The sequence below is a fragment of the Sphingobium sp. LSP13-1-1.1 genome, assembly GCF_040676415.1.
In the GTDB taxonomy this organism is placed as follows: Bacteria; Pseudomonadota; Alphaproteobacteria; order Sphingomonadales; family Sphingomonadaceae; genus Sphingobium.
The window spans coordinates 279,565-388,653 of sequence record NZ_JBEGHU010000034.1 but is presented as its reverse complement, the minus strand read 5'-3'; the positions used below and the strand labels follow the sequence as shown (position 1 = coordinate 388,653).

113 protein-coding genes and 4 pseudogenes (1 of these 117 only partly in view) are annotated in these 109,089 nt (G+C 64.0%); 64 read left to right on the top strand and 53 right to left on the bottom strand.

Features of this window, described 5'->3' with window-relative positions; translation table 11 throughout:
* Positions 1–26 precede the first annotated feature (26 nt).
* On the top strand, positions 27–212 hold the full coding sequence (locus tag MRBLSP13_RS17220) for a YbdD/YjiX family protein (protein ID WP_363755728.1): 186 nt from the start codon (positions 27–29) through the stop codon (positions 210–212).
* Positions 213–283: 71 nt separating this feature from the next.
* On the opposite strand, the gene MRBLSP13_RS17215 is transcribed toward MRBLSP13_RS17220, so the two are convergent.
* Together MRBLSP13_RS17215 and MRBLSP13_RS17210 are read right to left on the bottom strand one after the other, a co-directional pair.
* On the bottom strand, positions 284–1,201 hold the full coding sequence (locus tag MRBLSP13_RS17215; protein ID WP_363755709.1) for an XdhC family protein: 918 nt from the start codon (positions 1,199–1,201) through the stop codon (positions 284–286).
* Between the two features lie 23 nt (positions 1,202–1,224).
* Complete coding sequence (locus tag MRBLSP13_RS17210) at positions 1,225–1,896, bottom strand: S24 family peptidase (RefSeq protein WP_363738936.1); 672 nt, start codon at positions 1,894–1,896, stop codon at positions 1,225–1,227.
* Between the two features lie 114 nt (positions 1,897–2,010).
* Here MRBLSP13_RS17210 and MRBLSP13_RS17205 point away from each other — a divergent pair, with 114 nt between their 5' ends.
* Positions 2,011–2,196: a hypothetical protein gene (locus MRBLSP13_RS17205; RefSeq protein WP_133653459.1), complete on the top strand. Its 186-nt coding sequence runs from the start codon at positions 2,011–2,013 to the stop codon at positions 2,194–2,196.
* A gap of 5 nt (positions 2,197–2,201) precedes the next feature.
* A complete protein-coding gene (locus MRBLSP13_RS17200; RefSeq protein ID WP_414714725.1) occupies positions 2,202–2,564 on the top strand; it encodes a hypothetical protein in 363 nt (120 codons plus the stop codon).
* A gap of 112 nt (positions 2,565–2,676) precedes the next feature.
* On the opposite strand, the gene MRBLSP13_RS17195 is transcribed toward MRBLSP13_RS17200, so the two are convergent.
* On the bottom strand, positions 2,677–3,537 hold the full coding sequence (locus MRBLSP13_RS17195; RefSeq protein ID WP_363755707.1) for a hypothetical protein: 861 nt from the start codon (positions 3,535–3,537) through the stop codon (positions 2,677–2,679).
* A 4-nt stretch (positions 3,538–3,541) separates the two neighbouring features.
* On the bottom strand, positions 3,542–4,786 hold the full coding sequence (locus MRBLSP13_RS17190; protein ID WP_363755705.1) for a TIGR04063 family PEP-CTERM/XrtA system glycosyltransferase: 1,245 nt from the start codon (positions 4,784–4,786) through the stop codon (positions 3,542–3,544).
* A 206-nt stretch (positions 4,787–4,992) separates the two neighbouring features.
* Between MRBLSP13_RS17190 and MRBLSP13_RS17185 the strand changes: the two genes are divergently transcribed.
* The 6 genes from MRBLSP13_RS17185 (at position 4,993) to MRBLSP13_RS17160 (ending at position 9,957) form a co-directional block, all read left to right on the top strand.
* Positions 4,993–5,118, top strand: coding sequence for a hypothetical protein (locus tag MRBLSP13_RS17185; protein WP_363738930.1), 126 nt, complete (start codon positions 4,993–4,995; stop codon positions 5,116–5,118).
* Positions 5,111–6,472 (top strand): putative O-glycosylation ligase, exosortase A system-associated, encoded by a 1,362-nt coding sequence (locus MRBLSP13_RS17180; protein ID WP_363738928.1) that lies wholly within the window; start codon positions 5,111–5,113, stop codon positions 6,470–6,472. Before MRBLSP13_RS17185 ends, MRBLSP13_RS17180 begins: the two co-directional genes overlap by 8 nt.
* Entirely contained in the window at positions 6,469–7,161 is a 693-nt protein-coding gene (locus tag MRBLSP13_RS17175) for a hypothetical protein (protein WP_363738926.1), read from the top strand. The genes MRBLSP13_RS17180 and MRBLSP13_RS17175 overlap by 4 nt, the downstream gene beginning before the upstream one ends.
* Before the next feature lie 92 nt (positions 7,162–7,253).
* Positions 7,254–8,261 carry a DNA topoisomerase IB gene (locus MRBLSP13_RS17170; protein ID WP_363755703.1) on the top strand — a complete coding sequence of 336 codons (1,008 nt, stop codon included), beginning with the start codon at positions 7,254–7,256 and terminating at the stop codon, positions 8,259–8,261.
* A gap of 27 nt (positions 8,262–8,288) precedes the next feature.
* Entirely contained in the window at positions 8,289–9,467 is a 1,179-nt protein-coding gene (locus MRBLSP13_RS17165; protein ID WP_363755701.1) for a mechanosensitive ion channel family protein, read from the top strand.
* 103 nt (positions 9,468–9,570) lie between these two features.
* Positions 9,571–9,957, top strand: coding sequence for a hypothetical protein (locus MRBLSP13_RS17160; RefSeq protein WP_363755699.1), 387 nt, complete (start codon positions 9,571–9,573; stop codon positions 9,955–9,957).
* 49 nt (positions 9,958–10,006) lie between these two features.
* Here MRBLSP13_RS17160 and dgcA read toward each other — a convergent pair whose 3' ends face one another.
* Positions 10,007–10,981, bottom strand: a complete 975-nt coding sequence (dgcA, locus tag MRBLSP13_RS17155; RefSeq protein ID WP_363755697.1) for an N-acetyl-D-Glu racemase DgcA — start codon at positions 10,979–10,981, stop codon at positions 10,007–10,009.
* A 96-nt stretch (positions 10,982–11,077) separates the two neighbouring features.
* Here dgcA and MRBLSP13_RS17150 point away from each other — a divergent pair, with 96 nt between their 5' ends.
* Together MRBLSP13_RS17150 and MRBLSP13_RS17145 are read left to right on the top strand one after the other, a co-directional pair.
* Complete coding sequence (locus MRBLSP13_RS17150; RefSeq protein ID WP_363755695.1) at positions 11,078–12,376, top strand: class I SAM-dependent methyltransferase; 1,299 nt, start codon at positions 11,078–11,080, stop codon at positions 12,374–12,376.
* Between the two features lie 142 nt (positions 12,377–12,518).
* Entirely contained in the window at positions 12,519–14,306 is a 1,788-nt protein-coding gene (locus MRBLSP13_RS17145) for an ABC transporter transmembrane domain-containing protein (protein ID WP_363755693.1), read from the top strand.
* A 12-nt stretch (positions 14,307–14,318) separates the two neighbouring features.
* On the opposite strand, the gene MRBLSP13_RS17140 is transcribed toward MRBLSP13_RS17145, so the two are convergent.
* On the bottom strand, positions 14,319–14,645 hold the full coding sequence (locus tag MRBLSP13_RS17140; protein WP_363738913.1) for a hypothetical protein: 327 nt from the start codon (positions 14,643–14,645) through the stop codon (positions 14,319–14,321).
* Between the two features lie 2 nt (positions 14,646–14,647).
* Entirely contained in the window at positions 14,648–15,601 is a 954-nt protein-coding gene (gene pip / locus MRBLSP13_RS17135; protein ID WP_363755691.1) for a prolyl aminopeptidase, read from the bottom strand.
* Between the two features lie 127 nt (positions 15,602–15,728).
* On the opposite strand from pip, the gene MRBLSP13_RS17130 reads away from it, so the two are divergent.
* Positions 15,729–16,487 carry a class I SAM-dependent methyltransferase gene (locus tag MRBLSP13_RS17130; protein ID WP_363755689.1) on the top strand — a complete coding sequence of 253 codons (759 nt, stop codon included), beginning with the start codon at positions 15,729–15,731 and terminating at the stop codon, positions 16,485–16,487.
* A gap of 282 nt (positions 16,488–16,769) precedes the next feature.
* On the top strand, positions 16,770–19,460 hold the full coding sequence (locus tag MRBLSP13_RS17125) for a TonB-dependent receptor (RefSeq protein ID WP_363755687.1): 2,691 nt from the start codon (positions 16,770–16,772) through the stop codon (positions 19,458–19,460).
* Between the two features lie 145 nt (positions 19,461–19,605).
* Here the strand turns inward: MRBLSP13_RS17125 and MRBLSP13_RS17120 are convergent, their stop codons facing one another.
* The 5 genes from MRBLSP13_RS17120 to MRBLSP13_RS17100 all read right to left on the bottom strand — a co-directional run bounded on the left by MRBLSP13_RS17120 (position 19,606) and on the right by MRBLSP13_RS17100 (position 22,862).
* A complete protein-coding gene (locus MRBLSP13_RS17120) occupies positions 19,606–19,923 on the bottom strand; it encodes a PilZ domain-containing protein (protein WP_363738905.1) in 318 nt (105 codons plus the stop codon).
* A 334-nt stretch (positions 19,924–20,257) separates the two neighbouring features.
* Entirely contained in the window at positions 20,258–20,680 is a 423-nt protein-coding gene (locus MRBLSP13_RS17115) for an ExbD/TolR family protein (RefSeq protein ID WP_013848753.1), read from the bottom strand.
* 78 nt (positions 20,681–20,758) lie between these two features.
* Positions 20,759–21,247, bottom strand: coding sequence for an ExbD/TolR family protein (locus MRBLSP13_RS17110; RefSeq protein ID WP_363738902.1), 489 nt, complete (start codon positions 21,245–21,247; stop codon positions 20,759–20,761).
* A 113-nt stretch (positions 21,248–21,360) separates the two neighbouring features.
* A complete protein-coding gene (locus MRBLSP13_RS17105; RefSeq protein WP_133653477.1) occupies positions 21,361–22,119 on the bottom strand; it encodes a MotA/TolQ/ExbB proton channel family protein in 759 nt (252 codons plus the stop codon).
* 86 nt (positions 22,120–22,205) lie between these two features.
* Positions 22,206–22,862, bottom strand: a complete 657-nt coding sequence (locus tag MRBLSP13_RS17100; RefSeq protein ID WP_363755685.1) for an energy transducer TonB — start codon at positions 22,860–22,862, stop codon at positions 22,206–22,208.
* 267 nt (positions 22,863–23,129) lie between these two features.
* Between MRBLSP13_RS17100 and MRBLSP13_RS17095 the strand changes: the two genes are divergently transcribed.
* Complete coding sequence (locus MRBLSP13_RS17095) at positions 23,130–23,990, top strand: hypothetical protein (protein WP_363755683.1); 861 nt, start codon at positions 23,130–23,132, stop codon at positions 23,988–23,990.
* A 112-nt stretch (positions 23,991–24,102) separates the two neighbouring features.
* On the top strand, positions 24,103–25,407 hold the full coding sequence (locus tag MRBLSP13_RS17090) for a homoserine dehydrogenase (protein WP_133653480.1): 1,305 nt from the start codon (positions 24,103–24,105) through the stop codon (positions 25,405–25,407).
* Positions 25,408–25,474: 67 nt separating this feature from the next.
* Here the strand turns inward: MRBLSP13_RS17090 and MRBLSP13_RS17085 are convergent, their stop codons facing one another.
* On the bottom strand, positions 25,475–25,807 hold the full coding sequence (locus MRBLSP13_RS17085; protein WP_363755681.1) for a hypothetical protein: 333 nt from the start codon (positions 25,805–25,807) through the stop codon (positions 25,475–25,477).
* Positions 25,808–25,948: 141 nt separating this feature from the next.
* Between MRBLSP13_RS17085 and glpX the strand changes: the two genes are divergently transcribed.
* Positions 25,949–26,932, top strand: coding sequence for a class II fructose-bisphosphatase (gene glpX / locus MRBLSP13_RS17080; RefSeq protein WP_133653482.1), 984 nt, complete (start codon positions 25,949–25,951; stop codon positions 26,930–26,932).
* Positions 26,933–27,111: 179 nt separating this feature from the next.
* Here glpX and MRBLSP13_RS17075 read toward each other — a convergent pair whose 3' ends face one another.
* Positions 27,112–27,489, bottom strand: a complete 378-nt coding sequence (locus MRBLSP13_RS17075; protein ID WP_133653484.1) for a MerC domain-containing protein — start codon at positions 27,487–27,489, stop codon at positions 27,112–27,114.
* A gap of 273 nt (positions 27,490–27,762) precedes the next feature.
* On the opposite strand from MRBLSP13_RS17075, the gene purH reads away from it, so the two are divergent.
* The 5 genes from purH to MRBLSP13_RS17050 all read left to right on the top strand — a co-directional run bounded on the left by purH (position 27,763) and on the right by MRBLSP13_RS17050 (position 33,908).
* Positions 27,763–29,364 (top strand): bifunctional phosphoribosylaminoimidazolecarboxamide formyltransferase/IMP cyclohydrolase, encoded by a 1,602-nt coding sequence (gene purH, locus MRBLSP13_RS17070; RefSeq protein WP_363755679.1) that lies wholly within the window; start codon positions 27,763–27,765, stop codon positions 29,362–29,364.
* Between the two features lie 280 nt (positions 29,365–29,644).
* Positions 29,645–29,986, top strand: coding sequence for a UrcA family protein (locus tag MRBLSP13_RS17065; protein ID WP_133653486.1), 342 nt, complete (start codon positions 29,645–29,647; stop codon positions 29,984–29,986).
* Positions 29,987–30,129: 143 nt separating this feature from the next.
* Positions 30,130–31,656 carry an NAD(P)/FAD-dependent oxidoreductase gene (locus tag MRBLSP13_RS17060; protein ID WP_363755677.1) on the top strand — a complete coding sequence of 509 codons (1,527 nt, stop codon included), beginning with the start codon at positions 30,130–30,132 and terminating at the stop codon, positions 31,654–31,656.
* 4 nt (positions 31,657–31,660) lie between these two features.
* Positions 31,661–32,080 carry a GtrA family protein gene (locus MRBLSP13_RS17055; RefSeq protein WP_363738889.1) on the top strand — a complete coding sequence of 140 codons (420 nt, stop codon included), beginning with the start codon at positions 31,661–31,663 and terminating at the stop codon, positions 32,078–32,080.
* Complete coding sequence (locus MRBLSP13_RS17050) at positions 32,058–33,908, top strand: hypothetical protein (RefSeq protein ID WP_363755675.1); 1,851 nt, start codon at positions 32,058–32,060, stop codon at positions 33,906–33,908. The genes MRBLSP13_RS17055 and MRBLSP13_RS17050 overlap by 23 nt, the downstream gene beginning before the upstream one ends.
* On the opposite strand, the gene msrB is transcribed toward MRBLSP13_RS17050, so the two are convergent.
* From msrB to MRBLSP13_RS17035, 3 genes are read right to left on the bottom strand one after another with little or no spacing between them, the layout of a single operon-like run.
* Entirely contained in the window at positions 33,866–34,342 is a 477-nt protein-coding gene (gene msrB, locus MRBLSP13_RS17045; RefSeq protein ID WP_363755673.1) for a peptide-methionine (R)-S-oxide reductase MsrB, read from the bottom strand. The two genes, MRBLSP13_RS17050 and msrB, sit on opposite strands and share 43 nt — an antisense overlap.
* 19 nt (positions 34,343–34,361) lie before the next feature.
* The gene (locus MRBLSP13_RS17040; protein ID WP_363738883.1) at positions 34,362–35,552 is read right to left on the bottom strand and encodes an ABC transporter permease; all 1,191 of its coding nucleotides are present in this window, start codon (positions 35,550–35,552) and stop codon (positions 34,362–34,364) included.
* On the bottom strand, positions 35,549–36,505 hold the full coding sequence (locus tag MRBLSP13_RS17035; RefSeq protein ID WP_133653491.1) for an ABC transporter ATP-binding protein: 957 nt from the start codon (positions 36,503–36,505) through the stop codon (positions 35,549–35,551). Before MRBLSP13_RS17035 ends, MRBLSP13_RS17040 begins: the two co-directional genes overlap by 4 nt.
* Positions 36,506–36,527: 22 nt before the next feature.
* Between MRBLSP13_RS17035 and queG the strand changes: the two genes are divergently transcribed.
* Positions 36,528–37,577, top strand: a complete 1,050-nt coding sequence (queG, locus tag MRBLSP13_RS17030) for a tRNA epoxyqueuosine(34) reductase QueG (RefSeq protein ID WP_363755671.1) — start codon at positions 36,528–36,530, stop codon at positions 37,575–37,577.
* A 35-nt stretch (positions 37,578–37,612) separates the two neighbouring features.
* On the opposite strand, the gene MRBLSP13_RS17025 is transcribed toward queG, so the two are convergent.
* A complete protein-coding gene (locus MRBLSP13_RS17025; protein WP_363738879.1) occupies positions 37,613–37,987 on the bottom strand; it encodes a hypothetical protein in 375 nt (124 codons plus the stop codon).
* Positions 37,984–38,664: an EI24 domain-containing protein gene (locus MRBLSP13_RS17020; protein ID WP_363755669.1), complete on the bottom strand. Its 681-nt coding sequence runs from the start codon at positions 38,662–38,664 to the stop codon at positions 37,984–37,986. The genes MRBLSP13_RS17025 and MRBLSP13_RS17020 overlap by 4 nt, the downstream gene beginning before the upstream one ends.
* Positions 38,665–38,774: 110 nt before the next feature.
* On the opposite strand from MRBLSP13_RS17020, the gene MRBLSP13_RS17015 reads away from it, so the two are divergent.
* Positions 38,775–39,776, top strand: coding sequence for an adenosine kinase (locus tag MRBLSP13_RS17015; protein WP_363755667.1), 1,002 nt, complete (start codon positions 38,775–38,777; stop codon positions 39,774–39,776).
* A gap of 47 nt (positions 39,777–39,823) precedes the next feature.
* On the opposite strand, the gene MRBLSP13_RS17010 is transcribed toward MRBLSP13_RS17015, so the two are convergent.
* The 3 genes from MRBLSP13_RS17010 to tsaD form a co-directional block, all read right to left on the bottom strand.
* Positions 39,824–41,320 (bottom strand): lipopolysaccharide biosynthesis protein, encoded by a 1,497-nt coding sequence (locus tag MRBLSP13_RS17010; RefSeq protein ID WP_363738873.1) that lies wholly within the window; start codon positions 41,318–41,320, stop codon positions 39,824–39,826.
* An 87-nt stretch (positions 41,321–41,407) separates the two neighbouring features.
* A complete protein-coding gene (locus MRBLSP13_RS17005; protein WP_363738871.1) occupies positions 41,408–42,394 on the bottom strand; it encodes an NAD(P)H-dependent glycerol-3-phosphate dehydrogenase in 987 nt (328 codons plus the stop codon).
* On the bottom strand, positions 42,391–43,425 hold the full coding sequence (gene tsaD, locus MRBLSP13_RS17000; protein ID WP_363755665.1) for a tRNA (adenosine(37)-N6)-threonylcarbamoyltransferase complex transferase subunit TsaD: 1,035 nt from the start codon (positions 43,423–43,425) through the stop codon (positions 42,391–42,393). Before tsaD ends, MRBLSP13_RS17005 begins: the two co-directional genes overlap by 4 nt.
* Positions 43,426–43,470: 45 nt before the next feature.
* Here tsaD and hemC point away from each other — a divergent pair, with 45 nt between their 5' ends.
* The 4 genes from hemC (at position 43,471) to MRBLSP13_RS16980 (ending at position 46,844) form a co-directional block, all read left to right on the top strand.
* On the top strand, positions 43,471–44,409 hold the full coding sequence (gene hemC, locus MRBLSP13_RS16995; protein WP_363755663.1) for a hydroxymethylbilane synthase: 939 nt from the start codon (positions 43,471–43,473) through the stop codon (positions 44,407–44,409).
* A complete protein-coding gene (locus tag MRBLSP13_RS16990; protein WP_363755661.1) occupies positions 44,406–45,074 on the top strand; it encodes a uroporphyrinogen-III synthase in 669 nt (222 codons plus the stop codon). The genes hemC and MRBLSP13_RS16990 overlap by 4 nt, the downstream gene beginning before the upstream one ends.
* Positions 45,075–45,084: 10 nt before the next feature.
* Positions 45,085–45,969, top strand: a complete 885-nt coding sequence (locus MRBLSP13_RS16985) for a hypothetical protein (RefSeq protein ID WP_414714722.1) — start codon at positions 45,085–45,087, stop codon at positions 45,967–45,969.
* Between the two features lie 125 nt (positions 45,970–46,094).
* Positions 46,095–46,844: an esterase/lipase family protein gene (locus tag MRBLSP13_RS16980; protein WP_363755657.1), complete on the top strand. Its 750-nt coding sequence runs from the start codon at positions 46,095–46,097 to the stop codon at positions 46,842–46,844.
* 62 nt (positions 46,845–46,906) lie between these two features.
* Here MRBLSP13_RS16980 and gltX read toward each other — a convergent pair whose 3' ends face one another.
* On the bottom strand, positions 46,907–48,235 hold the full coding sequence (gene gltX / locus MRBLSP13_RS16975) for a glutamate--tRNA ligase (RefSeq protein ID WP_363755655.1): 1,329 nt from the start codon (positions 48,233–48,235) through the stop codon (positions 46,907–46,909).
* A gap of 5 nt (positions 48,236–48,240) precedes the next feature.
* Positions 48,241–49,902, bottom strand: a complete 1,662-nt coding sequence (locus tag MRBLSP13_RS16970; RefSeq protein ID WP_363755653.1) for an NAD+ synthase — start codon at positions 49,900–49,902, stop codon at positions 48,241–48,243.
* 117 nt (positions 49,903–50,019) lie between these two features.
* Here MRBLSP13_RS16970 and MRBLSP13_RS16965 point away from each other — a divergent pair, with 117 nt between their 5' ends.
* Positions 50,020–50,955, top strand: coding sequence for a ribose-phosphate pyrophosphokinase (locus MRBLSP13_RS16965; protein WP_133653505.1), 936 nt, complete (start codon positions 50,020–50,022; stop codon positions 50,953–50,955).
* 89 nt (positions 50,956–51,044) lie between these two features.
* Here the strand turns inward: MRBLSP13_RS16965 and MRBLSP13_RS16960 are convergent, their stop codons facing one another.
* On the bottom strand, positions 51,045–51,296 hold the full coding sequence (locus tag MRBLSP13_RS16960; RefSeq protein WP_414714721.1) for a hypothetical protein: 252 nt from the start codon (positions 51,294–51,296) through the stop codon (positions 51,045–51,047).
* A 142-nt stretch (positions 51,297–51,438) separates the two neighbouring features.
* A complete protein-coding gene (locus tag MRBLSP13_RS16955) occupies positions 51,439–51,867 on the bottom strand; it encodes a VOC family protein (RefSeq protein WP_363738855.1) in 429 nt (142 codons plus the stop codon).
* 128 nt (positions 51,868–51,995) lie between these two features.
* Here MRBLSP13_RS16955 and hisN point away from each other — a divergent pair, with 128 nt between their 5' ends.
* Positions 51,996–52,781 (top strand): histidinol-phosphatase, encoded by a 786-nt coding sequence (hisN, locus tag MRBLSP13_RS16950; RefSeq protein WP_363755650.1) that lies wholly within the window; start codon positions 51,996–51,998, stop codon positions 52,779–52,781.
* Positions 52,782–52,788: 7 nt separating this feature from the next.
* Here hisN and mprF read toward each other — a convergent pair whose 3' ends face one another.
* Genes mprF through MRBLSP13_RS16930 form a run of 4 tightly spaced genes read right to left on the bottom strand, consistent with a single transcriptional unit; the run spans position 52,789 to position 58,125 of the window.
* Positions 52,789–55,434 (bottom strand): bifunctional lysylphosphatidylglycerol flippase/synthetase MprF, encoded by a 2,646-nt coding sequence (gene mprF, locus MRBLSP13_RS16945; RefSeq protein WP_363755648.1) that lies wholly within the window; start codon positions 55,432–55,434, stop codon positions 52,789–52,791.
* Complete coding sequence (locus MRBLSP13_RS16940; RefSeq protein ID WP_363755646.1) at positions 55,431–56,855, bottom strand: virulence factor family protein; 1,425 nt, start codon at positions 56,853–56,855, stop codon at positions 55,431–55,433. The genes mprF and MRBLSP13_RS16940 overlap by 4 nt, the downstream gene beginning before the upstream one ends.
* Positions 56,852–57,295: a DUF2147 domain-containing protein gene (locus MRBLSP13_RS16935; protein ID WP_363738850.1), complete on the bottom strand. Its 444-nt coding sequence runs from the start codon at positions 57,293–57,295 to the stop codon at positions 56,852–56,854. Before MRBLSP13_RS16935 ends, MRBLSP13_RS16940 begins: the two co-directional genes overlap by 4 nt.
* A 41-nt stretch (positions 57,296–57,336) precedes the next feature.
* Positions 57,337–58,125: an AcvB/VirJ family lysyl-phosphatidylglycerol hydrolase gene (locus tag MRBLSP13_RS16930; protein WP_363755644.1), complete on the bottom strand. Its 789-nt coding sequence runs from the start codon at positions 58,123–58,125 to the stop codon at positions 57,337–57,339.
* Positions 58,126–58,357: 232 nt separating this feature from the next.
* On the opposite strand from MRBLSP13_RS16930, the gene MRBLSP13_RS16925 reads away from it, so the two are divergent.
* The 3 genes from MRBLSP13_RS16925 to MRBLSP13_RS16915 are packed head-to-tail and all read left to right on the top strand — an operon-like array spanning position 58,358 to position 60,843.
* The gene (locus tag MRBLSP13_RS16925) at positions 58,358–59,599 is read left to right on the top strand and encodes a glycosyltransferase family 4 protein (protein WP_363755642.1); all 1,242 of its coding nucleotides are present in this window, start codon (positions 58,358–58,360) and stop codon (positions 59,597–59,599) included.
* Positions 59,600–59,609: 10 nt separating this feature from the next.
* Positions 59,610–60,131, top strand: coding sequence for a sigma-70 family RNA polymerase sigma factor (locus tag MRBLSP13_RS16920; protein WP_363738846.1), 522 nt, complete (start codon positions 59,610–59,612; stop codon positions 60,129–60,131).
* Positions 60,124–60,843 carry an anti-sigma factor family protein gene (locus MRBLSP13_RS16915; RefSeq protein ID WP_363738844.1) on the top strand — a complete coding sequence of 240 codons (720 nt, stop codon included), beginning with the start codon at positions 60,124–60,126 and terminating at the stop codon, positions 60,841–60,843. The genes MRBLSP13_RS16920 and MRBLSP13_RS16915 overlap by 8 nt, the downstream gene beginning before the upstream one ends.
* Before the next feature lie 61 nt (positions 60,844–60,904).
* On the opposite strand, the gene MRBLSP13_RS16910 is transcribed toward MRBLSP13_RS16915, so the two are convergent.
* Entirely contained in the window at positions 60,905–61,072 is a 168-nt protein-coding gene (locus MRBLSP13_RS16910) for a hypothetical protein (RefSeq protein ID WP_363738842.1), read from the bottom strand.
* Between the two features lie 231 nt (positions 61,073–61,303).
* Here MRBLSP13_RS16910 and MRBLSP13_RS16905 point away from each other — a divergent pair, with 231 nt between their 5' ends.
* From MRBLSP13_RS16905 to MRBLSP13_RS16880, 6 genes are all read left to right on the top strand, one after another.
* On the top strand, positions 61,304–64,627 hold the full coding sequence (locus tag MRBLSP13_RS16905; protein ID WP_363738840.1) for a glycosyltransferase: 3,324 nt from the start codon (positions 61,304–61,306) through the stop codon (positions 64,625–64,627).
* A 106-nt stretch (positions 64,628–64,733) separates the two neighbouring features.
* Entirely contained in the window at positions 64,734–65,030 is a 297-nt protein-coding gene (locus tag MRBLSP13_RS16900) for a hypothetical protein (protein ID WP_363755640.1), read from the top strand.
* 72 nt (positions 65,031–65,102) lie between these two features.
* A complete protein-coding gene (locus MRBLSP13_RS16895) occupies positions 65,103–65,519 on the top strand; it encodes a PDZ domain-containing protein (protein WP_133653516.1) in 417 nt (138 codons plus the stop codon).
* Positions 65,516–66,202, top strand: coding sequence for a winged helix-turn-helix domain-containing protein (locus MRBLSP13_RS16890; protein ID WP_133653517.1), 687 nt, complete (start codon positions 65,516–65,518; stop codon positions 66,200–66,202). The genes MRBLSP13_RS16895 and MRBLSP13_RS16890 overlap by 4 nt, the downstream gene beginning before the upstream one ends.
* Positions 66,203–66,360: 158 nt before the next feature.
* Positions 66,361–67,683, top strand: a complete 1,323-nt coding sequence (locus MRBLSP13_RS16885; protein ID WP_414714720.1) for a sensor histidine kinase — start codon at positions 66,361–66,363, stop codon at positions 67,681–67,683.
* A gap of 306 nt (positions 67,684–67,989) precedes the next feature.
* Positions 67,990–68,979, top strand: coding sequence for a LacI family DNA-binding transcriptional regulator (locus tag MRBLSP13_RS16880; RefSeq protein WP_363738834.1), 990 nt, complete (start codon positions 67,990–67,992; stop codon positions 68,977–68,979).
* Positions 68,980–69,101: 122 nt separating this feature from the next.
* On the opposite strand, the gene MRBLSP13_RS16875 is transcribed toward MRBLSP13_RS16880, so the two are convergent.
* Positions 69,102–70,538, bottom strand: a complete 1,437-nt coding sequence (locus tag MRBLSP13_RS16875) for a family 16 glycosylhydrolase (protein WP_414714719.1) — start codon at positions 70,536–70,538, stop codon at positions 69,102–69,104.
* A 252-nt stretch (positions 70,539–70,790) separates the two neighbouring features.
* Positions 70,791–71,143, bottom strand: a pseudogene (locus MRBLSP13_RS16870) (tyrosine-type recombinase/integrase).
* Between MRBLSP13_RS16870 and MRBLSP13_RS16865 the strand changes: the two are divergent.
* On the top strand, positions 71,142–72,050 hold the full coding sequence (locus MRBLSP13_RS16865) for a sigma-54 interaction domain-containing protein (RefSeq protein WP_363738831.1): 909 nt from the start codon (positions 71,142–71,144) through the stop codon (positions 72,048–72,050). The pseudogene MRBLSP13_RS16870 and the gene MRBLSP13_RS16865 overlap by 2 nt on opposite strands.
* A 397-nt stretch (positions 72,051–72,447) precedes the next feature.
* Here the strand turns inward: MRBLSP13_RS16865 and MRBLSP13_RS16860 are convergent, their stop codons facing one another.
* Genes MRBLSP13_RS16860 through MRBLSP13_RS16850 form a run of 3 tightly spaced genes read right to left on the bottom strand, consistent with a single transcriptional unit; the run spans position 72,448 to position 73,930 of the window.
* Complete coding sequence (locus MRBLSP13_RS16860) at positions 72,448–72,771, bottom strand: putative quinol monooxygenase (RefSeq protein ID WP_363738829.1); 324 nt, start codon at positions 72,769–72,771, stop codon at positions 72,448–72,450.
* Positions 72,768–73,571: an alpha/beta fold hydrolase gene (locus tag MRBLSP13_RS16855; RefSeq protein WP_363738827.1), complete on the bottom strand. Its 804-nt coding sequence runs from the start codon at positions 73,569–73,571 to the stop codon at positions 72,768–72,770. Before MRBLSP13_RS16855 ends, MRBLSP13_RS16860 begins: the two co-directional genes overlap by 4 nt.
* Positions 73,568–73,930, bottom strand: coding sequence for a nuclear transport factor 2 family protein (locus MRBLSP13_RS16850; protein ID WP_363738825.1), 363 nt, complete (start codon positions 73,928–73,930; stop codon positions 73,568–73,570). The genes MRBLSP13_RS16855 and MRBLSP13_RS16850 overlap by 4 nt, the downstream gene beginning before the upstream one ends.
* Before the next feature lie 107 nt (positions 73,931–74,037).
* Here MRBLSP13_RS16850 and MRBLSP13_RS16845 point away from each other — a divergent pair, with 107 nt between their 5' ends.
* On the top strand, positions 74,038–74,835 hold the full coding sequence (locus MRBLSP13_RS16845; protein WP_363738823.1) for a helix-turn-helix domain-containing protein: 798 nt from the start codon (positions 74,038–74,040) through the stop codon (positions 74,833–74,835).
* A gap of 386 nt (positions 74,836–75,221) precedes the next feature.
* On the opposite strand, the gene MRBLSP13_RS16840 is transcribed toward MRBLSP13_RS16845, so the two are convergent.
* Complete coding sequence (locus MRBLSP13_RS16840; RefSeq protein WP_363755638.1) at positions 75,222–76,142, bottom strand: polysaccharide deacetylase family protein; 921 nt, start codon at positions 76,140–76,142, stop codon at positions 75,222–75,224.
* 435 nt (positions 76,143–76,577) lie between these two features.
* Between MRBLSP13_RS16840 and MRBLSP13_RS16835 the strand changes: the two genes are divergently transcribed.
* Positions 76,578–78,488 (top strand): acyltransferase family protein, encoded by a 1,911-nt coding sequence (locus MRBLSP13_RS16835; RefSeq protein WP_363755636.1) that lies wholly within the window; start codon positions 76,578–76,580, stop codon positions 78,486–78,488.
* Positions 78,489–78,944: 456 nt separating this feature from the next.
* Here the strand turns inward: MRBLSP13_RS16835 and MRBLSP13_RS16830 are convergent, their stop codons facing one another.
* Positions 78,945–79,202 (bottom strand): thermonuclease family protein, encoded by a 258-nt coding sequence (locus MRBLSP13_RS16830; RefSeq protein ID WP_363755724.1) that lies wholly within the window; start codon positions 79,200–79,202, stop codon positions 78,945–78,947.
* Between the two features lie 362 nt (positions 79,203–79,564).
* On the opposite strand from MRBLSP13_RS16830, the gene MRBLSP13_RS16825 reads away from it, so the two are divergent.
* Together MRBLSP13_RS16825 and MRBLSP13_RS16820 are read left to right on the top strand one after the other, a co-directional pair.
* Positions 79,565–80,008 carry a CHRD domain-containing protein gene (locus MRBLSP13_RS16825; RefSeq protein ID WP_363738818.1) on the top strand — a complete coding sequence of 148 codons (444 nt, stop codon included), beginning with the start codon at positions 79,565–79,567 and terminating at the stop codon, positions 80,006–80,008.
* Positions 80,009–80,237: 229 nt separating this feature from the next.
* Positions 80,238–80,909, top strand: coding sequence for a hypothetical protein (locus MRBLSP13_RS16820; RefSeq protein ID WP_363755634.1), 672 nt, complete (start codon positions 80,238–80,240; stop codon positions 80,907–80,909).
* A gap of 61 nt (positions 80,910–80,970) precedes the next feature.
* Here MRBLSP13_RS16820 and MRBLSP13_RS16815 read toward each other — a convergent pair whose 3' ends face one another.
* The 4 genes from MRBLSP13_RS16815 to MRBLSP13_RS16800 form a co-directional block, all read right to left on the bottom strand.
* Positions 80,971–81,432: a ferritin-like domain-containing protein gene (locus tag MRBLSP13_RS16815; protein ID WP_363755632.1), complete on the bottom strand. Its 462-nt coding sequence runs from the start codon at positions 81,430–81,432 to the stop codon at positions 80,971–80,973.
* A gap of 396 nt (positions 81,433–81,828) precedes the next feature.
* Positions 81,829–82,524 (bottom strand): type 1 glutamine amidotransferase domain-containing protein, encoded by a 696-nt coding sequence (locus MRBLSP13_RS16810; RefSeq protein WP_363755630.1) that lies wholly within the window; start codon positions 82,522–82,524, stop codon positions 81,829–81,831.
* 61 nt (positions 82,525–82,585) lie between these two features.
* Entirely contained in the window at positions 82,586–83,338 is a 753-nt protein-coding gene (locus MRBLSP13_RS16805; RefSeq protein ID WP_363755628.1) for an SDR family NAD(P)-dependent oxidoreductase, read from the bottom strand.
* A gap of 62 nt (positions 83,339–83,400) precedes the next feature.
* Positions 83,401–83,709, bottom strand: a complete 309-nt coding sequence (locus MRBLSP13_RS16800; protein ID WP_363755626.1) for a hypothetical protein — start codon at positions 83,707–83,709, stop codon at positions 83,401–83,403.
* A 202-nt stretch (positions 83,710–83,911) separates the two neighbouring features.
* Here MRBLSP13_RS16800 and MRBLSP13_RS16795 point away from each other — a divergent pair, with 202 nt between their 5' ends.
* Both MRBLSP13_RS16795 and MRBLSP13_RS16790 read left to right on the top strand, forming a co-directional pair.
* Positions 83,912–84,826 (top strand): LysR substrate-binding domain-containing protein, encoded by a 915-nt coding sequence (locus MRBLSP13_RS16795; RefSeq protein WP_363738806.1) that lies wholly within the window; start codon positions 83,912–83,914, stop codon positions 84,824–84,826.
* Positions 84,827–84,981: 155 nt separating this feature from the next.
* Positions 84,982–86,028: a restriction endonuclease gene (locus MRBLSP13_RS16790; protein WP_363738804.1), complete on the top strand. Its 1,047-nt coding sequence runs from the start codon at positions 84,982–84,984 to the stop codon at positions 86,026–86,028.
* An 11-nt stretch (positions 86,029–86,039) separates the two neighbouring features.
* On the opposite strand, the gene MRBLSP13_RS16785 is transcribed toward MRBLSP13_RS16790, so the two are convergent.
* On the bottom strand, positions 86,040–86,636 hold the full coding sequence (locus tag MRBLSP13_RS16785; protein ID WP_363738802.1) for a hypothetical protein: 597 nt from the start codon (positions 86,634–86,636) through the stop codon (positions 86,040–86,042).
* Between the two features lie 278 nt (positions 86,637–86,914).
* Here MRBLSP13_RS16785 and MRBLSP13_RS16780 point away from each other — a divergent pair, with 278 nt between their 5' ends.
* Positions 86,915–87,589, top strand: a complete 675-nt coding sequence (locus tag MRBLSP13_RS16780) for a glutathione S-transferase family protein (RefSeq protein ID WP_363755624.1) — start codon at positions 86,915–86,917, stop codon at positions 87,587–87,589.
* A 179-nt stretch (positions 87,590–87,768) separates the two neighbouring features.
* A complete protein-coding gene (locus MRBLSP13_RS16775) occupies positions 87,769–88,101 on the top strand; it encodes a hypothetical protein (protein ID WP_363738798.1) in 333 nt (110 codons plus the stop codon).
* Positions 88,102–88,321: 220 nt separating this feature from the next.
* On the opposite strand, the gene MRBLSP13_RS16770 is transcribed toward MRBLSP13_RS16775, so the two are convergent.
* The 4 genes from MRBLSP13_RS16770 to MRBLSP13_RS16755 all read right to left on the bottom strand — a co-directional run bounded on the left by MRBLSP13_RS16770 (position 88,322) and on the right by MRBLSP13_RS16755 (position 91,713).
* On the bottom strand, positions 88,322–89,113 hold the full coding sequence (locus MRBLSP13_RS16770; RefSeq protein ID WP_363738796.1) for a hypothetical protein: 792 nt from the start codon (positions 89,111–89,113) through the stop codon (positions 88,322–88,324).
* A gap of 218 nt (positions 89,114–89,331) precedes the next feature.
* A complete protein-coding gene (locus tag MRBLSP13_RS16765) occupies positions 89,332–90,324 on the bottom strand; it encodes a hypothetical protein (RefSeq protein ID WP_363738794.1) in 993 nt (330 codons plus the stop codon).
* Between the two features lie 185 nt (positions 90,325–90,509).
* Complete coding sequence (locus MRBLSP13_RS16760) at positions 90,510–91,397, bottom strand: ImmA/IrrE family metallo-endopeptidase (RefSeq protein WP_363738792.1); 888 nt, start codon at positions 91,395–91,397, stop codon at positions 90,510–90,512.
* Between the two features lies 1 nt (position 91,398).
* Positions 91,399–91,713, bottom strand: a complete 315-nt coding sequence (locus tag MRBLSP13_RS16755) for a helix-turn-helix domain-containing protein (protein WP_363738790.1) — start codon at positions 91,711–91,713, stop codon at positions 91,399–91,401.
* Positions 91,714–91,856: 143 nt separating this feature from the next.
* On the opposite strand from MRBLSP13_RS16755, the gene MRBLSP13_RS16750 reads away from it, so the two are divergent.
* The 7 genes from MRBLSP13_RS16750 (at position 91,857) to MRBLSP13_RS16720 (ending at position 97,098) form a co-directional block, all read left to right on the top strand.
* On the top strand, positions 91,857–92,093 hold the full coding sequence (locus MRBLSP13_RS16750) for a DUF2188 domain-containing protein (RefSeq protein ID WP_363738788.1): 237 nt from the start codon (positions 91,857–91,859) through the stop codon (positions 92,091–92,093).
* 56 nt (positions 92,094–92,149) lie between these two features.
* Positions 92,150–92,398, top strand: coding sequence for a multiubiquitin domain-containing protein (locus MRBLSP13_RS16745; RefSeq protein ID WP_363738786.1), 249 nt, complete (start codon positions 92,150–92,152; stop codon positions 92,396–92,398).
* Positions 92,373–93,530, top strand: a complete 1,158-nt coding sequence (locus tag MRBLSP13_RS16740) for a ThiF family adenylyltransferase (protein ID WP_363755622.1) — start codon at positions 92,373–92,375, stop codon at positions 93,528–93,530. Before MRBLSP13_RS16745 ends, MRBLSP13_RS16740 begins: the two co-directional genes overlap by 26 nt.
* On the top strand, positions 93,527–93,913 hold the full coding sequence (locus MRBLSP13_RS16735; RefSeq protein WP_363738782.1) for a DUF6527 family protein: 387 nt from the start codon (positions 93,527–93,529) through the stop codon (positions 93,911–93,913). The genes MRBLSP13_RS16740 and MRBLSP13_RS16735 overlap by 4 nt, the downstream gene beginning before the upstream one ends.
* A 293-nt stretch (positions 93,914–94,206) precedes the next feature.
* Entirely contained in the window at positions 94,207–95,037 is an 831-nt protein-coding gene (locus MRBLSP13_RS16730) for a 23S rRNA (adenine(2030)-N(6))-methyltransferase RlmJ (RefSeq protein WP_363755621.1), read from the top strand.
* A 192-nt stretch (positions 95,038–95,229) separates the two neighbouring features.
* Positions 95,230–95,550 carry a hypothetical protein gene (locus MRBLSP13_RS16725; protein ID WP_363738779.1) on the top strand — a complete coding sequence of 107 codons (321 nt, stop codon included), beginning with the start codon at positions 95,230–95,232 and terminating at the stop codon, positions 95,548–95,550.
* A gap of 225 nt (positions 95,551–95,775) precedes the next feature.
* A complete protein-coding gene (locus MRBLSP13_RS16720) occupies positions 95,776–97,098 on the top strand; it encodes an Hsp70 family protein (RefSeq protein ID WP_363738777.1) in 1,323 nt (440 codons plus the stop codon).
* Between the two features lie 133 nt (positions 97,099–97,231).
* Here MRBLSP13_RS16720 and MRBLSP13_RS16715 read toward each other — a convergent pair whose 3' ends face one another.
* Both MRBLSP13_RS16715 and MRBLSP13_RS16710 read right to left on the bottom strand, forming a co-directional pair.
* Complete coding sequence (locus tag MRBLSP13_RS16715) at positions 97,232–97,681, bottom strand: DoxX family protein (protein ID WP_363738775.1); 450 nt, start codon at positions 97,679–97,681, stop codon at positions 97,232–97,234.
* A gap of 53 nt (positions 97,682–97,734) precedes the next feature.
* The gene (locus tag MRBLSP13_RS16710; RefSeq protein ID WP_363738773.1) at positions 97,735–98,010 is read right to left on the bottom strand and encodes a DUF2282 domain-containing protein; all 276 of its coding nucleotides are present in this window, start codon (positions 98,008–98,010) and stop codon (positions 97,735–97,737) included.
* 208 nt (positions 98,011–98,218) lie between these two features.
* Here MRBLSP13_RS16710 and MRBLSP13_RS16705 point away from each other — a divergent pair, with 208 nt between their 5' ends.
* The 5 genes from MRBLSP13_RS16705 (at position 98,219) to MRBLSP13_RS16685 (ending at position 101,474) form a co-directional block, all read left to right on the top strand.
* A complete protein-coding gene (locus MRBLSP13_RS16705) occupies positions 98,219–98,758 on the top strand; it encodes a sigma-70 family RNA polymerase sigma factor (protein ID WP_363755620.1) in 540 nt (179 codons plus the stop codon).
* A complete protein-coding gene (locus MRBLSP13_RS16700) occupies positions 98,755–99,396 on the top strand; it encodes a DUF1109 domain-containing protein (protein ID WP_363738770.1) in 642 nt (213 codons plus the stop codon). Before MRBLSP13_RS16705 ends, MRBLSP13_RS16700 begins: the two co-directional genes overlap by 4 nt.
* A 128-nt stretch (positions 99,397–99,524) precedes the next feature.
* Complete coding sequence (locus MRBLSP13_RS16695; RefSeq protein ID WP_363738967.1) at positions 99,525–99,794, top strand: hypothetical protein; 270 nt, start codon at positions 99,525–99,527, stop codon at positions 99,792–99,794.
* Between the two features lie 61 nt (positions 99,795–99,855).
* Positions 99,856–100,686 (top strand): DUF692 domain-containing protein, encoded by an 831-nt coding sequence (locus MRBLSP13_RS16690; protein ID WP_363755619.1) that lies wholly within the window; start codon positions 99,856–99,858, stop codon positions 100,684–100,686.
* Positions 100,683–101,474, top strand: coding sequence for a DNA-binding domain-containing protein (locus MRBLSP13_RS16685; RefSeq protein WP_363738766.1), 792 nt, complete (start codon positions 100,683–100,685; stop codon positions 101,472–101,474). The genes MRBLSP13_RS16690 and MRBLSP13_RS16685 overlap by 4 nt, the downstream gene beginning before the upstream one ends.
* Positions 101,475–101,636: 162 nt before the next feature.
* On the opposite strand, the pseudogene MRBLSP13_RS16680 reads toward MRBLSP13_RS16685, so the two are convergent.
* The 3 genes and pseudogenes from MRBLSP13_RS16680 to MRBLSP13_RS16670 form a co-directional block, all read right to left on the bottom strand.
* A pseudogene (locus tag MRBLSP13_RS16680) lies at positions 101,637–102,602 on the bottom strand (IS3 family transposase); the annotation flags it as partial.
* A 177-nt stretch (positions 102,603–102,779) separates the two neighbouring features.
* The gene (locus MRBLSP13_RS16675) at positions 102,780–104,075 is read right to left on the bottom strand and encodes an O-acetylhomoserine aminocarboxypropyltransferase/cysteine synthase family protein (protein WP_363738965.1); all 1,296 of its coding nucleotides are present in this window, start codon (positions 104,073–104,075) and stop codon (positions 102,780–102,782) included.
* A 283-nt stretch (positions 104,076–104,358) separates the two neighbouring features.
* Positions 104,359–105,282: an NAD-dependent epimerase/dehydratase family protein gene (locus MRBLSP13_RS16670; RefSeq protein WP_363738764.1), complete on the bottom strand. Its 924-nt coding sequence runs from the start codon at positions 105,280–105,282 to the stop codon at positions 104,359–104,361.
* A gap of 202 nt (positions 105,283–105,484) precedes the next feature.
* On the opposite strand from MRBLSP13_RS16670, the gene MRBLSP13_RS16665 reads away from it, so the two are divergent.
* Together MRBLSP13_RS16665 and MRBLSP13_RS22485 are read left to right on the top strand one after the other, a co-directional pair.
* Positions 105,485–106,699, top strand: a complete 1,215-nt coding sequence (locus MRBLSP13_RS16665) for a cytochrome P450 (RefSeq protein ID WP_363738762.1) — start codon at positions 105,485–105,487, stop codon at positions 106,697–106,699.
* A 102-nt stretch (positions 106,700–106,801) separates the two neighbouring features.
* Positions 106,802–107,087, top strand: a pseudogene (locus MRBLSP13_RS22485) (IS6 family transposase); the annotation flags it as partial.
* Here the strand turns inward: MRBLSP13_RS22485 and MRBLSP13_RS16660 are convergent.
* A pseudogene (locus MRBLSP13_RS16660) lies at positions 107,074–107,268 on the bottom strand (DUF305 domain-containing protein); the annotation flags it as partial. The pseudogenes MRBLSP13_RS22485 and MRBLSP13_RS16660 sit on opposite strands and share 14 nt — an antisense overlap.
* A 380-nt stretch (positions 107,269–107,648) precedes the next feature.
* On the opposite strand from MRBLSP13_RS16660, the gene MRBLSP13_RS16655 reads away from it, so the two are divergent.
* From MRBLSP13_RS16655 to MRBLSP13_RS16645, 3 genes are all read left to right on the top strand, one after another.
* The gene (locus tag MRBLSP13_RS16655; protein ID WP_363755617.1) at positions 107,649–108,173 is read left to right on the top strand and encodes a PilZ domain-containing protein; all 525 of its coding nucleotides are present in this window, start codon (positions 107,649–107,651) and stop codon (positions 108,171–108,173) included.
* Positions 108,174–108,184: 11 nt separating this feature from the next.
* Positions 108,185–108,403 (top strand): aldehyde dehydrogenase family protein, encoded by a 219-nt coding sequence (locus tag MRBLSP13_RS16650; RefSeq protein ID WP_414714718.1) that lies wholly within the window; start codon positions 108,185–108,187, stop codon positions 108,401–108,403.
* 151 nt (positions 108,404–108,554) lie between these two features.
* On the top strand, positions 108,555–109,089 hold the 5' portion of the coding sequence (locus tag MRBLSP13_RS16645; protein ID WP_363755615.1) for a Zn-dependent alcohol dehydrogenase. The gene runs 542 nt beyond the window's last position; 535 of the gene's 1,077 nt are visible here — the first part of the coding sequence; it begins with the start codon at positions 108,555–108,557; the stop codon falls past the right edge of the window.

The window sequence follows — 109,089 nt, the reverse complement described above, 5'->3', positions numbered from 1 at the left end:
ATCCCGGCGCAACTGGTGCCGGCGGAATGAGCCTCTTCCTCCACCGGCTGCGTCAGATGGCGCGCATGATGGTCGGGGTGCCCGATTATGACGCCTATTTGCGGCATATGGCCAGCCATCATCCCGATCGGGCGCCGATGGACCGCACCGCCTTTTTCCGGGAGCGGCAGGAGGCGCGCTATGGCGGCAAAAACGGGGGGAAGTGCTGCTAGGACGGATCGCTGGCCCAGAAATCGTGGAAAACGAGGGATCCAGAGCGGCGATCCGATTGGGCAGGATCGGATCAGCGCCTGGCGTTGAAGCCGGCGACCATGCCGGCGGCGATGGAAAGGGCGATTTCGGCCGCGCCTATCGCGCCAATGTCGAGGCCGGCGGGACCGTCTATCCGCGCCAGCTCTTCTGCAGCGAAACCCAGTGCGGCCAGCCGCTCCAACCGCGCGGCATGGCTTTTGCGCGATCCGAGGGCAGCGATATAGCCGGTGGGCGCCCGCAGGGCGGCGACCAGAGCCGGGTCGTCGATCTTTATGTCGTGGCTGAGCGTCACGATTGCGGTGGATTCACCGGGAAAGCGGGCCGCGACCGCTTCGTCCGGCCAGCGGTCGTCCAGTTCGACTCCGGGGAAGCGCTCCGACGTCAGGAAGCGGCCCCGCGGATCGATGATCACCGGCGTGACGCCGATCGCCTGCGCCAGCGCGCTGAGCGACTGGGCGATCTGAACCGCGCCCACGATGAATATGCGGCGCGGGGGATCGTAGCGGTTGTGGAACTGCCCCTCCACCACTCCTTCGCGGGTCAGGCCGGTCGCCAGATCGGTCGACAAGGTGAGCGCCCTGCCCTGCCCGCTCTCCGCCGCGATCCGATCCAGCAATGCGGGGTCGAAGCCGTCCGGGCCAAGCGGCTGGACCAGCACGCTGATTTCCCCGCCACAGGGCAGCCCAACCGCCCAGGCGTCGCCATCCGCCACGCCATAGCTCTCCAGATGCGCCGGTCGGCCCGCAATCACCTCCGCGGCGCGCTGGAGCACGTCGGCCTCGACGCATCCGCCGGAGATGCTGCCTTCGAACCGGCCATCCTCATGCACGATCATATGGCTGCCGCGCGGCCGGGGTGCGGAGCCCCAGGTCGATACAACCGTCGCCAGCGCCAGCCGGGCGCCGCGCCATTCCATGGCCTTGCGGATGACCGCGCCATTGTCGTTCAAAAGCCTGCCTCCTAACCAGTCGCCTAAACCAATCGTCTGCCGGTCCATACCACCCGACCGACGATCATCACCAGCGCCGGATCGATGTCGATCCAGTCGGGATAATGGGGGTTGTCGCTGAGCACGGAGAAAAAGCCCCGGCGCGGCCCCAGGGCCACCCGCTTCACCATCAGCACCCCGTCAAGCCGCAGCACATAGACGCCATCGCGCAATCGCCCTGCATCATCGTCATGATTGACCATGATCTCATCGCCGTCGCTGAGCGTCGGCGCCATGGATTCGCCGTCGACGCGGATGATGGATATTTTTTGCGGCCGGACACCCAGATGGCGGAGCCAGTTGGCGTCGAAGGCCATCAGGCCGGCCGCCCGCTCATCCTCGTCCAGCGATCCCGGCCCGGCCGAAGCACCCAGCGACAGACGCGGCACGCTGACCACCGAAGGCAGGGAGCGAAGCTTGGCCGGCGGTGTTCCAAGCGGGGCCGATCCGCCCAGCATCTCATCCGCCACGCCGAAATAGCGGGCCAACAGGCGCCTGTCCTCCTCATCCAGCTTTCGCGGCGTGCCCCGTTTAATGAACTGCTGAATATAGGCGGGATTGCGGTTCAGCAGGCGCGAGATGTCGGAATAGCTCTCCCCCCGCTCGGCAATCAGCCGTTCCAGCACGATTCGCGGATCTTCCTGATGCCCTGTCATGCTTTCCTTCTATATCTAGGATTTTTCCTAGACAAGTAGGAAATAGGGTAAGAGATAGGAATAAACCTGCGGATCGCATCGGGCGAGTCGCTAAAGCAAAGGAGTAACAGGGGAATGCTGCTTCGTGCCGTCGAGAAGTTCCTGCGGGAGAACGGCGTCCCGGCCACCAGGTTCGGCCGTGAGAGCGTTCGCGATCCGCGGCTGGTCTTCGACCTGCGCAAGGGTCGCGAGCCGGGGGACAGAATGAGGAGACGTGTAGAACATTTCATGAACAACTATCGCAGGAGCGCCGGACAATGACAAGCATGGACATCCGGAAAAGCGCCATCGATCGCGTGCGGGACGGCATGCAGGCCATGAGCGCGCGCGATCCCCTGCCCCGTCTGATGACGCAACTGATCGAGCGGGCGGGAGGAACAGTCCTGGTGGAGCGCGCCGCCAGCCGTCCATGGGCCAGCGCGCTGTTCCAGGGGCGGCGCCACATCATCGCGCTGACCCTGGCCGGACCTGACGCGGCAGAGCGGAGTGCGGCCTTTGCCGAGGGAATCGAGGAGGCGGAGTGGATGCTGTCCGGCCACTTCGTCGCGGACATCCGCATCGACAGCCGTCATCCGGCGCCGGATGGCGAGCGGATGGAATTGTCGGCGCTCACCATAGAAGATTGGTGAGCGTCATCAGGGCGATGGCCAGGCGATCGCAACCGATCGCTGGTCAGCAAATCGAGGAAAACAAGGGATCTGGAGCGAGGGGTTGCCCTTCAGCGCATCCTCGCCTGCCGATTTACCGGGCGCGGCCAGTCATGGTGCGCAAAGTCCCCAGAGCGGCGCGCAGGGCTTCGTCCACGCCCTGTTCGACCTCGTCGCGCACCGGAACGGCAGTTTCCACCGGCATGTCGGCCAGGACGGAGACGGGCCGGCCCATGCGCTTGCGCTGGGCAAGGCCCTGCTCCAGCCGCTGGGTCAGTTCCGCCAGCGAAAGATGCGCGATGGGAGCGGGTCTCGCCCGCGCGGGCTGCGCCATCTCCGCAGGATCGGCATCGACGGCTTCCCGGCCGGTTTCGGCGCTGCTTTCCGGCGAAAATGCCTGTTGAAGGCGCGCGAAGGCCGTTTCCTCCGTCATCTTCTCCGGCGCGCCGGAAATGGCGAGACCGCCGGACGGGGCGGCCTGCGCCTCCTCCTCGGCTGGCGGCGCGGTGCGGGTAAAGATGTCGAGGCCGCCAAAGTCGCGGCTGGCGAAGATCGGCGCACGTGCCGGCGCGTCGGGATGCGAGTCGCTCCGGCGCAGCGCCGGACCCGTTTTGCTCCGGCCGCGGGACAGCCAGTTCAGCTTCGACAATGCAAAACCCATTTCACTCACTCCTGCGGCGGCGCTTTCGCGCCCTTGCTTGTCATGCGTCAGCAGAGCGACGCGCCTTTCCCTTTGCCCCGCCCAGGCCAGACCCAGGACCATGACGGCGCCAAATCCCGCGAACAGCAGCCGGGCCTTCGGCCCCAGTGGCGGCGCGGCGGCCGGTATGGCTTCGCTGAGGCCGCTCGATGCCACGACCGTCTCGACCAGCCCGACCGGCAAGGAGAAGAGGAGCAGCCCGGCGCCCAGAGCGGCCAGCAGCGCCTTTGCCCAATTGCTCTTGCGCCCGCTCATTTCTTCACGCCGCCGCCCGCACCCGCTCCGGGCGCGTCAGCAATTGCCGGTAGACAGGTTCGTAGCGAAGAATGTTTGACGACCAGTTACGCTCCCGCTCCACGAAGGCGCGCGCCACCGCACGCCGTTCGTCCCAGAAGCCGCGATCCGCGAACATCTCGGCCAGCGCGGCGGCAAGGGCTGGCGGATCGTCGGGCGCGAACAGCGTGCCGGTGACGCCATGTTCGATCAGTTCGCGATGGCCGCCGACGCTGGACGCGGCGACCAGCCGGCCCTGCGCCATGGCCTCCAGCGGCTTCAGCGGCGTCACCAGATCGGTAAGGCGCATCGATTTGCGCGGATAGGCGAGGATATCGACCTGCGCATAATAATCCTCGACCTGATCGTGCGGCACGCGTCCGACGAAGACGATATGGTCGGCAAAGGGAGAGGCCATGGCCTGGTCGCGCAGCGCCTGTTCACGCGGCCCGCCGCCGACCAGCAGCAGCTTCGCCTTCGGACGGGCGCGCACCAGTTTCGGCAGCGCGGCGATGAGATCGTCCAGCCCCTCATAATCGTAGAAGCTGCCGATGAAACCGACGACGTCGGCGCCATCCAGCCCCAGTTTCGCGGTCAGCGCGGGATCGCGGGGGACGGGCGTGCCGAACTGGTCCATGTCGACCCCATTGGGCGAGACGATGATCTTGGCGGCATCGATGCCCCGCGCCACCAGATCGCCGCGCAGCCCTTCGCAGATCACCGCGACCGCATCGGCGGTGCGGACGGCATGGGTTTCCAGTTGCCGGGTCAGCCAGTAGCGGGGGCTGCCCTCCGTCCCGGTGCCGTTGCCCACCGCCGCATCCTCCCAGAAGGCGCGGATTTCGTAGATCATGGGGATATTGTGCCGCTTCGCCACCTTCTGCGCGGCGATAGCGTTCAGCACCGGCGAATGGGCGTGGATGATGTCGGGCCGCCACTGGCGCACCAGCGCATCGATGGCGTCGGCATGGGCGGAAATATCGCGCCATTCGCGCAGCAGCGCATGGGCGCCGGTCGATTCGCCCGGCGTGCGATGGAAATGCAGGCCGTCAACCATCTCCTCCAGCGGACCCGGCGCGGCGTGGCGATGGCCGGTGATGCCGCGCACCTCCCACCCCTTTGCCTGTTGCGCCCGCAGGATCGCGCGGGTGCGGAAGGTATATCCACTGTGCATGGGCAGGCTGTGGTCCAGCACATGAAGAATCCGGGGATCTGGCAGAATCCGTGTCATGGCCCTGAGTCTTGCCGGAAAAGGTTTAACGGGCCGTCAACTCTGTTGGGTTAGGGGTGGGATGGTTCAGGCTTCAGTACGAGGTGCTCCTGCGAAGGCAGGAGTCCAGTTCTGCCGTCTGGACCGGGCTCTCGCGAGCCGCTCGTCTCACTCGAGTGCCTTCGCAGGAGCAGTTTGCAGATAATGGATGGCCCGCAACACACGCGATGATCGACGCCCTTTCCCTTCTCATCAGCCATGGCGTCATCCTGCTGGCGGCCTGGCGGCTGCTGTCGCGGCCTGACCTGGATCGCGACCCGTCCGACCCGCGAGCGGAGGGCGGCGATGCGTGACCTGTTCTTCGTCGCCTTCCTGGGCGCCTTCTTCCTGGCCGGATTCCGGCGGCCTTTCCTGCTGATCGCGGTCTATGCCTATATCGACATCGTCTCGCCCCAGCGGCTTTCCTATTTCCTGCTGAACAGCATTCCCATTTCCTTCATCGCCTTCGTGCTGGCGGTGGGAGCGTGGATATTGGTCGACGACAAGAAGGATTGCCGCCTGTCCGCGCGGCAGTTCATCCTGCTGCTGTTGCTCGCCTGGTGCGGCTATACCACGGCGACCGCGGACTTCCCGATCAACGCCGCGACCAAATGGGGCTGGGTGTGGAAGGCGATGCTGTTCGCCATCTTCCTGCCCGTCACCCTGCGCACTCGCCTGCGAATCGAGGCGCTGGCCCTGTTCATGGTACTCTGCGCCAGCACGATCATCATCAATGGCGGCATGAAGACGGCATTGTCGGGAGGCGGCTATGGCGTGCTGAACCTGATGGTCGACAATAATAGCGGCCTCTACGAAGGCAGCATCATCTCGACCGTGGCCATTTCGCTGATCCCGCTGATCCTCTGGCTGTCCCGGCATGGCACCGTCTTCCCACCCGACTGGCGGGTGAAGCTGTTCGCCTATGCGCTCTGCTTCGCATGCCTGCTGATGCCCCTGGGCACGGAGGCGCGCACCGGCATTGTCTGCATCGCCATCCTGGCGGGGCTGATGCTGATGCGGTCGAAGCGACGTTTCCTCTATGGCCCATTGATGGCTGTCGCGGCGCTGGCGGCCATCCCCTTCCTGCCCGCCAGCTTCACGCAGCGCATGTCGACGATCGAGAATCACAGCCAGGACGAAAGCGCCTCGACCCGCCTGGCCGTGTGGAAATGGACGCTGGACTATGTGCGTGAGCATCCGGGCGGCGGCGGCTTCGACAATTATCTGCAGAACAAATTCACCTATGTCATGCAGGAGCGGGTGATCGACGCTGCCGGTTCGCGCATGGAAAACCGCATCATCACCGATCATGGCCGCGCCTATCACAGCGCCTATTTCGAGATGTTGGGCGAGCAGGGCTATTTCGGCTTCTTCCTGTGGGCTCTGCTGCATCTGACCTGCTTCATCCGCACCGAGGCGATCCGGCGCCTGTACCGGACGCGGGAAGGCGATGAGGCATGGGTATCGCCCTTCGCGCTCGCGCTGCAGCAGGGGCATGTCATCTACATGGTGGGATCGCTGTTCGTGGGCATCGCCTACCAGCCCTTCATCTTCATGATGCTGTCGCTGCAGATCGGCCTCGACACCTATTTGACCCGGAAACGCAAGTTGGCCGCGCGCCAGCCGTTATTTCCCGCAACGGCAGTCGCGCAGGGGAGTCCCGCATGAAGGGCGAGTTGAAGATATTGGGAGTGGCGCATGGGCTGCTGCTGGGACTGGTGCTCGCCGCGCCGCTGATCATGCCGTCCCTGCTGCCCTGGAGCGCGGAGGCCCTGTTCATCGTCGCCGCCTTCCAGCTGCGGCTGGCGGACCGGCGGTGGGAAACTCGCGCGGGATTGCGGGGCTGGATCAGCCATATCCGCATGGCGCCCCTGCGGCTGATGCCCTGGGCCGGGATCGCGGCTGTCGCGCTCTTCGCCGGATTGGAGCAGGGCCGCCTTGCCATGGCCATTCTGGTCGCCATCGCCATGGGCGAATTGCTGATCTATCCGGTCGTCGCCAATCTGCTCGGCCGCCTGCCGCGTCGTGGCCTGGCCGGAGCGATCCTGCTGCTGCTGATCGGCTGCGGCCTGGCGGAGCCGGCCCAGGCTGCTCGCTTCGCCATGGCCTTTGCGCTGGGCATAGGCGGCTGCGTCTTCTGGTTGCGCGGTCCGGATGGGGAGCCGGGCGCGACATTGATGGCGCTGGGCGGAACGATCTTCACGACGGCGGCCGCGCTGCTGGTGCCAGTGGCGCAGGCCGTCGCGATCCCTGCCGCGATCCTCTGCCTGACGCTGACCCTCGCCCATCTGTCGGTGATGCGCCGGCATCCCCAGCACTGGCAACTGTCCGGCGGCATGCGGTTCAGGCGGCTTTAGCCGGCGGTATGGGGGGGTGGTCCGCGCTTTGTCCTCCGCCCCCGCATGGCGCTTCGCGGAACGAAGCGATCGACGGCGGGTTTCGGAAAATCATGCCGTCTGTTTCCGTCGTCCATGCCAATGACAGCCTGCCCGGCATCACGCGCCGGGCCGCGAAAAGGGGATGGGCCTATTTCGACGCGGGCGGCAAGCGCATCACCGATCGGGAAGAGATCGATCGGCTGAACGCCATCGCCATGCCGCCCGCCTATCGCGACTGCTGGTTCTGCCCCCACCCGCACGGCCATATCCAGGCGACCGGCTATGACGACCGGGGCCGGAAGCAATATCGATACCATGTCGATTTCCGCGCCGCGCGGGAGGCGGAGAAATATGCCGGCTGCCCGGCGTTCGGCCGCGCCCTGCCCAAGCTGCGCGCGCGGATCGAGGCCGACCTGTCCAGGCGCGGGCTGCGCAAGGAAAAGACGCTGGCCGCCGTCGTCCGCCTGCTCGACCTGGCCAAGGTGCGCGTCGGCAATGAACAATATGCCGCCGCGAACAAGAGCTTCGGCGCGACCACGCTGCGCCGCCGCCATGTCGACCTGCGCGGCCAGGCGCTGCGCCTGCGATATCGCGCCAAATCGGGGCGGGAGCATGAGCTGACGATCACCGATCGCCGGCTCGTCCGCTTCGTTCGCGCGATGCAGGACCTTCCGGGACAGCATCTCTTCCAATATCTGGATGAGGAAGGGATCGCCCGGCCGATCACCTCCAGCGACGTCAACGCCTATATATCGGAGGCGATGGGCAGCGATTTCACCGCCAAGCATTTCCGCACCTGGGGCGCCTCCGTCATTGCGTTCGAGACGCTGGCGGCGGGCGACGTGTCGCTCGGGCAGATGATAGAGCCGGTCGCCGCAGCCCTGGGCAATACCCCGGCGATCAGCCGCAAAAGCTATATCCACCCTGCGCTGATCGCACTTTGCCGCGATGGACAGGATGTCTGGCGACAGGGGCTTCGCCTGCCGCGCGCAACCCGCTATCTGTCCCGCTACGAACGCGGACTGATCGTCTTTCTGGAAGAGGCTGGCGGAACGGCCGCCCTTCCGATAGCGGCCTGATCCGCGGGCCCGAACGCAAGGATTTTCATGGCTGCCGAAAAAGACACCGCCACGCTGCCGCAGATCGATGTCCGCCCGCCCAACCTCGGCGAGATGTGGCACTCGACGGTTCACTGGTTTTCGCTCCACTATCCGCAGATCCTGATCGCCATCGGCGCGGGGGTGATCGTCTACAGCCTGCTGACGGTGCTGCGCGGCGTCGGCGGGCGGTTGAAGGGGCATCCGGGCGACACGCTGGGCCTTGCCAATGTGGTGGGCCGCGCCTTTGCCCGCACGACCCATTTCTTCATGGTGATGGTCGCCGCGCGGCTGGTGGTGAGCTATGCCAGGCCGCCGGAGATGGTGCTCAAGACCATCGCCTTCCTCTTCACCATCGCCGCCGTCTTCCAATGCGCGATCTGGGCGCGCGAGATCATATTGGGCCTGGTGGAACGGCGCACCTCGGCGGACGAGGGCCAGAGCCTGGCCAATGCCATGGGCCTGATCCGCGTGCTGGTGACCTTTGCCCTGTTCGCCATCGCGCTGATCGTCGTGCTGGACAATCTGGGGGTCAATGTCACCGGCCTGGTCGCGGGCCTTGGCATCGGCGGCATCGCCATCGGCCTTGCGGCGCAGGGCATATTTTCCGACCTGTTCGCCGCGCTGTCGATCATCTTCGACAAGCCGTTCCGGCTGGGCGAGGTCATCACCTATGACCAGACCACCGCCCGCGTGGAGCGCATTGGCCTTAAAAGCACCCATCTGCGCGCGATGAGCGGCGAGAAGAAGGTGATATCCAACGCCAACCTGCTCCAGAAGGAGATCACCAGCCTCCAGACGCTGGCGCAGCGGCGGGTGAGTTTCGCCATCGGCATCATCTACCAGACGCCGGAGGACAAGGCCGAGGCCATACCCGCCATGTTGAAGGAGATCGTCGAAGCGGAAGGGCATGTTTTCGTCAATGCAGGCCTGGTCAGCTTCGGCGCCAGTTCGCTCGACTATCAGCTCAATTTCGACGTGCCCGACCCGGACACCCATGATTATTTCGGGTCACGGCACAGCGTGGGCCTGGCGATATGGAAGCGTTTCAACGCGGAGGGGATCGAGTTTGCCTATCCGACGCAGACCAGCTTCACGGCGGCGCCGGACGGCCGCGCGATCATGCCCTATCCGGAGGTGCAGCCGGTGGTCCGCGTCGACCAGCCGCAGCGTGGCGCCCAGGGCTGACTCGCCCGACCGCATATCCGACTCGCTTTGCCTGCTCCCCCTTGCCCGGCGCGTCGTCGGGAGTCAGTCGGGGAGCGCCCTGAACGGATAATTCGGAACAGTCATGAAAAAGATCTGCCTGCTGACCGCCGCCGCGCTCGCCTTCGCCCCCGCCGCCCATGCCGAGGGGATCGGCGCCGAACTCAACTATGGGCGCGCCGACGGGCATTGGGGAACGGAAATCGGCGCCGGCTATGCCATGGATATTGGCGGCTTCAGCCTGGCGCCGGGCGGCGGCGTCTATCTGCGCGACGGCGACACGAAGCTCTACGGCCGCGTGGAGGCAAGCTACACCCTTCCCGCCTCCGCCACCATCGGCGCTGGCGTACGCTTCAGCAGCGACAATGTGCGGCCCTATGCGACGCTTGCCATGCCGCTGATCCCCAAGCTGCGCGCCAAGGCCAATGTAGGACCGAAATATTATGCGCTGGGGCTGACGCTGGGCTATTGATATCGGCGTCGGGCTGCCGCGAATGTCCGACGATCGCTTGGAAATCGCTCTAGATCTCGCCCCACAGGCTGCCCGGCCATAGCTGCCCCTCGCGCAGTTCCAGTCCCCCTTCCCGGTCCTTCGCCAGCAGCAGCGCGCCATCCAGGTCGATCCAGTCCGCCCCCTGCGCGACCAGCGCGGCGGGAGCGATGCCCAGCGACGTGCCCAGCATGCAGCCGACCATCACCCGGAATCCCCGCGCCCGCGCCTCCCGCGACAGGGCCAGGGCCTCGGTCAGCCCGCCCGCCTTGTCGAGCTTGATATTCACCGCGTCGAAATCGCCCAGCCGGTCGAGGTCGGCCCGTGTGTGGCAACTCTCATCCGCGCAGAGCGGCAGCGGCGAACGGACCCCTGCCAACCGTTCCTCCCGACCATGGAAGATCGGCTGCTCGACCATCTCCACCCCCAGTTCCGCCAGGGCCCGCGCCTCGTCCGCGATATCGAGATCATGCCAGCTCTCATTGGCATCGACGATCAGCCGCACCGCTGGCGCCCCTGCACGCACGGCGGCTATGCGCGCCCGGTCGCCATCCCCGGTCAGCTTGCATTTGAGCAGGCCGAAACCGCGCGCCGCCGCTTCGCGCGCGTCCGACTCCATCTTTTCCGGATCGCCCAGGCTGATGGTGAAGGCGGTGGGCAGCGGGCCGGGCTTCTCCACGCCGGCGAGTTGCCACACCGGTACATCGGCGCGCTTCGCCTCCAGATCCCACAGCGCGCAGTCCAGCGCATTGCGGGCGGCCCCGCGCGGCATCGTCTCCAGCAACGCCTCCCGCTCCAGAGGCCCTGCATAGGCCTGGATCGCCGCGGCGCAGCCTTCCGCCGTCTCCCCCTCATAATAGATCGCCGTGCCCTCGCCTCTTCCGACATGCGTGCCATCGCCCACCGTGCAGACGACCACATCCACCGATGTCTTCGCCCCACGGCTGATGATGAAGGCCCCCGCGACCGGCCAGCGTTCAACAGTCGCGGATATGATGCGGGTCATCGGCGTTCCCTATGCTGGCAAATATACGGGTCTATGCGAACGGTCTATCCCGCCGCATAACCAGTCTCCACCCGCAGATAAAGGACAGGCGCACCCGTGACCTCCAGAGAATTGACCGGAATCCTGTCCCTCGGCGATGCCGACGCATCGGCGTCCCGACGGCGGCCGTCGGATGCGCTGGGCGACTGGGCCTGGCGCATCGGTTTCGGCGCGATCAGCTGGCCCTGGCTGCTGGCCAGCCTGTCGGGCGGGCGCAAGGCGGACAAGCGCGCGCTGCTCGACGAACTTGGCCTGCCCCATGACGCGCTGCCGCATCTGGGTAGCTGGAAGGCCGATGTCGGCTTCCTGCGCCATATCGTCCGGGAAATCGCGGAGCTGCGGCCCGCCCATGTCGTGGAACTGGGGGCGGGCGCATCGACGCTCATCGCGGCGCGCGCCCTGGCGCTGCACGGCGGGGGTCGGCTGACCAGCTTTGACCAGCATGACGGCTTCGTGCAGGCGACCCGCAACTGGCTGGCCGATCACGGACTGACCGCCGATCTGCGCCATGCGCCGCTGGCCGTGGAGAGGGAAGACTGGCCGGGCCGCTGGTACGACATCGACAGCCTGCCCGAGAGGATCGACCTGCTGATCATCGACGGGCCGCCCTGGGCAGTGCATCCGATGGTGCGCGGCGCGGCGGACAGCCTGTTCTCCCGGCTTTCTCCGGGCGCCGTGGTGTTGCTGGACGACGCGGCGCGTCCCGGCGAACGACTCGTCGCCCGGCGCTGGCGCAAGCGTTGGCCGCATATCGAATTCCGGCTGAGGCATGACGGAACCAAGGGGACGCTGGTGGGCCGGCGCCGCGACCCATCCCTCCCGGTCGCCAACGACAATGACCATCACCGCCTTTGGCGCCATCTGGGCCGGGCAGCGGGCATCGTCGCCCTGATCGCCACGGGCTGGATTGCGCGCGGCGAACTGGGCGAATTCCCGCAACCCGCGCAGGCCTCCGCCTTCCTGGACGAGGCCGCCGCATCCCACCGCACGGGGCTGCTGCGCCAGAGCATGGCATCCCAGGTGGAAAGCGCCACGCTCAATCCCGCCGAAATCCAGCGTTCGACCGGTATCGTCCTGCCGCCGCTGCCCGCCAGTTGGCATGTCCAAGACGTGCAGCTTTATCCCACGCCCGACAGCCCGGCCATCGCCGTTTCGATCACCACGCCGCAGGGGGAGCAGCTCTCCTTCTTCGCGGACCGGGCCGAAACCCCGGCAGAGGCGCGCCCGCTGCTCGCCCGGCGCGCAGATGACGTCATCGCCTATTGGGAGGCGGGCGACATGGCCTATGCCCTGACCGGCCGCGCCGGGCCGCAGCGCATCATGACGCTGGCGGCGGAGATCGCGCCCGCAAGCTAGCGGTCTTTCGATGCCGCATTTCCCGAGCCGTCGACCGTAACCGGTCAACTTGAAAATGCTCCGGGGCGCACCGCCAGAAAGGGTCGGATTTCGAATCCGGGAATGTTCCCTTTCCCGCGAAATCCCTTTAGAGCCCGGCGTCATGCAGGATGTGGAACAGCCATCGCCGCGCGCCGGGACGCGCCCCCCACTGGGCAGCCTGTCGATGATCTGGCGCTTCGCCAGACGCTATCCCGGCCGCATCGCGGGGGCGCTCTTCGCCCTTCTCGTCTCGTCCGCCGCCACGCTGGCGATCCCGAGCGGGTTCCGGCTGGTGATCGACCGCGGCTTCATGGGCGGGGGCGACATCAGCCGCTGGTTCGAATATCTGTTCCTGATCGTCGCGATCCTGGCGCTGGCCACGGCCGCCCGCTTCTACTTCGTGTCCTGGCTGGGGGAGCGCGTCGTCGCCGACATCCGGTCCGCCACCCAGGCCAATCTGCTGCGTCAGGAACCTCGTTTCTTCGAGGAAAACCGGCCGTCCGAAATCGCATCGCGCATGACCGCCGACACCGCGATCATCGACCAGGTGGTGGGATCGACCGTGTCGATCGCGCTGCGCAACGTGGTGACGGGCATCGGCGGCCTCATCTATCTCTTCGCGCTGGCGCCCAAGCTTGCCGGGCTGCTGCTGCTTGGCATTCCCGTCATATTGGTCGCGATCATCGGCCTTGGCCGCCGCGTGCGGGCCCTGTCGCGGGCAAGCCAGGACCGGTTGGCCGAAGTCGGCAGCGTCACGTCGGAAACGCTGGGCGCGATGAAGATCGTGCAGGCCTTCGGCCAGGAGGGGCGGGAAGCGGCGCGGTTCGACAGCACGGTCGAGGCCGGCTTTGCCACCGCGCGCCGCCGGATCGCGCTGCGCGCGGCGATGACGGCGATCGTCATCGCGCTGGTCTTCGGGTCGATCACGGCGGTCATGTGGCAGGGTGCGCTGGACGTTGCCGACGGGAAGCTGTCCGGGGGCAGCATCGCCGCCTTCGTCCTGACAGGCGGCCTGGTCGCGGGCGCTTTCGGTGCGCTGTCGGAAACCTGGGGCGACCTGCTGCGCGGCGCGGGTGCCGCCGGGCGGCTGCATGAGTTGATGGGCGCGACCCCACAGATCACCGCTCCGACGCGGCCCGTGCCGGTGCCGCGGACCGAACATGGCGCGCATCTTCAGTTCGAGGACGTGCATTTCCGCTATCCCACCCGCCCCGACCAGGCGGCCCTGCACGGCATTTCGGTCGACATCGCGCCAGGCGAGACCGTTGCGATCGTCGGCCCCTCCGGCGCGGGGAAATCGACCCTGATCCAGTTGGCACTGCGCTTCTACGATCCCGATTCGGGCGTGATCCGGCTGAACGGCGTGCCGCTGCCCCAGGCCGATCCGGCGGAAGTGCGCGGCATGATGGCCATGGTGCCGCAGGAAAGCATCCTCTTCGCCGCCTCCGCACGCGACAATCTGCGCTACGGACGATGGGATGCCAGCGACGAGGATATCTGGGCAGCGGCCCGTGCCGCCAATGCGGAGGGTTTCCTGCGCGCCCTGCCGCAGGGTCTGGACAGCTTTCTGGGTGAAGGAGGCGCGCGCCTTTCCGGCGGCCAGCGCCAGCGCCTGTCAATCGCCCGCGCCCTGCTGCGCGATGCGCCGATCCTGCTGCTGGACGAAGCGACATCCGCCCTCGACGCCGAATCGGAGCGGCTGGTGCAGGACGCGCTGGGACGGTTGATGCAGGGCCGCACCACCATCGTCATCGCCCATCGGCTGGCCACCGTGAGGGCAGCCGACCGCATCCTGGTGCTGGATGAGGGGCGGCTGGTCGAACAGGGCGACCATGCCACGCTGATGCAGCAGAAGGGGCTCTATGCGCGGCTGGCCAATCTGCAGTTTCAGGATGTTGCCGCCAGCTGAGGGGCGTGACGGTTAGTGCGTGCGGCTGGTAACGTTCGCGGTGCCGTCGGCCTGGATCTCGATCAGATGGGCCGTGCCGTCATTGCACTCGGCCTTCCAGCCCTTGACGCCGGGCCGGACTTCCGTGCGCTCCGATCGGGTGACCGTGGGGCAAGCCGCCCCCGACGCGCGCACGGCCCGTTCCAGCACGCCGTTGCGCTGGGCCTCGTCCAGCTTCGCGACGGCCGCAGCGGCGCCGGTTTCTGGCGTTTCCCGGCGATCGACGGCCGTGATCCGGTCGCTGCTATCGCCGCAGGCGATCAGGGTGAACACCCCCGCCAGCACCATCCATGTGCGCATGATTATCCTTTCGCTTGAGCGGCAAACCCGTCCGTCGCCCGGATGAGCGCGTCCAATATGCCGGGTTCGTTGAATGCGTGGCCCGCCCCTTCGATCATTTCGAAGCGCGCCTGCGGCCAGGCCCGGTGCAGCGCCCAGGCGGTTTCGGCGGGACAGGCCATGTCATAGCGGCCCTGCACGATGACGCCGGGGATGCCCGCCAGTTTTCCGGCGTCGCGGATGAGCTGGCCTTCCTCCAGCCAGCCGCCATGGACGAAATAATGATTTTCGATCCGCGCGAAGGCGAGCGCGAAATCATCGGCCTCATGCGTGGCGGACAGCGTCGCGTCGGGCATCAGGCGGATGGTTTCGCCTTCCCAGACGCTCCAGGCCTTGGCCGCGGCGATCTGCCGCAACCGATCGCCGCCGGTCAGGATGCGGCGATAGGCGTGGAGCAGGTCGCCGCGTTCCGATTCCGGGATGGGCGCGACGAAGCGTTCCCATTTGTCCGGATAGATGCGGCTCGCGCCCTGCTGATAATACCAGTCGATCTCCTGCCTGCGGATGGTGAAGATGCCGCGCAGCACCAGTTCGGTGACGCGCTCGGCGTGGCTCTGGGCATAGGCCAGGGCCAGCGTCGAACCCCAGCTTCCGCCGAAGACCAGCCATTGGTCGACCCCCATCATCTGCCGCAGGCGTTCGATATCGGCGACCAGATGCCAGGTACTGTTCGCCTCCAGCTCCGCATGGGGCGTCGAGCGACCGCAGCCGCGCTGGTCGAAAAGAAGGACATCGTAGCGTTCCGGATCGAACAGGCGGCGGTGATCGGGCGATATGCCGCCGCCCGGCCCGCCATGCAGGAAGACGGCGGGCTTTGCGCCCGGCGTTCCCGCCCGCTCCCAATAGATGCGGTGGCCATCACCGACGTCGAGATATCCTGAAGCAAAGGGTTCCAAGGCGGGATAAAGCGTGCGCATGCACCAATGTGTAGAAAGTCTGGCGGCCAATGCAATCGACGGACGCGCGATCCGCTTCGATCGGCGACGCTTGAGTGGCGACGAAGCCCGGTGCATCTTTCGCGCGATTCATACAGGAGGGATTCCGATGCGTTCCACCCTTGCGCTTGTCTGCGCCGGCCTTGTCTTCGCTTGCGCTCCCGCTGCCCTGGCGAAGGCACCCGATTTTGCCGCCGCCATTGCCGATCCCGGGCGCCCCGCAGAGGCAAAGGCGCTGGACGAGGGACGCAAGCCGGCCGAAACGCTTGCCTTCCTTGGCCTGAAGCCGGGCATGAAGGCTGCGGACATCGTGACGGGTTCCGGCTATTGGGCGGAGATCATGGCCGATGTCGTCGGTCCGAAGGGGAAGGTGACGGGCTTTGAACCCAACCAGTTCACGGCCGATGCCGAAAGCCTTCAGAAATGGCAGAAGCTGCAGGCCCGTCGACCCGAAGTGCGGTGGGTCAGCTATCCCTTCGAAGCTTTCACCGCGCCGCCCGGCAGCTTCGACTTCACCATCCTCAACCTCAATTATCACGACCTTTACTGGCAGTCCCAGGAGATGGGCATTCCCGTCGCCGATCCGGCCGCCTTCGTGACGGCGCTCTACGCGGCGACGAAGCCGGGCGGGATCGTCGGCGTGATCGATCATGTCGGACCGGCGGGCGACACCCGGGCGATCGTCGACAAGCTGCACAGGATCGATCCGGCGGTGGTGAAGGCCGACTTCACCAAGGCCGGCTTCGTGCTGGAGGCGGAAAGCCCGTTGCTGGCCAATCCGCAGGACGACCACAGCAAGCCCGTGTTTGATCCCGCCATCCGCGGCAAGACCGATCGCTTCCTCTTCCGCTTTCGCAAGCCGAAATAAGGATCGTTCGAACACGGGAGGCCGGAAACGGAAGAAGCGGTCGGTGGTGCTGGGCGCGCCATCCCGCTGCGGGGCGCGTAGCGGCCATGGGCGCCCCGACGCGCGAGGGCGGCCTCATGAAGGCGGCGTCATGGATCCGGCATCCCTATTCCATGACGCTTTCCGACCGGCGGTGCGACGCCGGATTACATTTTGCGACAAATCTTTACAGGCTTTGCCAGAGTCTTGCGACAACTCCCCCCTAGAGGGAGGGCATTCAGGTTCCAATCCCAGGGGGTCATAGTGCGCCGTTCCTTCGCCTGCTTTCTGCTTCCATTGATGATGAGCGCGGCGCCGGAGGCGCTGATGGCGCAGACGGAGGGCCCCAAAGGCCCGGCCGGGCAGATGGACGATGCCGATGAGATCGTCGTCACCGGCCAGCCCCAACGCGGCGCCGTGGTCGGCAATATCAAGCCGGAGCAGCAGCTTTCCCCGGCCGATGTGCGTGCCCTGGGCGTCACGTCCATATCGGAGATGATCACGGAATTGTCGCCCCAGACCAACGGAACGCCGGTAGTGCTGCTGAACGGCAAGCGCATCTCCAGCTTTTCGGAGATTCAGGACATCCCGTCCGAAGCGGTGGCGCGCGTCGACATCCTGCCCGAAGAAGTCGCGCTCAGCTATGGCTATGCGCCGACGCAGAAGGTGGTGAACATCGTGCTGCGCCAGCGGTTCCGCGCCGAGACGGTGGACCTGCGCGCGGGCACGACGACGCAGGGGGGAGGCGACAACGGCTCCGCGGAAGGGGCCGTGCTGCGCATCCGGGGCGACAATCGCTTCACCCTGGACATGCAGTACAAGACCGCCGCATCGTTGCTGGAGAGCGAACGCGGCGTGGTGCCGACCGTGCAGGGCGATCGGGCCAATCAATTGTCCGGCATCGGCGCGTTTCTGGTGGGCGAGAATGGCATGACCGGCGGCGAGCTGGCGCATCATCGCACGCTCAGCCCGGCGACCGAGAGCTTTGCCACCAATGCGACCCTGGCCCGCGCGCTGGGCAAGATATCCATGTCCCTCAACGGACGACTGGAACTGTCCGACAGCGACAGCCTGCAGGGGTTTCAAGCAGCACAGTTCGACCTGGCCGCCGGCAATCCCTTTTCACCCCTGTCCACGCCGACGAGTTTCTATCGCTACCTGCGGCAGGCGGGCGAGCTGGGGCAACAGATCAGGGGCACGACGGGCCATGTCGGCCTGACGTTGAACGGCCTGTTGGGAGGCGGCTGGCAATGGTCCTTCACCGCCAATGGAGACTATTCCAACACCCGCACCGCGACGGATCGAGGCGTGGGCACGGCGCCGATCCAGAACGCGATCGACGCGGGGGCGGACCCCTTTGGCAGCTTCTCCGCCGACCTGCTGTCGACGCGCCTGATCGACCGGGCAAGGGCGGAATCGAAAGCGGTGCAAGGCGACCTGCTGCTGTCGGGTCCGCTGTTCGACCTGCCGGCCGGGGCGGTGACGACATCCGTTCGGGTGGGCGGCTCGGCCAATGGCTTTGACAGCTGGTCAACCCGTTCGGGCGTGGAGCGCGACACCAGCTACAGCCGCGAAATCGGCAGCGGGCAGATCAGCCTGGACGTGCCGATCACCAGCCGGACGAAGGGCGTGCTGGGCGCAATCGGCGACATCGGCGTCAATGTGAATGCGGCGGCCCAGCATTATTCCGACTTCGGCACGCTGTCGACGCTGGGCTACGGCATGCGCTGGCGGCCGGTGCCCGCCGTGCAGTTGCTGATGTCGGCCAATCAGGATCGCGCCGCTCCCACGGGCCAGCAGATCACCGATCCGCTGATCTCCACGCCCAACGTGTCGGTGTTCGACTATGCGACCGGACAAACCGTGTTCGTGACGCAACTGAGCGGCGGCAACGCCGCGCTCCGGGAGAGCGTGCGCGACCAGTTCCGCCTGAGCGCCACCATCAAGCCGTTCGACAAGCCCAACCTCACGCTGACGGCGACCTACACAAACAGCCGGACGAGCAACCCGATCTCGGCCTTCCCGACGCCGTCGCCAGCAATTGAGGAAGCCTTTCCCGGCCGGTTCGTTCGCAGCGGCGGCGTACTCACGGAGATTAGAAACTTCCCCGTCAATTATCTGCGTTCGCAGAGCGAGCAGCTGCGCTGGGGCTTCGATCTTTCCATTCCGCTGAAGTCGCATATCCAGAAGGTGGTGGAAGCGTGGCGGGCCGCGGGCGCCAAGCCGGAGGAGCGGCCCAAGGAACTGCAGGATCTGCGTGGATTGTTCGGCAATCGCGGACCGGGGGGCGGTGCCGGAGGGCCTCCTCCTGGACCGGGTGGTGGCGACCAGCCGCGGGGTGATGGCGATCGCGGCGGACCGGGCAGCCAGGGCGGAGGCTTTGGCGGCGGGCCGCGAGGACCGGGCGGCGGCTTTGGCGGATCGGGCGGTTTCGGCGGCGGACGGGGCGGCGGAGGCGGAGGGCGGCTCAGCTTCAGCCTCTACCACAGCTGGCATTTCAACGAGAATATCCTGATCGCGCCCGGCGTGCCGGAACTCGACCTGCTCAATGGGGGTGCCACCGGATCGTCGGGCGGACAGCCCCGACATGAGCTGAATGCGCGGGCCGGCTATACCAATAACGGCCTGGGCGCACGGTTGAGCGTGGATTGGCAGAGCGGCACCCGTGTCAACGGGGCGCTGGGCGGAACGGCTGGTGGCGCATCCCGGCTGGATTTCAGCAGCCTGGCGACGGTGGACCTGCGCCTGTTTGCAAATCTGGGGCAGATGCCTTCGCTGGTGAAGAACCATCCATTCCTGCGCGGTGCGCGCGTTTCGATCGGCATCGACAATCTGTTCAACCAGCGGCAGAGCGTCACCGATGCAAGCGGCAACACGCCGGTCCGCTACCAGCCGGGATATATGGACCCAACGGGCCGTGCAGTGACGATCAGCTTTCGCAAGCTGTTCTTCTGAGGAAACCGGCCGCGGCTTTTATTGGTGCCGCCATCGGGTCGGTGTTGCCGAAGCGAGGCTGCGGTCGCGACAGGGCGATCTTCGCGGGTCGGAGGGCAGCGCGATCAGGCGATTTCCCGGCATATCCACCAGCTGAAGCGCGTGATTATTCGCCGAGTCGGATGATGTGATCCAGAATGGCGGGGTGCAGCGGCCGTTCGAAGACGCATCCCGATTCATGCGCCCTGGTCCACAGCACGCGCGCGCGGCGGCCTTCAAAGCCGGGCAACATGATCCACAGATCATCGTCGGCTGTCAATTTCATGAAGCTTTTCAGGCGGAAGCCGACTTCGGAGACATCCGCGATGTGGCTCTTGAACCAGGTCTCGCCCGGTCGCCGCACCCGAACGGCGATAAGCGCCGTGCGGCGATCTGCGAGACGCGCGTTGCCGCTATAGGGTTTTGTCTGAACTCTGACGCCCATGATCCAATGCCGATTTGACCATCAGCATCATCGCCTGTCACGGTGAAGAAAGCATTAAGCCGCATCTGGCGCGGCAAAAATAAGGGGCCGCCGAAGCAGCCCCGTTCAAGGTTGCGCATCTCGCGCCCGATTGCGTCACCCCAGCCCGCGCCCGGAAACGGGAAGTCGAACATTCCCGGCCAGACAGCGGCGGCGTTTTCGCGCCCTGGGAGCACATGGACATCCGATGATCCAGCGGATGCCCGTCATGCGCTCCTTACGATGCGCATTCCTGATTTCGAGCCGGGTTCCGGCACAGCCGGACCCGGCACGAAGGCCTTAGAACATGACGGCCTTAGAAATTGCCGTACTGTTCGTTGCCGACGAAGCCCAGCTTCGTCACGCCGGCGCGTTTGATCTCCGCCAGCACTTCATCGACGACCACATAGCGCGTGGCCGCATTCGGCTGGAACTGCAGTTCCGGCTCGACCGGCAACCGCAGCGACTGCTGCAGATATTGACGCAGGGTCAGCAGGTCGATCGCAGAACCGTTCCAGGTGATGATGCCGCTGGGATCGATCGCCACCTTGTTCTTGACAGGGTCGATGACGCTGTCGGTCGGCGGGGCGTTCTGCGGCAGGTCGATCTTGACCGCGTGGGTCTGGATCGGGATGGTGATGATGAACATGATGAGGAGAACGAGCATGACGTCGATCAACGGCGTCGTGTTCATTTCCACCATCGGTTCGCCATCGTCTCTTCCGGCACTCATTGCCATGGCGATACTCCTAGAGCATTTTCAGTGATGGCCGTTGACGGCCATCCGATTTGAAAATGCAGCACAAAGGGCTGTAACTTAAAGCCGCTGCGTATGCGAACCCGGCTCGGGCTCGGATATGAAGCCGACTTTCGGGAAACCGGCGCGCTGCATCGTGTAGATGGTGCCGCCGATGCACCGATAGGGAACGTTGATGTCGCCGCGGATATGCACTTCGGGCAGATCCTCCGGCGTCAGGTTTTCAACGCCGCCCGCCTTCTTGATGTCCGCCTCAAGCTTCGCGACCGCGCGGTCGAGCAGCTCGCTGGACGTTACGCGGGTCATGTTCCAGTAGACCGCACAGCTACCGTCGGAACCCTGCGTAACCGACAGGGACACGTTTTCCGGTTTTGTCGTCGTCGGCTCGAACGCGACCTTGGGGAGCTGCAGCTGAACCGTCTGGACGACGACCGGGACCGCGATGAGAAAGATGATGAGCAACACCAGCATGACGTCGACGAGCGGCGTCGTGTTGATGTCGGACATCGGCTTGTCTTCACCGCCGTCAGAGCCAACACTCATTGCCATTGATTATTTCCTAACATGCTTGTCGATGGTGCCCCGGCAATCCGGGGCCCACGTCCGATAAGGGGATCCGAGCGTCGCAGCGCCGCCGACCCCCTTGCCGGCATCTCAGCCTATCAGGCCTTGGTCGGCGCGGCGGCCGGCTTGGCAGCCGGAGCGGCCGGGGCAGCGGCGATTGCGGGCTTCACGGCGCCGTTCGACACCAGATAGGCCAGCAGGTCGACGGTGAAGCCGGCGAGCTGTTCCTGGATCGACTTGTTGCGGCGCTGCAGGAAGTTGTAGGCGAGCACCGCGGGAACGGCCACGGCCAGACCCAGGGCGGTCATGATCAGAGCTTCACCGACCGGGCCGGCAACGGCGTCGATCGAGGCCTGACCGGCAGCACCGATCTTGATCAGCGCGCGGTAGATGCCGATAACCGTACCGAACAGACCGATGAACGGCGAGGTCGAACCGACGGTCGCGAGGAACGCGAGGCCACCGTTCAGCTTCGAGTTGATCGCCGCTTCCGAACGGGCCAGCGAGCCGTGCAGCCAGTCATGGGCTTCGACCGGGTCGGTCAGCTTGGTGTGTTCTTCCTGCGCCTTGATGCCGTCATCTACGATCTGCTTGTAGGCGGAGTTCTTTTCCAGCTTGGCGGTGCCTTCCTTCAGGCTGGCGGCGCGCCAGAAGGTCGCACGCACCTTCTTGCCCTGGTTGATCACCTTCTGCTGTTCGATCAGCTTGGTGAAGAGAATATAGAAGGTGCCGACCGACATACCGCAAAGGATGATGAAAACGGTCCAGGCGATGGTGCCGCCCTGCTGGAGCGCCTCCATCAGGCCATAGGGGTTCTCCGACTTCGGCGCAGCGGCCGCAGCGATAGACATCAACATGTTCAAGACTTCCCTCTCAAAGGATCAATAACAAGGGGAAGGCGGCGTCCGGAACAGTCCGGGGTTTCGCTCGCCCACCCTTCAAATCATTCCGGCAGACGCCAGGTGATACGGCCGTTGTACGTGTCCGACATAGGACCACCCCCGGCTGCTGTCGCGGGCTTGAACCTCGCGCGCTTCGGCAGCAGACGGCATGTCGCCTCATCAAGGTCGGCATGGCCGGTCGAAGAGGTGATGGTACAGTTGGTCACGCGGCCATCCGGACCGATTTCCAGGCGGAATCCGGCCGTACCCGAACGTTCTTCACGCTGCGCGCGGCTCGGATAGTCGGCATCGCTGAGCCAACTGCCCGGAGCGCTGCGCGGCGTTGCACGCGACGCAGGCACCGCAGGCGGTGGAGGCGCCGGGGGCGGCGGGGCCGCGACCGGAACCGGGTTGAAGACCGGCGGCGGGGTCCGAACCGTCTGGATCGGCGGAGCGGGGGCCGGGGTCTGAACAATCGGCGGCGGCGCAACGACCGGCGGCGGTTCGACCGGCTGGTCTGGCGGCGGCGGCGGCGGCTCCTCGTCCGGTGGCGGCGGTTCCTCCTTGACGTCGATCACGTTCAGCTGTTCCGCCGCCTTTTTGACATATTTCATGCCAAGACCGGTGACGAAGGCATAACCCAGAACAGCGTGAATCAGGGCGACGATAATGATCGAGATCGTACGACTCGATCCTTGCGAGTGGTCAGCATAGGCCATTCGGCAACGACACTCCTTAACTCAGCTTACCAGTTGATTATCGGCAAATAAGCCAAAAACGGCCCGAGCTGGCCGGGCTACCCCGGTCATCTTGGCCCCTATCCGTCCATTTGCTACCGTGCGAACTCCTATCGCGGCGCATCGTGGCACGCAAACGCTTTATCGATATGTTCGTTTGCGACCGTCACTACACACCGGAAAGACTTGCGTGTGGTAAATATGCCACGCGCTACTATCATTAGGACGAAGATGAAAAAAAAATCCACCATGACCCTACGGAAGCTGGCCCTTCTTTGCCTCATTTCCGCCGCACAATCGCAGATTTCCGCGGCTCAGGCGGGGTCTGAGCGGACCGTCGCGCAACCATCGGAACGGGTGGCGGGACTCGCTTACGCGGATCTCGCGGACCTCGCCGACGCCGCGCCGCTGGTGGCACAGGCGCGGATTGGCAACATCATCAAATTGAAGCCGGGACAGGCCGGCGCGGTCCCGACAGGCTATCAGAGGGTCTATATCGAGGCAAATGTGAGCAATCTGATTCGCGGCGAAGGGGGAATCAGCCCGACTGTCCGCTACCTTTACGACGCGCCGCTCGACGCGCGGGGCAAGATGCCCAAGCTCAAGAAGGCGCAGGTCATACTGTTCGCCCGTCCCGGCGCCCGTCCCGGCGAAATCCAGCTCGTCGCGCGCGATGCCCAGATCATCGCCTCGCCCGCCGAAACCGAGCGCGTGAAGGCGATCCTTTCGGAACTGGTCGCCGTCAACGCACCGCCCCGCATCGTCGGATTGGGAGATGCCTTCCATGTCGCGGGCACCATCGCGGGCGAAGGTGAGACGCAGATCTTCCTGCGAACGGAAAATGGCGATCCGGTCTCACTGTCAATATTGCGCCGGCCCGGGCAGCAGCCGCGCTGGGCCGTCGCGCTGGGAGAGATAGTGGATGAGGCCGCCCGCCCGCCGGCACCAGGCAGCCTGCTGTGGTACCGACTGGCATGCGGCCTGCCCAACGCGCTGCCGGCGCGGTCCGTCCGCGCGCTTTCTCCCCAGGATGCCGAACTGGCCCGCGCTGACTACCAGCTCGTCCTTGACGCCCTGGGTCCGTGCGGACGGACGAGGGCTGTCCGCTGATCGCGCGGCGGCGACAGTTTTCGGTCGCGCCGTCGGTTCCTTTTCCTTGGACAGATGCGCAGGGGCCGCTATCAGCGCGACGTCCCGCGAACAGGAAGGATGAACACAAGCCATGACCAATCTGCACCGCCATGCCCCGCTGCGCGTCGCGCTGGTTGGCCTCGGCACGGTGGGCGGCGGCGTCATCCGGCTGCTCCAGACGAATGCGGACCTGATCGCCCGCCGCGCCGGTTGCCCGATCCAGATCGTTGCCATCTCCGCCCGCGACCGCAACAAGGATCGCGGCGTCGACCTTTCGCCCTATGAATGGGTGGACGACATGACGACCCTCGCGGGCCGGGACGACATCGACGTGGTGGTGGAACTGATCGGCGGCGCCGATGGCCCTGCCCTCACCCTCGCCCGGCAGTGCCTGAGCGTCGGCAAACCCTTCGTCACCGCCAACAAGGCGATGCTGGCGCATCATGGCCTCGACCTCGCCGGGCTGGCCGAGAAGGCCGGCGTCGCGCTCAAATATGAAGCGGCGGTCGCAGGCGGCATCCCGGTCATCAAGGGCATGCGCGAGGGCGCGGCGGCGAACGAGATCAGCCGCGTCTACGGCATCCTCAACGGCACCTGCAACTACATCCTGACCACCATGGAAAAGGAAGGCAGGAGCTTTGACGAGGTGCTGAAGGAGGCGCAGGATCTGGGCTATGCCGAGGCCGATCCGAGCTTCGACATCGATGGCGTCGACGCGGCGCACAAGCTGACCATTCTCGCCAGCCTCGCCTTCGGCACGGAACTGGATTTCGACGCGGTCGCGACCACCGGCATCCGCCATGTCATCGCCGCCGACATCGCGGAAGCAGCGGCGCTGGGCTATCGCATCCGCCTGGTCGGCATGGCGGAGAACGGCCCCGACGGCCTGTTCCAGCGCGTCCATCCCATGCTGGTGCCGCTCGACCATCCGCTCGCCCATGTCGACGGGTCGCTGAACGCGGTGGTGGCGGAGGGCAATTTCGTCGGCCGCCTCTTCTTCCAGGGTCGCGGCGCGGGCGACGGCCCGACGGCATCGGCCGTCGTCGCGGACCTGATCGACGTGGCGCGCGACGAATATGGCGATGCGCTGGCCATGCCGGTCGCCGCGCTGGCGCAGCAGAAGCCTGCGGATGCCGGCAAGCGCGTAGGCCGCGCCTATCTGCGCTTCAAGGTGCAGGACCGTCCAGGCGTGCTGGCGGAGATCGCAGCGGCAACCCGCGACGCCGGCGTGTCCATCGAGAGCATGATCCAGCGCGGCGCCAGCCAGACTGACGGCGTGCTGGTGGCGATCGTCACCCATGCGGGCGAAGAACGCTGCGTGCGCGAGACGCTGGACCGGCTGGCCGGGTCGGACAGCCTGCTGCAAACACCGATGGTGATGCATATTCTGGATTGAGGAGAAGCGCGCGATCCGTCCGCGCCTCCCCTCGCCCCCGCGCCCGGACTGACCCAGGCGGTCGGGTTCAATCCGGCGCAAGTCCCCTCTGATCCAGTCCGAAACTGCGCACCAGTGTCTGGCCAATCGGTTCGCCAAGCTGGAATATCCGGCGATGGGCGCGCTTGGGACAATCCATATTGCCGACGATCCGGCACGGCCGCGCATCGAAACGATAGGCGGTCATCTTGCCGTCGCCGGGTGCCGCTGTACCGCCCACCAGGCGCTGTTCCTGTGTCGCCGGCCCGGTCAGGCACAGCGCCGGCACGGCCTGGCATGGCGCGGGCCGAACCTTGGCGATCCGGCGCGGCAGCACGTCGGGCGGGGCGGAAAGGCTGGCGGCAATCAGCAGGAGGATCATCGGGGCGCCCCTTGGTCTTGTCCTGCTGCGAACGCCAGGGACGCGCTTCCGTTGCATCCGCCTTGCGAAAAGCACACCCTCGACAATGGTCCGACGACATCCTATCGCGCTCTCCAAAATAGCTGCTGAAGAGGAAAAGACATGGTGCAGGCAAGCTCGATACTCGATCGCGTGCTGGTGCTGGAAATGGTGCGCGTGACCGAAGCGGCCGCGATCGCAGCATCGAAGCTGATCGGCCGCGGCGATGAAAAGGCGGCCGACGCCGCCGCAGTCGAAGCGATGCGCCTGGCCTTCAACGACCTTTATATGGACGGCACCGTCGTCATCGGCGAAGGCGAGCGTGACGAGGCGCCGATGCTTTATATCGGGGAAAAGGTCGGCAATGCGATCGGCACCGGCCCCCGGATCGACATCGCGCTCGATCCGCTGGAGGGCACCACCATCACGGCCAAGGCCGGTCCCAATGCGCTGGCGGTGCTGGCCATTTCGGAAGAAGGCGGCCTGCTCAATGCGCCGGACGTCTATATGGAGAAGCTGGCCGTCGGCCCCGGCCTGCCCGAAGGCATCATCGACCTCAACAAATCGGTGAAGGAGAATGTCGAGGCGGTCGCCCATGCCAAGGGCGTCGACCCGCATGAGATCATCGTCTGCGTGCTCGACCGGCCGCGCCATGAAAAGCTGATCGCGGAACTGCGCGCCATTGGCTGCGGCATCATGCTGATCCCCGACGGGGACGTGGCGGGGGTGATCGCCACCACCAATCCGGAAACCAATATCGACATGTATATGGGTTCGGGCGGCGCACCGGAGGGCGTGCTGGCCTGCGCGGCGCTGCGCTGCGTCGGCGGACAGTTCAAGGGCAAGCTGCTGTTCCGCAATGATGACGAGCGGGCCCGCGCCCGGAAATGGGGCATTGCGGATCTCGACAAGGTCTATGACCTCAACGAACTGGCGAAGGGCGACTGCATCTTTGCCGCGACGGGCGTCACTGACGGCTCGCTGCTGGCCGGGGTGAAGCGGCTGCCGGGTGGCAAGCTCACAACCGACAGCGTCGTGATGCGCGCCAGCACGGGCACGGTGCGGTGGGTGAAGGGCGAGCATCGGCTGGACCGGAAGCCGATCTAGAGCGATTTCCAAGCGATCGGAACCGATCGCTGGTTAAGAAATCGGGGAAATAAGGAATCCAGGGCGGCGATCTGATTCAATCAGATCGAAACCCGCTCTGGAACAGTCAGGAAATCGCTGCAAGGCAATGGCATGGGGCTTTGATCAACCGCCCTGTGCCATGCGCGGCGTCGATGCGGCTAGCGTCCGGCGCGGTGATTGAGATCGTGACCCAGCGCCAGGATCGCGACGCCCAACAGCGTATAGGCGCTTTCCTGCAAACCATGGTCCATGGTCAGCGCGCCGGCCATGATGCCCAGGCCCAGCGATCCGATCGCGGCAGGCATCATGAAGCCGTGCGCCACCGCACCATGGCCGAGCGCCACGGCGCCCAGCAGGATCGCCAGCACCAGGCCGGTCTCATGGAAAATCGGACTTTCGAATATGCCGCCCGCCGAGGCCATCACGCCCAGCAGCACGGCCGTGCCGAAGCAATGCGCCACGCACATGCCCGACAGAGCGATCGCGATGCGATCGATCCGGCCGTTGAGCAGATGGTGGCGAAGGCTGATCGGCATGGTTCGAGGTACATAGGCGAGACAAAGAAAAGTTACAACATATCATTCGCCATTTTTCACGATCTCGCGCGACAGGCGCTTCCCATCATATTGCCCGATGCGCCCTGCCCCTTTCTCATATCAAGAAGCCTTTGGTCGCCCGCGCCACGGCGCCGCCCTCCCCCGGCCGCTCCAGCCGCGATTTCCCGGCCGGCAGATGTTCCATTCCGGGCAAAATCGCTCTAGAGGGCTGCCGCAAGCCTGAACGGCATTCGAACAGCAGGAAGCACCCCCATGTCAGACGTCATCATCAAGCGCGCCCTTCTTTCCGTGTCCGACAAGTCCGGCCTGGTCGAACTGGGGCAGGCGCTGGGCAGGCATGGTGTAGAACTGGTTTCCACCGGCGGCACGGCCAAGGCTCTGCGCGAGGCGGGACTGGAGGTGAAGGACATTTCCGACCTCACTGGCTTCCCGGAAATGATGGACGGACGGGTCAAGACGCTGCACCCCAAGGTGCACGGCGGGCTGCTGGCCGTGCGCGACAATCCAGAGCATGTCGCCTCCATGCAGGAGCATGAGATCGGCGCGATCGACCTGGTCGTCGTCAATCTTTATCCCTTCGCCGCCACTGTCGCCAAGGGCGCGGCGCGCGAGGAAATCATCGAGAATATCGACATTGGCGGTCCTTCCATGGTCCGCTCCGCCGCCAAGAATCACGAAAGCGTGGCGATCGTCACCGACCCCGCCGACTATGCCCGGCTGATCGCCGAAATGGAGGAGAAGGCGGGCGCGACGAGTTACGACTTCCGCCGCATGCTCGCGGCCAAGGCCTATGCCGCCACCGCCGCCTATGATTCGATGATCGCGAGCTGGTTCGCCTTCGCCGACCAGGGCGTGCAGTTCCCCGAAAGCCTCTCGGTCTCCAGCAAGCTGGGTTCGACGCTGCGCTATGGCGAAAATCCGCACCAGTCGGCGGCGCTCTACCTGCCGGTCGGCGGCGGCTCGGCTTCTGGCGCCAACGGCATCGCCCAGGCGCGGCAGATCCAGGGCAAGGAACTCAGCTACAATAATTACAATGACGCCGACGCCGCGCTGGAGCTGGTCAGCGAATTCCGCGACGGCCCGCCGACCGTCGTGATCGTGAAGCATGCCAATCCGTGCGGCGTTGCCACCGGCGACACGCTGATCGAAGCCTATGAGGCCGCCCTCGCCTGCGACAGCGTATCGGCGTTCGGCGGCATCATTGCCGTCAACCGTCCGTTGGACGGGCCCACGGCCGAAGCGATCAGCGGCATCTTCACCGAAGTCGTCGCCGCGCCCGACGCGGATGAGGAGGCGAAGGCGATCTTCGCGAAGAAGAAGAACCTCCGCCTGCTGCTGACCGGCGAACTGCCCGATCCGGTGCGCCCCGGCCTCCAGATCAAGAGCATTGCGGGCGGGCTGCTGGTCCAGAGCCGCGACAATGGCCGCATCAGTCGCGACCAGCTGAAGGTGGTGACGAAGCGCGCGCCCACGGAGCAGGAACTGAGCGACTGCCTGTTCGCATGGACCGTCGCCAAGCATGTGAAGTCGAATGCCATCGTCTATGCCAGGGGCAACAGCACCGCCGGCATCGGCGCGGGTCAGATGAATCGCCTGGAATCCGCCCGCATCGCAGCGTGGAAGGCGAAGGATGCCGCCGACAAGGCAGGCTGGGCGGAGGCGCGGACCATCGGCTCGGCCGTGGCGTCGGATGCCTTCTTCCCCTTTGCCGACGGTCTGCTGGCCGCGGTCGAGGCAGGCGCCACGGCCGTGATCCAGCCGGGCGGCTCGATCCGCGATGATGAAGTCATCGCCGCTGCCGACGAGGCGGGGCTGGCGATGGTGTTCACCGGCATGCGCCACTTCCGCCACTGAGCATCTTGCCGAAAGTGGGCAGCGCTTTCCCGCCTTTACCGATGCAGCGGCGGGAACGGGGAGCGCGACCTGCGGCGCGATCAAAGGCAGGCGTCCGGGGCATGATTGGTGCGGATGCGAAAGGAGAGAAGATCCTTTCGCATCCGCAAAAATAGCGGTTTTCAGCCAATTTTTATCAACTGGCCTCTTTTCCTCGACCTTCATGAAGCTTATCTCATGCGCGACCCTTCTCCCACGTCAGGCGTTGGGCAGATCCCATGAGTTCGACAGGAGATACAGGATGACCAGAAAGATGCTGGTGGCGCTGACCGCCGCCATGACGCTAGCCTTGCCCGCGGCAAACGCCTTTGCGGGGATCAACGATATGGACGTGGTGGTCGACGGACGGACTGGCGCGGAAACCCGCAGCATCGCCGTTTCGATGGCCGACCTGAACCTTAGCAGCACCCATGGCGCCCGCATGGCCGATTCCCGCATCACCAAGGCCGCCAAGAAGGTCTGCGGCTGGATGAACGGATCGATCCTGCCGGCAACGCCGGAATATCGCGCCTGCTTCGGTGATGCGCTCGACGGGGCACGGACCGACCTCAACACGCTGATCCAGGCGCAGCGCCAGGGCTGACCTGCGCCATTGCAAAAAGCGAATGCCGGCGGCTTAGCCAGGCCGCCGGCATTGCCTTATCTTGCATTGTTACCGGTCATTAACTACTCCTTAGAAGATTTCCTTCACCTAAAATCGGCAAAGGATTTCATCGGGGGGCCTAGATGCCGCAGAACGACCACAATGTGGATGTCGCCATTATTGGCGCGGGTCCGGCCGGGCTTACTGCGGCTTATCTGCTGAGCAAAAAGGGCTATTCGGTCAGCGTCATCGAAAAGGACGCCGTCTATGTCGGCGGCATCAGCCGGACAGTGGAACTTGACGGCTTCCGTTTCGATATTGGCGGCCATCGTTTCTTTTCCAAGTCGAAGGAGGTCGTTGACCTCTGGAACGAGATTTTGCCCGACGATTTCATTGTGCGCCCGCGCATGAGCCGCATCTATTATGAGGGCAAATTCTACAGCTATCCGCTGCGCGCCTTCGAGGCGCTGGGCAATCTGGGGCTGTGGCGGTCAACACTTTGCATGGCGAGCTTCGCCAAGGCGAAGCTGTTCCCCAATCGGGATGTCCGCTCCTTCCAGGACTGGACGGTCAATGCCTTTGGCCACAAGCTGTTCTCGATCTTCTTCAAGACCTATACGGAGAAGGTGTGGGGCATGCCCTGCGACGAAATGTCGGCGGATTGGGCGGCGCAGCGCATCAAGGGACTGTCGCTGTGGGGCGCGGTGACCGACGGGCTCAAGCGATCCCTGGGCCTCAACAAAAGGCCCAATGACGGCATGGCGACCAAGACTCTGCTGGAAAGCTTCCGCTATCCGCGCCTTGGCCCCGGCATGATGTGGGAAGCGGCCCGCGACTTCGTGCTCGCGCGCGGCAACAGCGTGCTGATGGCCCATAGCCTGGGACAATTGTCGCAGGATCAGGCCAGCGGCCGCTGGCGCATGACGGCAAACGGACCGGACGGGGAAGTCGCCATTACCGCCGGCCATGTCATCAGTTCCGCGCCGATGCGCGAACTGGCCGGGCGCATCCAGCCCCAGCCCGCGACGCTGGGCCAGGCGATGGACCTCAAATATCGCGATTTCCTGACCGTGGCGCTGATGGTGAAGGGCAAGGATATCTTTCCCGACAACTGGATCTACATCCACGATCCGAAGGTGCAGGTCGGCCGAATCCAGAATTTCCGCAGCTGGTCGCCCGAAATGGTGCCGGACCCGGACCTTGCCTGCGTCGGCCTGGAATATTTCTGCTTCGAGGGCGACGGCCTCTGGTCGTCGAGCGACGCCAATCTGATCGAACTGGCGAAGAGGGAAATGGCGACGCTGGGCCTGTGCAACCCCGATCATGTCGTCGGCGGCGCGGTGGTGCGGCAGGAAAAGGCCTATCCGGTCTATGATGACGGCTATGCCGACAATGTCCTTGCCATGCGCACCGAACTGCAACGGCTCTATCCCACGCTGCATCTGGTGGGGCGCAACGGCATGCACCGCTACAATAACCAGGATCATGCGATGATGACGGCGATGCTGACGGTCCGCAATATCGAAGCGGGCGAGCAGCTTTACGACATCTGGGCGGTCAACGAGGATGCCGAATATCATGAAGCGGGCGAGGAAGGGCAGGACGCCGCCGGCCAGCGCGCCGCGCTCGCCAGCGAGAGGCTGGTGCCCAATCGTCTGAAGGCGGCCTGACCCCATGGGTGATTGGGTGCGAAGCATGGCCGGGCCATTCAATGCCGTCTTCGGCCGCTTCACTTTCACGCGCTATCTGCTGGCCAGCATCTGCGCGCTGTCGGCCGATTTCGCGCTGTTCATGCTGTTGCACCGGTTGGGCGTGCCGCCTGCGCTGGCCGCATTTGGCGGCTATTCGGGCGGGCTTGTCCTGCACTGGATGATCAGCACGCAATTCGTGTTCGAAATGCGGCAGCCCGCCACCCATAGGCAGCGCATCGCCTTCCTCTTCAGCGCCCTGATCGGCATGGCGATCACCATGGGGCTGGTCGGCGGACTGAGTGCGCTGGGGCTTTCGCCCGCCCTCGCCAAGCTGGCGGCCGTTCCGGTGAGCTTCCTGTCCGTCTATGCGATCCGGAAATATGGCATCTTCGCCCGCGTCTGACAGCAGCCCCATTCCCAGGACATCTCCCCTCACCCGTTGGCAAGGCAACGCGGCGGTGCTGTTGCTCTGGGCGCTGTGCTGTCTCGTCATGCTCTGGCTGTTCCGCCATGGGCTGTCCGGGCTGGAGTTTCGCGACCCCGATGACGCGATGCGCCTGCAACAGGTGCGCGACTGGCTGCATGGCCAGGCCTTCCGCGATGTCAGCCAGCATCGCGTGAACCCGCCGGCCGGCGGGCCGATGCACTGGTCGCGCATCGTCGACATGCCGATCGCCGCGCTGATCCTGATGCTGCAACCGCTGCTGGGAACGGTTCAGGCCGAAATCGCGGCCTGCGCGCTGGTGCCGCTGATGCTGTTGGGTGGATTGACGGCAACGGTGTTCCTGGCCGCGCGGCGCGCGGCAAGTGGCATGTTCGTCCCGCTGCTGGCGGTCGTCCTGCTGCTGACCACGCCCAGCATCCTGGTCCAGTTCACCCCCTTTCGCATCGACCATCATGGCTGGCAGATCTGGATGGCGGCGATCGCCCTTTGCGGCGCGCTGGATGCCCGGCGCCTGCGGGGCGGCATCACAGCCGGTCTTGCCATCGCGCTCTGGCTCCAGATTTCCAGCGAAGCGCTGCCCTATGCCGCGCTGTTCGCCGGTACATTCGCGCTGCGGACATGGCTCGACCGGCGGGAGGCGGTGCGGATCGCAGCCTATGCCGCCAGTCTTGGCGGCGGTGCGCTCCTGCTGCTGTTGATGCTGCGCGGCACCGGCGCCGCGTTGATCCGGCAATGCGACAGCCTTTCGGCAGCCTATATCTGGCCTCTTCTGGCGTTCGCGCTGGCGATGCCGCTTGCGCTGTGTCTGATCGGCACGACGACCGTCCGGCAGCGCATCCTGGCGACGGCGGCTGGCGGGATCAGCGCAGCGGGCATATTCCTGCTGAGCGGCGGCGCCTGCCTTTCCGGCGATCCGTTCAAGGCGCTGGGTCCGGTCGCCTATCGCTTGTGGTATCTGCAGGTGAAGGAGGGCCGCCCTGTATGGGAACAGGGCACCCTGATGGCCGGGATCATCCTGCTGCCCGCGGCCATGGGGCTGGTCAGCACGATCATCGCGGCCTGGCGCGCCGAGGAGCGGGAGGCAAGGGATCGCTGGATCGTCGTCGCCTTGTTGCTGGCGGGCGCGTCGGCGGTCGCCATCCTCGTGCTGCGCGCCATGTCGGTGGCGCATGTGCTGGCGCTGCCGGGCACGGCGTGGCTGCTGCTGACCCTGTTTCGCCGCATCCAACGCTGGACGAACGCCGTCGCGCGCATATTGGTCACGGCGAGCGTGGCGATATTGCTGACGCCGGCGGGGCTGTGCGGCGCCTGGATATTGATCGCGAGCGGCGCAGCGCGGAAGGAGCAGCCCGAAACCGTCAATTGCCGGGCCGCCGCCCCTTTGGCTCCGTTACAGGCACTTCCCCGCTCGACCCTGTTCGCGCCACTCGATCTGGGACCGGATATCCTCTTGCGGACCGGACATAGCGTGATCGGCACCGCGCATCATCGCAATGCCGTGGGCATCAACGCGGTCATCGACGGCTTCACCCAGCCGCCCGACAAGGCCCGGGCGATCGTCATGCGCCTGAATGGCGGGAAAGGCGCGGATTACCTGCTGATCTGCAACGAGATGAACGAGATCAAGCATTATCGCGCCGACTTCCCCCAGGGGCTGGCCGCGGCGCTGAAGCGCGACCGGCCGCCGCAATGGCTGCGACAGCTTCCCGGCAAGGGTCCGCTCCGCATCTACAAGGTGATCGCTCAGCCCGCGACGAAGACCAGCGCGACGCCATTCATGCAATAGCGCTTGCCGGTGGGCTGCGGCCCGTCATCGAACACATGGCCCAGATGTCCGCCGCAGCGGGCGCAATGCACCTCGGTCCGCGGATAGCCCAGTTCGAAATCGCGCGAGGTGCCGACGGCGCGCGGCAGCGGCGCCCAGAAGCTGGGCCAGCCGGTGCCGCTGTCGAACTTGGTCTTCGAGCTGAAAAGCCGCTGCCCGCAACCCGCGCAGGCGAAGATGCCCGGTCGATGTTCCTTGTTGAGCGGGCTGGTGAAGGGATATTCGGTCGAGCGCTTGCGCAGCACCTGATAGGCGAGCGGACTCAGGCGCTTGCGCCATTCGGCATCGCCGAGCGTGAAGGGATAGGCGGCAGCGGCCTCTCCCACGCCAGCCTGCCAAAGAACGACCATCGTCGCGACGCCGCCGCCCAGTCCCAGAAATTGCCGCCGATCCATGGACCGCACCATAGCAGCGTCAGCCTGTCGCGCTTCTGAACAACTGCTTCCACCAGCCACCGCCCGATTTCAGCACATGGCGGCGGAACAGCAGCACGCCGATCCGGATGATGAGGCCGACCCAGAGCATCTGCCAGACGATGGCAAGGAGATGGGGCCAGAGCGCGTCCACCTGCGCGGCGCGGGCGATCATGGCGAAGGGGGAGGAGAAAGGCAGGACCACCGCTGCAACCTCCGGCGGCGATCCCATCTTGTCGACGGCATAGGTGGCGAAGAAGAAGATCAGCATCTGTCCCATGGTCACGGGCATGTTGAGCGTCTGCACCTCCCGCACGGTTGCCGCCTGCGCGCCGATGCCCAGGAACAGCGAACCCAGCAGCGTATAGGCCATCGCGAAATAGATGACGGCCAGCATCAGGAACAGCGGCCAGCCGACGGCGGGGTCCGGCAGGCTGGCGCCGGGCGTCTTGAGGGCCAGGAACACGGCGAAGGCGGTTCCGCCCCAGAAGAGGATGCCGACGAAGCTCATCGCCAGCATCGCCATCAGCTTGCCCAGGAAGATCGCGTCGACCGGCACGGCGGCTGCCAGTATTTCTATGATCTTGTTGGTCTTTTCCTCGACCAGGTTGGACAGGATCATGCCGGCCAGCAGGATGGTGAGGAAGAAGATGACGATCTGCGCGATCCGGCCGATCACCAGCCTGCCCTGGCTCTGCGCGCCGACGCTGGTCGCGACCTGCTGCGCCTCCACATGCACCATGTGCAGCGATTTTTCCGCGACAGCGGCGCTGGCGAGCAGGCTGATGTCGCCTTCCAGCCGCTGGATGTCCTGCGGCTGTCCCGTCATCACGGGGCGGGCCGGCGATCCCGACACGATCACCATGACATCCGCATTCGCCCTGGCCAGTTGAGCGCGGGGCGCGGGCGACAGCGGAACGCGGCGCAGCACGGGCAGGGCCTGAGGCCCCATGCGCTCCGCCAGCCGGGCATGGGCGCGCTCCATCCGCGACGCGTCGGCCGGGGACATGGCGATGCCGACGACCGGCCGCAGATCCGTGGTGGAAATCCTGTCGCCCAGCCCGCCAAAGGCCATGCCGATGACGATGGGGAAGAGCGGACCCAGAAGGAAGAAGATGAAGGTGCGGGACAGCACAACGGCGGTGAAATCCCGCCGGGCGATGACGAAGGCGGCGCGCATCAATTCGTTCATGCGGCTTCCTCCTCCTGCGGGTCGCCCTGCATCTGCCGGGCTGCCGCCTCGCCTGCAATGGCGACGAAGGCGTCGTGCAGGCCGGGGCGCTCGATCGACAGGCTTTCGATCCCGGCATTGCCGTCCAGCAGGGCGCGGAGCAGCGGTTCAATACCCCCCAGCGGCAAGGGGAAATGCCATGTGCCGTCCTGCGCCAGCGTTTCTGCGGGCAAGGCGCGACGCCAGCCGCCGTCGCTGGCGCGGGTGCGCAGGCGCACCTGCGGTCGCAACCGGTTGCGGGCATCGTCCACCGTGCCTTCGAAACGGATGCGACCGCCCGCGACGATGGCGACGCGTTCGCACAGCCGTTCGGCATGGGCGATGACATGGGTGGAGAACAGCACCGTGACGCCGCGCCGGGCCTGATCCCGGATCAGCACCTCCAGCTTGCCCTGGTTGAAGGCGTCCAGGCCCGAAAAGGGCTCGTCCAGCACGATCAGGCGCGGTTCGTGGACGATCGTGCCGAAAAGCTGCACGGTCTGAGCCATGCCCTTCGACAATTGGCGGATCGGCTTGTCCGCCGAGGCGCCCATGCCATAATCCGCCAACATGGATCGGGCCCGCTCTCGGCCGATCTTCAGCGGCAGCCCGCGCAGCGCGCCCATGAAGGCAACGGCTTCGAAGGCCTTCATCGAGGGGTAAAGGCCGCGCTCCTCCGGCAGATAGCCGACATTGCGCGCCTGGCGCAGCGGCGCGCTGTCGCCCAGCAGGCTGCGATGCCCTTCATCAGGATCGATAATGCCGAGCAGGGTGCGCAGCATCGTTGTCTTGCCCGCGCCATTGGGGCCAAGGATGCCGTAGATCGACCCGGCAGGCACGGCGACGTCGATACCGTCCACCGCCCGGAAATCGCCGAATGTCTTGACAAGACCATGGCCTTCAACGGCATAGGTCGGTTGAGGAGCCCCGATCATCGGCCTCTGATAATCGCATCGCATGCCAACGCAAAATGAAACCTTGGAACAGCGGCTGAAGGCCGAAGCGCTGCGGCTGGGCTTTGCCGCCTGCGCCATCGCGCCGGCCGATGCCGCGCCGCGTTCGGCCGAAAGGCTGCGGCAATGGCTGGATGCCGGCCATCATGGCGAGATGCTGTGGATGGCGGAGCGCGCCGGGCAGCGCGGATCGCCGCAGGCGCTGTGGCCGGACGTGCGAAGCGTCATCATGCTGGGCATGAGCTATGCGCCGGGGCGCGATCCTCTGGCGCTGGCCGATGTGCGTGATCGCGGCCGTATTTCCGTCTATGCCCAGGGGCGCGACTATCATGACGTGGTCAAGAAGGGGCTGAAGGCCCTCACCCGCTGGCTGGTGGAGCAGCAGCCGGGCGCGCTCAAGGTCTTTGTGGATACGGCCCCGGTCATGGAAAAACCGCTGGCGGAGGCGGCTGGCCTGGGCTGGCAGGGGAAGCACAGCAATCTGGTCAGCAGGACGCATGGAAGCTGGCTGTTCCTGGGGGCAATCTACAGCGAGATCGCGCTGGCACCCGACATGCCGGAAAAGGACCATTGCGGCAGTTGCACCGCCTGCCAGGCGGCGTGCCCGACCGACGCCTTCCCGGCGCCTTATGTCGTCGATGCGCGACGGTGCATCTCCTATCTCACCATCGAGCATAAGGGCCCGATCCCGGAGGCGTTGCGCGCCGGGATCGGCAACCGCATCTATGGCTGCGACGATTGCCTGGCCGTCTGCCCGTGGAACAAGTTCGCGGAGGTCGCGGCCGCGAACCGCGCCTTTGTCGGGCGGGCGGAACTGGCGGCGCCGGAACTGGGCGACCTGCTGGCATTGGACGATGCGGGCTTTCGCGAGATATTCGCAGGCTCCCCGATCAAGCGGATCGGACGCAACCGAATGGTGCGCAATGCCGCCATCGCGGCGGGCAACAGCGGTGACAGGGGATTGATCGGGCGGCTGCGTCCGCTGACCGACGATGAGGATGCCGTCGTCGCGGAGGCGGCGCGCTGGGCGATCGAGCGGCTGGAGCGGGAATAGCTGGAAAGCTGCTCCGGGTGCGCCAGGCGGATGCGCTATTTGCCCTGCAGCGCGGCCGAGCAACTCGCCGGATCGACATCCGTGCCGGTCAGCGTGCGGGCATCGACATGGGTGACGAGCGGCTCTTTTCCCTGTGGCGGAAGGTACAGATAGGCATCGAGCACGCAGCGGCCATTGGCGAATTGCAGCTTGCGCATGGTGCTTTCGCGAATGTCGAGCCGGGGTTGGCCGAACAGGTGCATGAGCTGCTTCGCGTCCGACCCGATCAGCGGACCGGGACGGGTGAAGGCGCTGGCCGGCGGACCGACAGGCGGGCGGGTGATCTGGGCCGCAGGCGGCGGCACCACCCCTCCGCAGGCGGCGAGGGTCAAGAGCGAAGCCAGGACGAGCGCCGGATGAGGACGGGTCATGGCATGTTCCTTCGGGCACCGTGCAGCATGTGGACCGCCATAGCGGCGCTCCAGATCGGTGCAAGCAGGTTGAGCACCGGCACGAGGAAGATCAGCGCCGAAGCGAGGCCCATCAGCCACCGGCTGCCACGCGGGATAGGCGGCAGGTCGGGATGGCGCGGCTCGACCATGTCGGCCATGTCGCGGCCCAGCAGGGCGGCGTTCAGGACCAGGAACAGGCCCAGCGTGCCGACGCCCGTCACCAGCAGCAGCAGATAGGCCGGCAAAGCGAGCAGGTTCCAGCCGACGGTCCGCAGGATGGAGCGCAGGGCGAGCCGAAGGCTGCGACCCCAGCCGACCGGCCGGGCGCGGGCCGCCGCCGCCGGATAGCTGTCCCGTTCGACGGCAATGACGATGTCGTCGGCAAACAGGCTCATGATCGCCATGGCGGTGGCGCGGAACAGCAGCCAGCCGGCGGCGATCACGATCAGCGCGGTCGCGGTCGCCTCCGCCAGCCCGCCCCAGCCCACGCCCGGCATCCAGCCTTGATGCTGGCGGAGCGCGTGAACGCCCGCCCCCAATGCGGCGGCGAGAAGCGCGAAGATCAGCAGGGTCAGCAGCAGCGACTTGACCAGCAGGCGAAGTGCGGCGCCATGGACGATCGAGGGGCAGGCGCGGAGGGCGGCGGCAAGGACCATGGCACAGCTATTCCCGCCTCTGCGCCCAGCGTCAATCAGCGCCGTTGCGCGCCACGCCCCGGATCGGTAGAGACGGCGGGATTTTCCCCCTCATTCACGAAGGATTTTGCGTGACTGCTGCTGCCCCCACGCTTGATGTTGTCGCCATCGGCAATGCCATTGTCGACGTGCTTGCCCGGAGCGACGACGCTTTCCTGGCCGAACATGCGCTGACCAAGGGCGGCATGCAGCTGATCGACGCGGAGACGGCGGAGAGCCTGTATGCCGACATGGGCGCGGGCAAGGAGATCAGCGGCGGATCTGCGGCGAACACGCTGGCGGGCCTGGCCGCGTTCGGCAAGAAATGCGGCTTCATCGGACAGGTCAATGACGATCAGCTCGGCGCCGTCTTCTCCCATGACGTGCGCGCGCTGGGCATCCGTTATGACACGCCGACGATGCAGGGGGACGTGCCGACGGCGCGCTGCCTGATCCTGGTGACGCCCGACGCGCAACGAACGATGAACACCTTTCTGGGCGCATCACAATTCCTGCCGGAAGCCGCGCTGGACCTCGACCTTATCCGTTCCGCCTCGATCCTCTATCTGGAAGGCTATCTCTGGGATCCGGAGCAGCCGCGCGCGGCGATGCGGGCAGCCATCGACGCCGCGCGGGGCGCGGGGCGGAAGGTCGCCTTCACCCTGTCGGACAATTTCGTGATCGACCGTCATCGCGCCGACTTCATCGAATTGATCGATCAAGGGCTCATCGACATTCTCTTCTCCAATGAAGGCGAGATCCAGTCATTGGCGGGGATGCACGATTTCGAAGCCGCCGTGGCAGCCGTGGCCGCGAAAGTTCCGGTGCTGGTCTCCACGCGCAGCGAGAAGGGCGCGATCGCCGTGGTCGACGGCACGCGGTACGAGGCGCATGCCGCGCCGGTTGCGGAAGTGATCGACACGACCGGTGCGGGCGACCTGTTCGCAGCGGGTTTCCTGGCGGGCCATCTGGAGGGGCTGGATGTCGACCAATGCCTGAAGCTGGGCGCTGCTGCGGCGGCTGAAGTGATTTCCCACTGGGGTGCGCGGCCGGAGGAGGATCTGAAAGCGATCCGGGCAAAAACGCTGGGCTGAGGATGCGGGACGTGCTCCTGCGCAGGCAGGAGCACGAGGCGGTCGATTCAGGCGGCCTTCTGCTTCCGGAACAGTGCGCGGTCATCGGGGCCGAAACCCCAGCGCCAGATGACCAGGCCATAGACGCCAAGAATGGTGAAGACGCCGAAGACCAGTTCCATCCATTCGAAATGAGGCGGCAGCGCGACGAAAGCCGCGCCGACGATGCAGGCTACGCCGGAAGCGCTGAGCAGCGGCCAGCGCCAGGCATTGACCTTCGCGCCCAGCAGCCTTGACAGCAGGCGCGCCTTGACCAGCGCGCTGGCGCCAAGCGCGATGCTGAGCGCCAGCGCAGGGGCGGCGGCGACGGCCATGTCGCTCAGGCCCAGGCGCCGCGCGGCGAAGATCAGGGCGAAACTGAGCGCCGCCTGCAGGCCGATCATCAGCAGCGAGATCATCAGATTGCGATGGCGCGCAATATAGACCAGCGCCGATTCGCTGACGACGGCGGTCGCCGCCACGACTTCGGCCAGCAGCAGGAAGGCGAGCGCGCCGGTTCCGCCGACGAAATGGGGTCCAACAAGACCCATGACCGCTTCACCCGGAATGCCCAGCGCGAGCGCGATGCCCGCCTGCGCCGCGATGATCCAGAAGCCCACCTGGCTCACCTGCCTGGCTATGGCGGTCAGATTGCCCTCCGAAAGATTGCGCGTGATGACGGGGCCGAGGATCGGGTCGAAGCTGGTCTTCAGTTTCTGGGGCAGGGATGCGACCTGCTGGGCGACATAATAGATGCCGACGACCGCCGGACTGACGAACAGGCCAAGGATCGCCATGTCGAGCCGGCGCGACCCCCATTCCACGCCGTCCGCGGCCGCCAGCGGGAGATTGCGGCGGGCGAGGCGCCAAAGCCTGCCGACATCGGGGCGCCAGCCATAGGGGATGCCATAATGGCGGGTCATCGGGATGATGGAGGCGACGAGCGCCGACACCATCGAGAGGACGTAGGAGAGGATCAGGCCGTCGCGGGTCGAATAGAAGGCAAAGGCAAAGGCGCCGATGCTGATCGCCCACGGCTCTATGATCGATCGCGCGCGCACCGTGGCGCCGATGTCGAAGCGGTAGGCGCAGGCGGCCAGCGCCACGTCGGACCCCGCGACGGCGATCACGATCAGGGCGAGCAGCCGGTCGAGGCCGTTGATGCCGCTGTTCGGGAACATGGCCTGGGGAATGGCGACCAGGATCGCGCTGCCCATGAGGGAAGCGATCAACGTCACCACCATGGCGTCGGTCACGACATGGCTGTGCGGCCGCCGGGTCTGGGTCAGCGCGCCCGCGAGGCCGCGCTTCAGGCCCAGCGTCGCGAGCTGGGCGATGAATTCCACCACCAGCACCGCATAGGCGAAGCGGCCCAGAGCATCGGCCCCATACCAGCGCCCGGCGATGAACAGGAACGGCAGGCGCGCCGCAAGGCGGAGCAGGAAACCGAACACATTGGTCCGTCCACCCTTGGCGAGCGCCGCAATATCATCCTGCTGCGCCGGAGAGGCCTCTTCAGCCGCCAAAAACCTATGATCCCCCTGTGAACTCAAGACCGTTGCGTCATCTTGTGGAGCCGGACTGTAGCAATAAATGATGATGGGGCGATGAATTTATTCGGCGCGCAGCGGGCGAGCGAGCAACGCATCCATCACCTGGGCAAGCGGCGCCGCGTCTTCCAGAAGGGCGCAGACCGCCTCGACCACGGGCATTTCGACATGGGCGGCGCGAGCGGCCTCGCGCAGCACGGGCGCGGTAAAGGCCCCTTCCGCGACGGTCCGGCGGTTGGCGAGCAGGGCCGCGGCCGCCTGCCCCTCCCCCAGCCCCTTGCCGAGCGAGAAGTTTCGGCTGTTGGTCGAGGAACAGGTAAGGACGAGATCACCCAGCCCGGACAGGCCCGCCAGTGTCTCGGCGCGCGCGCCCCTGGCCAGGCCGAAGCGGGTCATCTCGGCAAATCCCCGGCTGATCAGCGAGGCGCGGGCGTTGAGGCCCAGGCCCGCGCCCTCCGCAACGCCGCAGGCGATCGCGAGCACGTTCTTCACCGCGCCGCCGATCTCCGCGCCGACGACATCGTCCGACAGATAGGGGCGAAAGGCCGGCCGCGCGATGCGGGCGGCGATCGTCGCGGCGAGACCGGCGTCGGCGCAGGCCAGCGTGATCGCGGTCGGCAGGCCCTTCGCGACTTCATGGGCGAAGGTCGGCCCCGAAAGGACGGCGATGGGCGAGGTCGGCTGCGCTTCTCTCGCCACTTCGGACATCAGCAGGCTGGTCCCCGCCTCGATCCCCTTGGAACAGAGGATGAGCGGCGTGCCCGCGGGTGCCTGCGCCACGACGGCGCGCAGATGCTGGGCAGGGCTGACGATCAGCAACAGGTCGCGGTCGGCCATGGCGGCCATGTCGCCGGTCGCCTCGATCGAGGCGCTGAGCGGGATGGCAGGCAGATAGAGCGGGTTCTGGCGCTCGCCGTTGACCGCCGCCACCACTTCAGGTTCCAGCGCCCAAAGCCGGACATGCTGGCCGTCCGCCGCCAGCGTCTGGGCAAGCGCGGTGCCCCAGGCGCCGGCGCCTATCACACCTGCTTTCAGGGAGGGGGCGTTCATGCTTTCACTCCTGCGCCGCGCGCCTTTTCTGCGCCGGGGTCCAGCGGCCAGCGCGGGCGCGCCGGAACGGTGAGATCGTCGATCAGCCCCGCCGCATAGCGTTCCGCCCCGGCCCAGGCGATCATCGCCGCATTGTCCGTGCAGAGCCAGAGCGGCGGCGCGACGAAGGGCAGGTCGTGCCGGGCGGCCAGCGCTTCCAGCGCGGCGCGGATCGACCGGTTGGCGGCGACGCCCCCCGCGACGACGAGGGCGGTGATGTCGTGAAGGCCGGCCAACTGCCGCTCCGTGCGGTCGACCAGGCAATCGATGACGGCTTGCTGGAAGCTGGCCGCAATGTCCCCGGTCGAATATTGACCGGACTGGGCGGCGCGCATGACCGCGCTTTTGAGGCCGGCGAAGGAAAAATGCGGCTCGACCGTGCCAACCAGCGGGCGCGGCAGGGGGACGGCTTTCGGATTGCCCGCGGCGGCGGCCTTCTCGACCGCCGGGCCGCCGGGATAGCCCAGGCCAAGCAGCTTCGCCGTCTTGTCGAAGGCCTCTCCGCTCGCATCATCTATGGTCGTGGCGAGGCGGGCATAATCGCCCGGCCCGCGCACATGCAGCAACTGGCAATGGCCGCCCGACACCAGCAGCAGCAGATAGGGGAATTGCAGCGTCGGATCGGCCAGACGCGGCGAAAGGGCATGGCCTTCGAGGTGGTTGACCGCGATCAGGGGCTTGCCGGCGGCATGGGCAAGCGCCTTGCCGGTGACGAGGCCGACCATCACGCCGCCGATCAGGCCGGGACCGGCCGTGGCGGCGATCACGTCCACATCGGCGAGGGTGAGGTCGGCGTCCTTGAGCGCCGCCTCTATCAAGGGCGAAAGCACTTCGACATGGGCGCGGGCAGCGATTTCGGGGACGACGCCGCCATAGGGGCGATGCGCCTCCTCCTGCGTGGCGAGGCGGTGGGCCAGGATCCTGCCCCCCCCCGTCACCAGCGCCGCCGCAGTTTCGTCGCAGCTTGATTCCAGGCCCAGGATGATCGTCATTGCCGCTTCCATCTAATGCCCGTGGTCATTAGAGCAAGCGGGATCATGCAAAAGCCTTCCCGTCCGCCCCACACGCCCCTGCGCCTCGGCACGCGCGGTTCCCCGCTTGCGCTGGCGCAGGCGCATATGACGATGGCGGCGCTGCGCGCCCATCATGGCTGGGATGAAGGCGCGATCGAGATCGTCGTGGTGCAGACCAGCGGTGACCGGATCCAGGACCGGGCGCTTGCGGAGATCGGGGGCAAGGCGCTGTGGACCAAGGAGCTGGACCGCGCGCTGACCAGCGGCGAGATCGATTTCGCGGTGCATTCGATGAAGGATGTGGAAACCATCCGCCCCGCCGAAATCCGGATCGCCGCCATGCTGCCCCGCGCCGACGTGCGCGACCGGCTGGTGGGCGCGGAGAGTTTCGCGGCGCTCCCGGAAAGGCCGGTGGTGGGCACCAGCTCCCCCCGCCGGGCGGCGCAGGTCAAGCGGCTTCGCCCCGACGCGGAGGTCATCCTGTTCCGCGGCAATGTCGCTACCCGACTGGCCAAGCTGGAAAGAGGAGAGGCGCACGCGACCCTGTTGGCGGCGGCCGGGCTGGACCGACTGGACCAGGGCGATGTGGGCGTCACCATCCCTGTCGAGGTCATGCTGCCCGCGCCGTCCCAGGGCGCCGTGGGCGTGGAGACGCTGAGCACCAATGAAGCGATGCTGGAACTGCTGGCGGCGATCAGCGATGCCGACACCTTCGATTGCGTGATGGCGGAACGCGCGGTGCTGGCCGGGCTGGGCGGTACATGCCATTCGCCGATCGCGGCGCTGGCGCGGCTGGAGGATGGGCAGATCCATCTGCGGACGGAGATCATCAGCCCCGACGGGCGGGAGACGGTCAGCGATTCGCTGCGGATCAGCCGGGGCGACGCCGCCGCGGCCGGGGATATGGGACGCGGGCTGCTGGATCGCGCCAGTCCCGCGCTTCGCGCACTGTTCGAAGCGTGAGGCAAGTCGTCATCCTGCGGCCCGAACCGGGGGCGGGCAGGACGGCGGAACGGGCGGCGGAACTGGGACTTGAAACCCGCATCTTTCCGCTGTTCGTGCCCCAGGCGCTGCAATGGGACGCCCCGGCCCCGGAAAGGTTCGACGCCCTGTTGCTGACCAGCGCCAATGCGGTCCGGTTGGCGGGGCCATCATTGGCGCTTTATCGGAACCTGCCCGCTTATGCGGTCGGCCGGGCGACGGCGAAGACGCTGGAGGAAGCGGGTTTCGCCCGGATTGTCGCGGGGAACGGCGACGGCACCGCCATTGCGCGGCGGATCGCGGCGGACGGCCATGGCCATGTGCTGCACCTGGCCGGACGGACGGTGGCGCCGATCGATGCGGGCGCGCTACGGATCGAGCGGGTCGTCGTTTATGAAATGCTGCGGACCGGTGATGACGGGCTGGCGGAACGCCTGGAGGCTGACAGCATCCTGCTGGTCCACTCTCCTCGCGCCGGTGAGCTGCTGGCGCGGCATGTCGGGCCGGGGCAGCGCGCGTTCCTGCACCTGATCGCGATCAGCCCCGCCGCGCTGGCGGCTTGCGGCACCGGCTGGGCCAGCGCCCAGGCTCCGGAAAAGCCTGATGATGAGAGGATGCTGGCCCTCGCCGTCCGATTGTGCGAATGATCCGCTGCATATGGAAGAAAAGCCCTTGATGAGCGACACGGATGGCCCGCCCGGCGGCGCGGCGGCAACGCGCCCCGCGCGGCGTGGATCCTGGCTGCTGGTGCTGCTGGTCTTGCTTGCCTTTGCCATCGGGGTCGTGCTGACCGTTCTCGCCCTGCCGCGCATCCAGCGATGGAATGCGCCGCAGCAAGCGTCCATGCAAAGCGATCCCCTGCTGAATGCCATCGCGCCGGGCGTACCGATGCGCCCGCTCTCCACCGATGCCGGGCAGATGCTGGACGCGCGGGTCGTGCAGCTTGAGGAACGGCTCAACCGCATCACGGTGGAAGCGCAGGCAGCATCGGGCAATGCCGCCCGGGCAGAGGGTTTGCTGGTCGCCTTCGCGGCCCGCCGGGCGCTGGATAGCGGGGCGCCGCTCGGCTATATCGAGGGTCAGTTGCGCCTGCGTTTTGGACAGGCGCAGCCGCGTGCCGTCGCGACGATCATCAACGCGGCGCGGGAACCGGTGACGCTGCCCGATCTGCGCGCCGGGCTGACCGCCCTCGCCGATCAGGTCACCGTCCCCCCCGCGAACGCAAGCTGGTGGGAAGCGCTGGAACATGAGGCGCGGGAGATCATCACCATTCACCGGGCGTCCACGCCCTCTCCCCGGCCGCAGGCAGCGCTGGACCGGGCACTCCGCTATCTGGACGGCGCACGCGTGAACGCGGCACTGGCGGAGGTGGAGCAGATGCCGGGACGCGCCGCGGCCGGCGGCTGGATGCAATATGCGCGCCGCTACATGGAAGCACGGCGGGCTCTGGACCTGATCGAGACCGCCGCCATATTGGAGCCGCGCCAGTTGCGGGCGGCCGATGGCAGGACAGTGGCGCAGACGTCGCCGCTGGCGCCCTGATCCTTCCCCAAAAAGGCACTGTCACAAACGGCGAACCGTTCATGCCTGTGGACGAATGTCCATGGACTTGGGAGCCTGTGTCATGAGAATGTCATTTTTCCTGCTGGGAAAAGGAAGATATTTTCGTGCCGCCCTACGCCGACGCCATTGCCAGTTTCTGGAAGAGCCGTTTGGCGAGCGGTCCCCGCGCGGCCGAGCGGCCCTCCCTCCAGCACCTGCTGGGCAATGCGTCGGTTCCCTTCGATCTGGCGCGTACGCGCGCGCAAGCATCTGAACTGGCGCAGGCGATCCGTGGCGATGGACGGCAAATCCTGCTGATCCCCGGCCTGCTCGCCAGCGAGCAGCGGATGGAGCCCTTGCGCGCCGTGCTGAACGCGGCGGGCTTCATGGCGCATGGCTGGGGCATGGGCCGCAATTTCGGGCCCAGGCCGGACAGTCTGGAACAGATTGATCGCCGGGTGGAAGCAATAAGGCGGGCGAGCGGAACACCCGTGACGCTGGTGGGCTGGAGCCTGGGCGGGCTGTTCGCGCGGGAATATGCCAAATATGCCACGGACAAGGTGAACGGCGTGGTGACGATGGGCACGCCCTTTTCGGGCGATCCGCGCGCCAATCATGCATGGCGCCTCTATCAACTTGTTTCCGGCTTCCCGGTCGACCGGCCGCCTTTCACCTGCCGGCGCGAGGAGAAGCCGCCCGTGCCGACGGTTGCGCTCTGGTCCCGGAGAGACGGCGTGATCCTGCCGGAATGCGCCAGGGGGCGCGTGGGCGAGCGGGACCGGGCAATGGAGGTCGATTGCACCCATATGGGCTTCGCGGCCGCGCCGGAAGGGATTTTGGCCGTCGGTCGCGCGCTGGAGCTCATGCGGCGCTGAGGTTTTCGGCCGGCGGATGATGGCGGCCTGGTGGCAAGCCTAGCACCGGCTGAATAGCCCCTTCAGGCCGCCAAACGCGCCAAGGCTTCCTCCCGCCCGATCAACGGCAGCAGCTGGCCCATGTCCGGTCCATGGTCCAGTCCCGTCAACGCGCGGCGCAGCGGGAGGAACAGCGCCTTGCCCTTGCGGCCCGTTTCGGCCTTCAGCGCTTCGGTCAGGGTCCGCCAGACGGCGGCGTCAAAGCTCGCCTCGGCCAGCCGGGCATGCGCAAGGACAAGGAAATCGCGATCTTCGTCCATCGGGGCCGGCGCATCGATCGGGCCAGTGACGATCCGCCACCAGTCGGCCGCCCCCGCCAACGTTTCCAGATTGGGTCGGATGGCATCCCAGGCCGCCTCGTCCATCCCCTGGGGCAGGCGATCGGCGACGGCGGCATAGGGCAGCAGGTGGACGATCTTCTGATTGAGGGACGCCAATTCCCCTTCATCGAAGCGCGCCGGCGCGCGGCCGAAATGAGCGAAGTCGAAGCTGTCGATCAACGGCTGCAGGTCGGTAAAGGGTTCCACCGGCATGGAACTGCCCAGCCGCGCCAGCAGGGAGGCGACGGCCATCGGTTCAAGGCCCACCTCGCGAAAATGCGCGACGCCGAGCGATCCCAGGCGTTTGGAGAGCTTGCCCTCACTGCCCGTCAGCAGCGCTTCATGGGCGAAGGCGGGCAGTGGCGCACCCAGGGCGGCGAACATCTGGATCTGGGTCGCGGTGTTGGACACATGGTCCTCGCCGCGCAGAACATGGGTGACGCCCATGGCGATGTCGTCGATCACCGACGGGAGCATATAGAGCCAGCTTCCATCGGCGCGGCGGATCACGGGATCGGACAGCAGCTTCGGGTCGAAGCGCTGGTCGCCGCGGATCAGGTCGGTCCAGGCGATGGGCGGGTCATGGTCCAGTCTGAAGCGCCAATGCGGGCGGCGCCCTTCGGCTTCATAGGCGGCGATCTGGCCGGCATCGAGCGACAGCGCCGCCCGGTCATAGACCGGCGGGAGGCCGCGGCCCAGCAGCACCTTGCGGCGCAGATCCAGTTCCTGCGCGCTTTCATAGGCCGGATAGACATGGCCCGACGCCTTGAGCGCTTCGAACTTCTCTTCATAGAGGGCGAAGCGATCGGACTGCCTCTCCTCCCCGTCCCAATGGAGGCCCAGCCAGCTCAGGTCAGCCTTGATGCCGTCGGCATATTCGGGCCGCGAACGCTCAACATCGGTATCGTCGAGGCGCAGCAGGAACCGGCCGCCATTCTTCCGCGCGAACAGCCAGTTGTGCAGCGCGGCGCGGATATTGCCGACGTGGAGGTTGCCGGTGGGGGACGGCGCGAAACGGGTGATGACTGTCATGCGGTTTACAGCGTTCGGAAGGCGTTGGTGATCGGATAGCGGCGGTCGCGGCCGAAATTGCGGATGCCGAGCTTCACGCCGGGCGGCGACTGGCGGCGCTTATATTCCGCGACATAAAGCAGCCGCTCGATACGGGCGACGGTGTCGCGTTCGAATCCGCGAGCGACCAGTTGCTCGGCCGACAGTTCCTCCTCCACCAGGCCATAGAGTATGGGGTCCAGCACCTCATAAGGGGGCAGGCTGTCCTCGTCCTTCTGGTTGTCGCGCAGTTCGGCGCTGGGCGGCTTGGTAATGACGCGTTCCGGCATGACGGGGCCGATGGGGCCGAACGCCTCGCCCAGCGACGGGACATTCCCGTTCCGCCAGCGGCTCAAGTCGAACACCGTCGTCTTGTAGGCGTCCTTCAACACCGAATAGCCGCCCGCCATGTCGCCATAGATGGTGGCGTAACCGACCGACATCTCGCTCTTGTTGCCGGTGGTGAGCAGCATATGGCCGAATTTGTTGGACAGGCCCATCAGCGTCACGCCGCGGATCCGGGACTGGATATTTTCTTCCGTCAGGTCGCGCTGGCGACCGGCGAAGACGTCGGCCAGCATGGAATCAAAGGCTGCGACCGCCGGTTCGATCGGAATGCTGTCGTAGCGGACGCCCAGCAGGCGGGCGCATTCGATGGCATCGTCGAGGCTTTCCCGGCTGGTGAAGCGCGAGGGCATCATCACGCACCAGACCCGGTCGCTGCCCAGCGCATCGACCGCGACGGCGGCGGACAAGGCCGAATCAATGCCGCCCGACAGGCCGAGCACCACTCCGGGAAAGCGATTCCTGTTCACATAGTCGCGCAGGCCCAGGACCATGGCGTTGTAGATGTCGGCAGGACGATCATCGAGCACATGGCGCTCACCGGGAAGGCAGACCCACTGGCCATCCCATTTTTCCCAGTGCGTCAGGACCAGCGCCTCTTCCCAGTCGGGAAGCTGCTGCGCCAGGCTGAGGTCGCCGTTCATCACGAAGGAGGCGCCATCGAACACCAGTTCGTCCTGCCCGCCGACGCGGTTCAGATAGACGAGCGGCAGGCCGGTTTCGCGGACCCGCGTTCCGGCGACGGCGTTGATGCGGCGGTCGTCCTTGTCCACCTCGAACGGCGATCCGTTGGGGCTGATCAGGATTTCGGCGCCTTCGGCCCGCAAATGGGCGGTGACGAAGGGGAACCAGATGTCTTCGCAGATCGGGACGCCGATCCGGACGCCCCGGAAATCGATGGGTGCGGGCAACGGGCCGGGCGCAAACAGGCGCTTTTCGTCGAACGTCCCATAATTGGGCAGCTCCCGCTTCTGCCGGATGGCGGTAACCGCGCCATTTTCCAGCAGGGCGACGACGTTGAACAGGACGCCCTGCGACGCCACGACCGTGCCGACGAGCATGGCCGGGCCGCCATCGGCGGTCGCCTGCGCCAGCCGGTCGAGCTCGTGATTGGCGCGCTCCACCAGCGCCGGCTTCAGCACCAGATCCTCGGGCGGATAGCCGATCAGTTGCAATTCGGGATAAACGATCAGGTCGGCGCCCATGGCCCGCGCCCGCCATTCCAGCATCGCATCGGCATTGGCGGACAGGTCGCCCACCGATTGCGTCATCTGGGCCAGGGCTATCACGAGTTTGTCGGTCATGCGCGCGGCCCTAGAGCATTTTGCGACGGCGCGCAAAAGCGCCTTTTCAGGACGGGCCTCCGCCGCTAAAGGGGCCGCGTTCCGACAGCGTCACCATTTTGTCACGGGGGTTTGGCCATGAAGCTCATGACCGGCAATTCCAACAAGCCGCTCGCGGCCGCCATCGCCGACTATATCGAGATTCCCCTGACCGACGCCAGCGTCCGCCGCTTCGCCGACGAAGAGGTTTTCGTGGAAATTCATGAGAATGTCCGCGGCGAGGACGTGTTCGTTATCCAGTCGACCAGCTATCCGACGAACGACAATCTGATGGAGCTGCTGATCATGATCGATGCGCTGAAACGCGCATCGGCCAAGCGAATCACGGCGGTCGTCCCCTATTTCGGCTATGCCCGGCAGGACCGGAAGCCCGGCCCGCGCACGCCGATCTCGGCCAAGCTGGTCGCCAATCTCATCACCACGGCGGGCGCCAACCGTGTCCTGTCGGTGGATCTCCACGCCGGACAGATCCAGGGCTTTTTCGATATTCCGACGGACAATCTGTTCGGCGCGCCGGTCATGTCGGCCGACATCCAGGCGCGCTTCGGCGACCGCAACCTGATGGTCGTGTCGCCGGACGTGGGTGGCGTGGTGCGCGCCCGCGCCCTTGCCAAGCGGCTGGATAACGCCCCCCTCGCCATCGTCGACAAGCGCCGCGAGCGCGCCGGCGAATCGGAAGTGATGAACATCATCGGCGACGTGAAGGGGCGCTTCTGCGTGCTGATCGACGACATCGTCGATTCGGCGGGGACACTCTGCAATGCGGCGGGCGCGCTCAAGGCGGCAGGGGCCGAGGATGTGGTCGCCTATGTCAGCCATGGCGTGCTGTCAGGCGGCGCGGTGGCTCGGGTCGAGGCGTCGGAACTCAAGGAACTGATCATCACCGACTCGATCCAGGGCACCGATGCGGTCTGCGGCGCCAAGAGCATCCGTCATCTGCCGATCGCACCCCTGCTGGGCGAGGCGATCAAGCGCATCGCGGACGAAAGCTCGGTTTCCAGCCTGTTCGACTGAGATCGTTTCAAAGGACCAAAAAAAGCCGCCGATGGATCATCGGCGGCTTTTTTTGGCCTGTTCGCGGAAATCGGGCGGCGCGACTTTGCTCAATTGCGCGGAAACAGCAGCAGCGGCAGGCTGCACACCAGCGCCATGGCCAGGAAGATGCGCTGGCTAAGCGATATGCCCAGCGGCTTGTCGCGCCACAGCCAGGGGCAGGTCAGCAGAGCCAGCATGAACAGGATGTTCGCCAATGCGGGCGAACCGTCGGCCGGCATGTCCTGCCACAGCGCCAGCCCCCCGAACAGGGCCATGAAACTCACAATCCAGCCGACCAGCGCCACCTGCAACTCCTTCAAGACATGTCGAAGGCGTAGGACGGCGCGAAACGGGGGAAGTTTAGGGCGATTTCCAAGCGATCGGAACCGATCGCCGGTCAGGAGATCGCGGAAAACAAGGAATCTGGAGCCGCGATCTGATTCAATCAGATCGAAACCCGCCCTAGGCGGAATGCGTCCAGGGATCGTAGGTGCCGAAGCTCCAGATATTGCCTTCCGGGTCCAGCGCTTCATAGCCGCGTCCGGGATAGCCGTCATTGTCATGCGGCTCGGTCACCACCACGGCGCCTTCGTTCCGGGCGTGGAGGCAATGGGCGTCGGCATCGGGCACGATCACATAGATGCAGGTGGTGACGCCGCCCAATTCCCTGGGCGTGGTCCAGCGATAGAGCGACTCCGCCTCGCCGTCGCGAGCGCTGCCCAGCATCACCATGCCCTCCCCCAGCACCAGCTGGGCGTGGTGAATGATGTGCGGATCGTCCGCATCCTCATAGCTGGCCTGCACTTCGAAACCGAATGCCTGGCAGAGAAAACGGATGGCGGCGGGCGCATCGGCATAGCGCAGGCCGGGGATGACGGGAGAACCGGGCATCACATCCCTCCTTCAAGGTTCGAGGAAGGCCCAACCTATCCTCTTGGCGCGCGCATCGCGACATATGTTTGCGCATTTTCCGGCCGTCGACCGTTCCGCCGGGCGACAAAATGCTCTAGGCGGGCAGCATGACGACCCGCGACGACCTGACCCTTGCCAACCGCCTTGCCGACGCCGCCCGCACGGCGATCCGCCCCTTTTTCCGCGCGCGCTACGACATGGAATTCAAATCCGACCAGTCCCCCGTGACGGAGGCGGACCGGGCGGCGGAAGCTGCGATCCGCGCGATCCTGGAGAAGGAACGGCCGCAGGACGGTATCATCGGGGAGGAATATGGCGCGGTCCGCGAGGATGCGGAGCGGGTGTGGATTCTCGATCCGATCGACGGCACGCGCAGCTTCATTGCGGGGCGACCGATCTTTGGCACGCTGATCGCGCTGACCCAGGCGGGCTGGCCCACCGTCGGTATCATCGACCAGCCCATCGCCGGCGAGCGTTGGGCCGGGATGATGGGGCAGCCGACGACCTTCAACGGCAAGCCGGTGACGACGCGCCCCTGCCGCGCCCTGGAAGAGGCGATCCTGGCCTCCACCGCGCCGCAGCTGTTTCCGGGCTGCACCGGGGAGCATTTTTCCCGGCTGGCGGGACAATGCCGGGACACGGTCTGGGGCGGGGATTGCTATAATTACGGACTGGTCGCGTCCGGCCATGTCGATATCGTGGTCGAAGCGGGCCTCAAATTGCACGACCTGGCCGCGTTGGTGCCGGTGGTCGAGGGCGCGGGCGGTCGCATGTGCGACTGGGCCGGAGAACCCCTGACCCATGACAGCGACGGCCAGGTCATCGCGCTGGGCGATGCCGCGCGCCTCGACGATGTGCTGGAGGCGCTGGCCGAGGGGCACGACCATCATTAGCAGCTGATCATTCCATATAGACGACTTCTTCTTCCGCAGCCGGTTGGCGTTGCTCTCTGTCGCGGACGGTAGATAGCCGCCGCCTTGTCCGCGTCGCGGAACTCCCCGGACCGCCGCCCACCAGCTTCTGCAGATCGATCATCGCCCGGGAGAGGGAGATGCCGCGCGGTCCGGCAATGAAGCGCGGTTCCCAGCGCGGGGCATATTTGTCCTTATAGGCGCGCAGCCCCTCGAAACCGTAGAAGCTTTCGCCATGGCGGAAGAAGAAGGCGCCTGCCTTGGCCCAGAAGGGGGAAAGACGACGCGCCTCTATGCCCGACAGCGGCGCTATGCCCAGGGTGAACCAGTCATAGCCCTGCTCTCGTCCCCATTGCATCAGGCGGATGAACAGGAAATCCATCGTGCCATAGGGCATCTCCGCTGCGTGGCGCATCAGGTCGACCGACAGTTCGCGGCGGTTGGCGGTCTCCCAGATATTGGCGAAGGCGACGATGCGCCCTTCCTGCCGGACAAGCGCGCAGTTGCAGGCGGCGATATAGTCCGGGTCGAAACGACCGACGCTGAAGGCCTTTTCGCCATGGCCCTTGGCAGCGAGCCACTGGTCGGAAATCGCCTTCAATTCCGGCAGCAGCGGTGGAACGGCGGATGCGGGCACAATCTCGAACGTCGCCCCTTCGCGCATGGCGCGGCGCTCGGCATAGCGCAACGGCTTGGCGTCGGCGCCCTCCAGCGTGAAATGATGCAGGTCGACGCGGGCCTCCTCGCCATATTTGACGATGGCGAGGCCCAGGTCGATGGCCAGGGGCAGCGCATCCAGGCTCAGTTGGTAGAGCAGCAGGCGACCCTGTTCGGCATCGGCGCGCTCGCGCAGTTGCCACAGCAGGTCGGGCCATTCCGCCTTGTCACCGACCGGATCGCCCATGACGATCCAGCTATGCCCCTGCACCTGGTACATGACGAACGCCCGTCCGGTGGCGGAGGTCAGGAACAGCTTGTCCCCGGTGGTCGCCAGCAGGGCATCTGTCCGTTCGGCCAGCAGCAGCGCATCGCCGCTGGCCGTGGTTGACGGGTGATCGATCGGCCGCGGTGCGTTCGCGGGACGGAACATGCGCCAAAAGGCGGCACCGACAGCCAGCACAGCGCTGGCAAGGCCCGCGCGCAGGAAGCGGGCGGCGTTGGCGTGCGGGCCGAAATGCCACCACAGGTCGTTCTGGTAATCGACATGCTTGTAGGCGAAGAAGCCGATCCAGATCGACAGGCCGACCGCTACCGCCAGCGTCGCGATCCAGGCAGGGGTCAGCGCCTCCGCCATGAAGCTGGTGCGGCGGTAAAAGGCGCCCCGCGTCCATTGCAGCAGCGCGGCGATAAGGAGCAGCGCACTCGCCTCCTCATAGTCGAGCCCCTTGATCAGCGAGAAGAACGCACCTGCCAGCAGCAAGGCGCGCGTCATCCAGAAAGCCGCATCGAGCCGGCGATAGAGGCCCGAGGCAAGCAGGATCAGCAGCGTGCCGACGATACTGGCGGCAAAATGGGACGCCTCGATAAAGCTGAGCGGCAGCCAGCCGGTCACGATGAGCATGCGCTGCTGGATCGCGGGCAGCGCGCCCGAAATCAGCAGGATCACGCCGCCCACGGCGACCAGCAGCGACAGCATGAGAGGCGCCATGCCCGATGCCGCGGCCTGGGCCCCGCCCAGCACCCGGCCGACGGGATGACGCCAGCCATTGCCTTCATGCAGTGCGATGGCGATGACGCCCAGCAGCAGCGGGATCAGGTAATAGATCAGGCGATAGGCGATCAGCGCGGCCAGCAGGCTGGGCCGGTCCACATCGGGCAGGGTGGCGACGATCACCGCCTCGAATATGCCCAGGCCGCCGGGCACATGGCTGACCAGGGTGACGATGATCGCCAGCGCATAGGCCAGGAACAGCGTGGGATAGAGCGCCGGGGCGATGCCGGGCACCAGGATGAAGAGCGCGGCGCTGGCGGCGGCGAGATCGATGCAGGCGACCCCGACCTGGGCGAGCGCCTGCCCCTGCGTCGGCAGGGCGATCCGCCAACCGAACAGGCGCGGGGCGCGGCCGGGGCGGGCAAGCAGGAACAGGACAGCCACAGCGGCCAGCAGGATCGCCCCGCCCGCCAGCCTCTGCAGCGGCATGCCCACCGCCCCGGCGACGAACCCGATGTCGGCGGGATGAACGAGCATCAAACCGCCCGCCAGCAGGAATACGCCGCCCCAGAAGGACAGGCCGGCAGAGGCGATGATCCGCGCTATGTCCCCGGCCTCCAGCCCGGCGGCGGTGTAGATGCGATAGCGTGCCGATCCGCCGGTCAGCAGCGAAAGGCCGAGATTGTGGCTGAGCGTGTAACTGCAAAAGGACGCCAGAGCGGCCGTCCGCCACGGCAGGGGCCGCCCGACGATGCGCAATGCGACATAATCGTAGAAGGTGAGCGCCACATAGCTGACCGCCGTCAGCGCGAGCGCCGACGCCAGCCGCCAGTCCGGGATCATGTGCACCGCGTGGCGGATGTCCTTCAGCCGCACTTCCGCCAAGAGGCCGTGCAGCGCCGCCAGTCCGATCGCCGCCACCGCCAGCATGGCGACCACCATGAGCGGTCCCTTCCACGCCCTGATCCGGTCGAGCGCGATCATATCGCCAGCCCCTGCAGCATGTGGCTCACCAGCAGCGGAGCGTTGCGATCGAAATGATGGCCGCCGGGCACCACCACCATCTGCGCCAGTCCGGCGGGGATGGAGGGGCAGGCGCTGTCATTCTCCAGCGTTCCGCGCACGCACAGCATGGGCACGCCGCGCAGCCGCTCTATGGCGGGGATGGTCGGATATTGGCTATCCGAATCCATGTTCAGCCAACTGCTCAGATGGAACTGGAAATCGGCGGTGGGACTGAGCCCCATCAGGGACAGGCGCTGCACCTGGGCGCGCTGGGCCGCGGGCAGGCCACCGACGATATAGGGCAGCACGTCCGCGCCGAAGCTGTATCCGACCAGCAGGATGCGGGGCCGGTGCCAGTGACGCGAATAGCCCCGGATGATCGCGCTCAGGTCATGGGCAGCCCCCTGGGGCGTGCGCTGGCTCCAGAAATAGGACAGGCTGTCGACGCCGACGACCGGGATGCCACCACGGGCGAGCTGGCCCGCGACGTCCTTGTCCAGCCCGACCCAGCCGCCGTCGCCCGAATAAAGGACCGCCATCATGTCTGTCCTGGGCGCAGCGGCATCGGCGACGATATTGAGCGGCAATCCGCTGGGCAAAGCCGCGTCGACTGGCTGCGCGGCAAGGAATGGCCGAATGCGGGAGAGCAGGGCGAGTTCCCCCTGCCCCCTTGCCGCCGTCACCAGCGTGCCGCTGCCGGTGTGGGCAACGAACCGGCGCAGCGCCGGACTCGCATGCACTTCGGCCAGGGCAATCCAGGGTGAGGGCAAGCGGCGGCTGGGCGCGAAGGCGAAGCCGCGGCCCTGGCGCATCATCGCGGCCTTCAGGCTGCCGGACCGGCACCATGATCCTCCGCCGTTCAGAAGGGGCGTAAAATCCTGCGACAATACCGCCTTGTACGCGCCATCGGGTCCGGCGGCCAGCGTCGCATAGGCCAGGGCCGCCCCCTCGCCACGGCCGATCAGGATCGGCTTGTCGTACATGGGCAGGGCCAGCCGGTGCTGCAGGTCGCGAGCCAGCGCGATGATCCCGTAATTGGGATTGATGCAGCGGTGCGTCGCCTGCAACGCCTGGAGGAAGGACGGTGTCGAAATCCCCGCTACCAGCGCGCCGCGTGCCGACAGGGCGCGGGCGACGTCAGCGCTTTCATCGTCCCAGCCGTCGCTGCCCGACAGCGACAGCACGACTCCGCTGGGCACGCCCGCCGGCCGATAGACCATGATCCGGCCCATGGGAGGGAGATCATATTGGCTTTCCACCACCGGCCCTGCCGCGCCCGGCAGCGGATCGGCCGCCGCCCGCGCCGGATTGGCGGCGTTGGAGGTCGACAGAAGCAATGCCGCCGCCGCCAGGAAAGCGGATACGAGCCAGAGACGGGCGCGGCGAACGGCGATCATCATTGCACCGGCAACCGTTCAATCCTGGTCCAGAGCTGCGACTTGCAGATGAGGCCACCCAATATGCAGCCCTTGACCCGCAACTGACCCGGTGAAAGCAGGCTGATTTCCGAACTGAAACGACGTCCCAGATCGGGGACGAACACGGTACCGCGCCATTGGCCCTCGCCCTCGGCGCGATAATCCTCCAGCAATTCGGTGCCGACCAGCCGAGCGGTGCCGCCGTCGCGCGCGTCGGCCTGCGCCTCGCGGTCGGCCCAGACGATCCAGCCGCACAGCCGGTCCCCGCAGGCGCCGGTGCGCACGGCCACATTGTTGTGCGGGCTGAGCCACATGCCTTCAGGCGGCGGAGCAAGGATGTGGGCAGCGGACACCGGCGCAGCCGACAGGGGCGCGGCCGCCGCCAGAAATGCCATCAATGCCCAAAGCCTCCCCACCCTCATATGCCCTCTCCTTTCCCGATCAATCACCGTCCTAGGCGCATTCAGATTGCGGGAGGCTCTGCGCTGCCTGAACTTTTGGCAATGTTCGGCGGCGCGGCAGGCAAGGCACGCAGCAGGGTTTCCGCCACCCGCTGCGAATCATCGTCCAGGAAATGGCCGCCGGGCAGGCCGATGACGCGCACATTGGACTGGCGCCAGCCGGGGCAGAGGCTCCCGCTTTCCTCGATGCCGTGGATGCACAGTACCGGGGCCCAATCCAGTGCCCGGGCGACGGGAGTAGCCGGGCCGTCGTCGCCGAAGTCGAACACGCCGCCCGGCGTGGCGCGAAACAGCATGGTGTCGGCCGGGACGATCAGCACGACCATGGCGACGCGGGACCGCAACCGGGGCGGCAGGCGCTCCAGCCCGGCGAGCAATATATTGGCGCCGAAGGATTGCCCGGCCAGCACCAGCCTGCGCGCGCCCGGCAGCGAGAGGGCGCGGCGTGCCGCCTGCTCCACCAGAGCCGCACTTTCCTGCAGCGAGCGGCGGCGGGCAAAGGCTGTCAGCGAATTGACCCCGATCACCGGAACGCCCTGTCGCGCCACATGGCCGGCGATGACCGGCCCCATGCCCGTATTGAATCCCATGTCACCGGAGAAGAAGACCGCGACCGTACCATCCTGCCGGGGCGATTGTGCCGGAAGGACGGTGAAGAGCTGCCCGTCGGGATAGCCCAGATAACGGCAATAGGCCGCGCCCGCGACGGCGAGGACGGCAATCACCGCCAGGGCCAGACGAACCCGTCGCCGGGGCCGCCCTGCCCCACCATGGCGGCGCTGTTTCAGCATTTATCGCCCCCTGGGACAGAACGGACCATGGCAAGGGATGGATGCTGAAATCCGGTCAGCATGAGCAAGGGCGAACATGGAGTCACCCACCCAGCCTAGAGCGATTTCCAGCCGATCGGAACTGATCGCCGGTCAGGAAGTCGCGGAAAATGAAAACAGTCGAGCCGGTCATCTTCCTGCAAAAGCCCGACTGCCCATGGAATAGTCAGATGATGCCGGGCGTATATCGGCGATGGACAATGCCGCCGATCTTCGTTCCCGTTCGATACGCTTGCCCACATCCGGCCTCGCGCTGACGAAGGCGTTGCGCCGTCCGCTGCGGGTCGCCCTGTTTTCCGGCAATTATGATTGCGTGCGGGACGGCGCCAATCAGGCGCTCAACCGGCTTGTCGCCTATCTGCTCCACCGCCTGCGGGCAGAGGTCCGGATCTATTCGCCGACGGCGCCACGCAAAGCATTCGAATCGGTGGGGGACGTGCGCTCCGTCCGTTCGATCAGCATCCCCGGGCGTCCCGAATATCGCGTCGCGCTGGGCTTCCCCCGCGCCGTCAGGGAGGATTTCGAGGCATTCGCACCCGACATCGTGCATCTTTCCGCCCCCGACCTGCTGGGACGGCAGGCACAGAAACATGCGCGCGCGCTCGGCATCCCGGTCGTCGCGAGCCTGCATACCCGCTTCGAAACCTATCTCGATTATTATCGCCTGTCTTTCCTGCGCGGGCCGGTGGAGCGCTATCTGGATCGCTTTTATGACGATTGCGATCGCATCCTTTGTCCGACGCAGCCAATCGCCCAGGACATGGCGGCGCGCTTCGGTACGGAACGGGTGACGATCTGGGGACGGGGCATCGACCCGGACTGTTTCCGCCCCACGCTGCGCGACGAGGGCCTCCGCGCGCGCCTCGGCCACGCGCCCGGCGATGCGGTGCCGCTGTTCTTCGGGCGGCTGGTGATGGAAAAGGGGCTTGCCGTCTTCGCCCGGACGATCGCGGCTGTCCGTGCCGAGGGCCTGGCGGTGCGCCCGCTGATCGTCGGCGAAGGCCCGGCGCGGAACTGGCTGGCGGAACATCTGCCCAATGCCACCTTCATGGGCCATTTGTCGGGTGAAGAACTGGGCCGGGCCGTTGCCAGCGCCGACATATTGATCAACCCTTCGGTCACGGAGGCATTCGGCAATGTCAATCTGGAGGCGATGGCATCCGGCCTAGCCATCGTGTCCGCCGATGTGCCCAGCGCATCGACCATGATCGCCCATGGCCGCACCGGGCTGCTGGTGCCGCCGGCGGATGTCGGGGCCTATGCGGCGGCGGTGGCGGACCTTGTTCGCCGACCCCGTCGCCGCGCTGCGCTGGGTGCCGCGGCGGCCGCTGCGGCGGCGTGCTTCACCTGGGACGACGTGCTCGACGATGTGGCGCGCTGCTATGGCGCACTGGTGCACGTCCCGCTTGCAACGCCGACGGCGCGGGCCGCATGATAGGGCCGAGATGAACGAGGGCTCCGACATCAGGGATGATCTGGTCGCGATGCGGCGCTATGCCCGCTCGCTGACCCGCGACGATCAGGATGCCGACGACGTCGTGCAGGACGCCATCGTCCGCGCCATAGAGCGCCAGGAAACGTTCCAGCCCGACCGCAACCGCCGCCGCTGGCTGCTGGCGATCGTCCATAATGTCTTCTTCTCGTCGAAACGGCGCGAGGCGTCCGAGGCTCGGCGCAACGACCGCTTTGCCGAAACGCTGGTCGACCGGCTGGAGCCCGGGCAGGAGGAGCATGCCCGGCTTGTCCAGATCGCACGGCAGTTCGCCGCTTTGCCCGAACATCAGCGCGCCGTGCTTCATCTGACCGCTATCGAGGGCTTCAGCTACCAGCAGGCAGCAGAGGCTCTGGAAGTGCCCGTGGGCACGGTGATGTCAAGGCTGGCGCGTGCGCGCGCCGCGCTCAGGGAAAAGGAAGAGGGGCAGCAGGGAGCGGCTGGCCTCCGGTTGATAGGAGGAAGCGATGACTGATCGTCCGACCGATATGGAGATCGACGCCTATATCGACGGTGAACTGGATGTGGAGCGACGCTTTGTCGTGGAAACCCATCTTTCGCACCAACCCGACCTTGCAGCGCGCGTGATGGGCGATCTCAGCATCCGTAGCGCGCTGCGGATGCTGACACATGACCGGCGGCCGGTGCCCGCCCGCCTGGCGGACATGGCAGGACGGCTTACGCGGCCGCAGAAAAGCCGCTGGCGCGGCCTGATGCCGGCGGGCCTCGCCACCTCTGGCCTGGCAGCAGCGCTTGCCGTGTGGGTATCGGGGATCGAACGCCCCCCATCCTATGTCAACTATGCCGTCGCCTCGCACCGGATCGCCATGCTGCGCGCCGATATGCGTTCGCAGATCGAAGCCCCCCGCTTCGACGCGCGGGAAGTGGCGCGCAACACCCGCATCGCCATGCCCCAATTGCCCGATGACTGGCATGTCACCGACGTCCAGCTTTTCCCGACCGACAAGACGCCCGCCCTGCTGATGGCGGTGCGCACTGAAACGGGACATAGGATGACGATCTTCGCCGTGCATCAGAAGACCGCCGCGCCCGAGCATCCCGATGCGGTGCGGGAGGGCGAACAGTCCGTGGCCTATTGGCGGCGCGGCGACATGTCCTACGCCCTTACCGGAGACCAGGAACCGGGCTTTATGGACGCGACGGCGGAGGCGCTGACGCGGATCTGAGGGGCAGCTTTCCGCTGCGATGAGGGACGCCGCGCGGACGGCAGCAAGCCCGCAGCCATTGTCACCGCAATTCCAGCGAGGGTTCCATCCGTTCGCTTTTCTCGGTCGATGGCGCCAGGGCTTCGGGGCCGCGGTCCAGCAGCACGCGGTCGGGCTCCCGCAACAATTCGCGCTTCATGGCGTCACTCCAGCGACCCCAGTGCCGACCGATTGCAGAGCGCCATTCCATATTTCTTCTCCTGCGAATCGAGACGCGGTCTTATCTAGTGTTCAGATAGAGATTTGTCTTTCAAGCTTTGCTGATCATCGGGGTAGAAAAGCTTGGCCGGGCGTGCCGCGACGCGTGCCCGCATCCCCGCATCCCTGAGAGGATTCATGACCAATAGTTCATGAGCGGCTCATTGGCCCGGCATGACCCACCGCGTAAAGGCGGTCCCGAAACAGGGCGACAGCGCGAACCATGAGCAGACCAATCTTCTTCGATCCCACCGGCCGCCGGGGGCTTTGGGCGCGGCGCCTGCTGGCGGGCGCATTGCTGTTTATCCTGCTGGGCGCGATCGCCTTCGCCACCACGCTGGTCGCCGTCCCGTCGGAAGGTGACCTTGCGTTGCCCCTGCCCCAGCCGCATGCGGCGCGCCTGTCGGGCATATCGTCGCTGCGGCACGATATCGCCAAATGGCTGCCGCATTGGGGCAAGCGTCACGTGCAGGCCCGGCCGCTCAACATCGGCTTCTACATGCCCGGCGACGAAGGCAGCATCGCGTCGCTGCGCCGCCATGTCGCACAGCTCGACTGGGTGGTGCCGGCGCTGGTCACCATATCGGGTTCCGGCCAGCCCATCCACGTCGCCAGCGACCCCGCGTTCGACCGCATGATCGCCGCCATGCCCCGGCCGCCCAAAGTGCTGCCCATGGTGCAGAATATCGGCAGCGAAAGCTGGGACGGCGCGGGTGCGGCGCGGCTGTTGCGCGATCCGGCTGCGTCGCAGGCACTCGCCCGGCAGCTAGGCGGCTTTGTTGCCCGCAACCATGAGGCGGGGCTGGTCATGGACCTGGAATCGCTGCCGGGCAATGCCATGCCCGGCTATCTGCGCTTCCTCCAATTGCTGCGCGCGGCCATGCCGCATGGCACGCAGATCGCGCTGACCGTGCCCGCGGGCGAACAGGGCTGGCCGCTTGCCCGCTTCGCCGCTGTGGCCGACCGGGTGATCCTGATGGATTACGATCAGCATTGGCAGGGTGGCGAGCCGGGCCCCATCGCCGCGCAAGGATGGTTCGCGCGGGAAGCCGAGACCGCCTTGCGTGAAATCGGCGCGGACCATATCGTCGTCGCGCTGGGCAGCTATGCCTATGACTGGCATGGCGGCACCGCCGATGCCCTGTCGCTGGACGAAGCGTGGCTGGCCGCGCATGACAGCGACGCCCGTCCGCTTTACGACGCCGCGAGCGGCAATGCCGGCTTTGCCTATGACGAGGCCGGGCAGCGCCACCAGATCTGGATGCTGGACGCCGCCGCGAGCTGGAACGAGCTGTTGGTGCTGAAGCGGCTGGGCATCCAGAGCGTCGCGCTCTGGCGGCTGGGCAGCGAAGACCCTGGCATCTGGTCGGACCTGACCGCCTGGCGCAACGGCGGCCGCCCGAAGCTGGACGTGATGGCGAGCACGCTGGATACGGATGTCGAGGGCTCCGGGGAGATATTGCGGATCACCGCCACGCCCACGCAGGGCCATCGCGCCATCACCTTCGGGCAGCAGGGAACGATCGCGCAGGAAATCTATGAAACGATGCCGACGCCCTATCAGGTGCAGCGTACCGGTGCGCAGGACCCCAAGAAGCTGGCCCTCACCTTCGACGACGGGCCGGACGCGGAATGGACGCCCAAAATATTGAACGTGCTGGAACAGACCCACACGCCAGCGACCTTCTTCGTGATCGGGGAAAATGCGCTGGAGCATCCGGGCCTGCTGGAGCGGATCGTTGCCGACGGGGACGAGATCGGCAATCACACCTATGACCATCCCAATCTCGCCACATGGTCCGAAGAGCCGACCCGGCTGCAGCTCAACGCCACCCAACGGCTGGTGCAGGCCTATACCGGGCGCAGCACGCGGCTGTTCCGTGCACCCTATTTCGGGGACGCGGAACCGACCACCGCGGACGAACTGGGGCCCGCGCTGACGGCGCAGAAGCTGGGCTATACGGTGGTTGGGCTGCACGTTGACCCCAATGACTGGCAGCGTCCCGGCGCCGATGCCATCGTGCAGCAGGTGATCGATCAGGTGCATGCGGCCGACAGCGAGCGGTCGGCGAACATCGTGCTGCTGCACGATGGCGGCGGCGAACGGTCGCAGACGGTGGCCGCGCTTCCCCGCATCATCGCGCAGCTGAGGGCCGAGGGCTATCGCTTCGTGCCGGTGTCCCAACTTGCCGGGCTGCCGCAGAATGCCGCCATGCCGCCGGTCAAGGCCAGCGACCTGCTGGCAGTGCGGGTCGACGTCGCCGCATTCGTGGTGCTGGCGACACTTTCCGCGCTGCTCGGCTGGATCTTCTACGTCGCCATCTCCCTGGGGCTGGCGCGGGCGGTGTTGATGACGCTGCTCGCCTGGTTCCAGGCGCGGCGGGGGCGGCCGACGCCACCGGATCATCAGCCGACCGTCTCCGTCATCATCCCCGCCTATAATGAGGCGCGGGTGATCGAAGAATCGGTGCGCCGCGTGCTGGCCAGCGACTATCCGGGCCTTCAGCTGATCGTCGCCGACGACGGGTCGAAGGACGCAACCAGCGCCATTGTTGCAGAGGCCTTCGCCAACGATCCGCGCGTCACGCTGCTGACGCTGCAGAATGGCGGCAAGGCGGCGGCGCTCAACCGCGCGCTGCAGGAGGCGACCGGAGAAGTCGTCATCGCGCTGGACGCCGACACGCAGTTCGAGCCGGCGACGATCCGCCGCCTTGCCCGCTGGTTCGCCGACCCCGCACTGGGCGCGGTGGCGGGCGACGCGCGGGTGGGCAATCGCGTGAACCTCGTCACCCGCTGGCAGGCGGTGGAATATATCACCGCGCAGAATCTGGAACGGCGTGCGCTGGCCGGCTTCGACGCGATAACGGTGGTGCCGGGCGCGGTCGGCGCTTGGCGCCGCGCGGCGCTGGACGCCGTTGGAGGCTATCCGGAAAACACGCTGGCAGAGGACCAGGATCTCACCATCGCGATCCAGCGCGCAGGCTGGCGCGTCACCTATGATCCCGAAGCGGTCGCATGGACCGAGGCGCCCGAAAGCTTCAGGACGCTGGCCAAGCAGCGCTATCGCTGGGCCTTCGGCACGCTGCAATGCCTGTGGAAGCATCGCCGCATCCTGCGCGATAGGAAGCCCACCGGCCTTGCCCTGGTCGGCCTGCCCCAGGCCTGGCTGTTCCAGATATTGTTCGCGGCCATTTCGCCCCTGATCGACCTGGCGCTCATCACCTCCATCATCGGCACGCTGGTCCGCGTGCACCAGCATGGCTGGGCGCAGACCAGCAACGATGTGTGGACGATGGGCGTCTACTGGCTGGCCTTCACCGGCATCGACGTCCTCTGCGGCTGGGTGGCCTATGCGCTCGACAATCACGACGTGCGCTATCCGCCGCACCTGCTGGTGGCGCAGCGCTTCGTCTACCGCCAGATCATGTACTGGGTCGTGGTGCGGGCGATCGCGTCGGCCATTGGCGGCTGGGTGGTCGGCTGGGGCAAGCTGGAACGGACAGGCCGGGTCGCCGTCACCCAGCCAGGCATTCCGTCCGGGGCATGAACAAAGCTTAACATGACTTGGCAGCGCACCCGCTTCATCCTTCAATCGGCGGCGGAGATCCCGTCAGGACGGGCAAAGCGCCGCCAGCAAGTGAAGGAGATGATCCATGAAATACCTGATCTTCCCTCTCGTCGCTTTGGGCATGGGCACAGCCGCCATGGCGCAGGCGCCCAGCACCCCGCCCAGTCCGCCCAGTTCCTATCCCCCCTGCTCCAAGACCGTGACCGACGAATGCACCAGCTCGTCGGGCGAAATGATGCACCATGCCGCACGCCCGGCCGCCCATCACAAGGCAGCACACCACAAGGCCGCAGCACATCACAAGGTCGCCGCACGGCATCACAGGACAGCGCATGCCGCCAAGCCCGCAGCCGAAGGCACGCCGGCGCCGAAACCCTCCTGATGCCGGCACGGCCGGGGAAGGATGGGACGCCGCCATCCTTCCCCGGCGCGACGGGGATGGGGGAGTAGGCGGATGACGAAGCGACCGATCGACAGGAACGCGACCGGCCTGCTGCTGGCCGGACTGGCGCTGTGCGCGCTGCTCATGAGCGGCGCCTTCTTCATGCATGTCCGCCGCGTCACGGACGGCCATATCGAAGCGGCGGCGGCCAAGGCCCGCGCGCTGCCCGGCATCACCCTGACCGACGGAAGCTGGCCCGACGGTCGCCCGGCGGTCGTCGTCACCAGCATGGAAACGGACGGGGAAGCCGCGCGCCTGGGCATCAGCGTCGGCGACGATGTGGTCAGCCTGAACGGCACGCCGATAAGCTCGCTGGATCAAGCCAGCACCTATCTGTTACATCATTCCCAGCCAAAGATAGCGCTGGGGCTGAAACATGCGGATCATATGCGCGTGGTGATGCTGGACCGGCCGGAAAGGGAGCAATGAGCCACAAGATTCTGGTGGTCGAGGACGATGCAGCCACCGCCGCCTACGTCGCCAAGGGCATGGGCGAGGCAGGCTTCACCGTCGACCGGGCGGACAATGGCCGGGACGGCCTGTTCCTGGCGAGCGACGGCAGCTATGGCGCGATCATCCTGGACAGGATGATGCCGGCGATGGACGGGATGGCGATGCTGAAGGCCCTGCGCGCGGCGGAGATCGAGACGCCGGTCATCATCCTTTCCGCGCTGGGAACGCCGGAGGACCGGGTAGAGGGGCTGACCAGCGGCGCGGACGATTATCTGGTAAAGCCCTTCGCCTTTGCCGAACTGATGGCGCGGGTGCAGTTGCTGCTGCGGCGGAGCGGCGGCAGCAGCGCGGTCGTCACCAGCCTGCGGCACGCGGATCTGGAAATGGATTTGCTTTCCCGGCGGGTGAAGCGGGGGTCGCGGAATATCGACCTGCAACCGCGCGAATTCCGCCTGCTGGAATATTTTCTGCGCCATCCCGACCAGGTGGTGACGCGCACCATGCTGCTGGAAGGCGTATGGGACTATCATTTCGATCCGGGCACCAACGTCATCGACGTGCATGTCAGCCGCCTGCGCCGCAAGCTGGACGAAGGCGGGGACAAGCCGCTGCTGCACACGGTGCGCGGCATGGGATACCGGCTGGGGCCGGAGGGCTGAGGGCGGGCGGAAAGCAGGGTGGTCTCAAGCTCAAGATCACCTACTTCGCCCTCCCCCCTTCCGGAACTTGACCAGCGGCTGAGGAGGCCCCGACCATCCCTGGAAACCATCCTTCCCGTCGTTGGTTCGGTTTTGTCCGATCGACCATCGGGCGGTTCGTGGGTCTGGCCTTTCTCTGCCAGTTCCTGGTGACCGGCGGCGTGCTGCTGTTCGTGCAGCAAGCAAGCCAGCGTACCGTCGTCGCCGCCGATCGTCAGGCGGCGGAGGATGCCCGCGACGACCTGCTTGCGCTCCATCGCAGCGGAGGGACCGCCGCCCTGCGCACAGAGATCGCCCGACGTTTCCGCGCGGTCGAGGGGGAGCGCGCCGTGCTGCTGCTGACCGATCCGTCAGGCCGCCCCGTCAGCGGCAATCTGGGCGCCTGGCCTGCCGGACTGGCCGCTGACGGACGCTGGCAGATCATCTCGCTCTACCGCGTCGGCCGCGACGAGCCCGAGCCGATGGGCGTCATCCCGATAAGGTTGAAGGATAACACTCAATTGCTGGTCGGCATGGTGGTTTCCAACAGCCTGCAACTTACCCGCATCTATGAGGAGGCGCTGACCGCCGCCTTTGCAATAAGCCTGGTCCTGGCGCTGGGCAGCGCGATCATGCTGGGCCGCATCCTGGCGCGGCAGGTTTCGGACATCGCGGAAACCGCCAATGACGTGGCTGTCGGCGCGCTCGACCGGCGTGTGCCGACCGACGGCAGCGGCGACGCCTTCGACCGCCTGGGCCAGTCGATCAACGCCATGCTGGAACGAATCGACGCCCTGGTGACGCAGTTGCGCATGATGACCGACGGCCTTGCCCACGACCTCAAATCCCCGGTGACGCGCCTGATTTCCGTTGTCGAGCAAGCAAGCGCCCAAACCGCCGACGACACCGCGCTCGACGCACTGGAAAAGGTGCATCATGAGGCGCAGACGCTGCGATCCATGCTCACCACGGCGCTACTGATCAGCCGGACCGAAGCGGGATTCGGCGGCGACCAGCGGCGCGACACCGATGTCATGGAACTGCTGCGCGATGTGGGCGAGATCTACGGCCCGCTGGTGGAGGACAGCGGCTTTGCGCTGACGATCGCGGCCGCCGATCCGCTGGTCTTTCCGCTCCATCGCGAACTGGTGAGCCAGTCGCTCGCCAATCTGATCGAAAATGCGCTCTATTATGCTGAGGGGGGCGATCGCATAGAAATCAGCGCGGCGATCGACAATGGCGATCTGCTGATCACCGTGGCCGACAACGGTCCGGGGATTCCGGCAGAGAGCCGGGCCGCCGCCCTGAAGCGCTTCGGACGGCTCGATCCGGCGCGCGGCAAACCGGGATCGGGACTGGGCCTGTCGCTGGTCGAAGCGGTGGGGCGGCTGCACAACGGCATGGTGACGCTGGCTGATAATGGGCCCGGACTGAAGATCCTGCTGACCTTGCGGCGACCCTGAAAAGCGCATCCCGGGCAACGATCAGGGCGTGCAGTTCCACCGACCGCTGCCCAGGATGGTATCCGTTGTCGTGCTTGGAGAGTATGACAACGTTGTCCAATCGATGTAGACCCCTGTGGCTGCCAGATCAAGGGCATTTTTTCGTGACAATCCCTGCAGGAGTGCGCCCGGCCCGCCTGGCAGCAACGGCGGCTTCGCAAGAGGAACCTCGGGCCGCGGACAAACCGGGTAAACGCTGTTCCATCCCCCGGCCTTCCATGGCAAGAGCGGTGCCATGACGGCCCTTTTTCCCATTCAGTACTGCTGATGTCCAACATTCACGACGTTGCGGCCCTGGCCGGCGTATCCATCAAGTCCGTTTCGCGCGTGGTCAACAAGGCGCCCAATGTGAGCGAGGAACTGCGCGAACGGGTGACGACGGCGATCCGCCAGCTTGGCTATCGGCCCAACCAGTCGGCGCGGCGGCTGGCCGGCGGGCGGTCTTTCATGATCGCCTTCCTCTACAACAATCCCGCCCCTTCCTATAACAGCGGCATTCAGTCCGGCGCGGCGAACCGATGCCGGGACATGGGCTATCATCTGGTGGTCGAACCCATGCCGCTGTCGGGGGAGGAGCGCTTTGCCATTCTCGACCGGCTGGTGGCGGCGCTGCGGCCAGATGGCGTCTTCCTGGTGCCACCCCTGTCCGATGATGCGCAGTTGCTCCAGCGCCTGTCCGAACTGAAGCTGCCCTGCGCCCGCATCGCCGGCTCAGTGATGGCGGAGAGCTTCAACATCCCGACGCCGGAACGCGCGGGGGGACGGATGGTCGCGGATCATCTGATCGGCCTTGGCCATCGCCGCATCGGCGTGATCACTCCGCCCGCCAGCCACAAGGCGGCGATGCAACGCGTCGAGGGTTTTCGCGACGGCATGGCCGCGGCGAAGCTGCCGCTCGATCCGCTGTTGTTCGTGGAGGGCGCCTTCGATTTCGAGTCCGGCATCAGCGCAGGCACGCATTTGCTGACCCAGGACCAGCGTCCCACCGCCATCTTCGCGACCAATGACGACATGGCGCTTGGCACCCTGACCGTCGCGCATCGGATGAAACTGCGCGTGCCGGAGGATCTGTCAGTGGTCGGCTTCGACGATACGCCCGCCGGCCTCACGGCCTGGCCGCCGCTCACCACCGTCAGCCAGCCGCTTGAGGAGATGGGCCGTGCCATGATCGACGCCCTGGCTGGAAGCGCCGATGATGCACCGCATTTCACTTTCGACCTGGTGCAGCGCGACAGTTCCGGCCCGGCGCCCGCGTGACGGTTTGACGGCTCATCCCTGACCATGAAATGATCAGCTGGGATGGCGCTGAAAAACGGGCCGGATCGCCCCGGTGATAGCGCAAACGCGACCCTTCCGATCCGGCACCCTGCCTCATCCCGTCAATTGGAATAGATTTTGATATCCTTGACGATCATATCACCCGAGCCATCGGCATAATCGCCATTGGTTTTTACAGCGACATCCATGATCGGATACCAGCGGAAGCCGGCGAACGGATTGACCGCCTGATAGGTTTCCTTGCCATCGATGAACCAGGTTATGTAGTCGGGCTGGATATCCACGGCAAAGCTGTGAAAACCCTTGGTGAACCCGCCGATGCCGTAGACCTCGTCGCTGTTCATGAATATGCCCTCCTGGAAGGTGCGGGTGATATTGGCGCCGCCATGCAGGGTGTTGGCGGTATAACGGTCGAAATCCCACCAACTCTCGAAGCCGAACCCCTCGTAGATATCGATCTCCGGCGGCCAACCGGCCGTGGAGATGAGCCAGAAAGCCGGCCATGACCCGCGCCGGTCGGGCATTTTGGCAGTGAATTCATATTGGCCATAGCCGATCTGGACTGGCCTGGTGTTGTGGCCGCTGAGGACGACCGAGCCGTAAACATAGGGGACGCCGTCCCACTCCAGCGGCTGTTTCAGTTTCTGGGTGTGCATGACAAGCCCTTCATCCGTGTAGCGCAGCGGCGCCTCGATCCCGGCATCACGATATACCCAGCCATCGAGATAAATGCCGGTTTCCTGGTTGCCCGGCTGCGAGCGGCCGTTGGGCAATTTGGTGGACCAGGCCTTGTCATGGCCTGCATCGGACCACTTCAATGTGTCCCGGCTCATCCGCCACTGAAGCGTGCCGCTTGGGCTGAAGGTTCGGGGTTCCCGGCCTTCTGTCTGCGCCGGCGTTGCTTCCTTCTGAAAGTCGCACTGCACATAGGCGCGGTCGGTGCCCATCATCCCGCCCCAGGGTGCCTCAACGAACCGGACGATGAAATCAGCCCCAGGGATCCCAAGGATGATCGGCACCTCCACCGTCTTGGTAAGCGGATCGCCCGGGCGGAAGATGACGGATTTATAGATGGGTTGGTAATTGATTCCGGCAACGCCTCTCACCAGACCGGTCCCATCCTCTGTCATGACCCTGGCAATCACGGTGTTCGGGGTGGGCCGGTCCAGGCTGATCGGAACATATGCTATGGTGGACCCGGGCCGATAGGTGGCTGGCCCGACGGATGCTGTGGCTCTTTCCGGATATCGAGTGCCATTGGCGAAGTCGAAACTGGCAAAATCCCCGGCATCCATCGACAGGGAGGAAGCAGCCGCCAACTGCTGCATGGATGCATCGTCTATGGCGGAGCGCATGAATGCCAATGTGCTGAACGCGTCGTCCGAAGCATGACGGCCATCTGTCGCCGCGAGCCGCGCTGTTCCACCTGAACGTTGAAAATTGACATTTGAGGTCAGACCCCAAGCGCTGACACAAACCACAAAAAGACATGCGAACAAAGCGCTCGAAAGCGAGCGCGAGAACGATGATTTTTTCATGATGCAACCCCCGTTGCTTTTTAGGCCGATTGGCCTTTTGTCCGCTCCTCCTTCAAGGGCAGATAGTCTCCGGCAATGTAGCCGTTCGAGTCTATCACATTGATTATCATATATTTTATTGCATCTGAAACGATCCTGAATGCGCGCCTCATCGGCTTTGCAGCACCTTTCATCGTGCTGCCTGCGGATGGCGTTTGGGACTGCGTGCCCGGATTGGTGAATCGCACGGAAGCAAACAGGGCTGCTGCTATCTTAACCCATGTTGTACAGATTCCCGGCAGACCGGAGGGACGGAGCGATCTCGATGCCTTCGGCCAGCGTCAGGCCGTCTTCTACATCGACGCCGAGATATCGGACCGTGTTCTCGATCTTGGAATGCCCGAGCAGGATTTGGACCGCGCGGAGATTGCCCGTGCCTTATAGATGATGGAGGCCTTTGTTCTACGCAGAGAGTGCGTGCCATCGCGGAGCCGCCTCTTTCGGTCGAACCAAAATCGAATTTCCCAAATCTGTTTGGACTTCAACGCGCGCTTTGAATCAACCTTCCTGTCCGCATTCCAGGCGGGGCGTTCTGAAAAGGCGGGGTCATACACTGAATGTCCCATGACACATCTCTGTTGGCCGCAGGTGGCCCGCGTCGCGCCCACCCAGTTGCCGGTGATGGTGCTGGGTCCAAGCGGCACCGGCAAGGAACTGGTAGCTCGCGCGATCCATACGACCTCTCCGCGCGCCGCAAAGCCGCTGGTCCCCGTTCATTGCGGCGCTGTGCCCGCGGACCTGTTGGAAAGCGAGCTGTTCGGCCATTTGAAGGGCAGCTTCACAGGTGCGCATGCCGATCGGCCGGGTCTGGTCGAAGCAGCGTCGGAAGGCACGCTTTTCCTCGATGAGATTGGGGAAATGCCAGCGGCGATGCAGGTCAAACTGCTGCGCTTTCTGGAGGACGGCAGCTATCAGCCTGTCGACGCGCGGGAGATGCGCCATGCCGATGTGCGGATCGTGGCCGCCACCCATCACAATCTGGAAGACGCCATTGCCGATGGCAGTTTCCGAGAGGATCTCTACTATCGCCTGCGCGGTCTGGTGCTGCGGACGCCTGCACTGGATGAACGGCCTGACGATATTGCGATGCTGGGCCGCCTGTTTCTGGGTCGTGCCAGCAACGGGGAGGGAATATTCGCCCCGGACGCGCTGGCGTGGCTGACGGCCCGACGCTGGCCGGGCAATGTGCGCGAACTGCGCGCAGCGGTAGAATGCGCGACCGCTCTTGCGCCCAGAGGTGCAACCGGCGTCACAATCAGCGCGGGCGACCTTGCGTTCGCCACAGGCGAAGTTGCGACTTCGGCACCCGCCCCGACAAATCAGACGCTGGAAGAGGAAATCGTCGCTCTGGAAAAGCGTCGGATCGTCGAGGCGCTCGACCGAACGGGGCATAATCATACGCATGCCGCGCGCGACCTAGGCCTGTCGCGAGTGGGGTTGCTCAAGAAAATGGACCGGATGGGCTTGCGCTAAATGGACACGCGCATGGTCGGGCTTCACGATAGCTGGTCGATCGAAACCCAGTCATCGGGACGCCACCAGCATTCGTCGCTACCGGTGCGGACTGCGCGTAAGCCGTCGATCCAGTTTGGGGTAGGAAACTGCCTTGCGGCAAGCGACCATTTGCGGAAACTTCGTTCGATATGGAAGTTCGCGAAGAGCGGACATCACTCTGTGCAGGTTTCAGCCAAAGCACGAACCCGCTTCGCGGGAGGGTCGCTTGGGGTGACGTAGCCGTCATTCGAACATAGGGCCACGAACGGCAAGTGTTGAAGAGATCGGACATTCAAGCAATCGACCAGGAAGGCGCCGATGGAGGGCCAAAGTCTTTTGGGTTCGAAGCCTGAAAGACTAGGCCCTGCGTGGAGCATCATCGTGATAGATCATCCGTAGCGGAAGCCCGCCATTGCGGATGCCAGGTCTCGATCTCGCGCGGTCGTTCGAGAAGTTCGCCGAGCGCCGCATGCCAGGCCGTGCGGTAGGGGCGGAGCAGCTGGACCTGCAACACGTCCTCGGGATCCGACCATGTTTCGTGAAGCTGGAAGCGGTTCGGTCGGTCGGGATCGACGTGCAGCGCCGCGTGGATGAAGCTCGCCGCGTGACGCATCGCCTCCAGCACCGGGTCGAGCAAGGCCCGGAAACGCTGCAGCCGATCCGGCCTGACATGGAACGTGATGACATAGGTCTCGCTCATCGCGGGATCCTCTGCGCGATATCGGTGGCAAGGCGCGCCGCATCGGTCACCATCACGCCGTGCGCCACCCCTGCATATATCAGAAGCTCGGCCTGGGGGATGATGGCCGCATAGCGCAGGGCGCTTGCCTCGATCGGTGCGGAAGCGTCGCGGTCGCCATGGAGGATGAGCACCGGCACATCGATCGCTGCGGCGTCTGCGGTCAGGTCGGCCTCCACGATCGTGCGCTGGAACGCCACCACCGCGCGGCGGGAACAGTCCATGACCATCGAAGCCATCCAGTCGTTCAGACGCGGGGGCGAACCGGGGGCGAAAGGCTCGATATTGTCGTCGATCCATCCCGACAGGTCACCGGCAAGTTGCATGCACAGGGCATCGAGCATCTGCGGTGTCAGGCCATTCTCTCCTGGCGCGGCCATGACGCGCGGGCCGGTCGCCCCGACCAGCACCAGCCGGGATACCCGCGCGCTTCCGTACCGGGCCAGATACCGCATTGCTTCCCCACCCGCGCCCGAATGCGCGACCAGCGTCACGTCGCGCAGATCCAGCGCATCGATCACCGCGCGTAGATCGTCGGCGAGGGAATCGTAATCGCAGCCGCCCCAATCGGTCGATCTGCCATGCCCTCTTCGATCATAGGCGATGGTGCGCAGCCCCATCGCGTTCATCAGGGTCATCGTTTCGCCCCAGATGCGCGAGTCCATCGCCCAGCCTGCGAGGAGAAGCATCGGCGGACCGCTGCCCCAGTCGCGCACGAACAGGGAGTGGCCGTCGCCACGCGCGACGAACGGCGGGGTCATGCCTCGCCTCCATCGAGGAAGCCGATGACCTCGGCGATGCGACCGTTTGCGTCCAGCCGTACGACGTCGGTTCCCGCCACGACGGGCACGCCGCCGTTGGGGGCGAGCGTCCAGGAAAAGCGCACGAAATCGCCGTGTCCATCGGGTGTTCCGGCGAGGGCGAAGCTGTGACCGGGAAACTGCGCGCGCGCGCCGCCGATCATTGCGGCGATGCCGTCATGCCCTGCGTCCTGCATCATCGGATCGGCATAGCGTGCATCCACGCTCCAGGTCTGGGACAGGCGTTCGCGGCGCGACGCAGCATCAGCGTCATTCCACAAGGCGACGTAGGCGCGGGCGATGGCATATGGGTCGGTCATGTTGGATCTCCTGTGCTACCGATCGGCAAGGTGACGCATCATGCGGAGCAATGCGATTACCTGGTGGGTAATCGCATCCGCACAGCAGGACGATAGGAGATGTCCCCATGGCAACGCGACTTCAGAGCGTGGGTGATATATTGCGCGACTGGCGTGGGCGACGTCGGTTGAGCCAGTTCGACCTTGCCGGGGAGGCGGAGGTCTCGACCCGGCACCTCAGCTTCGTCGAGAGTGGCCGCGCCGCGCCGAGCCGCGACCTGCTGCTCCGTCTCGCCGGACCTCTGGCGCTGCCGCTACGCGAGCGGAACCGGCTTCTGCTGGCGGGGGGATATGCGCCGATCTATTCGGAGCGTTCGATCGACGAGCCGGACATGGCTGCGGCACGCCAAGCCGTCGATGCCGTGCTGCGCGGGCACATGCCCTATCCCGCGCTGGCGGTTGACCGGCACTGGAACCTCGTTCTGGCGAACGAGGCTGCAGGTGCGTTGCTGGCGGATGTAGCTCCAGCGCTTCACGAAGCGCCGGTGAACGTGCTGCGGGCAAGCCTTCATCCCCGAGGATTGGCAGCCCGGATTGTTAACCTGCCGGAGTGGCGGCATCATGTGCTGACCCGTCTGCGCGACGAGGCCGACCGTGCCGGCGATCCGGTGCTCGCTGCACTCCACGACGAACTTCGTGCTTTACGCGCCCCGGCGAGCCGTCATCCTCCCGGGCCCGGCGGGCGTATCGCCGTGCCTCTCGTTCTGCGCGGTTCGAGTGACGGCCAAAACCTCAGCTTCATCTCCACAACGACCGTATTCGGGAGCGCCACCGACATCACGCTCGCCGAACTAACGCTCGAATGCTTCTATCCCGCGGATGACCAAACCCGGCTAGCGCTGCGCCCGACAGATCAGCGGGGATAACCGCTACCATCCGAATCAGTCGCTGTGCGATCGTACCTCAAACGGCCTGATCGCGTCTGATAGCCACACTCCTACGCAAGTGCAGCATTGTTTGGCCATTCAATCGCTGCGATTTTTTACCTCGAAAGATCTGTCGCATTGGTGAAACCGATTCTGAACTCGGCCTCTGTGACACCCACCCGGATCTCGAGTCAGTAGGCGGGCAATGGGATCGATAAGTCTGCTATCGGCAGAAGCTGCCATGTAAATTCGCTCGTCGAACGGCGTAAGCTAGGTCGCAAGCTACCGCTTCAAAGGTAGCCTGTGGAGTGGCAAATGCCGCCAACATAGCCGACATTGGGAAGTCGGCATGCGATCCTCAAACCGGTCGTATGTTCACGTCTCGTTTAGGAATTATTGCGGCATAGGGTTTTCAGACTGCCAGGACGATGCAGCTTTGCAATCGCGTCGATATCAATGTTTTTTTGGCGAGCGATGCGCTCCATCATCAGCTGATTTCCAGTCCATGGGTCATCACCATTATAGGCTGGATCGCGCTGTACCGCTGTCAGGCTCACATAACGCGCGCCTGCGACGTCCAGCCTTGCCAGCACCTCGGGCAGCATGACCGCGCCCCAACCGCTCAGATGAGTCAACAATATCTGAGGAATCATGCGGCCATAGACCTTGTGCGAAAGCGACTTCATCCGCACGATCCCCTGGTCGATATTTTTCAGATATTGCGCCTTCATGGTTGCGATTGCGGCGGTGTCCCCCTTGGCGAGGCAACGGGCATAGGCTTCGCTATAGGCCCAGTCGTCGAAACTGACTGTGGCTTCGGCAATCCGATATCCCCGCTGCTTCAAGAACGCCATGGCGCTGTCATGCTGGGCCCGATCCCTGCCCGCTGCCATGTTGGGAAAGCGGAAATAATGCCAATCCGCTCCGTCCATCCGGCGGGCGATCTCCTGCTCGCCGGTCACGACATCGGTTTTCCATTGCTCGAAAGAGGACGCGCGGTTCAGGTTCAAATGACTGTAGGAATGATTGCCTAACGGATAGCCGGCGCGGCGCCAGCTATCCAGAACCTTGCCTCCGTCCTTGTCCCGTTGCAGTTTCGCGACGTTCACGAGGCCGTAGGCTTCAGGCACCCCGTGCTGCTTCAATGCCTTGATATAAAGTTCGGCAATGGACAGTCGGGTCATCCCGGTAGGCAATCGGCCATTTCCGGTCAGATCGTCCACCGTTATGGCGATGTCGAAGGGCCGTCTATCTCCGGAATAATCGGCGGAAGACCGCGGCGCAGCGACCAGCATGAGCGCAGTCATCGCGACCAGGACCGCGACTCCTACTCCTATCATCTTCACCCTGCCTCGGAGGGAGCGTCGCCCAGGCACAGCAGAGCCGTCAGCGAGCGACTTTCCGATTTTCCTGAATGTAGCCATTTCGTCCGTTTTGAATAGGCGCGCCAGCGTTTTTTGATGACGCGATGCCTTCACCCAACATGTAACATATTGGTTTACCCGAGAAATTCGATGAGTGTTGCATATTATGCGATGCAGTGACGCCGGCTCGGGTTTTGGCGGTCGAAAATCTGAAATAGTTTCTGCGCACTTTCTTGCCAATTCAAATAAAGAAAAAGGGGCCGAGAATGCTTGATTCCATAAGGCATTCCTGCATCATAACGTCATACGACTTTTCGATAATCTTGATCGAATGCCGAACTTCCTGGTGATGGCCGATATTTCACGGGAGGATTGTGTATGATCAGGCAATATCGCGCGGATATTGACGGGCTGAGGACCGTGGCCGTCATCCCGGTCGTTATCTTTCACTTGGGCACTAGCCTCTTTTCCGGCGGGTTCGTCGGGGTCGATGTTTTTTTTGTCATCTCCGGCTTTCTGATCACGCAAACGCTTCTGGGTGAACAGGGCGGATGGCGCGACGCGCTGTTCGATTTCTACAAACGCCGCATCAAACGCATTTTCCCTGCGTTGTTCGCGCTCTATCTTTGCGTGATGTTGGCCGCTTTCGGCCTGCTGATGTCCGATCAGTCCGCCGAAGTCGCAAAGTCGATCATCGCTTCCATTTTCTTCCTGTCCAACATCCTGTTCTACAGTCAGAGCGGATATTTTGATGGAGAGTTGGACAGCAATCCACTGCTCCATACCTGGTCCCTTTCGGTGGAAGAGCAGTTTTATATATTCTTTCCGCTGCTGATCTTCTTCACCCGCAACTGGACCGCCGCGCACCGGCGGCAGCTTGTCTGGGCGTTGACGCTGGCCAGCTTCCTTGCCGCGCAATGGATGGTTTCCCGCAACGCGAGCGCGGCTTTTTACCTCATTCCCTTCCGTACCTGGGAACTGTCGCTGGGCTCGCTGCTGGCGATCGGGGCGATTCCCGCGCCGCGCCGGCAGTGGCAGGCCGAAGTCGGTGTAGCGGTTGGCCTGGCACTCATCGCCTACGCGGTCCTATTCTACAACAAGGCCACCACTTTCCCCGGCGCGTCGGCTCTTGTCCCCTGCCTGGGGACGGCCCTCATATTGTTGTGCGGGGAAAGCTGGCGCACGTTGGGAGGACGGCTGCTTTCCATCCCGCCCATGCGTTTCGTCGGGCTCATATCCTATTCGCTCTATCTGTGGCACTGGCCGATCATTGTCTTCTATCGCAACATCGACAGCCGCTTGGACAATGTGGAGCGCGTATCGTTGCTGATCGCCGCTCTGGCAGCCGCAACGATTTCATGGGCATTTGTCGAAAAGCCTTTCCGCCGTTCGAGCCGCCTGAGCTCTCGCATTGTGGTGCTGCGGGGCACGGCTGCCATGGCGGCATGCGGCGCGGCGGTTTTTTCGTTGGCCGTCCTTAGCGACGTCCTTTATCCGATCTCGGCGCAGGCGCGCGGCGTCCTGGCTTATGGTGAGCGAACCGGCCGCACGGAGATGATGCGGACCGGATCCTGCTTCCTGACGACCCAAAATCGCCTTTCCGATTATTCATTCGAACGATGCATGAGGGCGCCGCACGACAAGTCCCGCGTCCTGATCGTGGGCGACAGTCATGCTGCCCATCTTTATTACGGACTGAACCATGCCCTGCCCAACGCTCACGTGCTGCAGGCCACGGCAGCCGGATGCAAACCGCTGGTCAACAGCCGCGGCGATGCCCGCTGTCTAGCGCTCATGCATCAGGTGTTCAACGAGCATCTGAAACGGATACGGCCGAACATGGTGATCCTGTCGGCGCGGTGGCTGGAGAAGGATGTCCCTGACATCGAAAAGACCGTGCGGCTGATCCAGCAAGCCACGCCACGCGTGATCGTTTCTGGTCCCATCGTCGAATATGATCAGCCGCTTCCCCGGCTGCTTGCAAGGCACATCGACCGGAACGAGCCCATAGACATGCATCGTAACAAACAGGTTCCGCTGGTCGACCGGCAATTGGCCGCAGCCATGAAGCGGGCGCACATTCCGTATTTCTCGCCCTATGCCAGCCTCTGCGCGCCGGACTGCCGCCTGTGGGTCACGCCAGGCGTGCCCGTCCAATTTGATTATGGCCACCTTACGCAACAGGGATCGGTTCTGATCGCCGATCTCATGGCTCGGCAAATCCAGCCCGAGCTTGCGGGCATCCCAAAGGCGGCCGACGTAGCTCAATTGCAGCCAGCAACTTATTGAAAGCTAAGCGGCGATTAGCATGGCCAAACGGCGAGCTTCGGTTGCGCCGTTTAGGCCCTGAAGCGATCAAGATTTGGCGCGCTACCGACCAAGACCGCAACATAGCGGACGGTTGTAGCGCTTCGCCCGACCGTCGAAACCGGCCGTTCATTCACGCTGCAAATTATGGCTCCCCTGGCCGATTTCAGGATGGCGGGTTAATGGCAGCAAATCGGGAAAGCTGCCCTTACCTCGTAGAAGAAGCCGCCGCGCCGCGGTCGACCAGAGATTGCCCCTCATTGCCGGAGGCGTCTGGGCCTCGTTCATTGGAGATGTTTCCGGTACCTCGCTGCCGCATCGCCTCCCGGAATAAGATAACTTTTCGAGGCAGGCGTTAGTCAGCCTTCCGGCTGACTAACGCCTGCCTCTAAGCCGCCCATCTGCAAACCCGTCGCGGCACGGCCGACAATCAGGTTATCAACAGCTCAGGCTGCCATACCTCTTCACTGCGAAACCACCTTGGACCTGAGCACACGACAGATCCCGCCCTTTAGCCGAGCATCGGGCGACCGCGCGGCCATAGTGATCCGTATCGATCTGCCGACATTCCACGGCCTGGCCGCTGACCAGCGACTGGAGGTTAGCGGTGCTCGCATAAGGGTCGTCGGGCGTGCATTCGCGCCCCGGCCGGCAATGGCCGGGTAGTTCCGGCGCATCGATCGAGGAAAGGCGAATGCGGGTCTCGCCGAGCGTATCGTGTCACAGTCTAGAACCCGAGGACTCACGCATCCGATGCCGAGGCCCGCGTCTGCCTTTGCGGCGGGCCAACAGGGTAGGTTGCCGTCGAAATGGGTCAACGCGATGCTCAGCGCGCCGCCGCCGAGGCGGAGCGTTCAGCATCCTTCGGAAGTCGAAATCATCCCCGATCGGTGCACTATCGACGGAAGGGCTCAGCCTGTCACCTCTCAACCGCAGAAGGGCCGCGGCCAGGCTACATGCTGGAGGCCAAAGCGGACAGACTGCACGCGCCGGAAGCCGAACGGAACATAACGCCTCTGCAAGGGTTCTGAACCGGACACTGCCCGCTGGAGGTTGCTATGTCTCCTCGATCCGTTCTTGCTCTATCAGCTGTGACATCCGCATCGTTGCTCGCGTCTGCCGTGCTGGCGCAGCCCGCCACCGGAGGACAGCGCGCCTTCACCGTTGCCCTGACTGGGTCAGCCGAAGTCCCGGGTCCCGGCGATACGGATGGAGCCGGAACTGCCAAGATTAGCGTCAATGTTCCGAAAAAGCAGGTTTGTTACGAGTTGAGCGTATCCGGCATCGCCACGGCGACCGCTGCCCATATTCACGCGGGGGCTACAGGGATCGCAGGTCCGCCAGTGGTCACGTTGGATGCTCCCGCGTCAGGTGCCAGTAAAGGCTGTGTGGATGTTACAGCCAAACTCGCGGCGCAAATCCTTGGCCAGTCGAGCAGATATTATGTGAACGTCCACACCGGCGATTTCCCCGCTGGGGCAATTCGTGGCCAGTTGAAGTAGGCAACCTGTCGGCCTCCTGAGCGATTGTGGATGTCTCCCCGCCATTGCCCTCCCGCTTGTAGAAGAGACTAACAGCAGGCTGCGAACGGTCCCGTTACGGTCGAGGATAGCCTCGACCATCATGCTCGGCCTCTCGAGCAAGCAGTACATGGCGCGCGCACTGCAGATTTGCACTGAACGGCGACAGTGATAAGGCTGGCGGCATACCGTGATCACGCGGGCTTGATCGATGACGTTGAGCCACCTGTCATTCTCCGACTGGATCGAACATGCCTTCAGCCATGAAGTGGGCGTACACGGCAATGCGTGGTTCTTCGATATGGACGCGCCTTGGTGGGATCCGGCGCCCGGCGTGGCGGTCGACTACCTCACCCGTCTATTCGCTGAGCCGCTTCCCGCATTGCAATGGTTCAGCGACGCGCAGATCGCGCAGGGCCTGACCTATCTCATGAATACATCCGCGTCAGGTGATAGCGGCTGGCTCTACTGCCGTGACGTCCCCGCCGCCGAGCGACAGCGCTGCATCGAGGCGATCGCCGATCTGTTCGAGCAGATATTCGCGTTGCGCGCCGCGCCGGTGCTGAGCCACATTGATGAGCCGGGCGGTAATGCGCTCAACATACCCTGCTATATGTGGTTCGACGTCATGCCCTCTGTCGCGCTGGCCGATGACCCGGACAGGGATCGACTGCACCGCGCAATGCTGGTCACGATGGAGCGCATATTGGCGCTAGAGAATATCGCCTGTCAGGAAGCGGCGCTGCATGGCCTCGGGCATTGGGCAGCGGCGTATCCAGGCAAAGTGACAGAGACGATCGAAGTCTATTTGCACGCAGACACCGGCAGGCGAGCCGACCTCTCGGCCTATGCGCGCGCCGCCCGCTGTGGCTGCGTTCAATAGTTGGGAGCGGCAGCGCCGTGATGAGCGGAGCCCGTGTAGGCGGGAACGTTAGCCAGGCATTTCAACTGTCTGGCGCAAACGCAGCAACGTCGCCCGGCCGTCGCAGCATCTTGTCAACCTCGCTGGCGTGGACCTCCTCGGCATAGATCATCTGCCGCGCATACTCCTCCAGGGCGACCGAACGCCCTTCTACGAGGACCATCAGTTCGCGATAGAGCGCCAGTCCGCGCCTTTCAGCCTCCAGCGACTCCCGCAGGATTGTGGCGATGTCCGTCGTATGGCTGTCAAGCAGCGGGCCGATTCCCAGCGACGGATAGTCGCCCAGCATCGTGATCATTTCACCGGCTTGCTGCGCATGAAGCAACGACTCGTCGGCCTGTGTGCGTAGCCAGGAGATGATCGGGATTCGGCCGAAGCCGAACACCAAAAAGGAGTAATGGGTGTAGCGGACGACGCCCGCCAGCTCTTGCTCAAGGATGCGGTTGAGGACAGCTACGGTGGCGGACCTGTCGATGTTCTGCATCGCCAATTCCTTCCAGTTTGACCTGCGCCAGCATACGCCCTTTCTGCCGCCACTCCAATCGCTGGGGTTAAGGGTCTTTTGGGAGAGAGGCAGCCGGATCGGGTTGGCCTCGGCTTTGGGAAACAAGGCTCGGTCTTTTCTCCGCTGCCTCGTTTCGCTTCCGGCCTAAGTCTCTGCGCGCGCAAACAACTTCGTCACTACAAAACGCGCGAGCTGCTCGGGTGGCGGAACCCGACTCGATCGGAAGGAGTCGTCGGAAGCGTCGGACTTTCCGACTTCGCAATAGTCGTCCCGATAGCTGCCGTTTGTTCATCGAGCTTTGCCGGGCCGATGCGCTCATGCCGATCGGGCAGTCGGCGCTATCGCCGACTGCCCGCTCCTGCTGCACTCGGTCTATTACCGCAGCGCCGCGATCACCACCTCTGCCAAAGGCGTCGAGGATTGCGGGTTCTGACCAGTGAGCAGGTTGCCGTCCTTGACGACATAGGCGTGCCAGTTGGCGCCCCGCTCGAACAAAGCGCCCTGCTTGCGCAGCGTGTCGGCCAGCAGCCAGGGTGCGTTCGCCGCCGTTCCGAACTCGATCTCCTCCTCGTCGCTGAGCGAGGTCATCTTGCGACCGGCGAATGGCCAACCGCCATTCTCGTCCCGCGCCGCCAGCAGCGCCGCCGGGCCGTGGCAGACCGCCGCGATCACCTTGTCGGCCTTATCCGCCTCGATCAGTACCCGGCCCATATCGGGGTCCTTGTAGAGATCCTCGACCGGGCCATGACCGCCGGGGACGACGATGGCGTCATATTTGCTGGTGTCGATCTCGGCGAGCACCAGCGGCTTTTTGATCCGCGTCGCATTCTCGTCGAGATAGGCGCGCATGCGTTCAGCAATCTGCTCGCCGACGGTGTTTGGATCGAGGCTGCGCTTGTCCATCGTCGGCACGATGCCGCCGGGGCTGGCGAGATCGACCTTGAAATCGGCGCGCAGGAAGGCTTCGTCGAGATCGACGAATTCCTGCGTCCAGACACCGGATTCATAGATGGAGCCATCGGCGCGGGTCCATTTGTCGGCGGCTGAAAGGACGATGAGGATATTGGTCATCGATAGTCTCCTTCTTGTTGTCGGAGGACGACGGGGTTGATGGGACAGTGAGAGGACGTGGTCAGATGTTCTGGCCGCCCGACACCTCGATCCGCTGGGCCGTGATCCAGCGATTGTCGGACCCGAGCAGGCTGGCGACGGCCGGCCCGATATCGTCGGGCACGCCAACCCGCCCAAGCGCGATCATGTTGGCGAACGCATCATTATATTCCGGCGTGTCGCGGACCGCACCCCCGAGGAAGTCGGTCTCGATAGCGCCGGGCGCGATTGCATTCGCGGTGATACCGCGGCTGCCGAGCTCCTTGGCCATGTACAGCGTCAGGATCTCGATCGCGCCCTTGGCGGCCGAATAGGCCGAGAAGCCAGGATAGGAGACCCGGGTCAGGCCGGACGAGAAGTTCACGATGCGGCCGCCATCGGCGATCAGTGGCAGCAGTGCCTGCGTGAGAAAGAACACGCCCTTCACATGCACGTTGAAGAGCTGATCGAACTGCGCCTCGCTGGTCTCGGCGAAGCTCGCCATCTCGCCATGGCCGGCATTGTTGACCAGATGATCGACGCTCTCTCGACCCCAGGACTGGAGCGTCGCACGCACCCGCTCGACGAACGGCGCCAGCGCGATCACGTCGCCGACATCGAGCTGCAGCGCGATTGCCCTGCGGCCAAGCGCCTCGATCTCCGCGACGACGGCCTGAGCCTGGCTCTCGCCGCTGCGATAGGTGAAGATCACGTCGCCGCCGTGGCGGGCGATGCTGAGGGCGGTGTTGCGGCCGAGGCCACGGCTGCCGCCTGTAACGATGGAAATGGTGGTCATTGGTCAGTCCTTTCGTGGTGCTTGATGTGCCGGCAGCCCGCCGACGGGGTGGTGGCTACGCTTCAGGCCCTTCGGTCCTGGGCGATTTGCGGAAGCGAGGCGGGGCGCCGCGCGGAGGATGTGCTCAGGCGATGGTGCGGCCGCACCATGTCCCGGTCACACGCGCCCTCGATGAACAGAGCACTGATCGCCGCGAGCATGACTGCGAGCGCAGCGCTACCGGCGGCCGCGAAGGACGCTTGAAACTCGCGCCACTGCGTGACGGCGAGATTGTAGCGTGTGGTCGCACCGTTCTGGAGGATCGCGCAGGCTTTGGTGAGGATCGCCGGCCCAGTGATCAAGGTCAGCGCGGAGAATGGATCGTAGGACATTGTGGCTGCTCCTTTCTGCACAAGCGTGCTCACAGGGGCCGGCATAGTGCCGTGGCCCAGCGAATGGCTTTCATTTTTTCGGCGATGCCTGGTCAGCATATCCGCTGGCCGGAGCTCTTTAAGCTGGTGCCGTAATGCCTTATAGAATGGCGCGGCGGAAAGACTTTGTAGCTTTGCTGACCATACCTGCTAGGCATGACCTATGGAGCTTCGCCATCTGCGCTATTTCGTTGCGGTCGCCGAGGAAGGCAGCCTGACTGTCGCGGCTGAGAAGCGCCTGCACACAGCCCAACCGTCGCTCAGCCGCCAGCTTCGCGATCTGGAGTTGGAGGTCGGCACGCCGCTGCTAATCCGGACCTCACGTGGGGTGACGCTGACGCCTGCCGGGCAGATCTTTCTCGATCATGCACGGCTCGCCCTGACCCAGGCTGCCGAGGCCGTCGCCGCTGCGAGGCGCGTATCCCGCCCGGCCAAGGCCAGCTTCTCGGTCGGTTTCCTGACCGGGCAGGAAGTGGAATGGCTGCCCCACGTGACGCAGATACTGCGCGACCAGCTCAAGGAGATTGATTTCCGCGTCTCAAGCGACTTTTCGCCTGCCGTTGCCGAAGCCGTGCAGCGTGGCGAGATCGACCTCGGCTTCTCCCGCGTCGAGCCCCAGCCCGATGTGACCTATGAAGTGATCGCGTCCGAACCGATCGTGGCCATTCTCGCGGGTGACCATCCGCTCGCTAGCCGATCCGAGATCGAGCCGGTCAAACTCGGGGAATTTCCTTTCATCGGCTATACCGATACGCCGCACGTCCTGCGCGGGATCGTCGAGCGCTATCTGCGGGAGCGCGGCGTGAGCGTCTCATCCAGCCACTTTCTCGACAGCTTCGCGACTGGAATTTCCTTGGTGGCGTCGACCGGCGGACTGACGCTCTTGCCAGCCTATGTCGAAAAGCTGCTGCCTCGGTCCGTCGTGAGCAGGCCGCTTGCCGGACCTGCTCCCGTCATCGAAATCGCCGTTGGGTACCGGAAAGACAATCCTTCGCCGGTGTTGAATGATTTCCTACGAAGTATTGATTGGCTTATCGCTGCTCATGCTGCCGCCGCCCGGCAAGGTTCGCCGACCTAGCTCTTCGGGCGAAATCGCCAACATTCCCGCCGTTCACGGCGACAAACGGACTTCGCGATGGCAGTCATACGTTCATCTGAGCACGAGCATTTCAACGCGGTATTTTCAGCCACGGCTATCTGGCGGAATTCTTGCTCAGGCGCTATTCGGTTTGGATGGCAGGAGTACTCCCATCAGATAAGCTGGAAGACTGGCTAACGTCGCCGCCAGGCGCGGAGCCTCGCTGGTTTCAGGATCGAGGAAGGGCGTTCGAGCGGATCATTCGTAACCAGTTTCAATCGGAAGGGCTCGAGCCGCGCCTCAACATTCGTCCGAGCGGCGAAGAGATCGACGGGTCATTTGTCCTCGGCGAAAGCACCTACCTGGTCGAAGCGAAATGGCGCAAGGATCCGATCCCGGCTTCTGATCTCTACGCGTTTAAGGGCAAGGTGGATGGGAAGCTCGTCGGCACGATCGGCGTCTTCATATCGATGTCTGGCTATTCTTCCGAAGCGATCGACGCACTTAAGTTCGGCAAGGATATCAACCTTATTCTGTTCACTGGCGCGGACTTCCTGCTGGTCAATTCGGGAAAAATTGGCTTTACTGGCGCGCTTCGACGAAAACTGCGATACGCTGCCGAGGAGGGGCAACCATTCCTGCCGTTGATTCCAGACGGCAGCCGCCTTGAAGTGGCGGAGCCTGCTGTTACAGATCCGCGTGCACCGCTAGGCGAAACCCGATCATCGAGCCCGGTCTGGCACGTTGTCGTCGAGAGCGAGGCGGACGAGGCTGGCCTGCGCATAATTTTCAACCGGCTTGATCGGCGCTCCGCCGAACACGTCCGTTTTTGGGCGGCGGGCGGACAAACAGGGTTGGAGAGTCTCGTTCGTGAACTCGCCCTATCGGGCTGCGACAATGTCGCGGTGATTGTGGGAACCGATGTGCCGCCTGTGGTGCTCAACGGTTTGCGCGAGGAAATGCGGAACCATGGTAACTGGCTGTTGGTCCTGCCGACATCTGTCGAAGATTGGCTCGATAGTGCAGTTCCCGCGGATTATGCAAACGCCGTACCCGAAACCTCGGTCCGGGCAAAGGCGACACGGCGATGGGCCCGCAATGCGGATCTCGACCGCCTCCTACAATCGAGCCGTGGTTTTGCTGACCTATTCAAGCGGATTCAAAGCGACTTCCCGAGCGGTTTCGAAAGCGTTAGCTTTTAGGACCGACCCTGTCAGTCTTCCTTGGGTGATACGGGCCACGGCAATTTAAGGCCGCGTCCTCGCGCGAAGCTATTCAGAGTTTTAACAGAAACGAGCGCATTATAGGTGCGATCCTTCTTACCATACGGGCCCATATTCGTGCTGGTCGCGGCTCGTACCATGGAACCAATCTCTGTACGTTCATCGGCGAGAGGCATATGGCCATGGTTGATCAGTGAAAGGATTTCCTCGGCCAGCGCTTTCGCACGAGGAGACACTTCGAACTTTTCCTCCGGCAGGTTGTCGGCGAGAGCGCAGGCCGCGCGCCGGACTGTCAAACGCTGCACGCCAAGCCACCATTTCTGGCCTCCGTTGAACCGATTGAATTTGGTGAGGCCGAGATAGGTCAGGCACCCTGTGGCGATGATGATAAGGGGGACAAATACCCACGGACTTGCGAAGAATGCGTAGATGCCACCCCATACAGCCTTTGCCGCAATTAAAGTGGCCGGGACATAGCTCATGCCGTTAGCGCGGGCCATGTCGTATGATGTTGACGTCACGATCGGCATAGCCGCAAGTAATAGTGTACCAACGACACCGCCCAACCATTTCATACTGGATTTCATCGATACCCCCTCCCATTTCAATTATAGAAATTGTCGATGGGGTGCCACGCTGTTTTTACCAGCCGTTCTCATCGGCCCACAGAGAGCCAAGAGGGGTGAGCGGTGGTTTTTTTCATGGTCCGGGAAATGCCTCGCTCTGGTCGAGAAGAGCCGCTTCGATCGAAAGCTTCCATTCCGTCCTGAACCGCCAACAGAGCGGGCGTATGGTGCTCCTTGGGTTGACCTAGGAACCTGTCGTTCGTTCATTTGAAGGCGCATGCCTGGAGTGCCAAAGTCACATGGCTTTGCTATGGCTATCCTCAGTTGTTGTGGGAAAGGGCCAGCCGATGATTACCGTGTGGGGTGGGCAAACCTCGCGATCCATCCGGGTCGTCTGGGTGTTGGAGGAGATGGGCCTTCCCTACCTCGTGCGGCAGGTCGACATGCTGGCCGCCGAGCAAGACCCCGAATTTCTGGCGGTCAACCCCGCCGACTATATCCCGGCGATCCAGGACGGCGATGTCATCATGGTCGAGTCGATCGCGATCATGGAGTACCTGATGGCGCGCTACGGGCCGACGCCGTTGGCGCCGGCGCCGCACGATCCGAACTTCGCCGCCTACCAACAGTTTCTGCACCTCGGTGAAGCCGGCCTCGCGACTCTAATGATGCCCGTCGTCGTCAGCCGCTTCATCGCGCCCGAGGCCGAACGGGAGAACTGGGGCGCGACCTGGTGCCTGCGGTCGTTCCAGAAACGGCTGAAGCTGGTCAGCCAACGGCTTGCCAACTCGCCCTACCTCGCGGGCGAGACATTCACTGCGGCCGACATTTCGGTGACCTACGCGCTGAACCTAGGCCAACGGAACTGCGGCATCACCCTCGGCCACGCTGAACAAGCCTATATCGCGCGCACGACGGGCCGCGACGCCTATAAGCGCGCTATGGAGCGTTCGCACGAAGGGGTGAGCACCTAAGCCTCTGCCTGCCCCGCGCGCTGGGGCGTGAGACGGTAGCACCCGCCGACATAGCGGTCTTTCTGTAACATAGTGGTGAACCCCCAAAGCTGTCGGTTATTCATATGGCCAAAGTTTCAACTTAAATTGCCATCTGGCGTTGCCAGCTAGCTAGCAATCGGGGAACATGTGTGACGTACTTGGACGGACTGACCATCGCCGCGAACTGGGCGACCATTCTCACTGCTGTGATTGCAACAATGGCGTTTGGGCGCTTTCTACGCGGGCAAAATAATAGAAGGAAAGCGCTTGAGACGTATCTGCGGGAAGAGAAGCTGAGAGATCGCGATGAGGGCAGGCGAAGCGTCATCCACCTCATGGCGAACTTGGCGATGACTGAAGCTGAGATCCTTGCGGCAGCATTTCAGAGCAAACAGATCATGGCCATCCCTGGAATTGATGGAAACGGAAAGGCTAATAGATTGCTCTTCGAATATGAGGGCGATGACATTCCGGCACCTCGAAAATTCTAGCCACCTGAGTGCGGGTTCGCCAACATTGCTGACGTTCGCTGGACGAAATTTCCTCGCCGGAAGCGGTCTTACATTCACTTTAAAGCTGGCGAACTGAAATGATCGGCATTGGAACTCCGCGCCTGGTCGCAACGGTGCTGCGAACGACGACTTCTTCACAAATGGCACTTCAGCCCAATCCAGAAAAGGGCGCATCAATTCCGTTAATTAGATCGATAAACTATTCCAAGCCCTTCTTCTTACGATCTTCCAAATGAGCAGCATCAATGTCCGCGGCGAGATTAGCCGGATTGACCGACCTTTTTACAAGATCGGGCGATTGAATTCCCATACTTCCAACGAGGTCGAGAAACCACAAATCGGTGTCGGTACGCTTAGGCTTGATCTGCAAGTGCGTGGAACGATTGATGCTGAAGGCAAGAAAATCGGCGATCTGGATCAGCGGCTCTGCATCGGATGCCGCAAAGCGTCCATCGTATTGATCGCCCCATTCCCGAAACACCCTTTTAGCGAATGCAGAATCCGGCTTACCGCGCCCGGCGTCAATCCGGAGTATAAGCCGTGCAGGTGGCGGTGGAACTGCACGCTTTAGCTTAACGAGAAGAAAAAATAGAGCTTGGCCATCCCGTTCGCTAAGGTCAATGCCATCTAAGGAACCAGAAAAGCCCAGATCATGATCGGCGAGAGTTCGTTCATCGACAGTCTGGATGTGCACCCGCCATCGATACCGGCGATATATCTCTGCAAAGAACTCGAACAATTGGAGGTTGGCGCCCTTGGGCGCCTGCTCCCAGACGCCATATCGATTGTAGATATCCACAAAGTGAAATTCTGCAGGCGAGACCCCTAATAAAGTTGGCAATTCACTGAGGCATGCCCTGACGCTTTCGCGAACCTCATGAACTTGCGCATCGGGAAACTCCACAGCTACATAGGTTCGACGTTTACCTGTCACATATTTTGATGGCTTTGCATCTTCAGGCCCGTAAGTATCATCTATCGCAATATGCACCCGAAATTCCTTCTCGTAGATCGACGAGTGAACCTTCCTTCTGCACCCAGAGAACGTTCAGTGGAATGATCTGCCGTGCTTTTTTGATCGCTAGTTGCCCTTTCGCTGCCCGAGCGGAGCCGCCAAAAAGGCAGACGTTCGAAGTTCCGGGAGAGGAACTCAAAACTTGCCTTACGTTCACGGAAACCTCTCACCACAATTCGAGGCAGCTGCGCTCGTCAGAAATCGAGACGCTCGCTATCGTCGTCACCGTCCAGCCATGCGATGAGGTCCGCCCCGCCAGCTCCGACTTCGCTCGAACTGCCCTCTTCTCCCGGACCGTCGTCCCGCCAATCGTCTCCGTACCAGCTGCTGGTGTCGACGCCGGACACGATTTCCGCTTGGGACAGGTCCCGCGGATCTTCGAGCGGGACATCGAACAGGCACTGGAACGGGAAGCACTCGTCGAGCTCTGCGCCATCGCCACGCCGCAGATCGGAGTTCGAACCCCATTGCAGCGTGACCGAGACAGTGCCCGTGGCGCAATAGCGCACGGTCGAAGGACCGATCGAAGCGACCTCTGTTCTGTCGGTGTAGATTTCATCAATCGTGTGATGGGACGCCAGCTCGTCGATCGAAAGGATGGTTTCCGAGAGCAGGCTGTCGACCGCCCCTTCGTCGAGTCCTTCGGTCAGCGGATCGATGAGCGCCGCGCGGCAGTCGTGATAGGCATGGATCAACTCCTCCACGGCCGTCACCGTCGCTTCCGCCTCGGCGGCCTGCTCGGCGGGATCACGCACCAGCGTGTCGGCACGGCCATGAACATGCTTGCTGAGCTTGTTGAAGGCGCGGAGAAGTCCGGCGCGAAGCTCCTGGGGTTCAAGACCCAATTCATCTTTGAGATATCCGTCGGTCAGGCCGCCCTGCAGCCAATATTGGATGCGCTGCGCACGCACAGGCTTCGCCTGTCCTTCGATTGGCTTGTACCAGGCGCAGGCTTCGACTTCGGCATCCGGCGCAAGTGTACCCATGACATGTTCGAAAAGCATGCGGATGGCAGTCGCAAAGAGATTTAGACGCAGCGGATTGGCCTTGTCGCGAAGAACGCTCGCGGCACCTTCGATCGTGATACGGAAGAAGTCGTCAGGCGCCAACGGTGCCAACGCCGCGAGCCGATCTTCGGGAGCGGATGCGGAAGCCGATCCGCCGTTGCCGTCCGTGGCCTTGGTCACACAATCTCCTCCATGTTGTTTATCTCCCGCGCGGCACTTGGTGCAAGCGTCTTCCACTGGTCAAGATCTCCACGACACGAGCGCGTGCTCGACGGTAGCGGATGTCGCCTCTCGCCGCGCTCGCGCTGTTTATCCCGCTTGCTTGCCATCGGCATCACTAATGGATTGGCAGCTGCTCGCGGCCATCAGCGGCCATAAGCAAAACGGGGCGTCCAGCGCTCAACCGTTGCTACCTCGTCATCGTCATCTTCGTCCTCCGACTCGGCGAGATCATCCGAAGACAGTACCGTCAGGGTGAAACCATAGCAGCCAAGCCCAATCACCTCCTCGTCGAGATGCACATGGTTGTTGGTGTCGAACCAGTCCATGAGGTCGCATTCGCCCGTCGCGCGACGAGCCGCCAACACGTTCTCGGGCCGCGCGTTAAAGGCCGCCGTCGCGCCGACGGGCAGAGGGTCTCCCTTCTTGAGAAAGATACGCTTGCCCAGCCTTTTGAACGCGTCGGATGGAAAGGAGTAACTGACCTCCGCGCCGCTGCTGACGATGATGCAGAGGGGAAAGGATACGCATTCCGCAGCCCGGATCGCTGCCGCGGTGAGCGAGACGCGGGCGTCCTCGGCCAGCCGGCAGATGCCCTCAAGACCCACTCGATGCTGATCGAGATGGCTACGCACCAAGCCGCCCGGCATCAGCAGTCCGGCGGCGAAATGGTCTGCCTCGAGCTCAATTGAGCTGCTCCCTTCCGTAAACCCGGCCCGTGAGAAGTGCCGCCCGCCGGCCTTCAGAATCTCGTCAGGGTGGTCGGGCAGGAAATAATGTCCCAACTCGTGGGCCACGCTGAATCGCTCGAATCCCTCATTCTCGAGTTCGGCGGAATAAATGATGATCGGCTTAGGCTCAGCGAAAATGAGAGCGCCTGACACACCTGGCATCCCGGCCGGCTTCTTCTCGACATGAAGGTCGTGCTTAGCAGCGATCGCGAACGGGTCCACGGGAAAGGCGTGGTAGCCATCGTCCCGCGCCCGCTTCTGTCCAGTTTGGGTTGCCATCAGGAGACGGAATTTACCCGCCATCTCAGGACTTTCCTTCCCCCGCCAGCCGGTCGATGAGACCTTGGATATAATCTCGGTCGCCGGCAGTGAGCTTGTCCTCATTCCTGAAAGCCACCGTCGCCTGAACCCCCAATAGGTAATCCGACGATACGCTGAGTGCTGTCGCCAGGCGGCGCACATTTTCAAATGACGGCTTGCGGCGATTCGCCTCGAAGTGGGCGATCGCGGACGGCTGCATGTCGGAGCGATCCGCCAACTGGGCTTGGCTAAGTCCTTGTCGTTCGCGGGCTTCCTTCAGCCGTGTTCCAAACAGGGATTCCGAGCTTGACTCATTCATGACGATTCCGTATATAGTTGATGACGAACTCGTCAAATCCGTCTTGGGGCACCGTCGCTGATGGCCATAGCGGAACATGACGAGTTCGTCAAGATAGACATACGAGCTGTAGCGGTCAACCCCGCCGACAGGAGATTGAAGACATGAGCAATGACAAGCGCATCCACGTCGTGCCCCACAACGGGGCGTGGGCGACACGCCGCGAAGGCGCCAGCCGGGTCGGCAGCACGCACTCGACCCAGGCCGACGCAATCAACGCTGCCCGTGACCGGGCGATTCGTGGGGCCGGCGAGGTCGTGATCCACCGGCCCGACGGGCGGATTCGGGACGCCGATTCCTACGGCAGCGATCCCAATCCGCCCCTCGACCGCAAATACTGAGACATTGGCATCCGAGACGGGGCCTGCGTCGCCAAATCAGAAGGAAGAAGAGCATCATGGCTAAAGACAAGCTGGTCACGATCGCGATCAATTCGCGGAAGTTCGAGGAGCCGAAGGGTAAAATCAGCTACAACCGGGTTGTCGAACTGGCCTATCCTGATTTCGCGCAGTTCCCCGACGCCACTTACAGCATCGTCTACGAGCGCGGTGCTTCCGGCCATGTCCAGGGTACGCTCTCGAAGGGCGGATCCGTCGAAATCGTTGAAGGGATGCGCTTCCGTGTCAAACGCACTGGAGAATCATGACGACCTGAAGCGGCTGATCGAGAGGGATTATGCGCTCTCGATCGTCGGCGGCCATCTGGTGGTCAATGACGTCTATTACCTCGACAGCAGCGGGGAGCTCCACAAGGGGCGTCTCGCGGCGAAGCTGAATCTTCCGACGCCGGAAACTCTCGGTTCGCCATATAATCACCAGATGTATTGGTCGGGGGCCAACGCGCACTATGCGGATGGGACGGCCATTCCAAAATTGGGGACAGGCACCGTTTCGCTGCCGATCGGTGACACGACCTATGTTCGCCATCTCTCCAACAAGCCTGAGGAAGGCTTCGCAACCTACAGCCTGCTGGTCGAGCATTATGTATCTCTGATCTCGGGACCCGCCGAGCAGAAATACGGTGTGTCATCCCGCACCGGCGCGACCTACGACGTCCCGCCCGATACATCCCCTTTCAAGGTCCGCGACACTTTCTCAGCAAAGGCAGAGATCATGGACCTGAATCAGCTGGTTGCGGGCGACCGGGTTGCCGTCATTGGTCTCGGGGGCACTGGTGCCTTCGTGCTCGACTTCATCGTGAAGACGCCCGTAGCGACGATCGACGCATATGATTTCGATACTTTCAAAGTCCATAATGGCTTTCGCCTGCCGGGTGAGGTTCCGATGAACCAGTTCGGCCATCTGAAGACCGATGTCCTCCGGCGCAAATATGAGCCGTTTCGCCACGGCCTTACCTTTCATAACAAGCGCATCAGTGCGGGCGATGAGGCTCTATTCACCGATATTACTTTCGCGTTCGTCTGCATCGACGATGGCGAGGCGCGGGCGGAAATCTGCGAGATGCTCACCGGCCGCGGCATCGATTTCATCGATGTCGGCATGGGCGTCGAGAAGGAAGAAGGTTCGCTCGACGGTTTGGTCCGAACCACCCTATTCACGCAGGCGTCGGCAGCGAAAGCAATCGAGGAGGTACCGCTCGATCGCCGGACCGATGAGGGCGCTTATCGCACGTTCGTTCAAATCGTCGAACTCAATGCGCTGAATGCTGCAATCGCCGTTATGCGCTACAAGCAGCTCCGTGGCTTCTACACAGATGAGGCTGGCTACCGAAACAGCCTGATCTCGATCGGCTCCAGCAACTGGATTGGCGATGCATGAGATATCGACTCGTCGAGGTGGAGGAATTGCCGGAGATTCTCGAACCGGGTGCGCTCTACTGGTCCAGGGAATATGAAATCTCGGCACACCTTTGCGCATGCGGATGCGGCGACGTCATCTATCTGCCGATCGGTCCAGTCGACTTTTCCATCTCCGCCGACACGAGTGGGCCGACATTGATGCCATCTGTCGGAAACTGGAACGTTTGCAATGCGCATTACTTCATCATCGGCGGCAGCGTTGAATGGGCCGGTCAGTTGACTCCGCAGCAGATTGCCGAGGGTCGAGTTCGAGAGGATGCGCGGCGCGCGGCTTATTATAATCGGCGTGAAAGCTGGTGGCGCCGGTTCATCCGTCGGCTCAGCGCTTGGCTGCGGCAATGACCGCTTTTCCCCTCTTATAACTCTTAAGCTGCCTGTCGGGACTGTCCAACAAAGCAGACATGATGGCCGGCTCGAGCGCGGCAATGAGATGTCCGCTGCCGGCTAGCGAAATTTGGCCGCTAAGCGGCAAGGAGGGGTCGTCTCCGCCCGCCCTCATGCGAGCACCGGATTGGTTGCTTCAATTGCCTCGCACTCGGTTTGGACGCCCAACAATACCGGTTCGGCCATAATTTCGCTTTTGCAGAAGGTCCGGCAGCTCGTCTAAAGGCGGGCCGTCAGGATTTTGAACCACGATGAATTATCGCCATTCCTTCCATGCCGGCAATAGCGCCGATGTCGTAAAGCACAGCCTGCTGATCGCCCTGGTGCGGGCTTTGCAGCACAAGCCGGGCCCGCTGACCCTGATCGACACCCATGCCGGCTGCGGGCTGTACGACCTTGGCGGCGACGAAGCCCAACGCACCGGCGAAGCCACGCAGGGCGTGCTGCGGGTCTTTGCCGATCCGAACCCCTTGCTGGATGACTACCGCGCCGCCGTACGGGCGGTGAATGTGGGTGACGAACCGCACCTTTACCCCGGCTCACCGCGATTTCTGGCCCAGCTTTTGCGCCCGCAGGATTTCCTGATCCTGAACGAAAAGCACCCGGAAGACGCTTACGCCCTGCGCGGCGTGATGCGGGGCACGAGCGCGGCCGTGCATGAACGCGACGCCTACGAACTTTGGCTGGCTATGCTGCCGCCCAGCACCGCGCGCGGCGTGGTGGTGGTCGACCCGCCCTACGAGCAGCTGGACGAACGCGCGCGCATCACCGCCACCCTCGCCGCCGCTCACCGCAAATGGGCGCATGGCGTGACGGTGATCTGGTATCCGCTGAAGGACAGCGCCACGCATTGGCGGTGGAAACAGCAGTTACGCAAGCTCGGCATCCCGAAATTGCTACTGGTGGAGCATTGGCTATACGATAGCGAGCAACCTGGCATCTATAACGGCGCGGGCCTCTTTATCGTCAATCCGCCCTACGCTTTCACGCAGGCACTGCCGCCACTGTTGGAAGCTTTGCGCGCCGCGTTAGCGCCCGAAGAGCATAAGGGCGAGATTATATCCGGTTGGCTGGGCGATTAAAATAGAGCCTCGCCCCACCCATCATCCAAAGGGGCACGCTCGTTGGCCGTGCTCCAGACATTGTGCCTCTGCGCCCGCTGGTAATGGACTCGATCATGTGATCCTGTTCGCTCGGAATGGCGACTGAGGGCGTCGAAAAAGCCTCCCGATGCCAGGGGTGGTGTACTGCTGCCGACATGCTAAGGGTCTGACATGTTTCAAGCACCCGGCCGCAGCGGCACTGTCGAGATCGATGGTTCCAAATTTGATTGGGAACTCCTGAGCGAGCCTCAATTGTCCTCTTCCGATGGCTGGAAGGGAATGACTGTCTCCCTGCGCCAGAGAAACATGCCGCGCGAAGCGGTACTGGAATTTCCCGCACCCAAGCGCCTGATGAGAGGATTGCCGAAAGGCCGTTTGCACATCAACGATGCGATTGCTTCGCGAGGGGTTCGGGCAGCATTATCGGCAGGATGGGATCCTGCTTCGCGAGGCAAACCTACGGTTTTCATGGTTGATGCCAACGGTGACTAAGGGGGGCATAGATCGTGCACTCCCGCCATCGCTGAAGCCGAACCACCATCTCGTTCGGTACCGACACGAAGCTGACTGATCCGCCTCGTCGGATCCATCCGTCCTTGCCGAACGCCCGTTCGCCCAAGACCTCCCCGATGACGCGTGTGACTGGTTGCGCCGCCGGTCCATGCCTGCAATAGCCGCCAGCCCGCCTCCACAATCCGCACATAACAGGACGGAATCATGACTTCGCTGGCTCGCTCGATCGGCATCGACTTCGGCACCACCAATTCGGTTGTCGCGCTGGGCGGCGTGGATGGCGAGGCGAGGATGGTGGATTATCCGGGGCCCGACAACACCGGGTCGATCTTCCGCTCCGCTCTTTGCTTCTGGGAGGATCATGGCGTTTCCGGCGGTGTCGCGCGTGAAGCGGGGCCTTGGGCCATCGCCGAGTTCCTTGAGTTCCCCCAAGGCAGCCGCTTCCTGCAATCTTTCAAATCCGTGGCAGCAAGTAGGGCGTTCGAACATGCAACAATCTTCGACAAGCGGCTTCGCTTCGAGGAGCTGGGCCATGTTTTCCTGGAGCGGTTGCGGGCGCATGCTGCCGACGCGCTAAAGGACCTCCCTTCCCGCATCATCGTGGGACGCCCAGTCCGCTATGCGGGGCAGCGCCCGGACAGCGCACTTGCCTGCCGGCGGTACGAACTCATGTTTGCGGCCCTCGAACGGGAAATCCATTATGTCTACGAGCCGCTGGGCGCTGCGTTCAGTTTTGCTTCCCGCCTGGCCGAACCTGCCACTCTGCTGGTCGCGGATTTCGGCGGCGGCACCAGCGACTTTTCTGTCGTACGGATAGAGGCGCCGGGGACCCTGCCGCGCTGTACGCCGCTCGGGTCCGCCGGCATCGGTATGGCGGGTGATCGCTTCGACTATCGCATCATGGATAAGCTGGTCCTGCCGATGTTGGGCAAGGGCGGCACCTATGCGTCCATGGGCAAGACGCTGGAAATACCGCCCGGCCATTTCGCCGATTTCGGCGACTGGGCCCGCCTCGCGCTGATGCATAACCGGCGTACGCTGGCCGAGCTGGAGAAGCTGAAGCGGGCAGCGAATGATCCCGCCGCGATCGACCGCATGATCGCCGTGGTGGAAAATGAGCTTGGCTATCCGCTCTATGACGCGGTTGGGCGGTTGAAGCGGACGCTTTCCGCCGAGGAGCGCGCGCACTTCCATTTCGACAGCTCGGGCGTGCGTGTGGAGGCGGACGTCAGCCGTGCCGATTTCGAAAGCTGGATTGCACCCGACCTCGCCCGCATCGGCGCGACGGTGGATGTAGCGCTCGACCGGGCTGGGATCAGCGCGGGTGCGATAGACCATGTTTTCCTGACCGGCGGCTCCTCATTGATCCCCTCCGTCCGCCGCTTGTTTGAGGAACGCTTCGCCGCGAGCCACATTGCGAGTGGCAATGAGTTGACCTCCATCGCCCACGGCCTCGCACTGATCGGTCAGGAGGCCAGCATCGCTGAATGGACGGCAAGCAGCGAAGATGAAATCGAGCAGGGTTGAATAGCGGTCGGGTACCAAAAATTGGCGCCGAATGACATCCGGTCGGCCCGCTCTGCGAAGCCCGCCTCCCCCTGAACGCGGGTCGGGAGAACATTGATCGCGGTCAGGCAGCCTTTTTTGGCGGCCCCATGCCTCACATCTTCAATCGGGGGGAAATGAGTGCATCCATGGACCAGATGCCGCCGCCGCGGGCGACAAGCGGAAGCAGGATCGCGGCCCAGCTGAGATGCGTCGGCCAAGCATCGGGATAGACGAATGTCTGGATGACTAGGGTCATGCCGAGCAGGGCGAATGCCGAAAGCCGCGTGAACAGGCCGAACAGCAGCAATATCGGGAAAAGATGCTCCGCCCAGGTCGCCATCGTTGCCGCAAGATCCGGCGGGACGAGCGGCAGGGCATATTCGGTGCGGAACAGTTCAAATGTGCTGTCGGTAATGGTAAGGATACCAACCACCTTGGTCCGTCCCGACAGGAAGAATATGGCTGCAATGCCCAGACGGGCGACCAGCAGCAACAGCGCATCGGGCAGCAGCGTTTCGATCCGCCGGACGATGGCGCCGTGGATTGGCGAGGGCAGATTCATCGTTCGTCTCCAGGAGGCATGGCCGGGACGGAATGGCGCCCCGGCCGCCATGGTCAGGCCTTGGGGGAAAGCGCGCCGTTGCCCTTGGGCGTCTTGATCGACGTGCAGGTGCCTGCCTTCACCAGCTTCCAGGCATTGCCCTGATAGTCGACCTTCGACGTGCCCGCGCAGCTCGTGCCGGGACCGGCCGCGCAGTCATTCTTGCCGGCGAGCGAGACGCCATAGCATTTCTCCATCTTCGGCTTCGTCTCGGCATGGGCGGACGCGGCGAGCGCGGTTGCCGAAGCGATAGCGATGCTGGCGGCGAGCGCGGCATGAGTGGTACGCATGATAATGTCCTCTTCGATCCGTCGCCTCTGCGCGCGACCCGGACAGGGGCCGGGCCGCGCGGTGACCGGGGAGGAGGCGTGAAGCCCGTGTCACATCGGTGGGTTCGGGGAAGGGCAAGGTGCGGTTACAATCGAACAGCGCAAAAAATTTCCGTCGATGATGTAACCGATGGCCGGTCCGGTCCGAACATGCGGGCGAGGAGATTGAATGCAGACCACAGAGGAGCATCTGCGCGCGTTGATGATCGATGGGCTGGACGGCGACGCCGCCGCCCATGCGGCCTTGCTGCGCCTGCTTGTTCCGCTGCTGCGGGGTTTCTATCGGCGCCGTGTTCGCGGCGCCGACGACGATGTCGAGGATATGGTGCAGGACACCCTTATAGCCGTTCACACCCGCCGCGCGACCTATGATCGCGGGCGCGCCTTCACCTCCTGGCTCTATGCGGTCGCCCGTTACAAGATGATCGACCATTTCCGCCGCGTCGGCCGGTTGCGGCCGATCGACGATCTGGAAGAATTGCTGGTCGCCGACGAATTTGAAACAAGCAGCATCGCGAAGCTCGACATAGACGATCTGCTGAAGCAATTGCCGCCCAAGCAGGCACGGATGATCCGCGCGACCCGGCTGGAGGGGTTGAGTGTCGCCGAAGCGGCAAGCGCGGAAGGCATAGGCGAATCCGACGTGAAGATTTCGGTGCATCGCGGGTTGAAGGCGCTGATGGCGCGGGTGCAGGGGGCGATGCGATGAACACGGACGATCTGATCCGGCAGCTTGCCAGCGATACCCGCCCGGTGGGCAGAAACAGCGTCGCGCGGCGGCTGGCCATCGGGATCGTCGCCGGCGGTATCGCGTCGGCGCTGCTGATCCTGGCGTCGATCGGCGTCCGCCCGGATCTGGGCACGGCCATGCAGGGCGCGTCCTTCTGGGTGAAATGGGGATACACCCTTTCCCTGTCGATCGCCGCGCTGATGATGACGGCCCAGCTCGCCCGGCCCGACAGCGGTCGATTGCGCGGCCTTTGGGCGCTTGCGATACCCGTCGTGCTTCTTGCGGCGGTCGGCCTGCTCGAACTGGCGCGCACGCCATCATCGCAATGGCTGGCAATGTGGCTCGGCCATAGCTGGAAGAGTTGCCCCTGGCTGGTCCTGTCGCTATCGGCCCCGATCTTTGCCGGCTTGCTATGGTCCTTCCGCAGGCTCGCCCCGACCCGGCTCCGCGCGGCCGGTGCGGCCGCCGGTCTGTCGGCAGGAGCCTTCGCGGCGACCGTCTACTGCATCCATTGTCCCGAAGTCTCGGCGATCTTCGTCCTGACCTGGTATTCTCTAGGAATATTGCTCGCGACCTTGATCGGCATGCTGGTCGGGCCGCGGCTGCTGCGCTGGTAAGCCGCAAACCGCGCGGTTACGGAGCCTATTCCCGGTCCCTAAAATTCCAACCGCCCCTGTAACCGCACGCCGCTCCAAACCGAATGACAGGGGCCATAATGGCTCAACATATTTTCGGAGAGATCATCATGCTCACCTATAATAGCGGCATCGGCATGGCAGCTTCCGCCGCCGCCATCGCGATCGTGTCGGCAGCAGCGGCCCCGGCCGTGGCGCAGGACAGCGCAGATACGAAGGTCGTCCATTGCTACGGCGTCAACAGCTGCAAGGGCACGTCCGACTGCAAGACCGCTAGCAACGAGTGCAAGGGGCAGAATGTCTGCAAGGGGCATGGTTTCAAGGCCATGACCGTCAAGGCGTGCAAGGCCGCCGGAGGCAGCCTGACCGAGCCGAAATGACGTTCCCATGCCCGGCGCGACCATTCGCGCCGGGCAGTCCTCATGAGCAGGGAGTATGCCCATGATCCCGTCCTTTCCCGGTTTCGGACTTGGACTGCGCAAACCGCATTACGCCGACTTCCTGGACCACCGCATCGCGGTCGATTTTCTTGAGGTGATCTCGGAGAATTTCATGATCGACGGCGGTCGGCCGCGGCGTATCCTGCGCGACATCCGCGCCCGCTACCCCGTCGCCCTGCATGGCGTGTCCATGTCCATCGGCTCCGCCGACGGCCTCGATCGGGCCTATCTCATACGGCTTCGCGCGCTTGTCGATGACATCGAACCTTTGTTCGTTTCGGATCACCTGAGTTGGTCGCGGATCGAAGAGTTCAGTTCGCACGATCTGTTGCCATTGCCCTATACGCAGGAAGCATTCGACATCGTCAGCGCCAATATCGACCGCGCGCAGAACGCGCTGGGCCGTGCGATGCTTATCGAGAACCCTTCGACCTATATCGATCTCGCTCCAGCGGACATGACCGAATGGCAGTTCATCGACGCCCTGTGCGCGCGAACTGGCTGCGGTCTGCTGCTCGATGTGAACAATGTGTTCGTCAGCGCCAGCAATCATGGCTTCGACCCCATCGCCTATCTCAACGCCGTGCCGCATGATCGCGTGCGCCAGATCCATCTCGCCGGGCACAGTCAGGGTGACCATCTGCTGATCGACACGCATGACCGGACGGTACCTCCGTCCGTGTGGCAGCTCTATGCACATGTCCTGCCGAAGCTTGGGCCGGTCGCGACGATGATCGAGCGCGACGACGCCATCCCGCCGTTGCTAGACCTTCTGGCCGAACTCGGAACTGCGCGTCGGATCGCCGCCGGAAAGCTGGAGGAAGCGGCATGAGCCTGCTGGCGCTTCAGCGCGACATGCGTGACTGGCTGATGCGGGAAGATGGGGCTGCTGCCGACCGCATCGGTGCGACCGCTGCGCCAGGTCTTGCCGTTTATCAAAATAATTATCGTACCCAACTTGTCGCCTGTCTGGAAAGCAGCTTCCAGCGGACACGCGCGTGGATCGGCGAAGACATGTTTCTTCATGCCGCCGTGCATCACATTGACAACGTCCCGCCGAGCAGTTGGACGCTTGACGCATATGGACGCGATTTTCCGGCAACACTTGCACGACTTCACGCTGCTGATCCCGAGATCGCGGAAATCGCCGGCATCGAGCTTGCACTCGAAGACCTGTTCATCGCAGCCGACAGCTCTGCCGTTGGGCTGGACGGTTTGGGCGATCTCGATTGGGATCGCGCGGTCTTGACGTTCGCGCCGTCGATCAACCTTCTGCATCTTAACACCAATGGCTTTGTCATATGGTCGGCCCTGGTTGATCAGAAGGAGCCGCCCGCGCCGCAATATCTGGACAGGCCCGATGTCGCCCTCTTGTGGCGTCAGGGCGAACAGTGCCGTATCAGGACTATCGACGATGCCGAATTGCAGGCGCTGCTCAAACTGCGTTGCGGCATGACATTCGGCGCATTGTGCCGCGACGTCGCTCTGTTGCTCGGAGAAGAGGCAGGCATGACGCTTGTTGGACGGTGTCTGGGCTCATGGCTTTCCGACCATATGGTCGTCGCCATAGACGATCGCGAGCAAGCTGCAGCACGGTGCTCATCGCATCTTCAGCTTTGAAGACCGCTTTTTGAAAGATGCCGTCGTTGCGGCTTCCTTTGAGGAACTGCAAAAATTGGTCGACACCTGAAGGAATAGCGGACCGTCTGCACCTGGGAAGCAAGAATGGGAGGCTGGGCGTCTCATAAGGGTCGAAATAGGTAGGCGGCACTTGGGACATTAGACGCATTCGTATTTCAGGGACCGCCAGAGCCGCTCGATGAAGACATTGTCCATCCAGCGTCCCCGGCCATCCATGCTGATCTTGATCTCGGCCGCCCGCAGAACGCCGGTGAAGGCGTTGCTGGTGAACTGACTGCCCTGATCCGAAGATCTCTGGCTTGCCAAAGCGGGCGAGCGCCTCCTCCAGCGCCGCGACGCAAAATCCCGCATCCATCGTGTTCGACAGCCGCCAGGCCAGCACCTTGCGGCTCGCCCAGTCCATGATGGCGACCAGATAGAGGAAGCCCTGGCGCATCGGAATGTAGGTCACGTCCGCGCACCACACATGATTGGGGCGCTCGATTGCCAGCTTGCGCAGCAGATAGGGATAGACCCGGTGCTGTGGGTGCGGATCGCTCGTTCGGGGCCGTTGGTAGATCGGCGTCAGACCCATCTTCGCCATCAACCGCCGAGTCCGACGGCGACCCACCGCACGGCCAAGGCGCTGCAGATGCCGCGCCATCTGGCGGCTGCCATACCAGGGGCAGTCCATGAACACGGTGTCGATCACCGCCATCAGCGCCAGCGTCTCGTCCGTTTCCGGAACCGGGGCGTAATAATAGGACGAACAACTGATCTGCAGCAGGCGGCATTGCGTCGAGATCAACAGGCGGTGGTGAGCAGGTTCGACCATCGCCCGCCTCCGATCCACGCTCATCGACCAAAGGCGTTCGCTAAAAAATCCCGCTCCACCATCAGTTGCCCGATCTTGGCGTGCAGCTTTTCCACCTCGCCCTCGCTGACTGCCTTGGCCGCATCGCTCGCCCCGGAGAACGTGCCCGCCATCCCGTCGATGGCCTGCCGCTTCCAGGCCGCGATCATCGTGTGATGGACCCCATGCTTGGCAGCCAGTTCTGTCAGCGTCAGGTCCCCACGGATCGCTTCCAGCGTCACCTTGGCTTTGAAATCGGCGCTGCAGCGCTTTCGTCTTCATTCCCGTACCAATCCATCAGGTCGGGATTAGGACGGATCGACATTCAGATGATGACGAGCCGAAAATGGTGATTGTTCGTGACCCGGCGCGCAGCGTACTTTCAGTATGTGAGCACCGGAAGCACGGAAAACCGCGATTTGCAGGCCGTCGGGGCTGGATGTCGATCCGTCCTAGCCGGCATGACCCAAGGCCTGGGTCAAATCTGCAAGGATGTCGTCGATATGCTCCAGCCCGATCGAGAGGCGCACATAGCCTTCCGATACACCGGCGGTGGCGCGCTCTTTCTCTGAAAGCTGGGAATGGGTGGTTGACGCGGGATGTATCGCCAGACTGCGCGCATCCCCGATATTGGCGACATGGTAAAACAACTGGAGCGCGTCGATGAACCGGCGGCCCGCTTCGCGACCGCCGGCAAGCTCAAAGCCGAGCAACCCACCATAACCTCCGGTCAGAATCCGGGCGGCTCTCTCGGCCTGCTGTCCGGTTTGCAGCGAGGGATGAATGACGTTCAGTACATCCGCCCGCGCGTTCAGGAAGGCTGCAACCTTGACGGCATTCTCACAATGCCGGGGCATGCGCAGGGGGAGGGTTTCCAGGCCCTGCAGTATCTGGAATGCGTTGAAAGGGGACAATGCCGACCCAAGGTCACGCAGCAATACCGTCCTTACGCGCAAGGCATAGGCGATCGGGCCCAGGGGCCTGGCCGCTTCGCTCCACACCGCTCCATGATAGCTTGGATCAGGTGTGTTGAGCAGGGGTTGTCGATCGGGGAATGCGCTCCAGTCGAAGTTGCCGCTATCCACGATCATGCCACCCACGGAAGTGCCATGCCCGCCGATATATTTGGTGGTCGAATAGACGATGATTGCCGCACCATGGTCGAACGGACGGGCAATCAGCGGGGCGGCCGTGTTATCCATGATGAGCGGAATGCCCATCGGCCTACCGAGTGCGGCGATCTCCGCAATCGGACATACAACGAGCTTGGGATTAGGCAGAGTTTCGGCGTACCAGGCCCGCGTGCGATCGTCGCTGGCGCGAACGAAGGCGTCTGGATCGGCGGGATCCACAAAGCGAACCTCGATGCCCATGTTCTTCAGCGTATTTGCAAACAGGTTCCAGGTGCCGCCATACAGGTCCGTCCCGCTGACAATATTGTCACCTGACTTCGCAAGATTCTGGATCGCAAAGGCCGAAGCGGATTGTCCCGACGCCACCGCGACCGCAGCGGCACCCCCTTCGAGCGCGGCAATGCGCTGTTCGAGGATGTCGGTCGTGGGATTGCCGAGGCGTGTGTAGATGTTGCCCAGTTCCTTCAGGGCGAACAAGTCAGCGGCATGATCGGCATCGCGAAACTGATAGGAGGTGGTTTGATAGATTGGCGGCGCGACCGATCCGGTCGCGGGATCTGCCCGCCACCCAACGTGAAGGACCATTGTTTCAGGGTGCAGGCTGTGGTCCGTCATCATGATCCTCTCTTCGTTGATGCCTTTGATAGGAAGATTGCTGAAATCATTCCCCGAAATTGGCACATCGCGATGCTAATTCTTAACGTTGCGCATTATGCATGTGAAGGAGGAATGGCTTTGCTGCCGCTCGTCCACCTAGCGCTGTCAAAGCAAATGCACGTGATGTCAGGAGGGGGGTTCCGCCTGCCCTTCCCACCCGAAATGCATCCGGTGGAGACGAGTTCGCATTGGACTGACAGCACCGTTCCCAGTCTATTTTCAGCCACATCAGCCGCCGGGTTCACTCGCTCCCTATGCGTGCCAGATAATAGGGGATCATTGCCCGCACCGCCCGTTCCGCATCGTGCCGGCGATAGCCGAGGCGCCGGACGCTCTCAGGTTCGGGTTCATAGGCGACAATTGTGTTACGCCCGGAATAAAGGGTGGCGTCGGGCATCGAAGGATGTTCGGCGTCGCGCACCGGCAGGGACTGCGGTCGGCCCAAGGCGTCGAGGATCAGTTCATAATAATGAGCGAACAGCCAATTCTCGTCGCCTACGAGATAGGCTTTCCCGTTCTCGCCCCGCTCGAGCGCGCCGGAGACAGCCTCGGCAAAGGACAGGATCGACATGAAATTGCCGCCACCTGGAATCATCCAGAGCGGTTGGCTGTCCATCTGGCCGAGCAGGTAACGGATCGACCATTCCAGTGAAATCGCACCCACGCCCTCCACATGACCCATGATAAAAGGGGCTTCCAGGCTACAGACGTGGAAGCTGTCGCTAGCCATGGCGCGCACAGCGTCGTCCGCCGCTTTGCGCGAAGCGACATAGCCGCTCGCTTCGATGCGGTAGCGCGGAAGAACGGCAGTATAATAGCTGCCTACATAGACAGCCCGACCGATTCCGGCAGCGCGCGCCCGGGCGAAGAAGGCAGGCACGGCAATGTTGTTCGCCTGGTGGAAATAGGCTGCTTCGTTGGCGTTCGGCGGCAATTGCCGCACATCATTGGCTGCGGCGAAAACCAGGGCGTCGAAGCGCGACAGGAAGGCGACATCGAAATCGTCGGTCTGGTAGCTGCCCTGCGCGAAGGCGAGGCGATCGAGCGCACCGGGTGCAGGCGGATTGCGCCCTGCGATCGTCACGTCGTGACCCTGCTCGGCAAGGTGCAGCGCTGCGCCCGCGCCTATCAACCCGGTGCCGCCCACCACCAATATCCTGGCCATAGCCTCTCCTGCTGTAGCGCATGGCTCCGACCTCTGGGATCGGTTCAACGCGCGAGAAGAGTATCGAACCGGTAGCCGAGGCCAATTTTATTCTGCTGAATGGCGCATCCAGCACGGACGTGATCAGCTCCGCTACAGATTGTGGTCCAAATTGGCCGATGATAGCCTTCCGTACCGATAAAATTGGGAATGGAGAGCCGCTGTGGCAACGGTCCTGAAGGACGTCGAAGCACCTGCGCACGTGCCCGTCGATCTGATCTTTGATGTCGATATCTACAATTTGCCAGGGCTGGAACATGGGCAGACGCTCGACGTCCATGCGCTGTGGAAAGATGTTCAGGACCGGCATCCGCGTGTGTTCTGGACGCCGCGTTATGGCGGTCACTGGATAGTCAGTCGCTACGCTGACATAGAGAAGATACTGCTGGACCACGGCACATTTTCGAATGCGGAGCCCTTCATTCCCAAGGGCGTCATTCCGTTTCAGACGCCCGTGCAACTCGATCCACCCGAACATGGCCCATATCGCAAGCTGTTGATGCCAGCGTTCATGCCAGCGTCGCTAGCGCGCGCGACTGACCGCGCCCGCGCCGCAGCGGCATCGATCATCGAGGAGTTGCAGCCCCGCGGACGATGCGAATTCGTCAAGGATTTCGCCGGCGTCATGCCGATTATGGCATTCCTGACCCTGATTGACCTTCCGGTCGAGGATTTCGCTTATCTGCGCAGCGTGGCGGTTGAAATGAGTGACCCAACCAATCCCAATGCGGCGCAAGCCTGGACGGACATGTCCAATTACGTGCTGCGCCAGATACAACTGCGCCGGGATGAACCGCGCGACGATTTCATCACGTCGATCCTGTCGGGACAGGTGGCAGGGAGGCCGCTGACCGATGATGAGATTTTCAGTATGTGCCTGCTGATTGTCGGGGGCGGACTGGACACGGTCGTGTCGATGACAAGCCTGGCCGCAAGTTACCTGGCGCAGCATCCTGAACTCCGGCGCATGATCGCAGCACGGCCTGAGCTGTTGGATAATGCTGTGGAAGAGATTGCGCGGCGTTTCGGCACCAGCAACCTCGGTCGATTGGTGCGCCAGGACACCGAAATCGCGGGCGCGAAAATGAAGGCGGGCGACATCGTGCTATGCCTGTTCCCCCTTGCAGGATTGGACGAGACGGTAAACGACGATCCGATGACGCTGAATTTTGAGCGCAAGCGTCCGAAACACCTGGCGTTTGGCACCGGCCCCCATACCTGCATCGGCAATCGTCTGGCCAAGCGGGAAATTCGCATATTTCTCGAAGAATGGTTCAAGCGGATTCCCGATTTTCGCTTGGTCGAAGGGTGTATGCCCCGAGTGCGCACGGGCATAGTCAATTCGGTCGAACGGCTCGATCTGGAATGGGACGTATAACGCGGCAGGATAAATTTGCCGACCAATTCGCGTGCCGTCTGCTTTGCTGAGATCGCACATGGCGGTACTGTCAAAGCAAACGGCCCCGCAGTAACGGTTGGCATGAACAAGCCTGTTGCCAGTCCGTTCCGGTGCTTCAACTCCTCCCCGGAAGTGATCCGCCTCGTGGTGCTGATGTATGTCCGCTGTCACTGCGGAACGTGGAGGACCTGCTCTTCGAGCGTGGCATCGACATCTGTCATGAGACGGTGCGCCTCTGGTGGAACAGGTTCAGTCCACCGTTTGCGGACGACATCCGCCGGCAGCGGATCAGCCGCTGAAGGACTTCCGCCACTGGCGATGGCACCTTGACGAGATGTACGTCAAGATCAACGGAGATTCGCATTTTTGTACATGGACCACATGAAGGCCATCATTATGACTGCCATTGTGCCACCCATGACCATAGCCATCCATGTCCGGGTCTGGCTGAATTCCACATGGCCGAGCGCGTAGCTATTAACGTACATTAGACCAAACATGATGACAGTCGATGTCGCGATCATGGCTGCGAAGCGACCGTAACTCATCGACATATCCATCTTTTTATTCCGGTCATGTTGCTCATATTCCATTGCCAATCTCCTTTTGCGGTCCCCTCCTTTTCATTCCGAATAGCGTGTGGTTGATCGCAACGTTCCCGCGATCGCTACACTCTCTAGGATGATTTTCGCGGCAGTCGGCATCTACGCTGGACTCAGAACCGGAAGCGCAGCCCAGTAACCGGCGGACTTACAAAGAGAGACGCTCGGCCGCCTTGCCCAGTAGCGGCTTCTCTTCAACGGAATCCTCGCGCTTTTTGACCGAAAACATCATGTGGAGAGTGGTTTGCCTTTGTCTGACAGCACCGGTCTTAGCAATCTGTTTACTATGACGGCATAGAAGCGACAGATGTGGGAGAGGCTGTCGCTTGCTCAAGGCATTACAGATCGGATACAAGCCTCGTGAGGCACGTCACCCGGTGTTGATACCGGCGCGGATGCACATAGGCGCATCCTGGATCGAAGTTGTCATTCACAATCTGTCCTCCGGTGGTGCGCTTGTCGCATCTGACGAAGCCCCAGATCGCGGTACATATGTGGAAATTCGGCGAGGGCGACAGACCATCATTGGGCGGGTCGTCTGGCGAAAGGATCGCTTTTTCGGAATCCAGGCGCAGGGCAGGCTCGACGTCGCTGCCATAATCGACGAACCGCGCCTGGCTTCCCGCCCCCGGTCGGCGAATGACCCCGGATCTACCTTTGAGCGCCGAGCACAGCCGAGAATGGATGCTGATGCCAGGATCGCACGCCAATTGGAGAACAGCCGGCGTTGGTCAGCGGTATTCCAATTTGGTGTGTTTATCGTCCTGGCTCTCATTGCTGCTGGCTTCGCTGCCAGTCAAATATACGATGTCCTCTCGCGATCGTTTTCCGAAATAGAAAGTCACCTTTAACTCTACGTCCTTTGGGCCCGCAAATTTCGCACTCGGGCCATCGCCGTTCAGCAAAATATTTCATGGACAAACATGCGATATTGGATGCCATCGTGGCAGGCGGTGCATTGCCAGATCGACCGGGCTATTTCATCGCCCCGACCACCGTGCGGGGCATAGAGGATGGAGGCCGGCTGGCCGATGAAGAGTCGTTCGGTCCGCTTCTCCCTGTGGTGAAGGATCAAGGATGAGGAGAATGCGCTGCCTCATGCTACGGCCTTGGCGGATCGATCTGGTCGTCGATAATGGTGGTGAAGGCCTGCATGAGTTCACGCAGTTGCATGCCGTCAATATTGCGAAGTAGCAGAGCGCAGTGGGGACCTGCGCAAGAGAGGATCGTTCATGAAAGCGGCGGTACTGCGGGAAATCGGCAAACCATTGACCATTGAGGACGTTACGATCGGCGACGTGGGTCCGCGAGAGGTGAGAGTGGCTGTGAAGGCGGTCGGAGTGTGTCATTCGGACCTGCACTTCGCCGAAGGGCACGTGCCTTTTCCGCTGCCCACCATATTGGGCCATGAAGCGGCGGGAATCGTGATCGAGGTCGGCAGCGATGTACGCTCGGTCAAGCGTGGAGACCATGTCGTAGGCTGCCTCTCCGCCTTTTGCGGCCACTGCGCGTCGTGCGTTTCCGGCAGGCTGGTCCTGTGCAGCACGGGCGAGACGCGGCGGGACGCGGCAATGCCACCGCGGCTTTCCATCGGCGGCGAGGCCGTTCACCAGTTCGTCAACCTGTCGGCGTTTGCCGAGGAGGTGCTTGTCCATGAAAATGCCCTTGTGGCGATTTCGCGCGACATGCCCTTCGACAAGGCAGCCGTGCTGGGATGTGCGGTGCTGACGGGGGTTGGCGCCTCCATCCACTCGGCAGGGATCCGGC

Bases quoted from the DNA above. Each gene is read 5' to 3' on its own strand.
- tsaD (WP_363755665.1), bottom strand. From the start codon at position 43,425: ATGACGATCATCCTGGGCCTGGAATCAAGCTGCGACGAAACTGCGGCG.
- MRBLSP13_RS17055 (WP_363738889.1), top strand. From the start codon at position 31,661: ATGGGTGATTGGGTGCGAAGCATGGCCGGGCCATTCAATGCCGTCTTC.
- MRBLSP13_RS17060 (WP_363755677.1), top strand. From the start codon at position 30,130: ATGCCGCAGAACGACCACAATGTGGATGTCGCCATTATTGGCGCGGGT.
- MRBLSP13_RS16690 (WP_363755619.1), top strand. From the start codon at position 99,856: ATGATCCCGTCCTTTCCCGGTTTCGGACTTGGACTGCGCAAACCGCAT.
- MRBLSP13_RS16955 (WP_363738855.1), bottom strand. From the start codon at position 51,867: ATGCCCGGTTCTCCCGTCATCCCCGGCCTGCGCTATGCCGATGCGCCC.
- MRBLSP13_RS16730 (WP_363755621.1), top strand. From the start codon at position 94,207: ATGAATTATCGCCATTCCTTCCATGCCGGCAATAGCGCCGATGTCGTA.
- MRBLSP13_RS16910 (WP_363738842.1), bottom strand. From the start codon at position 61,072: ATGGAATGGCGCTCTGCAATCGGTCGGCACTGGGGTCGCTGGAGTGAC.
- MRBLSP13_RS17140 (WP_363738913.1), bottom strand. From the start codon at position 14,645: ATGCGCACATGGATGGTGCTGGCGGGGGTGTTCACCCTGATCGCCTGC.
- MRBLSP13_RS16815 (WP_363755632.1), bottom strand. From the start codon at position 81,432: ATGCAGAACATCGACAGGTCCGCCACCGTAGCTGTCCTCAACCGCATC.
- MRBLSP13_RS17130 (WP_363755689.1), top strand. From the start codon at position 15,729: ATGCGTTCCACCCTTGCGCTTGTCTGCGCCGGCCTTGTCTTCGCTTGC.
- MRBLSP13_RS17040 (WP_363738883.1), bottom strand. From the start codon at position 35,552: ATGAACGAATTGATGCGCGCCGCCTTCGTCATCGCCCGGCGGGATTTC.
- MRBLSP13_RS16895 (WP_133653516.1), top strand. From the start codon at position 65,103: ATGACGAAGCGACCGATCGACAGGAACGCGACCGGCCTGCTGCTGGCC.
- MRBLSP13_RS16720 (WP_363738777.1), top strand. From the start codon at position 95,776: ATGACTTCGCTGGCTCGCTCGATCGGCATCGACTTCGGCACCACCAAT.
- MRBLSP13_RS16900 (WP_363755640.1), top strand. From the start codon at position 64,734: ATGAAATACCTGATCTTCCCTCTCGTCGCTTTGGGCATGGGCACAGCC.
- MRBLSP13_RS16835 (WP_363755636.1), top strand. From the start codon at position 76,578: ATGATCAGGCAATATCGCGCGGATATTGACGGGCTGAGGACCGTGGCC.
- MRBLSP13_RS16670 (WP_363738764.1), bottom strand. From the start codon at position 105,282: ATGGCCAGGATATTGGTGGTGGGCGGCACCGGGTTGATAGGCGCGGGC.
- MRBLSP13_RS17085 (WP_363755681.1), bottom strand. From the start codon at position 25,807: ATGATCCTCCTGCTGATTGCCGCCAGCCTTTCCGCCCCGCCCGACGTG.
- MRBLSP13_RS16805 (WP_363755628.1), bottom strand. From the start codon at position 83,338: ATGACCACCATTTCCATCGTTACAGGCGGCAGCCGTGGCCTCGGCCGC.
- MRBLSP13_RS17065 (WP_133653486.1), top strand. From the start codon at position 29,645: ATGACCAGAAAGATGCTGGTGGCGCTGACCGCCGCCATGACGCTAGCC.
- MRBLSP13_RS16755 (WP_363738790.1), bottom strand. From the start codon at position 91,713: ATGAATGAGTCAAGCTCGGAATCCCTGTTTGGAACACGGCTGAAGGAA.
- MRBLSP13_RS16850 (WP_363738825.1), bottom strand. From the start codon at position 73,930: ATGACCGACCCATATGCCATCGCCCGCGCCTACGTCGCCTTGTGGAAT.
- MRBLSP13_RS16965 (WP_133653505.1), top strand. From the start codon at position 50,020: ATGAAGCTCATGACCGGCAATTCCAACAAGCCGCTCGCGGCCGCCATC.
- hemC (WP_363755663.1), top strand. From the start codon at position 43,471: ATGCAAAAGCCTTCCCGTCCGCCCCACACGCCCCTGCGCCTCGGCACG.
- MRBLSP13_RS17035 (WP_133653491.1), bottom strand. From the start codon at position 36,505: ATGATCGGGGCTCCTCAACCGACCTATGCCGTTGAAGGCCATGGTCTT.
- MRBLSP13_RS17160 (WP_363755699.1), top strand. From the start codon at position 9,571: ATGAAAAAGATCTGCCTGCTGACCGCCGCCGCGCTCGCCTTCGCCCCC.
- MRBLSP13_RS17145 (WP_363755693.1), top strand. From the start codon at position 12,519: ATGCAGGATGTGGAACAGCCATCGCCGCGCGCCGGGACGCGCCCCCCA.
- MRBLSP13_RS16750 (WP_363738788.1), top strand. From the start codon at position 91,857: ATGAGCAATGACAAGCGCATCCACGTCGTGCCCCACAACGGGGCGTGG.
- MRBLSP13_RS17075 (WP_133653484.1), bottom strand. From the start codon at position 27,489: ATGCCGATCAGCCTTCGCCACCATCTGCTCAACGGCCGGATCGATCGC.
- MRBLSP13_RS16695 (WP_363738967.1), top strand. From the start codon at position 99,525: ATGCTCACCTATAATAGCGGCATCGGCATGGCAGCTTCCGCCGCCGCC.
- MRBLSP13_RS16940 (WP_363755646.1), bottom strand. From the start codon at position 56,855: ATGATGATCGCCGTTCGCCGCGCCCGTCTCTGGCTCGTATCCGCTTTC.
- MRBLSP13_RS16880 (WP_363738834.1), top strand. From the start codon at position 67,990: ATGTCCAACATTCACGACGTTGCGGCCCTGGCCGGCGTATCCATCAAG.
- MRBLSP13_RS16920 (WP_363738846.1), top strand. From the start codon at position 59,610: ATGAACGAGGGCTCCGACATCAGGGATGATCTGGTCGCGATGCGGCGC.
- MRBLSP13_RS16780 (WP_363755624.1), top strand. From the start codon at position 86,915: ATGGCTTTGCTATGGCTATCCTCAGTTGTTGTGGGAAAGGGCCAGCCG.
- MRBLSP13_RS17220 (WP_363755728.1), top strand. From the start codon at position 27: ATGAGCCTCTTCCTCCACCGGCTGCGTCAGATGGCGCGCATGATGGTC.
- MRBLSP13_RS17095 (WP_363755683.1), top strand. From the start codon at position 23,130: ATGACCCTACGGAAGCTGGCCCTTCTTTGCCTCATTTCCGCCGCACAA.
- MRBLSP13_RS16785 (WP_363738802.1), bottom strand. From the start codon at position 86,636: ATGAAATCCAGTATGAAATGGTTGGGCGGTGTCGTTGGTACACTATTA.
- MRBLSP13_RS16820 (WP_363755634.1), top strand. From the start codon at position 80,238: ATGACGTTGAGCCACCTGTCATTCTCCGACTGGATCGAACATGCCTTC.
- MRBLSP13_RS17110 (WP_363738902.1), bottom strand. From the start codon at position 21,247: ATGGCAATGAGTGTTGGCTCTGACGGCGGTGAAGACAAGCCGATGTCC.
- MRBLSP13_RS16790 (WP_363738804.1), top strand. From the start codon at position 84,982: ATGGCAGGAGTACTCCCATCAGATAAGCTGGAAGACTGGCTAACGTCG.
- MRBLSP13_RS17100 (WP_363755685.1), bottom strand. From the start codon at position 22,862: ATGGCCTATGCTGACCACTCGCAAGGATCGAGTCGTACGATCTCGATC.
- MRBLSP13_RS17115 (WP_013848753.1), bottom strand. From the start codon at position 20,680: ATGGCAATGAGTGCCGGAAGAGACGATGGCGAACCGATGGTGGAAATG.
- MRBLSP13_RS16915 (WP_363738844.1), top strand. From the start codon at position 60,124: ATGACTGATCGTCCGACCGATATGGAGATCGACGCCTATATCGACGGT.
- MRBLSP13_RS16970 (WP_363755653.1), bottom strand. From the start codon at position 49,902: ATGACCGACAAACTCGTGATAGCCCTGGCCCAGATGACGCAATCGGTG.
- MRBLSP13_RS17050 (WP_363755675.1), top strand. From the start codon at position 32,058: ATGGCATCTTCGCCCGCGTCTGACAGCAGCCCCATTCCCAGGACATCT.
- MRBLSP13_RS17175 (WP_363738926.1), top strand. From the start codon at position 6,469: ATGAAGGGCGAGTTGAAGATATTGGGAGTGGCGCATGGGCTGCTGCTG.
- MRBLSP13_RS17165 (WP_363755701.1), top strand. From the start codon at position 8,289: ATGGCTGCCGAAAAAGACACCGCCACGCTGCCGCAGATCGATGTCCGC.
- MRBLSP13_RS17205 (WP_133653459.1), top strand. From the start codon at position 2,011: ATGCTGCTTCGTGCCGTCGAGAAGTTCCTGCGGGAGAACGGCGTCCCG.
- MRBLSP13_RS16930 (WP_363755644.1), bottom strand. From the start codon at position 58,125: ATGCTGAAACAGCGCCGCCATGGTGGGGCAGGGCGGCCCCGGCGACGG.
- MRBLSP13_RS17105 (WP_133653477.1), bottom strand. From the start codon at position 22,119: ATGTTGATGTCTATCGCTGCGGCCGCTGCGCCGAAGTCGGAGAACCCC.
- dgcA (WP_363755697.1), bottom strand. From the start codon at position 10,981: ATGACCCGCATCATATCCGCGACTGTTGAACGCTGGCCGGTCGCGGGG.
- hisN (WP_363755650.1), top strand. From the start codon at position 51,996: ATGACGACCCGCGACGACCTGACCCTTGCCAACCGCCTTGCCGACGCC.
- MRBLSP13_RS16860 (WP_363738829.1), bottom strand. From the start codon at position 72,771: ATGAGCGAGACCTATGTCATCACGTTCCATGTCAGGCCGGATCGGCTG.
- MRBLSP13_RS16735 (WP_363738782.1), top strand. From the start codon at position 93,527: ATGAGATATCGACTCGTCGAGGTGGAGGAATTGCCGGAGATTCTCGAA.
- MRBLSP13_RS16925 (WP_363755642.1), top strand. From the start codon at position 58,358: ATGGACAATGCCGCCGATCTTCGTTCCCGTTCGATACGCTTGCCCACA.
- MRBLSP13_RS16855 (WP_363738827.1), bottom strand. From the start codon at position 73,571: ATGACCCCGCCGTTCGTCGCGCGTGGCGACGGCCACTCCCTGTTCGTG.
- MRBLSP13_RS16935 (WP_363738850.1), bottom strand. From the start codon at position 57,295: ATGAGGGTGGGGAGGCTTTGGGCATTGATGGCATTTCTGGCGGCGGCC.
- msrB (WP_363755673.1), bottom strand. From the start codon at position 34,342: ATGGATCGGCGGCAATTTCTGGGACTGGGCGGCGGCGTCGCGACGATG.
- MRBLSP13_RS16685 (WP_363738766.1), top strand. From the start codon at position 100,683: ATGAGCCTGCTGGCGCTTCAGCGCGACATGCGTGACTGGCTGATGCGG.
- MRBLSP13_RS16875 (WP_414714719.1), bottom strand. From the start codon at position 70,538: ATGAAAAAATCATCGTTCTCGCGCTCGCTTTCGAGCGCTTTGTTCGCA.
- MRBLSP13_RS17120 (WP_363738905.1), bottom strand. From the start codon at position 19,923: ATGGGCGTCAGAGTTCAGACAAAACCCTATAGCGGCAACGCGCGTCTC.
- purH (WP_363755679.1), top strand. From the start codon at position 27,763: ATGTCAGACGTCATCATCAAGCGCGCCCTTCTTTCCGTGTCCGACAAG.
- MRBLSP13_RS16825 (WP_363738818.1), top strand. From the start codon at position 79,565: ATGTCTCCTCGATCCGTTCTTGCTCTATCAGCTGTGACATCCGCATCG.
- mprF (WP_363755648.1), bottom strand. From the start codon at position 55,434: ATGATCGCGCTCGACCGGATCAGGGCGTGGAAGGGACCGCTCATGGTG.
- MRBLSP13_RS17180 (WP_363738928.1), top strand. From the start codon at position 5,111: ATGCGTGACCTGTTCTTCGTCGCCTTCCTGGGCGCCTTCTTCCTGGCC.
- MRBLSP13_RS16745 (WP_363738786.1), top strand. From the start codon at position 92,150: ATGGCTAAAGACAAGCTGGTCACGATCGCGATCAATTCGCGGAAGTTC.
- MRBLSP13_RS17210 (WP_363738936.1), bottom strand. From the start codon at position 1,896: ATGACAGGGCATCAGGAAGATCCGCGAATCGTGCTGGAACGGCTGATT.
- MRBLSP13_RS16710 (WP_363738773.1), bottom strand. From the start codon at position 98,010: ATGCGTACCACTCATGCCGCGCTCGCCGCCAGCATCGCTATCGCTTCG.
- MRBLSP13_RS17195 (WP_363755707.1), bottom strand. From the start codon at position 3,537: ATGAGCGGGCGCAAGAGCAATTGGGCAAAGGCGCTGCTGGCCGCTCTG.
- MRBLSP13_RS17200 (WP_414714725.1), top strand. From the start codon at position 2,202: ATGGACATCCGGAAAAGCGCCATCGATCGCGTGCGGGACGGCATGCAG.
- queG (WP_363755671.1), top strand. From the start codon at position 36,528: ATGCCAACGCAAAATGAAACCTTGGAACAGCGGCTGAAGGCCGAAGCG.
- MRBLSP13_RS16890 (WP_133653517.1), top strand. From the start codon at position 65,516: ATGAGCCACAAGATTCTGGTGGTCGAGGACGATGCAGCCACCGCCGCC.
- MRBLSP13_RS16800 (WP_363755626.1), bottom strand. From the start codon at position 83,709: ATGTCCTACGATCCATTCTCCGCGCTGACCTTGATCACTGGGCCGGCG.
- MRBLSP13_RS17170 (WP_363755703.1), top strand. From the start codon at position 7,254: ATGCCGTCTGTTTCCGTCGTCCATGCCAATGACAGCCTGCCCGGCATC.
- MRBLSP13_RS16810 (WP_363755630.1), bottom strand. From the start codon at position 82,524: ATGACCAATATCCTCATCGTCCTTTCAGCCGCCGACAAATGGACCCGC.
- MRBLSP13_RS17005 (WP_363738871.1), bottom strand. From the start codon at position 42,394: ATGAACGCCCCCTCCCTGAAAGCAGGTGTGATAGGCGCCGGCGCCTGG.
- MRBLSP13_RS16840 (WP_363755638.1), bottom strand. From the start codon at position 76,142: ATGACTGCGCTCATGCTGGTCGCTGCGCCGCGGTCTTCCGCCGATTAT.
- MRBLSP13_RS17090 (WP_133653480.1), top strand. From the start codon at position 24,103: ATGACCAATCTGCACCGCCATGCCCCGCTGCGCGTCGCGCTGGTTGGC.
- MRBLSP13_RS16795 (WP_363738806.1), top strand. From the start codon at position 83,912: ATGGAGCTTCGCCATCTGCGCTATTTCGTTGCGGTCGCCGAGGAAGGC.
- MRBLSP13_RS16905 (WP_363738840.1), top strand. From the start codon at position 61,304: ATGAGCAGACCAATCTTCTTCGATCCCACCGGCCGCCGGGGGCTTTGG.
- MRBLSP13_RS16760 (WP_363738792.1), bottom strand. From the start codon at position 91,397: ATGGCGGGTAAATTCCGTCTCCTGATGGCAACCCAAACTGGACAGAAG.
- glpX (WP_133653482.1), top strand. From the start codon at position 25,949: ATGGTGCAGGCAAGCTCGATACTCGATCGCGTGCTGGTGCTGGAAATG.
- MRBLSP13_RS17025 (WP_363738879.1), bottom strand. From the start codon at position 37,987: ATGACCCGTCCTCATCCGGCGCTCGTCCTGGCTTCGCTCTTGACCCTC.
- pip (WP_363755691.1), bottom strand. From the start codon at position 15,601: ATGCGCACGCTTTATCCCGCCTTGGAACCCTTTGCTTCAGGATATCTC.
- MRBLSP13_RS17020 (WP_363755669.1), bottom strand. From the start codon at position 38,664: ATGGTCCTTGCCGCCGCCCTCCGCGCCTGCCCCTCGATCGTCCATGGC.
- MRBLSP13_RS16865 (WP_363738831.1), top strand. From the start codon at position 71,142: ATGACACATCTCTGTTGGCCGCAGGTGGCCCGCGTCGCGCCCACCCAG.
- MRBLSP13_RS17190 (WP_363755705.1), bottom strand. From the start codon at position 4,786: ATGACACGGATTCTGCCAGATCCCCGGATTCTTCATGTGCTGGACCAC.
- MRBLSP13_RS16725 (WP_363738779.1), top strand. From the start codon at position 95,230: ATGTTTCAAGCACCCGGCCGCAGCGGCACTGTCGAGATCGATGGTTCC.
- MRBLSP13_RS16715 (WP_363738775.1), bottom strand. From the start codon at position 97,681: ATGAATCTGCCCTCGCCAATCCACGGCGCCATCGTCCGGCGGATCGAA.
- MRBLSP13_RS16985 (WP_414714722.1), top strand. From the start codon at position 45,085: ATGGAAGAAAAGCCCTTGATGAGCGACACGGATGGCCCGCCCGGCGGC.
- MRBLSP13_RS16845 (WP_363738823.1), top strand. From the start codon at position 74,038: ATGGCAACGCGACTTCAGAGCGTGGGTGATATATTGCGCGACTGGCGT.
- MRBLSP13_RS16700 (WP_363738770.1), top strand. From the start codon at position 98,755: ATGAACACGGACGATCTGATCCGGCAGCTTGCCAGCGATACCCGCCCG.
- MRBLSP13_RS16705 (WP_363755620.1), top strand. From the start codon at position 98,219: ATGCAGACCACAGAGGAGCATCTGCGCGCGTTGATGATCGATGGGCTG.
- MRBLSP13_RS16675 (WP_363738965.1), bottom strand. From the start codon at position 104,075: ATGACGGACCACAGCCTGCACCCTGAAACAATGGTCCTTCACGTTGGG.
- gltX (WP_363755655.1), bottom strand. From the start codon at position 48,235: ATGACAGTCATCACCCGTTTCGCGCCGTCCCCCACCGGCAACCTCCAC.
- MRBLSP13_RS17185 (WP_363738930.1), top strand. From the start codon at position 4,993: ATGATCGACGCCCTTTCCCTTCTCATCAGCCATGGCGTCATCCTGCTG.